The sequence below is a fragment of the Pontibacterium sinense genome, from assembly GCF_015209595.1.
GTDB classification, from domain to species: Bacteria; Pseudomonadota; Gammaproteobacteria; order Pseudomonadales; family Balneatricaceae; genus Pontibacterium; species Pontibacterium sinense.
Genome location: NZ_JADEYS010000008.1, coordinates 1 through 115343, shown reverse-complemented (window position 1 = coordinate 115343; position 115343 = coordinate 1). Strand labels below are relative to the sequence as shown.

General features: G+C 50.6%; 96 protein-coding genes, 2 tRNA genes and 2 pseudogenes (1 of these 100 running past the window's edge). 32 read left to right on the top strand and 68 right to left on the bottom strand.

Going from position 1 to position 115343, the window contains the following annotated elements; genetic code table 11:
- Both IOQ59_RS09765 and rapA read right to left on the bottom strand, forming a co-directional pair.
- A protein-coding gene (locus IOQ59_RS09765; RefSeq protein WP_193953096.1) for a PilZ domain-containing protein crosses the window boundary here: on the bottom strand, nucleotides 1–24 show its start. Its footprint begins 303 nt before the window's first position; only the first 24 of its 327 coding nucleotides appear in the window; its start codon is at nucleotides 22–24; the stop codon falls past the left edge of the window.
- Nucleotides 25–206: 182 nt separating this feature from the next.
- Complete coding sequence (gene rapA / locus IOQ59_RS09760; RefSeq protein ID WP_228050812.1) at nucleotides 207–3080, bottom strand: RNA polymerase-associated protein RapA; 2874 nt, start codon at nucleotides 3078–3080, stop codon at nucleotides 207–209.
- 405 nt (nucleotides 3081–3485) lie between these two features.
- Between rapA and IOQ59_RS09755 the strand changes: the two genes are divergently transcribed.
- Together IOQ59_RS09755 and IOQ59_RS09750 are read left to right on the top strand one after the other, a co-directional pair.
- Entirely contained in the window at nucleotides 3486–6386 is a 2901-nt protein-coding gene (locus IOQ59_RS09755) for an EAL domain-containing protein (protein ID WP_193953094.1), read from the top strand.
- A 64-nt stretch (nucleotides 6387–6450) separates the two neighbouring features.
- Nucleotides 6451–7689: a DEAD/DEAH box helicase gene (locus IOQ59_RS09750; RefSeq protein WP_193953093.1), complete on the top strand. Its 1239-nt coding sequence runs from the start codon at nucleotides 6451–6453 to the stop codon at nucleotides 7687–7689.
- Between the two features lie 81 nt (nucleotides 7690–7770).
- Here IOQ59_RS09750 and lhgD read toward each other — a convergent pair whose 3' ends face one another.
- On the bottom strand, nucleotides 7771–8973 hold the full coding sequence (gene lhgD, locus IOQ59_RS09745; protein WP_193953162.1) for an L-2-hydroxyglutarate dehydrogenase: 1203 nt from the start codon (nucleotides 8971–8973) through the stop codon (nucleotides 7771–7773).
- Between the two features lie 196 nt (nucleotides 8974–9169).
- Here lhgD and IOQ59_RS09740 point away from each other — a divergent pair, with 196 nt between their 5' ends.
- From IOQ59_RS09740 to arsJ, 3 genes are all read left to right on the top strand, one after another.
- Nucleotides 9170–10036, top strand: a complete 867-nt coding sequence (locus IOQ59_RS09740) for a prephenate dehydratase (RefSeq protein ID WP_193953092.1) — start codon at nucleotides 9170–9172, stop codon at nucleotides 10034–10036.
- A gap of 373 nt (nucleotides 10037–10409) precedes the next feature.
- Nucleotides 10410–11414, top strand: coding sequence for an ArsJ-associated glyceraldehyde-3-phosphate dehydrogenase (locus IOQ59_RS09735; RefSeq protein ID WP_193953091.1), 1005 nt, complete (start codon nucleotides 10410–10412; stop codon nucleotides 11412–11414).
- Nucleotides 11414–12643: an organoarsenical effux MFS transporter ArsJ gene (gene arsJ, locus IOQ59_RS09730; protein ID WP_193953090.1), complete on the top strand. Its 1230-nt coding sequence runs from the start codon at nucleotides 11414–11416 to the stop codon at nucleotides 12641–12643. The genes IOQ59_RS09735 and arsJ overlap by 1 nt, the downstream gene beginning before the upstream one ends.
- Here arsJ and IOQ59_RS09725 read toward each other — a convergent pair.
- From IOQ59_RS09725 to IOQ59_RS09710, 4 genes are all read right to left on the bottom strand, one after another.
- The gene (locus tag IOQ59_RS09725; RefSeq protein WP_193953089.1) at nucleotides 12640–13578 is read right to left on the bottom strand and encodes a hypothetical protein; all 939 of its coding nucleotides are present in this window, start codon (nucleotides 13576–13578) and stop codon (nucleotides 12640–12642) included. The two genes, arsJ and IOQ59_RS09725, sit on opposite strands and share 4 nt — an antisense overlap.
- Nucleotides 13579–13718: 140 nt before the next feature.
- Nucleotides 13719–14513, bottom strand: a complete 795-nt coding sequence (gene tcdA / locus IOQ59_RS09720) for a tRNA cyclic N6-threonylcarbamoyladenosine(37) synthase TcdA (RefSeq protein ID WP_193953088.1) — start codon at nucleotides 14511–14513, stop codon at nucleotides 13719–13721.
- 30 nt (nucleotides 14514–14543) lie between these two features.
- Nucleotides 14544–14756: a hypothetical protein gene (locus IOQ59_RS09715; protein WP_193953087.1), complete on the bottom strand. Its 213-nt coding sequence runs from the start codon at nucleotides 14754–14756 to the stop codon at nucleotides 14544–14546.
- Between the two features lie 46 nt (nucleotides 14757–14802).
- Complete coding sequence (locus IOQ59_RS09710; protein ID WP_193953086.1) at nucleotides 14803–15528, bottom strand: TIGR01621 family pseudouridine synthase; 726 nt, start codon at nucleotides 15526–15528, stop codon at nucleotides 14803–14805.
- Nucleotides 15529–15702: 174 nt separating this feature from the next.
- Here IOQ59_RS09710 and IOQ59_RS09705 point away from each other — a divergent pair, with 174 nt between their 5' ends.
- Both IOQ59_RS09705 and IOQ59_RS09700 read left to right on the top strand, forming a co-directional pair.
- Nucleotides 15703–17337, top strand: coding sequence for a VRR-NUC domain-containing protein (locus IOQ59_RS09705; RefSeq protein ID WP_193953085.1), 1635 nt, complete (start codon nucleotides 15703–15705; stop codon nucleotides 17335–17337).
- Nucleotides 17338–17411: 74 nt separating this feature from the next.
- A complete protein-coding gene (locus tag IOQ59_RS09700; RefSeq protein ID WP_193953084.1) occupies nucleotides 17412–18620 on the top strand; it encodes an amino acid aminotransferase in 1209 nt (402 codons plus the stop codon).
- 10 nt (nucleotides 18621–18630) lie between these two features.
- On the opposite strand, the gene hda is transcribed toward IOQ59_RS09700, so the two are convergent.
- The 3 genes from hda to IOQ59_RS09685 are packed head-to-tail and all read right to left on the bottom strand — an operon-like array spanning nucleotide 18631 to nucleotide 21487.
- A complete protein-coding gene (gene hda / locus IOQ59_RS09695; RefSeq protein WP_193953083.1) occupies nucleotides 18631–19335 on the bottom strand; it encodes a DnaA regulatory inactivator Hda in 705 nt (234 codons plus the stop codon).
- Nucleotides 19336–20418, bottom strand: a complete 1083-nt coding sequence (locus tag IOQ59_RS09690; protein WP_307727000.1) for an AI-2E family transporter — start codon at nucleotides 20416–20418, stop codon at nucleotides 19336–19338.
- A 4-nt stretch (nucleotides 20419–20422) separates the two neighbouring features.
- Nucleotides 20423–21487 (bottom strand): DUF2066 domain-containing protein, encoded by a 1065-nt coding sequence (locus tag IOQ59_RS09685; protein ID WP_193953082.1) that lies wholly within the window; start codon nucleotides 21485–21487, stop codon nucleotides 20423–20425.
- Nucleotides 21488–21627: 140 nt separating this feature from the next.
- On the opposite strand from IOQ59_RS09685, the gene purM reads away from it, so the two are divergent.
- The 3 genes from purM to IOQ59_RS09670 are packed head-to-tail and all read left to right on the top strand — an operon-like array spanning nucleotide 21628 to nucleotide 24097.
- A complete protein-coding gene (purM, locus tag IOQ59_RS09680; RefSeq protein ID WP_193953081.1) occupies nucleotides 21628–22686 on the top strand; it encodes a phosphoribosylformylglycinamidine cyclo-ligase in 1059 nt (352 codons plus the stop codon).
- A 3-nt stretch (nucleotides 22687–22689) separates the two neighbouring features.
- Nucleotides 22690–23337 carry a phosphoribosylglycinamide formyltransferase gene (gene purN, locus IOQ59_RS09675; protein ID WP_193953080.1) on the top strand — a complete coding sequence of 216 codons (648 nt, stop codon included), beginning with the start codon at nucleotides 22690–22692 and terminating at the stop codon, nucleotides 23335–23337.
- A gap of 28 nt (nucleotides 23338–23365) precedes the next feature.
- Complete coding sequence (locus IOQ59_RS09670; RefSeq protein WP_193953079.1) at nucleotides 23366–24097, top strand: DUF3108 domain-containing protein; 732 nt, start codon at nucleotides 23366–23368, stop codon at nucleotides 24095–24097.
- A 200-nt stretch (nucleotides 24098–24297) separates the two neighbouring features.
- Here the strand turns inward: IOQ59_RS09670 and IOQ59_RS09665 are convergent.
- The 8 genes from IOQ59_RS09665 to IOQ59_RS09630 all read right to left on the bottom strand — a co-directional run bounded on the left by IOQ59_RS09665 (nucleotide 24298) and on the right by IOQ59_RS09630 (nucleotide 30044).
- Nucleotides 24298–24373 (bottom strand) — tRNA-Glu (locus IOQ59_RS09665).
- 179 nt (nucleotides 24374–24552) lie between these two features.
- Nucleotides 24553–25677, bottom strand: coding sequence for a molybdenum ABC transporter ATP-binding protein (gene modC / locus IOQ59_RS09660; RefSeq protein WP_371871851.1), 1125 nt, complete (start codon nucleotides 25675–25677; stop codon nucleotides 24553–24555).
- 2 nt (nucleotides 25678–25679) lie between these two features.
- Nucleotides 25680–26354, bottom strand: coding sequence for a molybdate ABC transporter permease subunit (modB, locus tag IOQ59_RS09655; RefSeq protein WP_193953078.1), 675 nt, complete (start codon nucleotides 26352–26354; stop codon nucleotides 25680–25682).
- Between the two features lie 30 nt (nucleotides 26355–26384).
- Nucleotides 26385–27152 carry a molybdate ABC transporter substrate-binding protein gene (gene modA / locus IOQ59_RS09650; RefSeq protein ID WP_193953077.1) on the bottom strand — a complete coding sequence of 256 codons (768 nt, stop codon included), beginning with the start codon at nucleotides 27150–27152 and terminating at the stop codon, nucleotides 26385–26387.
- Nucleotides 27153–27279: 127 nt separating this feature from the next.
- Nucleotides 27280–27663: a winged helix-turn-helix domain-containing protein gene (locus tag IOQ59_RS09645; protein ID WP_193953076.1), complete on the bottom strand. Its 384-nt coding sequence runs from the start codon at nucleotides 27661–27663 to the stop codon at nucleotides 27280–27282.
- Nucleotides 27664–27827: 164 nt separating this feature from the next.
- Nucleotides 27828–27903, bottom strand: a tRNA-Ala gene (locus tag IOQ59_RS09640).
- A 158-nt stretch (nucleotides 27904–28061) separates the two neighbouring features.
- Nucleotides 28062–29561 (bottom strand): glutamate--tRNA ligase, encoded by a 1500-nt coding sequence (gene gltX / locus IOQ59_RS09635; protein ID WP_193953075.1) that lies wholly within the window; start codon nucleotides 29559–29561, stop codon nucleotides 28062–28064.
- A 117-nt stretch (nucleotides 29562–29678) separates the two neighbouring features.
- Nucleotides 29679–30044 carry a diacylglycerol kinase gene (locus IOQ59_RS09630; protein ID WP_193953074.1) on the bottom strand — a complete coding sequence of 122 codons (366 nt, stop codon included), beginning with the start codon at nucleotides 30042–30044 and terminating at the stop codon, nucleotides 29679–29681.
- 150 nt (nucleotides 30045–30194) lie between these two features.
- Between IOQ59_RS09630 and IOQ59_RS09625 the strand changes: the two genes are divergently transcribed.
- The 3 genes from IOQ59_RS09625 to tal all read left to right on the top strand — a co-directional run bounded on the left by IOQ59_RS09625 (nucleotide 30195) and on the right by tal (nucleotide 33120).
- Nucleotides 30195–30878 (top strand): class I SAM-dependent methyltransferase, encoded by a 684-nt coding sequence (locus IOQ59_RS09625; protein WP_193953073.1) that lies wholly within the window; start codon nucleotides 30195–30197, stop codon nucleotides 30876–30878.
- 254 nt (nucleotides 30879–31132) lie between these two features.
- The gene (gene dusA / locus IOQ59_RS09620; protein ID WP_228050811.1) at nucleotides 31133–32146 is read left to right on the top strand and encodes a tRNA dihydrouridine(20/20a) synthase DusA; all 1014 of its coding nucleotides are present in this window, start codon (nucleotides 31133–31135) and stop codon (nucleotides 32144–32146) included.
- A gap of 20 nt (nucleotides 32147–32166) precedes the next feature.
- Nucleotides 32167–33120: a transaldolase gene (gene tal, locus IOQ59_RS09615; RefSeq protein WP_193953072.1), complete on the top strand. Its 954-nt coding sequence runs from the start codon at nucleotides 32167–32169 to the stop codon at nucleotides 33118–33120.
- Between the two features lie 260 nt (nucleotides 33121–33380).
- On the opposite strand, the gene IOQ59_RS09610 is transcribed toward tal, so the two are convergent.
- The 10 genes from IOQ59_RS09610 to IOQ59_RS09565 all read right to left on the bottom strand — a co-directional run bounded on the left by IOQ59_RS09610 (nucleotide 33381) and on the right by IOQ59_RS09565 (nucleotide 45752).
- Nucleotides 33381–33863 (bottom strand): STAS domain-containing protein, encoded by a 483-nt coding sequence (locus IOQ59_RS09610; RefSeq protein WP_193953071.1) that lies wholly within the window; start codon nucleotides 33861–33863, stop codon nucleotides 33381–33383.
- A 1-nt stretch (nucleotide 33864) separates the two neighbouring features.
- Nucleotides 33865–34944, bottom strand: a complete 1080-nt coding sequence (locus IOQ59_RS09605; RefSeq protein WP_193953070.1) for a PP2C family protein-serine/threonine phosphatase — start codon at nucleotides 34942–34944, stop codon at nucleotides 33865–33867.
- A gap of 171 nt (nucleotides 34945–35115) precedes the next feature.
- Nucleotides 35116–35811: an MlaA family lipoprotein gene (locus tag IOQ59_RS09600; protein WP_371871850.1), complete on the bottom strand. Its 696-nt coding sequence runs from the start codon at nucleotides 35809–35811 to the stop codon at nucleotides 35116–35118.
- A 130-nt stretch (nucleotides 35812–35941) separates the two neighbouring features.
- Nucleotides 35942–36388 carry an IS200/IS605 family transposase gene (gene tnpA / locus IOQ59_RS09595; protein ID WP_193953069.1) on the bottom strand — a complete coding sequence of 149 codons (447 nt, stop codon included), beginning with the start codon at nucleotides 36386–36388 and terminating at the stop codon, nucleotides 35942–35944.
- A gap of 174 nt (nucleotides 36389–36562) precedes the next feature.
- On the bottom strand, nucleotides 36563–37564 hold the full coding sequence (locus IOQ59_RS09590; RefSeq protein WP_228050810.1) for a porin: 1002 nt from the start codon (nucleotides 37562–37564) through the stop codon (nucleotides 36563–36565).
- A gap of 344 nt (nucleotides 37565–37908) precedes the next feature.
- The gene (hrpA, locus tag IOQ59_RS09585) at nucleotides 37909–41817 is read right to left on the bottom strand and encodes an ATP-dependent RNA helicase HrpA (RefSeq protein ID WP_193953067.1); all 3909 of its coding nucleotides are present in this window, start codon (nucleotides 41815–41817) and stop codon (nucleotides 37909–37911) included.
- Nucleotides 41818–41934: 117 nt separating this feature from the next.
- A complete protein-coding gene (locus IOQ59_RS09580) occupies nucleotides 41935–43608 on the bottom strand; it encodes an AMP-binding protein (protein WP_193953066.1) in 1674 nt (557 codons plus the stop codon).
- A gap of 21 nt (nucleotides 43609–43629) precedes the next feature.
- Nucleotides 43630–44397, bottom strand: a complete 768-nt coding sequence (locus IOQ59_RS09575) for a class II glutamine amidotransferase (protein ID WP_193953065.1) — start codon at nucleotides 44395–44397, stop codon at nucleotides 43630–43632.
- A 9-nt stretch (nucleotides 44398–44406) separates the two neighbouring features.
- Nucleotides 44407–44745 carry a polymer-forming cytoskeletal protein gene (locus IOQ59_RS09570; RefSeq protein WP_255512538.1) on the bottom strand — a complete coding sequence of 113 codons (339 nt, stop codon included), beginning with the start codon at nucleotides 44743–44745 and terminating at the stop codon, nucleotides 44407–44409.
- A 14-nt stretch (nucleotides 44746–44759) separates the two neighbouring features.
- A complete protein-coding gene (locus tag IOQ59_RS09565) occupies nucleotides 44760–45752 on the bottom strand; it encodes a M23 family metallopeptidase (RefSeq protein WP_193953063.1) in 993 nt (330 codons plus the stop codon).
- Between the two features lie 272 nt (nucleotides 45753–46024).
- Here IOQ59_RS09565 and bktB point away from each other — a divergent pair, with 272 nt between their 5' ends.
- Nucleotides 46025–47209 carry a beta-ketothiolase BktB gene (gene bktB, locus IOQ59_RS09560; RefSeq protein ID WP_193953062.1) on the top strand — a complete coding sequence of 395 codons (1185 nt, stop codon included), beginning with the start codon at nucleotides 46025–46027 and terminating at the stop codon, nucleotides 47207–47209.
- Nucleotides 47210–47412: 203 nt separating this feature from the next.
- Nucleotides 47413–50544, top strand: coding sequence for a bifunctional proline dehydrogenase/L-glutamate gamma-semialdehyde dehydrogenase PutA (gene putA, locus IOQ59_RS09555; protein ID WP_193953061.1), 3132 nt, complete (start codon nucleotides 47413–47415; stop codon nucleotides 50542–50544).
- Nucleotides 50545–50626: 82 nt separating this feature from the next.
- On the opposite strand, the gene ppnN is transcribed toward putA, so the two are convergent.
- Nucleotides 50627–52027 carry a nucleotide 5'-monophosphate nucleosidase PpnN gene (gene ppnN, locus IOQ59_RS09550; RefSeq protein ID WP_193953060.1) on the bottom strand — a complete coding sequence of 467 codons (1401 nt, stop codon included), beginning with the start codon at nucleotides 52025–52027 and terminating at the stop codon, nucleotides 50627–50629.
- 177 nt (nucleotides 52028–52204) lie between these two features.
- Nucleotides 52205–52912: a Sir2 family NAD+-dependent deacetylase gene (gene cobB, locus IOQ59_RS09545; RefSeq protein WP_193953059.1), complete on the bottom strand. Its 708-nt coding sequence runs from the start codon at nucleotides 52910–52912 to the stop codon at nucleotides 52205–52207.
- A 374-nt stretch (nucleotides 52913–53286) separates the two neighbouring features.
- Here cobB and IOQ59_RS09540 point away from each other — a divergent pair, with 374 nt between their 5' ends.
- From IOQ59_RS09540 to IOQ59_RS09530, 3 genes are all read left to right on the top strand, one after another.
- Nucleotides 53287–54678 (top strand): PhoH family protein, encoded by a 1392-nt coding sequence (locus tag IOQ59_RS09540; RefSeq protein WP_193953058.1) that lies wholly within the window; start codon nucleotides 53287–53289, stop codon nucleotides 54676–54678.
- A 466-nt stretch (nucleotides 54679–55144) separates the two neighbouring features.
- Nucleotides 55145–55450, top strand: a complete 306-nt coding sequence (yidD, locus tag IOQ59_RS09535) for a membrane protein insertion efficiency factor YidD (protein ID WP_193953057.1) — start codon at nucleotides 55145–55147, stop codon at nucleotides 55448–55450.
- Between the two features lie 270 nt (nucleotides 55451–55720).
- Nucleotides 55721–57913 (top strand): sodium:solute symporter family protein, encoded by a 2193-nt coding sequence (locus IOQ59_RS09530; RefSeq protein WP_193953056.1) that lies wholly within the window; start codon nucleotides 55721–55723, stop codon nucleotides 57911–57913.
- Nucleotides 57914–57916: 3 nt separating this feature from the next.
- On the opposite strand, the gene IOQ59_RS09525 is transcribed toward IOQ59_RS09530, so the two are convergent.
- On the bottom strand, nucleotides 57917–58324 hold the full coding sequence (locus IOQ59_RS09525; RefSeq protein ID WP_228050809.1) for a VanZ family protein: 408 nt from the start codon (nucleotides 58322–58324) through the stop codon (nucleotides 57917–57919).
- 133 nt (nucleotides 58325–58457) lie between these two features.
- Between IOQ59_RS09525 and IOQ59_RS09520 the strand changes: the two genes are divergently transcribed.
- Entirely contained in the window at nucleotides 58458–58877 is a 420-nt protein-coding gene (locus tag IOQ59_RS09520; RefSeq protein ID WP_193953054.1) for a Spy/CpxP family protein refolding chaperone, read from the top strand.
- A 59-nt stretch (nucleotides 58878–58936) separates the two neighbouring features.
- Here IOQ59_RS09520 and IOQ59_RS09515 read toward each other — a convergent pair whose 3' ends face one another.
- Nucleotides 58937–59749, bottom strand: a complete 813-nt coding sequence (locus IOQ59_RS09515) for a mechanosensitive ion channel family protein (RefSeq protein ID WP_193953053.1) — start codon at nucleotides 59747–59749, stop codon at nucleotides 58937–58939.
- A gap of 313 nt (nucleotides 59750–60062) precedes the next feature.
- Between IOQ59_RS09515 and IOQ59_RS09510 the strand changes: the two genes are divergently transcribed.
- From IOQ59_RS09510 to IOQ59_RS21360, 3 genes are all read left to right on the top strand, one after another.
- Entirely contained in the window at nucleotides 60063–60629 is a 567-nt protein-coding gene (locus IOQ59_RS09510) for a TIGR04211 family SH3 domain-containing protein (protein ID WP_193953052.1), read from the top strand.
- Between the two features lie 626 nt (nucleotides 60630–61255).
- Entirely contained in the window at nucleotides 61256–61498 is a 243-nt protein-coding gene (locus IOQ59_RS09505; protein ID WP_193953051.1) for a GrxA family glutaredoxin, read from the top strand.
- A gap of 89 nt (nucleotides 61499–61587) precedes the next feature.
- A complete protein-coding gene (locus IOQ59_RS21360) occupies nucleotides 61588–61719 on the top strand; it encodes a hypothetical protein (RefSeq protein ID WP_255512537.1) in 132 nt (43 codons plus the stop codon).
- 83 nt (nucleotides 61720–61802) lie between these two features.
- Here the strand turns inward: IOQ59_RS21360 and recD are convergent, their stop codons facing one another.
- From recD to recC, 3 genes are read right to left on the bottom strand one after another with little or no spacing between them, the layout of a single operon-like run.
- A complete protein-coding gene (recD, locus tag IOQ59_RS09500; RefSeq protein WP_193953050.1) occupies nucleotides 61803–63617 on the bottom strand; it encodes an exodeoxyribonuclease V subunit alpha in 1815 nt (604 codons plus the stop codon).
- On the bottom strand, nucleotides 63614–67138 hold the full coding sequence (gene recB, locus IOQ59_RS09495; protein ID WP_193953049.1) for an exodeoxyribonuclease V subunit beta: 3525 nt from the start codon (nucleotides 67136–67138) through the stop codon (nucleotides 63614–63616). Before recB ends, recD begins: the two co-directional genes overlap by 4 nt.
- A 7-nt stretch (nucleotides 67139–67145) precedes the next feature.
- Nucleotides 67146–70442 carry an exodeoxyribonuclease V subunit gamma gene (recC, locus tag IOQ59_RS09490; protein WP_193953048.1) on the bottom strand — a complete coding sequence of 1099 codons (3297 nt, stop codon included), beginning with the start codon at nucleotides 70440–70442 and terminating at the stop codon, nucleotides 67146–67148.
- A 189-nt stretch (nucleotides 70443–70631) separates the two neighbouring features.
- Here recC and IOQ59_RS09485 point away from each other — a divergent pair, with 189 nt between their 5' ends.
- Complete coding sequence (locus tag IOQ59_RS09485; RefSeq protein WP_193953047.1) at nucleotides 70632–70844, top strand: hypothetical protein; 213 nt, start codon at nucleotides 70632–70634, stop codon at nucleotides 70842–70844.
- Here the strand turns inward: IOQ59_RS09485 and IOQ59_RS09480 are convergent.
- The 5 genes from IOQ59_RS09480 to ttcA all read right to left on the bottom strand — a co-directional run bounded on the left by IOQ59_RS09480 (nucleotide 70841) and on the right by ttcA (nucleotide 74586).
- The gene (locus IOQ59_RS09480) at nucleotides 70841–71059 is read right to left on the bottom strand and encodes a hypothetical protein (protein ID WP_193953046.1); all 219 of its coding nucleotides are present in this window, start codon (nucleotides 71057–71059) and stop codon (nucleotides 70841–70843) included. The genes IOQ59_RS09485 and IOQ59_RS09480 overlap by 4 nt on opposite strands.
- Before the next feature lie 61 nt (nucleotides 71060–71120).
- Nucleotides 71121–71969, bottom strand: coding sequence for an Nmad3 family putative nucleotide modification protein (locus tag IOQ59_RS09475; RefSeq protein ID WP_193953045.1), 849 nt, complete (start codon nucleotides 71967–71969; stop codon nucleotides 71121–71123).
- 40 nt (nucleotides 71970–72009) lie between these two features.
- A complete protein-coding gene (locus IOQ59_RS09470) occupies nucleotides 72010–72414 on the bottom strand; it encodes a GFA family protein (protein WP_193953044.1) in 405 nt (134 codons plus the stop codon).
- A gap of 24 nt (nucleotides 72415–72438) precedes the next feature.
- Entirely contained in the window at nucleotides 72439–73617 is a 1179-nt protein-coding gene (locus IOQ59_RS09465; protein ID WP_193953043.1) for an MFS transporter, read from the bottom strand.
- A 54-nt stretch (nucleotides 73618–73671) separates the two neighbouring features.
- On the bottom strand, nucleotides 73672–74586 hold the full coding sequence (gene ttcA, locus IOQ59_RS09460; RefSeq protein WP_193953042.1) for a tRNA 2-thiocytidine(32) synthetase TtcA: 915 nt from the start codon (nucleotides 74584–74586) through the stop codon (nucleotides 73672–73674).
- Between the two features lie 192 nt (nucleotides 74587–74778).
- On the opposite strand from ttcA, the gene IOQ59_RS09455 reads away from it, so the two are divergent.
- Nucleotides 74779–76575 (top strand): SulP family inorganic anion transporter, encoded by a 1797-nt coding sequence (locus IOQ59_RS09455; RefSeq protein ID WP_193953041.1) that lies wholly within the window; start codon nucleotides 74779–74781, stop codon nucleotides 76573–76575.
- 10 nt (nucleotides 76576–76585) lie between these two features.
- On the opposite strand, the gene IOQ59_RS09450 is transcribed toward IOQ59_RS09455, so the two are convergent.
- Genes IOQ59_RS09450 through recQ form a run of 3 tightly spaced genes read right to left on the bottom strand, consistent with a single transcriptional unit; the run spans nucleotide 76586 to nucleotide 79988 of the window.
- On the bottom strand, nucleotides 76586–77371 hold the full coding sequence (locus IOQ59_RS09450; RefSeq protein WP_193953040.1) for a hypothetical protein: 786 nt from the start codon (nucleotides 77369–77371) through the stop codon (nucleotides 76586–76588).
- Nucleotides 77372–77425: 54 nt separating this feature from the next.
- Nucleotides 77426–77857, bottom strand: a complete 432-nt coding sequence (locus IOQ59_RS09445) for a YqaA family protein (RefSeq protein WP_193953039.1) — start codon at nucleotides 77855–77857, stop codon at nucleotides 77426–77428.
- Nucleotides 77858–77867: 10 nt separating this feature from the next.
- Nucleotides 77868–79988, bottom strand: coding sequence for a DNA helicase RecQ (recQ, locus tag IOQ59_RS09440; protein WP_193953038.1), 2121 nt, complete (start codon nucleotides 79986–79988; stop codon nucleotides 77868–77870).
- Between the two features lie 141 nt (nucleotides 79989–80129).
- Here recQ and IOQ59_RS09435 point away from each other — a divergent pair, with 141 nt between their 5' ends.
- Nucleotides 80130–80717: a UPF0149 family protein gene (locus IOQ59_RS09435; RefSeq protein ID WP_193953037.1), complete on the top strand. Its 588-nt coding sequence runs from the start codon at nucleotides 80130–80132 to the stop codon at nucleotides 80715–80717.
- An 83-nt stretch (nucleotides 80718–80800) separates the two neighbouring features.
- On the opposite strand, the gene IOQ59_RS09430 is transcribed toward IOQ59_RS09435, so the two are convergent.
- From IOQ59_RS09430 to IOQ59_RS09415, 4 genes are all read right to left on the bottom strand, one after another.
- Nucleotides 80801–81265 (bottom strand): outer membrane lipoprotein, encoded by a 465-nt coding sequence (locus tag IOQ59_RS09430; RefSeq protein ID WP_193953036.1) that lies wholly within the window; start codon nucleotides 81263–81265, stop codon nucleotides 80801–80803.
- A gap of 13 nt (nucleotides 81266–81278) precedes the next feature.
- Complete coding sequence (locus tag IOQ59_RS09425) at nucleotides 81279–82397, bottom strand: phospholipase D-like domain-containing protein (RefSeq protein ID WP_193953035.1); 1119 nt, start codon at nucleotides 82395–82397, stop codon at nucleotides 81279–81281.
- A 30-nt stretch (nucleotides 82398–82427) separates the two neighbouring features.
- Nucleotides 82428–84221: an ABC transporter ATP-binding protein gene (locus tag IOQ59_RS09420; protein WP_193953034.1), complete on the bottom strand. Its 1794-nt coding sequence runs from the start codon at nucleotides 84219–84221 to the stop codon at nucleotides 82428–82430.
- 182 nt (nucleotides 84222–84403) lie between these two features.
- Nucleotides 84404–85036, bottom strand: coding sequence for a PilZ domain-containing protein (locus tag IOQ59_RS09415; protein WP_193953033.1), 633 nt, complete (start codon nucleotides 85034–85036; stop codon nucleotides 84404–84406).
- A 541-nt stretch (nucleotides 85037–85577) separates the two neighbouring features.
- Between IOQ59_RS09415 and IOQ59_RS09410 the strand changes: the two genes are divergently transcribed.
- Nucleotides 85578–86135, top strand: coding sequence for an NUDIX domain-containing protein (locus IOQ59_RS09410; RefSeq protein WP_193953032.1), 558 nt, complete (start codon nucleotides 85578–85580; stop codon nucleotides 86133–86135).
- A 60-nt stretch (nucleotides 86136–86195) separates the two neighbouring features.
- On the opposite strand, the gene IOQ59_RS09405 is transcribed toward IOQ59_RS09410, so the two are convergent.
- The 6 genes from IOQ59_RS09405 to IOQ59_RS09380 all read right to left on the bottom strand — a co-directional run bounded on the left by IOQ59_RS09405 (nucleotide 86196) and on the right by IOQ59_RS09380 (nucleotide 92563).
- On the bottom strand, nucleotides 86196–87125 hold the full coding sequence (locus IOQ59_RS09405) for a LysR family transcriptional regulator (RefSeq protein WP_193953031.1): 930 nt from the start codon (nucleotides 87123–87125) through the stop codon (nucleotides 86196–86198).
- Nucleotides 87126–87167: 42 nt separating this feature from the next.
- Complete coding sequence (locus IOQ59_RS09400) at nucleotides 87168–88346, bottom strand: M20 aminoacylase family protein (RefSeq protein WP_193953030.1); 1179 nt, start codon at nucleotides 88344–88346, stop codon at nucleotides 87168–87170.
- Between the two features lie 23 nt (nucleotides 88347–88369).
- Complete coding sequence (locus IOQ59_RS09395) at nucleotides 88370–89254, bottom strand: VOC family protein (protein WP_193953029.1); 885 nt, start codon at nucleotides 89252–89254, stop codon at nucleotides 88370–88372.
- 20 nt (nucleotides 89255–89274) lie between these two features.
- Nucleotides 89275–90036: a serine acetyltransferase domain-containing protein gene (locus IOQ59_RS09390; RefSeq protein WP_193953028.1), complete on the bottom strand. Its 762-nt coding sequence runs from the start codon at nucleotides 90034–90036 to the stop codon at nucleotides 89275–89277.
- 107 nt (nucleotides 90037–90143) lie between these two features.
- Entirely contained in the window at nucleotides 90144–91682 is a 1539-nt protein-coding gene (locus IOQ59_RS09385) for an aldehyde dehydrogenase family protein (protein WP_193953027.1), read from the bottom strand.
- Nucleotides 91679–92563 (bottom strand): NAD(P)-dependent oxidoreductase, encoded by an 885-nt coding sequence (locus tag IOQ59_RS09380; RefSeq protein ID WP_193953026.1) that lies wholly within the window; start codon nucleotides 92561–92563, stop codon nucleotides 91679–91681. The genes IOQ59_RS09385 and IOQ59_RS09380 overlap by 4 nt, the downstream gene beginning before the upstream one ends.
- Before the next feature lie 291 nt (nucleotides 92564–92854).
- Here IOQ59_RS09380 and dctP point away from each other — a divergent pair, with 291 nt between their 5' ends.
- The 3 genes from dctP to IOQ59_RS09365 all read left to right on the top strand — a co-directional run bounded on the left by dctP (nucleotide 92855) and on the right by IOQ59_RS09365 (nucleotide 95795).
- Entirely contained in the window at nucleotides 92855–93880 is a 1026-nt protein-coding gene (gene dctP / locus IOQ59_RS09375; RefSeq protein WP_193953025.1) for a TRAP transporter substrate-binding protein DctP, read from the top strand.
- A gap of 68 nt (nucleotides 93881–93948) precedes the next feature.
- Nucleotides 93949–94494 carry a TRAP transporter small permease gene (locus IOQ59_RS09370; protein ID WP_193953024.1) on the top strand — a complete coding sequence of 182 codons (546 nt, stop codon included), beginning with the start codon at nucleotides 93949–93951 and terminating at the stop codon, nucleotides 94492–94494.
- Nucleotides 94491–95795, top strand: a complete 1305-nt coding sequence (locus IOQ59_RS09365) for a TRAP transporter large permease (RefSeq protein ID WP_193953023.1) — start codon at nucleotides 94491–94493, stop codon at nucleotides 95793–95795. The genes IOQ59_RS09370 and IOQ59_RS09365 overlap by 4 nt, the downstream gene beginning before the upstream one ends.
- Nucleotides 95796–96034: 239 nt before the next feature.
- Here the strand turns inward: IOQ59_RS09365 and IOQ59_RS09360 are convergent, their stop codons facing one another.
- The 4 genes from IOQ59_RS09360 to IOQ59_RS09345 all read right to left on the bottom strand — a co-directional run bounded on the left by IOQ59_RS09360 (nucleotide 96035) and on the right by IOQ59_RS09345 (nucleotide 98954).
- Entirely contained in the window at nucleotides 96035–96196 is a 162-nt protein-coding gene (locus IOQ59_RS09360; RefSeq protein ID WP_193953022.1) for a hypothetical protein, read from the bottom strand.
- A 254-nt stretch (nucleotides 96197–96450) separates the two neighbouring features.
- Nucleotides 96451–97299, bottom strand: coding sequence for a pirin family protein (locus IOQ59_RS09355; protein WP_193953021.1), 849 nt, complete (start codon nucleotides 97297–97299; stop codon nucleotides 96451–96453).
- A gap of 15 nt (nucleotides 97300–97314) precedes the next feature.
- Nucleotides 97315–98304, bottom strand: a complete 990-nt coding sequence (locus IOQ59_RS09350; RefSeq protein WP_193953020.1) for a glutathione S-transferase family protein — start codon at nucleotides 98302–98304, stop codon at nucleotides 97315–97317.
- A 47-nt stretch (nucleotides 98305–98351) separates the two neighbouring features.
- The gene (locus tag IOQ59_RS09345; protein ID WP_193953019.1) at nucleotides 98352–98954 is read right to left on the bottom strand and encodes an FMN-dependent NADH-azoreductase; all 603 of its coding nucleotides are present in this window, start codon (nucleotides 98952–98954) and stop codon (nucleotides 98352–98354) included.
- A gap of 123 nt (nucleotides 98955–99077) precedes the next feature.
- Here IOQ59_RS09345 and IOQ59_RS09340 point away from each other — a divergent pair, with 123 nt between their 5' ends.
- On the top strand, nucleotides 99078–99974 hold the full coding sequence (locus IOQ59_RS09340) for a LysR family transcriptional regulator (RefSeq protein WP_193953018.1): 897 nt from the start codon (nucleotides 99078–99080) through the stop codon (nucleotides 99972–99974).
- Between the two features lie 28 nt (nucleotides 99975–100002).
- Here IOQ59_RS09340 and IOQ59_RS09335 read toward each other — a convergent pair whose 3' ends face one another.
- Nucleotides 100003–100476 (bottom strand): DUF2947 domain-containing protein, encoded by a 474-nt coding sequence (locus tag IOQ59_RS09335; RefSeq protein WP_193953017.1) that lies wholly within the window; start codon nucleotides 100474–100476, stop codon nucleotides 100003–100005.
- Nucleotides 100477–100629: 153 nt separating this feature from the next.
- On the opposite strand from IOQ59_RS09335, the gene IOQ59_RS09330 reads away from it, so the two are divergent.
- Nucleotides 100630–101004 (top strand): SpoIIAA family protein, encoded by a 375-nt coding sequence (locus tag IOQ59_RS09330; protein ID WP_193953016.1) that lies wholly within the window; start codon nucleotides 100630–100632, stop codon nucleotides 101002–101004.
- A 27-nt stretch (nucleotides 101005–101031) separates the two neighbouring features.
- Here IOQ59_RS09330 and IOQ59_RS09325 read toward each other — a convergent pair whose 3' ends face one another.
- From IOQ59_RS09325 to IOQ59_RS09310, 4 genes are all read right to left on the bottom strand, one after another.
- A complete protein-coding gene (locus IOQ59_RS09325) occupies nucleotides 101032–103662 on the bottom strand; it encodes a bifunctional diguanylate cyclase/phosphodiesterase (protein WP_193953015.1) in 2631 nt (876 codons plus the stop codon).
- Between the two features lie 522 nt (nucleotides 103663–104184).
- Nucleotides 104185–105606: an NAD-dependent succinate-semialdehyde dehydrogenase gene (locus IOQ59_RS09320; RefSeq protein ID WP_193953014.1), complete on the bottom strand. Its 1422-nt coding sequence runs from the start codon at nucleotides 105604–105606 to the stop codon at nucleotides 104185–104187.
- 225 nt (nucleotides 105607–105831) lie between these two features.
- Nucleotides 105832–106455 carry a glutathione S-transferase gene (locus IOQ59_RS09315; RefSeq protein WP_193953013.1) on the bottom strand — a complete coding sequence of 208 codons (624 nt, stop codon included), beginning with the start codon at nucleotides 106453–106455 and terminating at the stop codon, nucleotides 105832–105834.
- A 686-nt stretch (nucleotides 106456–107141) separates the two neighbouring features.
- On the bottom strand, nucleotides 107142–108710 hold the full coding sequence (locus tag IOQ59_RS09310) for a 2Fe-2S iron-sulfur cluster-binding protein (protein ID WP_193953012.1): 1569 nt from the start codon (nucleotides 108708–108710) through the stop codon (nucleotides 107142–107144).
- Between the two features lie 156 nt (nucleotides 108711–108866).
- Between IOQ59_RS09310 and IOQ59_RS09305 the strand changes: the two genes are divergently transcribed.
- The gene (locus tag IOQ59_RS09305; protein WP_193953011.1) at nucleotides 108867–109778 is read left to right on the top strand and encodes a LysR family transcriptional regulator; all 912 of its coding nucleotides are present in this window, start codon (nucleotides 108867–108869) and stop codon (nucleotides 109776–109778) included.
- Here the strand turns inward: IOQ59_RS09305 and IOQ59_RS09300 are convergent.
- The 6 genes and pseudogenes from IOQ59_RS09300 to IOQ59_RS09275 all read right to left on the bottom strand — a co-directional run.
- Nucleotides 109753–110193, bottom strand: a complete 441-nt coding sequence (locus IOQ59_RS09300; protein WP_193953010.1) for a hypothetical protein — start codon at nucleotides 110191–110193, stop codon at nucleotides 109753–109755. The genes IOQ59_RS09305 and IOQ59_RS09300 overlap by 26 nt on opposite strands.
- A gap of 164 nt (nucleotides 110194–110357) precedes the next feature.
- Complete coding sequence (locus IOQ59_RS09295; RefSeq protein WP_193953009.1) at nucleotides 110358–111653, bottom strand: acetyl-CoA hydrolase/transferase family protein; 1296 nt, start codon at nucleotides 111651–111653, stop codon at nucleotides 110358–110360.
- 338 nt (nucleotides 111654–111991) lie between these two features.
- On the bottom strand, nucleotides 111992–112264 hold the full coding sequence (locus IOQ59_RS09290; protein ID WP_371871852.1) for a Txe/YoeB family addiction module toxin: 273 nt from the start codon (nucleotides 112262–112264) through the stop codon (nucleotides 111992–111994).
- Nucleotides 112254–112517 carry a type II toxin-antitoxin system Phd/YefM family antitoxin gene (locus IOQ59_RS09285; RefSeq protein WP_193953007.1) on the bottom strand — a complete coding sequence of 88 codons (264 nt, stop codon included), beginning with the start codon at nucleotides 112515–112517 and terminating at the stop codon, nucleotides 112254–112256. The genes IOQ59_RS09290 and IOQ59_RS09285 overlap by 11 nt, the downstream gene beginning before the upstream one ends.
- A 957-nt stretch (nucleotides 112518–113474) precedes the next feature.
- Nucleotides 113475–113765, bottom strand: a pseudogene (locus IOQ59_RS09280) (integrase core domain-containing protein); the annotation flags it as partial.
- Nucleotides 113758–114864, bottom strand: a pseudogene (locus IOQ59_RS09275) (IS256 family transposase); the annotation flags it as partial. The pseudogenes IOQ59_RS09280 and IOQ59_RS09275, both read right to left, overlap by 8 nt.
- Nucleotides 114865–115343: the final 479 nt, after the last annotated feature.

Sequence of the window (115343 nt, the reverse complement as noted above, 5' to 3'; positions counted from 1 at the left end):
AGGGTATTTACGATTTTCTTCCATAACTAATTCGCCTCCCGACGATCAATTATGAATCTCGAAGGGCAGTATAGTTTCTTTTTTGAACACTGGTTGCCATGGATACATTAAAATTCATAGCACAGGGCAAAGAAGGGATTGCAAGTGAATGAGTGAGGGAGGGGGAAATACGGGACCAGCAGAACGGCCGGTCCCGATGCGAGATATTACTTATCGGTCACCAATGCGATGCGCACAGCATCCAAGTTAAGAGTCGCTTCTGATAGATAGGCATCCAAACCGTCTTTCTGTGCCTGCTGATGCACCAGCTCTTCACCACGGATGTTAGGGTTCACTTTGGCCAGAGCTTGTAAACGCTCCAGCTCACCCCCTAACAATTGCGCCACGCGATCCGTTGCAGCGCCAACAGCAGTATCACGCTGTGGTGTCGCCAAGGATTCAGCGGTATCTAGCAAGCCCTGAATCTGCTCACGTCCATGACGCACCAGATTCTGTGCCGTGGAGCGTGGCACACGCTCGCCTAGCTTGTCGAAGTGCGCCTGTGTCAGCACCTTGCTCAAATCATTGCCGTTGCTGTCCACCACCACTCGTACTGTCGCGGCTGGCAGATAACGGGACACCTGCATCGCCTTAGGCGCCGCACAGTTGATGCGATAGATCGCCTCCAACAACAACGTTCCCGGCTGCAGAGGTGGTAGTTTCATGGTACAGACGGCGGTATTACCGAAGTCGCTGCCCAGAATCATCTCCATCACACCCTCAACCATCGGGTGTTCCCATGTCATGAAGTTCATATCTTCACGGGACAAGGCTTCCGAACGGCGGTAAGTCGCCGTCATGCCCTCATCCGGCAATCCCGGAAAATGCTCATTCAGCATGTGATCGGTCGGATGCAGGACAATCGAATCCGGACCATGTGGCTGCTGTTCAACACCAAACTGGTCGAAGACGTTAGCCATGTAATCACTCAACGCCAGGCGATCACTGGTCTCTTCAACATCCGCAACCAGCTGTTCAGCACGTGGCAGATCGCAGGAATTCAGTTCCAACAGACGGTCACGACCATCCTGCAGAGCCTGCATCACAGAGTCCGTCTCATGACGGGTATCTTCCAGCAACTGCTCTAACATCTCAGTTTCGCGGATATTGTCGTCCATCTGTGCGTACAGTTCTGTCGCAAACTTCAGGAACAACTGCTGTCCCGCAGCACACGGGCGACTGAACAGATCCACACCTTCATCGTACCAACGCAGCAACGTTTCCTGTGCGCTGTCGACGTAAAACGGTACGTGAATCTGTACGGTATTTTTCTGACCGATACGGTCGAGACGACCGATACGCTGCTCCAGCAAATCCGGATTCAGCGGCAGGTCAAACATCACCAGATGATGGGCGAACTGGAAGTTACGACCTTCACTACCGATCTCGGAACAGATCAATACCTGTGCAGAGTCTTCATCGTCGGCGAAATAGGCTGCCGCACGGTCACGGTTAATCAGACTGAGGCCCTCGTGGAACGCCGCGCAGCGCAGACCGACCCGCAGTCGCAGGTGTTCTTCTAAGGCGATCGCAGTGTTTTTATTGGCGCAGATCAGCAGCGTTTTTTCATAGCGGTGCTCTTTCAGCCACTGCTCCAGCCAAGACACACGTGGGTCGTCCTGCAACCACTGATCACCCAGAATGCGCTCAGGGTGCAGCAGATGTTCGATATTCTCACCGGCATCATGCTCAAGGTAAGCATCCGGGCTGTCCAGCTCGTAAGTATGCAGTTCACGATCAGGGAAGCCCGCAACTGCTGCACGCGTATTACGGAACAACACGCGACCGGTGCCATGACGGTCCAGCAACTTGGCAATACAGTCCTGAATCACTTCGTCCTGATCATCACCGTGCAACCCTGCCAGCAACTTATCCACTGCTTCAGGGTTCAGATAATCAGCCAGCATCTGCTGCAGACCTTTATCCGCTTCCAGACGCTGAGCGACATCGTCTTCCTGCAGATGCTCCACCAGCGTGCTGACCTGACGGTAGCCACTTTCCTCTTCGCGGAACTCAGCCAGATCGTTATAACGATCCGGATCCAGCAAACGCAGACGGGCAAAGTGGCCTTCGAGCCCCAGCTGTTCTGGGGTTGCCGTCAGCAACAATACACCCGGAATCTTTTGTGCGAGCGCTTCAACCGCCAGATACAGATGGCTTGCAGCTTCTTCGCTCCATCCCAGATGGTGAGCTTCGTCGACCACCAACAGATCCCATTTCGCTGCCATTGCCTGCGCATGACGATCAGGATTATCACTCAGGAACGACTGACTACACAGAATCAACTGAGCATTTTCAAATGGGTTATCCACACCGGACATATCCATCGTGATGCAACGCATCTCATCCAGCACGGTAAAGCGCAGGTTAAAACGACGTAGCATCTCTACCAGCCACTGATAGAGCAGGCTATCAGGCACAGTCACCAGAACGCGCTCCGCACGCCCCGTGATAATCTGCTGCAGAATGATCAGACCGGCTTCGATGGTTTTACCCAGACCCACCTCATCCGCCAGCAAAACACGCGGCGCGTAGCGATTCGCAACCTGACTAGCGATATAGAACTGATGCGGCAGAACCTGTACACGGGCCCCCAACAATCCTTTAACACTGGACTGCTCCAACCGATGCATCTGCTCCAATGTATCCAGTCGCAAACGATAGCGTTTCAGCTTATCGATCTGGCCTGCAAACAATCGGTCCGTTGGTTTACTGAACTGTACAAAACTATCCAGCTCAGCTTCAGGAACGACCATGGTTTCCCCATCATCATCCTCCCCCACATAGAGCAGGCAACCGTTGTTTTCGTGCCGCTCTTCAACCGTCATGCTTTGACCGTTCTGGGTACGCACCTTTTCACCGATAGCGTAGGCAACACGGCTAATGGGCGCGTTATCCGCCGCATAGGTACGTTCTTCTTCGGAGGCAGGAAACACCAGTGTGACGCGACGTCCGTCAGTCTCTGTTACAAGACCCAGACCCAGTTCAGCTTCGGTATTACTGACCCAACGCTGACCTAATGAATAAGGGGAGTTTGCCAAGGTATTTTGTTCCGTATCTGTCATATATAAACTGAGGGATGGGGATGATAGGCGTTTCCCCCTCTCCTTACAAAAAATAGTTCAAATTACTCGGCATTTTTCTCCCTAAGCGGATGATTTTGTATCATAATTTCTATGAAATCTGAGTAAGGTCAGTGTCATCACTCAGGTTTCAGGGCATCCTATTTGCCAGGGAAGGAAATACCAGTGCACATCAGTCGGATAAAATTCCGCGTGCACTGGACGCTACAATTGCTTCAGGGACAGCGCCGACCTGCCCTCTGCACATTCTTTCCCATACATATAAAAACGATAAAACACAGCCCGTGTTTGCCCCATACGCTCTGCTTAGACTTATAGTGTAGACGTGTTGGCCAGCCCCGTGGACTGCGTTGCATTTGGGCTATGACTGTGAAAAAACTCGACCACCTGCTGAGTCATCCACTACTGACAATCACCCTGTCCAGCACATTGGCCTGTGCCACCCAATGCATGCATGACAACAGGCTGAGCTCGCTGCTGGTGGTCAGTGATGACGATGGACTGCCGGAAGGCATCGTCACCGAGCGTGATATTCTGGACGCACTGGCAAAGGATGTGAGTTGCGACACCCCTATCAATGATGTCATGAGCAAACCGGTGATCTCAGCCCCCGCCAGCACCGAGTTCCGGGATGGCTATCATCAACTGGCATTTCACAACATTCGCCACTTATTAGTTACTCATGACGATGGCAAACCCAAAGGGATCGTCAGCGAAAGCGATTTTCGTAACCACTTAAGTTCAAGCTTTATCTCTCGCTTACGTGATATCCGTGGCCTGATGAGTAGCAGTGCGCTGACCGTGCCACAAACCAGTCTGTTACGCAGTGCCGTTCAAACCATGGCTACACACCGTTTTACCTGCGTGGTCGCCACTGATGGGAACATGCCAAGCGGTATTCTTACCGAATATGATGCGGTAAAGCTCTATAACAACGTGGACCTAGACACCAATACCCTGCTCAGCGAAGTCATGGTGAAGCCGGTCAGAACCATACCTGAACGTACCCCGGTACCAACGGCGCTGGAAATCATGCAGCTGAACAATATTCGTCACCTGGTTGTGGTCGATGATAAGAATCAGGTGCTGGGTCTGGTCACAGAACATGACATCGTGCATCAGATTGAGATCGAGTTTGCGGGCGAGATGCGTAAACAACGCAAAATCGATGAAACCGAACTCAAGCGCTATGAAAATAAACTCCACGCGATCTTTGATACCACCAATATCTTTCTGGCCTTGCTTGACCCACAGGGCTGTATTCTCGAAATCAATGCCGCAGCCTTGAAGATGAGTGGATTTACCCGGGCTGACGTTTTGGTTAAACCGATCTGGGACACGATCTGGCGCGGAGATGACGAATTACAAACACAACGACTGCATTCTGTTATTCGAGATACTGCCGCCGGAAAAACCTGCCGTATCGACACCCGCCATCTCGATGCCCGCAAACAACCTCGCTATTGTGATTGCCGCTTTCAACCTATCCTCAATGAATTCAATCAGGTTGATTACATTTTGGTGGAGGGGCTGGATGTCACGGACCTTAAATACAGCCAGCAACAACTCAAACATATGGCTTTTTACGATCCACTCACTAACTTACCGAACCGAACGTTGCTAGCAGAGCGGATGCAGGCTGCGCTTAAACAGTGCTATAAGACCGGCAAACTTCTGGCGATCGGGTATCTGGATCTGGATCACTTTAAACCCGTCAATGACGAACTCGGCCATGACACCGGTGACCAGCTGCTGATCGAAGTCGCCAACCGCCTGCGACACGCCTCACGGGCACACGATACGATTGCCCGCTTAGGCGGTGATGAGTTTGTTCTGCTACTTCCGGGACAGGATAGCCGGGCTCAGGCTGAAGAAGCACTCAACCGAATCCTGCATCGTATTGCCGCGCCTTACCGTCTGCGCGGTCATAAAATTTCGATCTCTGCGAGTCTCGGGGTCACGTTGTTTCCCGATGACAACAGTGATCCCGATATGCTGTTACGCCATGCAGATCAAGCGATGTACAAAGCAAAGCAGCTGGGCCGTAATTGTTATTACTTATTTGATAGCGAAGAAAGCAGCGCACAGGACCTTCGCCAGCAATTGGTTCAGCAGGTATTTCGAAGCTTATATCAGGACGAGTTTGAGCTGTTCTATCAACCCAAAGTGAATATGAAAACCGGTCAGGTATTGGGGGCCGAAGCACTGATTCGCTGGCATCACCCTGAACGCGGACTGTTGTTGCCACACGAGTTCCTCCCCCAGTTACAAGGTGACTCGCTCCTGATTGAGCTGGAGGAATGGGTCCTGCAAACCGGCATTCAGCAACTCAGCACCTGGCATCAGCAAGGGCTAAACCTCAGCCTGAGCATCAATATTTCAGGGCAGTATCTGCAAGAATCCAGTTTTGTAGAAAAACTGGATGGGCTGCTAAGACAACACGCCGATCTTCCTCCAGAAAAGCTGGAGCTGGAGATACTGGAAAACAGTGCACTGGAAAATATCAGTAACGCAGGCGACATCATCAAGCGGTGCCGCAGAATGGGCGTTGGTTTTTCCCTGGATGACTTTGGTACCGGTTACTCCAGCCTGACACATCTGAAACGTCTTCCAGCCGATGCGATTAAGATCGACTGCAGCTTTGTCGCTGAAATAATGGATGACCCGGACAATCTGGCGATCGTTGAAGGCATCATTGGTCTAGCCACCGCGTTCCGCCTGAAAACAGTGGCCGAAGGTGTAGAAGAGATCGAACAAGGCATGATGTTGTTGCATCTGGGCTGCAATATTGCCCAAGGATTTGCCATCGCAAATCCAATGCCCGCGGTCGATATTCCCGATTGGATCGCACACTATAACCCACCCAAAGCATGGCGCTCAGCCACAGCAAATCCAATTCCGATGAAAAACTTCCCACTGCTCGCGGCCAGTGTGGACCATCGTAGCTGGGTCGGTCGGATTATTGCTTACGTGAATCAGGAAACCAGTGAAGTCATCCCAACCGATGTGCAGAATCATATTAAATGTCGCTTTGGTCACTGGCTCAATGGTGATGGTCAGACGCGCTTCGGGCATACTGAACGCTGGCAACAAGTGGACGAAATCCACAAAGCTATCCACGCTCAATCGGCCAAAATGGTGCTTCTAGCAAGCCGAAATATGTTCTCTGAAGCGCAAAACCAGATCCCATCATTGTTAAATCAACGGGATCAGTTACTGAATCATTTAACACAATGGTATGCAGACGAGCTACAGCCGGTATAATCTCCGCCTTTACGACAGATTTTCTGTCATCGGATTCACTGCGCACAGGTAACAATTTCATACCATGTCATTTCTCGACCTCCAACTTGATCTAGAGCTGCTTCAGACGCTTGCCGAGAACGGCTTCACTGACGCCACCGATATCCAGAAGCAGGCCGTACCGGCCATTATGGAAGGGGTTGATCTGTTGGCCTGTGCCGCCACCGGTTCCGGTAAAACGCTGGCATTTGTCCTGCCAGCTATTCAGCATCTGCTGGATCAGCAGGACCGACCGCTGGACGCACCACGTGTTGTGATCCTTAGCCCAACCCGAGAGCTCGCACTCCAGACGCTACATGTCATCGAAAAACAGATCGCGTTAACCGATCTGCGCGCCAGCCTGATCGTTGGCGGCGTCCCTTACGGTATGCAAGAAAAAGACCTGAGTGAAGGTTTAGATATCTTGGTGGCAACCCCTGGCCGATTGCTGGAGATGGACGACAAAGGCTGGCTGGATCTCTCTGTTACCCAAATGCTGATCATCGACGAAGCTGACCGGATGCTGGATATGGGCTTTATTGGTGACATCCGCAGAATTGCCGGACTCACCCCTATCTCCCGCCAGACGCTCATGTTCTCCGCGACCCTGGAAGGTGGACAGGTTGAAGCACTTGCGCAGGACCTGCTCAATAAGGAATCCCGCTCGCTGACACTGGCATCACCACGCGGGGTCGCTGGCCATATTAAACAGAGCGTGTATCTGACCGATAACGACGACCATAAACAGGCCGTACTGAAAGCGCTGATTACCCGCAAAGATATTAAACAAGCGATCGTTTTTGTTGCCTCTCGGCGTCAGGTCGATACCTGGGTCACCTATATTCGAAGCCTCGGCATTATGTGCGACGGTCTGCATGGAGAGCTACCACAAGGCGAGCGCACCACCCGCCTGAAACGCATGCGCCGCGGACGCCTGAAAGTCATGGTCGCAACCGACGTAGCTGCGCGCGGTCTGGACCTGCTGGATATCACCCACGTGGTGAACCTGCATCTGCCTCGCCGTGGCGATATCTATCTGCACCGCGCTGGCCGTAGTGGCCGCGATGGCTCTCAGGGCTATGCATGGTCACTGGTGGATAGCAATGACTGGCTCAACCTGAACCGTATCGAACGTTATATCGGTGAAAAGATCAGTCAGGAAACTTGCCCAGGGCTAGAGCCAAAACGCGCCATGCCCAAAGAAGTGAAGAAAAGTAAGCCGAAGAAGAAAAAGAGCACAGCGGCCAAAAAGCCCGCGAAAAGTAAACCAAAGAAAAAACGCTAATCACATCTACTGGTGTTGGATAGCATATTCGAGCCATTCAACACCAGTAGATAACTCACGCCCGCAGCACAAGCACCTGCATCAATACACATCGTCTACCTGACGGGACAACTTCTCAATGATATGTGCACCGATGGGTATGGCAGAAGTGGCCGCCGGTGACGGCGCATTGCACACCACCAACGACCGCTGGGTGCTCACAAACAAAAAGTCATCCACAAGACTGCCATCTAACGCCACCGCCTGTGCACGAATCCCCGCCGGATAAGGTTTCAGATCATCCAGCTGCAATGACGGACAATATTTCTGCACTAATTTCAGGTACCCCGCTTTGCTTAACGAGTTTTTCAGCTCCGTCAGACTGGTACGAAAATGCTTACGCAACAACCGTAACAAACCCGGATACTGCAACATCTCAGCGGTATCCTTCAGGCTTAATGATGTTCGCTGATAACCTTCACGTTTGAACGCCAACACAGCATTGGGTCCTACAGTAACCGTCCCATCGATCATCCGGGTCAGATGCACTCCCAAAAACGGCAGATCAGGATCAGGGATCGGATAGATCAGGTGGTTCACAATCTGGTTGTGAGAGTCATCCAGCAGGAAATACTCACCGCGAAACGGGACAATACGAAATTCGGGTTCTTTACCCAGCATCTTAACCACACGATCGGATTGCAATCCTGCGCACGCCACCAGATAACGGGCCTGGAAACGTCCCTGATTAGTATATGCAGTGACCCTATCAACAAACTCTTCCAGGTTCTCTACGTGGGTGTGAAAGTTCACTTGCCCACCTTTTTCCACCACCAACTCAGCCATCTTATTGGTCACTTCACGATAGCTGACAATACCGGTGGAGGGGACGTAAATCGCACCGACCCCAGTTATCGCGGGTTCTCGCGCTTTCAATTGCTGCTGATCGAGCACTTCAATCTCTAACTCATTCTGAGCACAGCGTTCGATCAGGTCCTGCATCCGCTCCAGCTCCTGAGCATCCGTAGCCACTAAGAGCTTTCCGCACTGGTCATAATGAATTCCATGTTCATCACAGAAAGCTTTAGTGGCCTGATTTCCGGCCTTACAAAACTGCGCCTTCAGGCTGCCCGGTTTGTAATACACCCCCGCATGAATCACGCCGGAGTTACGGCCCGTCTGGTGCTGTGCCGGAGATGACTCCTTTTCAAGTACAACCACAGAACAACCCGGGTAGGCGTCTTGCAGCTGCATCGCTGTAGACATCCCAAGAATGCCGCCACCAATCACCATAAAATCATAGATTGGCTTCTGCTGTGCTTGTCTTGTTGTCACTGGAACTCCTCGTGTCCTTGGCGTCATATCGCGAGCTGTGGAAGGGCATCTCATACCCACTCGCAGATCGAGCAGCCACCTTACCAAAGGGGTATTTTTTTTCCAGTTACTAAGTGGCCTGTGCCATAATATTGGGCTTTCTCACCTTGTTTGTACGGATCACATCATGAGCGACTCAACGCAAATCATCGCCTACCAAGGCCAGCCCGGCGCGTATTCTCACCTATCTTGCACCCGTGTTTTTCCGAACATGGAAGCCTTTGCCTGTGAAACCTTTGTTGAGGCAATGTTTATGGTGGAAGACGGCAAAGCTGATCTGGCGATGATTCCGCTGGAAAACTCCACCGCAGGTCGTGTGGAAGAGATCTATCGCCTGATGCCAAAAACCCAGCTACATATCGTGGGGGAGCATTTTGAGCCGGTAAACCACTGCCTGCTCGGCCTGCCCGGCACCCAACTGGACGAACTGAAAACCGTCTCGTCTCACCCTCAAGCGCTGGCACAGTGTCTCGATCACATTAAAGAATTAGGGCTGGAACCGATTGCGAGCCTGGATACCGCCGGCTCAGCCTCCGCACTGCTAGAGACGGGCAAAAAACAGTTTGCCGCGATTGCTTCAAGTCTGGCTGCGGATCTTTACGGTCTAGAAGTACTGCGCGAGAACTTTCAGGATAAAGATGGCAACACGACCCGCTTCCTAATCCTATCACGCGATAAGGTTGTCCCTGATTTTGATCAGGCCACGAAATACATCACCACCATTATGTTCAGAGTACGTAACCTTCCCGCCGCGCTGTACAAAGCGCTGGGCGGATTCAGTACCAACGGCGTAAACATGGTGAAGCTGGAAAGTTACATGGCGTCCGACACAATGACCGCAACCAGCTTCCATCTGGATGTAGAAGGCCATCCCAATGAGAAGTCGATGCAGTATGCCCTGCAGGAGCTCGATTTCTTTGCGCGTGATGTTCGTATCATGGGTACCTATGACGCTCACCCGTTCCGTTACGAAGAAGATGTTATTGTTGAGTAAGCAACCGCAATAAATATTACCAAAAAGGCAAAAAAGTCTTTGATTTGTAGACCAAAGTACAGTGTTGCGGTGCAGCATTAGGCTCCATACTGAATGGGTGGTTAGTGCTCTTTCTTCGATGGACACTCATCCGCATCCCATCTTCTAACTTCGTCCACTCGCGGAGTTAACACAGATTCTGTCCCTCCCTCCCACCTGGGAGTGAGGGGCCTTTTTATGACCTTCCTATTAATATTTCTATTCAGCGCATCGATTCACTGGACATATTCATATATGAAAAATAATATATGTGAAAAATCGTATATATGCGCAACATCAACAGCAATCGAATAGATGACTACGCGCGTTCAAATTAGTATTTGGAGACATAATCATGAGCATCAAAGTAGGCATCAATGGTTTTGGGCGTATGGGACGCTTGGCGTTGCGCGCGGGCTGGGACTACCCGGAGCTCGAATTCGTTCAGATCAATGATCCGGCAGGTGATGCGGCAACGTTTGCGCACTTGCTTAAATTCGACTCCGTACACGGCATTTGGCCCCACGATGTGTCGGCTGAAGACGAAAAAATCTGTATCAATACCAATCAACTGGTATTCAGCAACAACAAAGAGATTGCTGATACCGATTGGTCTGGCTGCGATCTGGTCATCGAAGCCAGCGGTAAATTCAAGTATGTCGATGTATTGAATCGCTATCTGGAACAAGGGGTAAAACGCGTACTGGTCACCGCTCCGGTAAAAGAAGACGGCGCATTGAATTTGGTCATGGGCATTAACCACGATCTTTTTGATCCAACCCAGAACCGTATTGTGACCGCCGCATCCTGCACGACGAATTGCTTGGCACCAGTCATCAAAGTTGTACATGAAAAACTGGGAATCCGTCACGGCTCGATGACGACGATTCACGACATCACCAATACCCAGACCATTCTGGATGCGCCGCATAAAGATCTGCGCCGTGCACGCGCCTGCGGTATGAGCCTGATCCCAACCACGACAGGATCGGCAAAAGCTATCACTGAAATATTCCCCGACCTGAAAGGTCGTCTTAACGGTCACGCCGTGCGAATCCCTCTCGCTAATGCGTCACTGACCGACATGGTGTTTGAGCTGGAGCGCGAGACTACCATCGAAGAAGTAAACACGCTGTTTAAAGATGCAGCAGAAAATGAACTCGAAGGTGTACTCGGCTACGAAGAGCGCCCTCTGGTATCAATCGATTACCGCACAGATCCTCGTTCCAGTATCGTTGATGCGCTTTCCACCATGGTGGTGAATGGAACTCAACTGAAAATCTATGCGTGGTACGACAACGAATGGGGTTACGTAAATCGCACCGTTGAACTGGCCAAATACATTATGGCCAACGACTGATGCTCAGCGCACTGACAAACCTGTCATCAGAGGTACGGCAGTACCTTCTGGTGACAGGCAACTACTGGGCATTTACGCTAACCGACGGTGCATTGCGCATGTTGGTGGTACTCCACTTCCATCAACTGGGATACAACCCGCTCGAAATCGCTCTGCTGTTCCTGTTCTATGAGTTTTTTGGCATCGTTACAAATCTGGTCGGAGGCTGGCTCGGGGCACGTATTGGTTTGAACAAAACCATGAATATCGGGCTGAGCCTGCAGGTCGTCGCGTTGCTGATGCTCACTGTGCCTGCAAGTATGTTGACTGTCCCCTGGGTTATGGCCGCTCAGGCATTTTCAGGCATCGCCAAAGACCTGAACAAGATGAGCGCCAAAAGCTCAGTCAAGAAGTTGGCTAAAGCTCAGGTTGAAGGACATCTGTACAAACTGGTCGCGATTCTGACCGGATCCAAAAACACCCTGAAAGGGGTTGGCTTTTTCCTTGGAGGCATGCTGCTCTCCCTGGCAGGTTTTGCAGGCGCAGTCTGGATTATGATCGGCGTTCTAGCACTGGTTTTGCTAGTGAGCCTGATCAAACTCAAGGAGGATCTGGGCAAAGCCAAGGTCAAACCAAAATTCACCGAAGTGTTCTCCACCAGCCCCGCGGTTAATGCATTGTCGGCAGCACGTTTATTTTTGTTTGGCGCCCGTGATATCTGGTTCGTCGTTGCCTTACCGGTCTATTTGAGCAGTACATTTGACTGGGATCACTGGGCCGTAGGCGGCTTTCTTGCCAGCTGGATTATCGCCTACGGATTTGTTCAGGCAGCCGCGCCCTGGATTACAGGCCGTCGTAGCGGAAAACATCCCGACGGTATGAGCGCACTTCGCTGGGCCATAACATTAACAGCGATACCGGCCTTAATCGCACTGGGATTAGGCGACAATAGCGGCTTAAATCCACAATGGGTGCTGCTGGGAGGACTGGGTTTATTTGGCGTACTCTTTGCCATCAACTCTTCGCTACACAGCTATCTGATTGTGAGTTATGCCAAAGAAGATGGTGCATCGATGGATGTGGGCTTTTACTACATGGCAAACGCATCAGGACGTCTGATCGGAACACTGCTCTCCGGCTGGCTATTTCAGGTCTACGGTCTCAGTACCTGCCTGTGGATTTCAGCCCTGTTTTTACTTATTACCAGTGGTTTGTCATTGGCTCTGCCCCGCCATACAAAGGCGGCTTAATCAGTCTGCAGACGCAGTAATACCGAAAGCGTACTCTCCAGATGGGATTGCGCTTCCCCTTGCACCGACGCAGAGCTCCCAAAGCCACGAAAGGCCTCAATCCAATTCACATCCCCTTGCGGCGTATGAGTGCCCAGCAATCGGGGCACATGTGTCAGTAACGACAGACTTTCCACACCAATCTCACCGCTGTGAAACAGGTGCTGCGCAGCACCTCGCAATTCTGCGGCCGTTGCCTGACGCGGATTAAATTCACTCACACCTAATACACATTGAAGATCACACCCCATCGTCTCTAACTGATGCGAAGACAGCGGATTAAAGCCCGTCAGATTCCCAGCTCTCAGTAATACCTGACGCACATAACTATCGAGCTGCCCCAGGCTCGCAGCCTGATGACGCTCAACACCTTGCTCTGCCTGTAGGGAGGTTACAGCCTTTGCCAGCGCATGCTTTACGCCCAGTCCGGTAATCGCCTGAGTCAGTCGTGAATTATCCCGACCCCAACTCTGAATCGGACCTTCAGCTTGCCATAAGCGCTGCAGGTAAGAATCCGATAACATAAAAGATTCATTTGGAGTTGTTGATATTCCAGCCACGCCAAAGCGTACATCCACCATCGCCTGCATATCGTATCGCATGAGATCAAAGGCGACCTGACGGGAACGCTCATGAAAGCGCTCAAAGTCTGCTTCTGTTTCCCGCAGGACCTCTTCCGCCTGCGAGAAAATGCGACCGTAGTCCGAAATCGGCCAACGCTGCAACAACTGCTGTTCGGTGTGATTCGGCCGCACGCCGTTCTGCGCATATGCGACTACAGCCTGTTTCACCTCGATCTCTTGCTGCAACATCTGGGCAAACCCACGGTCCTGTTGCATCGGATCAAACTGAAAAGGCTCGGTGGATAAAATAGGCAAAGATCGGTTGAGTTGCATACGTCACCTCCAGACTAGTGGAGGTAAAACAGCAAATCTCAGGCCAGATTGCTAACTGGTTGAGCTAAAAAGGGAAAATTTCAGAAGGGATTCAAACAAGTGTTTGGGAACGGCAACGCACTGCCGTTCCCTTGGCGGCATTAGAGCTTGCCTTGCCGTTCGGCCCGCTCAACAAGCTTTTTCAGTACACGAGACACGGCAACAAAGCCGAATGTTGCGGTAACGCAAGTCGCCGCACCAAAGCCACCTGCACAGTCCAGTCGGGTGTTCCCGTCATTCGTCGTCTTATACTGACAAACCGAACCATCCGCTTGTGGATAAACCAACTGTTCGGAGGAATACACACACTCAACAGCAAAGCGACGACCGCTTTTACTAAAGCCATAGTGGCGACGTAGAAACGAACGCACGTTCGCCGCCAATGGATCGTGAGAGGTTTTAGACAGGTCGAGGACACCCACTTTTGTCGGATCAGTCTGCCCTCCAGCTCCCCCGATAGTGACAACAGGGATCTTACGAAGGCTACAAAGTGCAATCAACGCGGCTTTCTCCTTCGCGCTGTCGATCGCATCCACCACATAATCGAACTCATCGGTAATCAATTCACGAATATTGTCACGGGTGATGAAATCTTCGACCTCATTCACCTGACACTCCGGATTGATCAGCCTCATCCGCTCCGCCATCGCCTCGACCTTCGAACGGCCAATATTGCCATCCAGTGCGTGGATCTGCCGGTTAGTATTGGTGATACAGATATCGTCCAGGTCAATCAGGGTGATCTTACCAATTGCGGTACGCGCCAGCGCTTCGGCCACCCAGGACCCTACGCCACCAATACCGATCACACACACATGGGAACGACGATAAAGCTCGGTAGCATCCTGCCCATATAAGCGGCGGGTGCCTCCAAATCGATTGTCAAAATCGGACACGTTTAGTTCAGCTCTTCTACAAGGGATCGATCAGAAATCGTCTTCTGTCAGCTCAGTCAGGATAAGCTGGCCACAGCGGTTACACTTGCCTTCGATAAAGACGGTGTCATTGAGTTCATACTCAACTGGCTCACGCATGCCAAGGTTCACTTCCATGCAGCTGTCACACCACGTCTGTTCCAGAAATGCTTTCTGCTCGTCTTCATCACGGGCAAAAAAATCACGCTCGATGCGCTCGCTCATAGCCTTCACTCCGGCACGCTGTAAAAAGCGCACATCATACTGCGAACTACGAACTGCTACCAGTATCGCTGCCGTTCGGTAGATGCTGCTGAATACGCGGCCACGACAAGGTCCAGGGCTTAGCAAAATGGGTGTTGATTAGCGCACAGCACTCCGCATCAAATAATTCACCGACTTCAGGCATCACGGTAAAACGATGCTGCTCACCCGCGAACGGAAAGCTCAAACTATACGCATGCAGGTACGTGCGATCAGACTGCGCTTCATTTTTTTCATGGTAGAGCGGATCACCGATAATTGGCGCACCAACACTCTTCAACGCCACACGGATCTGATGGGTTTTCCCGGTCAGCGGACGCAATAGAAACAGACGTACTCCGGGCTTTAGCGACTGGCTGAAAAACTGCGTCACCGCCGGGCGAATCTGAGTTTTAGCCAGACGCCACGCGCCGCGACGTGCACGGGTCATATCCCCAACAATCGCGCCCTGCTTTTTCTTCGGCTTCTTGTCCGATAGTGCCAGATAGAACTTCTCCACCTGATGTTCACTGAACGCGCGCGATAGCTCGGAAGCCGCCGCATGGTGACGGGCAAACAGCATCAATCCCGACGTGACCTTATCTAATCGGTGCACCGGCATCAGTTCACTGTAGCCCTGATCCGCTTTGATCTGCATCGCTAATCCGCTGTCTTCCTGATCTTTATGCACCGAAAAACCGGGCATTTTATCGATCAGTACAAAGTCTTCGTTTTCAGCAACGATGCTATACATAGATCTGGCCTCAAAAAAGGGAGGATCTTGCGTGAGCAGGACCATAATTGCAATCAACTCTCCAATCGAGTGCAGCCCTACCTCCTTTAGAGTGCAAGTTTAGTCTTCGATATCCCCGACCGCTCGAGGATTACGTACAATAAGTCTGAATTCCAATGATCGAGAATCGAAAAATTGGCCCAGAACCTCAGCAACGACGTCGATCCACTCTACTACCTGCATAATTTTAATCAGCTGATGGAAACCATCAGTACGTTGCATCTCGACCTGTTACGCCCGCAGGATCTTAAGTTTCTGGAGCACTATCGCCAGCTGGAGACAGATGCCCAACAACTCTATGTACGTTTGATCTGTCGCCGAGCAAATTTTTTTCGTCTCGACAAACTGACCTACCCCGAAATCGGCTCGCTGGACAATGCAACAGACCTGCTGTCGGAACATGAATTACTGAAGATGAATCCCAACCTGACGGCGATCGACATCAGCAACCTGTTAACCGCCAAAGAACTGAAAGCAGCCCTTCAGATAAAAGGTTCGCCCACTAAGTCAGCACTGACAGATACATTGATTTCAGAACTGGGCGATACCGCTGTCGAACACTCAGTTTGGCAACGCTTTATACCTGTTCCGGTCCTTTTCCCGCACTATCGCGACAGTTTAGAACGCTTTCGCCTGATCTACTTTGGCAATCTCTATCAGGACCTGTCTCAGTTTGTGGTCAGCGATCTAGGGATTATGCAATTTGAAAACTATCCGCTCGATCAGAACACCCGCGCGTTTAACCGCACAGAAGATGTCGACCGATATCTGTTATTCGATCAAATCAATCAGCAGTTGGAAGATGCAGTACTGCCCAATGATGAGCAACTAAAGATTCTGCTCTGCCCTATGTATAACCAACGACTGGAGCTGAAACGCAATCGACTGATTAAAGCCGTTGGCCAACAGCTGGAGCGCAATAAAAACCTCTCCGCAGCAGCCGAACTGTATGCTTCAGCATCCCTGCCACCCAATCGAGAACGCCATGTCCGCACACTCTTCAATCAACAGTTGTTTGAGCAGGCCTTAGACCACTGTCATCAGTTGGCGGAACAGCCTCTGAGTGCCGATGAAGAGATGTTCTGCAAGAGCTTTACACCAAGGATTCTACGTAAACTGGGTGGACCCGTGGTGCGTCGTCCTACTGAGCAATTTAACAGTGAACAACTGGTTCTGGATGACGATGGACAACGGGTAGAGCTGCAAGTTATCACTCACTACCGAGCATTAGGCTACGACGGTATCTGGTGTGAAAACGAACTGTTTAATACGCTGTTTGGACTGCTGTTCTGGCAGCAGATTTTTGCCCCGCTGGAAGGTGCCTTCAGCCACCCCTATCAACAGGCCCCATTGGATTTTAACAGTCCTGCATTCAGCCAGCGTCGACACCGGCTCTTCCAGAATCGGCTCCAGCAACTGCACAAGGTTAACCTTCTGGAGGAAATCGCCGGTCAATACTCAGAACATCTAGGGATCGCCAACCCCTTTATCAACTGGAAGCGCTGCGATCCAGCTCACATCAGCCTCCTCTGCCAGCGTATCCCACAGCATAAGCTGCTGATGATTATGGAGAAAATTTGCTTTGATCCTCAGGCTTATCGTTCCGGATTTCCCGACCTGTTCCTATGGCATTCCGCTAGTGATGATTACTTGTTAGTCGAAGTAAAAGGCCCTGGCGACCAACTGCAAAACTCTCAAAAACGCTGGCTGCGCCTGTTCGACTCCTTTGGAATCCAGTATCAGATCAGCTGGGTTACGCGTCCTACCTAAATATCTAGACCTCTCAAGTACGTCTGATGGTCTAAGCTGACAGAGAGTAGACAGACCACAAGGGAGGTCTTGTTATGCTGCAATCGATAGACGTAGGCCCAACCGATCCGATTCTGATGCTACTGGCGCAATATCATGCCGACCCAAACCCTGAGAAAATCGATCTGGGGATAGGCGTGTACCGCGACCATAAAGGTCGCACACCGATTCTCAAGGCGGTTAAGCAAGCAGAAGCACATTTACTCAAACACGAACAGAGCAAAGCGTATCTTGGACCCGCCGGTGATCCCACATTTAATACGTTAGTGACCAAACTACTGCTTGACGATCAGCTGACACGGGAACCCGCACTGTCTGAAACGCTCTGTACCCTTCAAACACCTGGCGGCACTGGCGCACTCCGTGTTGCAGGCGATCTAATCGCACACGCCAATCCGCATGCGACACTTTGGCTTTCCAATCCGCCATGGGTAACACACCGACCTATTTTTAGTTCAGCAGGACTCCAGCTGGGCTACTACCGTTATTTTGATCCCATCAAACGCAGTCTCGATTTCGAAGGGATGAAAGAGGATCTGCGCGATGCAGCACCCGGAGATGTTGTGGTCATCCAGGTTGCGGGTCATAACCCATGCGGCTGTGATTTGAATTTGCAGCAATGGGAGGAGCTATCTTCCCTGATGCTTGATCTGAACCTGACACCCCTGCTTGATCTGGCTTATCACGGGTTATGTACCGGTTTAGAAAGTGACTTGTTGGGCCTGCGCGTGATTCAACGCCATCATCAAGAGTGGTTACTTACCTACTCCGCATCCAAGACGTTTGGTATTTACTTCGAACGTACCGGCGCGCTGATCATTCATTGCAAAGACAAGGCGGTCACCCAGGATGTCAGACAGGAAGCGCTGAACCTGATCTGCGGGAACTACTACATGCCACCGGGACATGGTGCGTCGATCGTCACCACCATTTTGGAAAGCGAAGAGCTGAATCAGCAATGGCGTAAAGAACTGAACAAAGCCCGGTTGCGGATCAGTGATTGCCGCAAACTACTCACAGATTCCCTTAACGGCACCACTGCATGGCACTATCGTTTTTTAAACCATCAGAGAGGGATGTTCAGTTATTTGGGCCTGTCAGAGACTCAATTGTCAGAGCTACGCGAGCAACATTCGTTGTACATCGGCACGGGTGGACGCATCAATGTAGCGGGGATAAACGAGAAAAATGTAGGACGGGTCTGTGAAGCCTTAAAAGCAGTTCAGCGCCAAACCGGAGGCTAAAGGACGGGCGTTACATTCCCGTCACTTCTTTCACAAAAGGAATAGTAACTTTACGCTTTGCGCTCAGCGAAGCCTGATCAAGCTTGTCCAAAAGGTCGAACAGATCACGCATCTCATGACTGGAATGGGAAAACAAGAACTTCACCACATCCTCTGTCAGTTCAATACCCCGGGCAGCAGCACGTTTCACAAACACATCGCGGCGATATTCATCCGCAAGGGAGTGAATCTGACAGGTGATTCCCCAATTGAGCCGGGATTCGAGATCAGGCAGTTTTACCCCCAGCTGTTTTGGTGCTCCAACCGCAGCCATTACTAAGTGGTGGTTTTCCTGACGCATTCGATTAAAGAAATGAAACAGCCCCTCTTCCCACTTTGCGTCACCGATAACCGCCTGAACGTTGTCCAGACAGACCAGATCAAGGCGCTCCATTCCCGCCAAAACCTCAGGGCCCATTAGCTCCAGTTCATCGAGCGGCAAATAGGCAGCACTGCGCTTTAAATCCTGGGCTTTATAGTAGGATGCTTGCAGAAGATGGGTGCAACCAACACCTTCATCTCCCCAGATGTAGAGAAACGGCTCCCCTTCACCACGAGCGGCAGCTTTAAGCGTGGCGCAAGCCAGCTCATTGCCCTGTGGGTCGTAGTTTTCAAACCGCGCATCGTCACGCAGGCTGACACTTAAAGGGATCTGAAACGGAATATGACTGTTCATTTATGAGATCGAACTATCCTCGGGCTTCTCATGGGTATAAAGACTGCTTCCTTTATAACCTTCATGCAGATGGCGTAGCAACACCATAATCACTGCGGCTACCGGCAAAGCCAGCAACACACCCACAAACCCAAACAACTGCCCCCCTGCCATAATGGCAAAGATAACAGCAACCGGATGTAAACCAATTTTATCACCAACCAGCAACGGTGTTAGCAACATCCCTTCAAGCGCCTGCCCAATGGCAAACACCAGTCCAACCCATAGCAATACTGTTGGATCGCTAAACTGAATCAGGGCTGCAATCACCGCAGCAGCGATACCGATTATAAACCCCATATAGGGAACGATACTCGCGAGGCCCGCCAGCATACCAATAAGCAGCGCGAGATCAAGTCCTACAATCCAAAGGCCTATCGCATACACCACGCCAAGAGCAAACATCACCAGCAACTGGCCCTTCATAAAGGCCCCCAGCACTTCATCGCATTCGTTCGCCCACAACGATACTCTGGGTTCAACATTACGCGGTAAGAGGCGCTGAATTTTATCCATCATGACATCCCAGTCTCGAAGTAGATAAAACGTAACCACCGGAATCAGCACTAAATTAGCTACCCAACCCGCCAGCGCCAACCCCGAACGGGTAATCCCTGCGGCGATCTGAGCCATGATATCCCCGGTCTTTTGCCAATCCTTCAGAATCAGCTGTTTGAGCATATTCATGTCTATAGCAGCGGGATCAATTCCCAGATTCACCTGTAGCCAAGGCAAAAAACGGTTCTCAACAAGCTGGAAGACTTCGGGAATTTGCTGCACCAGCACCTGAATCTGCCGGCCTAAGTTAGGTAGAAACAACAGGAAAACAGCGGTCATTAACACGGTCAGAAAAGCAAATACAATCACAACGGATGTGGTACGCGAACAGCCCCAATTCTCCAGACGATCCGCCATCGGATCGCACAAGTATGCGAGTAGCGCCCCGGCCAGAAAAGGCGTCAGTATCGGAGCCAATAGGTAAACGCTGCCACAAAGGACGAGCGACACCACCAGAAAGAACCAACGTTGTGATCCGGTCAGCATGCTTCTATCTCAACCAGCGATAATTCAGCGTCAGGCCTGTCAGATCCTGACCGACACTCTCGGTCGGCACCAACTGCGGCTGCAAACCAAGTGCATGTTCAAATTGCTCAAGATTTCCATCCAGCTCAATCATCAGCTCTAGTGTGTTTTCCTGCATCATTACGGTGTGTACCGCCGTCACCGCAGTAATCGACTTCATATAATCAACGATATCAATATAGTCGGACAGCGTGTTAACGCTACTGATCCGCACGGCCAGCCCTTCCAGCCGATAACTGAAGCCACTGCCTTTCAGTGCCGCAAACAGTTTATCTGCGGTCTGATCCATGACCTCTGGAATTTCACTGTTCAGCGATCCATTACCAGAGAACCGTTGCGGCTTACCTCCTTGTAACAGCAACCACTCATAACGCCAGTTACCCGAAGAGGTTTGAATCATGCGCCCCGCCAGCACGGCATCAGCACGGTAGCGTGCCGACGCATCCTGAATGGAAGAATCAAACAGCCCCCATAGGTCACTCACCGGCAACGCACGCTGATCTGAAAGATCCAACAAAGGAAGCCTCAAAGGCAATCCACGTTTTGCTGCTGCAGCCTTCACTTTGTCATAAATATAACCATCGGGGGAGACGTAATCCCTCTGCCCACGCTGCTGCGCAGCTAGCCAAACAACAAGAGAGGGCCGCAATGCACCTAAAGGGCGCTCACCTGCAGCCTCCAACATTTGATCGACAGCACGCGAATCAAAATCCAGTCTGAGTATATAGGCAATTTTAGCTTGCCCGTCAGGTTCAATCGCTTGTTGCGCTGCACGGTAACCGAACTGCTGCAACATACGTTTTGCATTACGCGTTCGCTCCAGAATGACCGGTTTAGACAGCACATCACGATTACCGGCGACTTTAACCAGTACATCCTGCAATCCCTGACGTACCTGTTTTAGCGATGGCTCACCAAACTGTCGGGAGACCAACTGCTCGCTGCTATAAAGCTCTTCCGAGGCCACTGCCACTGAAATTGGGCTAATAATGACCAGAAGAAAAAGGAAAAAGACACGAATACTATCCATGAATCGGCTCAAATCACGCGAATCGACTAATTTCGGGCCTAAACTTTATCACATCATGGCCCGGCTACCATCAAGCTGATAGAATACACGCGAAAATTTATCTCCAATTGTCCTCACGCAGGTGAAAGGTTTACTACTCCATGTCTACCGGTTCTGACAACACTTCTCTGAGCTATAAAGATGCTGGCGTTGATATCGACGCTGGTAACGCCCTGATTGATCGTATTAAAGGTGTTGCGAAAAGCACTGCACGCCCTGAAGTTATGGGCGGCCTAGGTGGCTTTGGCGCACTGTGCCGCATCCCACAGGGTTATAAAAAGCCGGTACTGGTTTCCGGTACAGACGGCGTAGGAACTAAGCTTCGTCTGGCAATGGATCTGCAGAAACATGACACTATCGGTATCGATCTGGTAGCGATGTGTGTAAATGATCTGATTGTTGCAGGTGCTGAGCCCCTGTTCTTCCTTGATTACTACGCAACTGGCGCACTGAACATCGATACGGCGGCAGACGTTGTTACCGGCATCGGTAAAGGCTGCGAACTGGCAGGCGCTGCACTGGTTGGTGGTGAAACCGCTGAAATGCCGGGCATGTATGAAGGCGAAGATTACGATCTGGCAGGTTTCTGTACTGGCGTTGTTGAAGAAGATGACATCATCGACGGCTCCAACGTTAAGGTCGGCGACACGCTGATTGGCCTCGCTTCTTCCGGTCCTCACTCCAACGGTTACTCTCTGATCCGCAAGATCATCGAAGTACGCGGCGCAGACCTGAACGAAACCATCGACGGCAAGCCTCTGGCTGACGCTTTGATGGAGCCAACCCGCATCTACGTGAAGTCTCTGCTGAAACTGATCAAAGAAAGCCAGGTTAATGCACTGTCCCACATTACCGGTGGTGGCCTGCTGGAAAACATCCCCCGCGTTCTGCCTGAAAGCGCTAAAGCAGTTATCGATCTGGATTCCTGGCAGCTGCCAGGCGTATTCCAGTGGCTGCAGGCTCAAGGCAATGTAGAGAAAACCGAAATGTACCGCACCTTTAACTGCGGTGTAGGCATGGTTATCTGTGTACCTGCTGATGCAGCTGACAACGCACTGAACCTGCTGAAAGATGCCGGCGAAGAAGCTTGGGTTATCGGTACTATCGAAAACGCAGCAGACGGCGAAGAACAGGTTGAACTGCGCGGTTCCGAGGCGTAATTGATGTCTAAACGGATCGTTGTCCTGATCTCTGGCAGCGGTTCAAATCTTCAGGCAATCATTGATGCGACCCAGAGCGGCCGCATCAATGGTGACGTGGTAGCAGTACTGAGCAACAAAGCTGATGTTTTCGGCCTTGAGCGTGCTGCAAATGCCAATATCGCCACCGAAGTACTGAACCACAAAGCCTTTGATTCCCGTGAAAGCTTTGATGCAGCTATGATGCAGCTGATCGATGGCCACACACCCGATCTGATCGTGTTGGCAGGATTTATGCGCATTCTGACACCAGAATTCGTGCGCCACTACGAGGGTCGGATGCTCAACATTCACCCATCCCTACTGCCTAAGTACAAAGGCCTGCACACTCATCAGCGCGCTTTAGACGCAGGCGATACCGAGCATGGCTGTACCGTACACTTTGTCACCGAAGAGCTGGATGGCGGCCCGTCGCTTGTTCAGGGGCGAGTCAGCATAGACCCGGATGATAGTAGTGAAAGCTTGCAGCAGAAAGTACATGTGCGCGAGCATCAGATCTACCCGCTCGCTGTGGAGTGGTTTTGCGCTGAACGCGCCAGCTGGAGCAGCGAAGGCGTTGTCTTCGATGGCCAGGTAGCGCCCGCCGAAGGCATTCAATTCAAGCCGGAATAACAGCAAGCACCAACACAAGGAAAGCACCATGAAGAAGACGATCAACACTCTGCTGACCACATCTCTGACAGCAATGATCATCTCAACTCCGCATGCTCTAGCTGCGGACACTGGTGCACTCAAAGCCTTCCATGCGACTTACCAAGTGGTATCGGAAGGCTCTATTTCCATGAAGGGCGTAAGCGAACGTGTCCTTAGCCAGAATGCCGACAATAAGTGGCTGCTAAAATCCCGCGCTTCAGCACTCTTTGCCAGCATTGAAGAATCCAGCCTGTTCTCCCTCAACCAGAACCAGATCACACCACATCAATATCTGTACAACCGCAAAGTACTGGGTAAAACCCGCAAAGCCAATCTCAGCTTTGACTGGCAAACCCAAACGGTAACGAATGATGTGAACAACAAACCCTGGAAGATGGATATTCAGCCGGGCGTTATGGATAAGCTGAGCTATCAACTACAACTCCAGTCGGACGTAGCCGCAGGCAAAAAGAAATTCAGTTACAACGTAGCAGATGGCGGGCGACTGAAAAATTATAACTTCGCCGTAAAAGGCAAAGAGACCATTAACACTCCCGCAGGCAACTTCAACGCCGTACGCGTTGAACGCATCTACACTGAAGCCAAAGACCGCCAGACGCTCATCTGGTTTGCGCCAGCGCTGGACTATCAAATGGTTAAACTTTACCGCCAGGAGAAAAAAGACAAAATTTTCTCTCTGGAGCTAAAGACATCTAACCAAAAGACACACAAGCCTTAACCTTAGCCTCCCCTGCCAACACAACAGGACTTAGGAGCAACAACGCTGCTTCCCTGAGTTATCCACACCTACCTCACACCCTCTCGCATTGTGAAAAATAGCAAGCACAACGAAAGATAAGCACATCGAGATAAATTCTGCGCACAGGAAACTAACAATATGAATTAATGTTTGATTTTGCTCAGAATAAGCAGAAGAAATGGCGTCCCATAGGGGGTTCGAACCCCTGTTACCGCCGTGAAAGGGCGGTGTCCTAGGCCACTAGACGAATGGGACGCATAAAACTCTTTCGAGTCAGATGCTTCGGATGATTTTTAAAAAACTGAATTTAAATCAGCTAGTTACAAATCAACCCGCTGTAAAAATCAGCGTATTGCCTGAAGACGCGCGTATAATACCGCAGGCAGATTTGATGTCAACACTCTTTCTTTCAGTTTTTTGACATCCCTTAACATCTATTCCAGCACAGCAACAGATTTCACCTGAACCCAAGCGCTTTTACCGGGCACCAGTTGCAACTTATCCACCGAACGCGCTGTAAGCCGAGCCAACATGGATGTACAACCCAGAGCCTCTCCCTCAGCGGCATTCAAATCCAGCTTTACCATCACAGCACCCGGGCGATCATTTTCACTGACAGACTCCACCACCGCAGGAAGCACATTCAACATACTCTGATCTTCATGCTTACTCAGCGCCACACTGACATCACGCGCCAACACCCGCAAGCGTATTGGCTGATCAAGTTGAAAACCTTCATTTGGCAACCACAGCTCTCCACCTGGAAAGCTTGCACAACACAGATGCCACTCATCATCCAACTCAGACACTGTGGCTTTTAAAACAACGCCTGCATTCTCACCCAATTTAACCGGGAGATCCAAACTTGCCAGCGTCTCACTCAACTCACCAGAAGCCACGACCCTGCCAGCGTCCAACACCACCAGATGATCCGCCAGCCTAGCCACCTCTTCCGGTGAATGCGTCACGTATAACACAGGAATCGACAGCACCTCATGCAGCCGCTCAAGGTACGGCATAATCTCCTGCTTACTATTGTGATCCAGCGCTGACAGCGGCTCATCCATCAACAGCAAGCGCGGGCTGGTTAGCAAAGCTCGCGCGATGGCAACACGCTGACGCTCACCACCAGACAACTTATCCGGCATACGAGTCAGCATCTCTCCCAAGCCAAGCCAAGCAACTGCCTGTTCAAACGTTACCTGACGCTCCCCTTCAGGCACTCTTCGATAGCCATATTCAAGGTTCCGCCTCACCGACAGGTGAGGAAAAAGACTTGCTTCCTGAAAGACATAAGCAAGAGGGCGCTTGTGAACAGGCAGAAAGAAACCAGCCGACTGCCAGCACTCACCGTTGATTTTCAGATCACCCTTCGCTTGATGCAGTCCCGCAATGCAACGTAACAGGGTCGTCTTTCCGGACCCGGAATGACCAAACAGCGCAGTAACCCCTTTGGCTGGCAACCAAAGATTCACATCCAGAGAAAAGGCCTCCAGCTCAGTCTTGAAACACGCAAAGATAGCGCTTTCTTTCTGGCCAACACCCTCTGAGGAATTCACAACTAACGCACTCCTTTGTTGAGGCGACCGTTAATCAGATACAACGTGAGCAAAATAACGAAAGAAAAGAGCAGCATCCCGCCCGCTAGAAGATGTGCCTGATCGTATTCCAGCGTTTCCACATGATCATAGATCGCCACAGACAACACCTTCGTCTCCCCCGGTATATTGCCACCGATCATCAACACCACACCAAACTCCCCAATCGTATGGGCAAAAGCCAGAACAGCAGCGGTCATAAATCCAGGGCGCGCCAGCGGTACGGCAACCGTCATAAATCGATCCCAAGGTGATGCTCTCAGCGTTGCTGCAACTTCCAACATCCTCTCACCCATCGCTTCAAAGGCATTCTGTAGCGGCTGAACAACGAATGGCAGAGAGTAGAAAACCGATGCGACAACCAGACCAGCAAAGGTAAACGGCAGAGTACCCAACCCTAATGATTGGGTTATCTGCCCAACAACACCTTGCGGCCCAAGCAGCAGCAGCAAATAAAAACCCAGAACTGTAGGCGGAAGCACTAAAGGCAGCGCAACCACGGCAGCCACAGGCTGCTTGAGCCAATGCGATGTGCGTGCCAACCACCATGCGATAGGTGTGCCGATGAACATCAGCGTCAGCGTTGTAAAACCCGCCAGCTTCAACGTAAGCCAGACGGGTTGCCAGTCAAACTCCACCCAAAACTCCTAATAAAACGCACGACCCACTCACTTATCAACCACCCCATAACCTGCAGCTTTGATAATACCCTTCGCCTGATCTGATTTAAGGTACGCGTGAAAAGCAATTGCTGCCGGGTTATCTGCACCCGCATGCAGTAATACCGCTTGCTGCTCTATTGATGGAACCTCTTTAGCTGCAGGAATCCATAAACTACCTTGCCCCCCCTGCCAGCCCCTTATCTGAGACAACGCGACAAACCCTAGCTGCGCATTACCTGTAGCCACAAACTGAAACGTCTGGGCGATGGAATCACCTCTAACAACCCGAGTCTTCACGTCTTGCCAAACGTCTACCTGCTGCAGAAACTCTAAAGCCGCTTTACCATAAGGAGCCGTTTTGGGGTTCGCGATCGCCAGACGAGGATATTCATTCTGTTTCAGGTACTCCGCACCACTACTCTGATCAAATAAGCCAGCCTTTGCACTCCATAGAGCCAAACGACCAAACGCATAAGTAAACCCGGAATCAGACACGGCTAACCCTTCACGCAATGCTTTTTGTGGCCTCAAGGTATCGGCTGCCAGAAAAAGCTCAAACGGTGCGCCATTCTGAATCTGCGCATAAAGCTTACCCGTAGAGCCATAACTCACCTTGACCCGATGCCCGCTCTGCTGCTCAAACGGAGGCACCAACTGACGCATCACACTCGTGAAATTTGCAGCAACGGCAACCAATACCTGCTCAGCATGCGCGCTTACGACAGACACCGATAGCGCCACTGCGATCACCGCCTGATAGATCCACCGCTTCATACTCACCCCTTTGCCTGAACCGACAACATGCCAATCACTATACCGTCAAAATTTCGCTATATCCATTCGAACATAACGCTAGACCCACTAAGAAACAAACAGACATGATCGACTGGAACCTATTAGATTACGACACGCTCTGGATGACCATATCTGACAGCTCAGTCATCTCATCACAGAGCGCCAGATTTGCTTCCATTTGCTGATAAAGCACCAGTACACGCCGCCCCAGCTCAGAAACACCCGCCCCACCGCCGCCTTTCCCACCCTGCGCTGTTTCCACCAGCGGAGAAGCAAAACAACGATTCATCGTTTCAACCAACAACCAGGCACGACGGTAGCTCATACCCATACGACGCGCGGCAGCGGAAATGGAACCTGTTTCCTCAATGAGAAGTAACAGTTCAGCTTTACCCGGACCCAACGCGACCTCATCACCGAGCTGTAAGCGCACACGAGGCCTAAGAGAGACGTTTTGATTGGTTTCTGTAGCGTGTCGATCGTTATTCAATGCCAAGACCTGAAAATGAAGTTAAATCGGCTGTGGATAACAATAGCACGACTAACAAATGACAGAAAAATAAAGGGACTATTGATCAGATCACATGAATAGAGCTGAATAGAGCTGAATAAAAAGGAGTGACGTACAGAAAACAAGAAAGGATGTTTTAGGATTGGTGGAGCCTAGCGGGATCGAACCGCTGACCTGTTCGCTGCCAGCGAACCGCTCTCCCAGCTGAGCTAAGGCCCCGTCCTAAAACGAGGTGTATATTAATCACGCCTGACAGCACTGTCAAGCGCTTGATTACAAAAACAGACCGACGATTCTCTTTTACTTTCAAATAGTTATTTCTCACACAAAAAAGGCCCATCGTACGATGAGCCTTTTTATCAAGCAGTAAGGGCTATTTATACACCCAGCGCCTCAGTCAGCGCGCGGAACTCTTTGTCCCACTTCTTCGCCTGCTTCTTAGATGGGCCACCCACCAGGTTCAGCGCACTACGCATACGAGCACGGCTGATATCCGGGCCCAGAATCTCCATCGAATCCATCACCGATACAGTTTGATTGGTACCAGCAATCGCAATAAACAGCGGGAACAGGAAGTCACGCAACTTGAACCCCAGCGCTTCAGATACCTGCTTCAGATTCTGGAACAGACGATCCTTAGACCAATGACGCTCGGAGTCCAGATACCAAACCGTGAATTGAAGAATACGGCTGACATCTTCCTGCTGAAGCGTTTTATGTTCAAAGTGCTCCAACGTCAGGTTTGGCATACCCGACAAGAAGAAACCCGCCAACGGCGCAACATCAGAGAAGGTTTCTACACGCTGCTGAATCAATGGCAGAATCTGCATCAGATATTCTGGGTTTAACCCCCAGTCAACATAACGCTGTGCAAACTCTTCCGGGCTCAGGTCTTCACGCAACCAAGTACCGTTAAGCCAGCTCAGCTTCTCCTGATCAAAGACCGGACCACCCAACGACACACGCTGAATATCAAAGTGATCAATCATCTCCTGACGCGTAAACTTCTCACGCTCATCCGGCATAGACCAGCCCATACGACCCAGATAGTTCAACAACGCTTCCGGCATAAAGCCCATACGCTTGTAGTACAGGATGCTGGTCGGGTTCTTACGCTTGGACAGCTTAGACTTATCCGGGTTACGCAGCAGAGGCATGTGGCACAACTTAGGCATATCCCAGCCGAAGTATTCGTACAGAAGCTTGTGCTTAGGCGCAGAAGAGATCCACTCTTCCCCACGGATAACGTGGGTGATCTCCATCAGGTGATCATCGACAACGTTTGCCAGGTGATAGGTTGGCATACCGTCCGACTTCAGCAGAATCTGGCAATCAACCATACCCCAATCCAGCTCGATCGGACCACGCAACATATCATCGACAACACACGCACCCTCTTCCTCAGGAACACGCATACGCACAACGTACGGCGCACCTTCAGACTGACGACGAGCGACTTCATCTTCAGGCAGGGCCAGATCACTTTCTTTCAGCGCAGTATGCTTACCTGATGCACGACGCGCTTCACGTAGTTCATTCAACTCATCAGCGGTACGGTAACAACAAAAAGCCTTGCCGGAATCCAGCAGCTGCTGCGCGTAATCACCGTAGATATCTTTACGCTCACTCTGACGGTATGGGCCAAACTCACCACCGACATCAGGGCCTTCATCCCACTCCAGACCCAACCAACGCATGGAATCCAAAATAGTCTGTTCAGACTCAGCAGTACTGCGGGTTTGGTCGGTATCCTCGATTCGCAGGATAAATTGCCCCTGATGCTGACGAGCAAACGCCAGGTTAAACAGAGCGATATAGGCAGTACCAACGTGGGGATCACCCGTTGGAGATGGCGCAACACGAGTACGAACAGTCATTGGAGTCCTTGTTGATCGAATGCAAAAAATAGAAAGCGGAGATTATACCTGCAGTCTGTCAGGGGAAAAACTGTTGCGGCGAATACCGCAACAGAAATCCGCATGACACACTGATAATTAGACGTAGTTTTCCCAGAGAACAGCGCCCCAGACCAAACCCGCCAACAACAAAACCACTAGTACAGCCGCAGATCCGGTATCTTTGGCAACGCCAGCCAGCGCATGAAACTCAGTTCCTGCACGATCGACAATCGCTTCAATCGCCGTATTCAACAATTCCATCGCCAGTACAATCAAGCAAACCCCAACCAACGCTGCGAACTGATAAGCGCTTTGTGCAACAACACATGCAAGCGGAAATAAGACTGCGAATGCATAAACTTCATATCGAAAAGCAGGCTCATTCGCGAACGCGGCTTTGATCCCCTTCATCGAATAACAGGATGCATAATACAAACGCATCAAACCGGTATTCTTTTCCATCACGACACCTTTCTAATTTAATAGATACACACGTAAAACCTCTGAAGTATTAAAACACCACCCAGAGCATCTCAAGGAGAAATCAGTTATAGCATGCAGCATTAAAGCCACATACAATCACATTAAATAAGCATTTACTGATATACCGACATGAGCATGCAGCTAGAGCACACCCAATCTTATTTACTCACTCACCATGGTGGTGATGGACAACTGGCGGCACAGCGCACCCAAGACAGCCACACCCGAAACCACGATGAGAGCTTTTGGCGATTCTGGTATCAGTGGACTGAAAAAATCCTGCCAGCCGACGGGCACGTAGTGGATCTGGGTGCAGGTATTGGCCTCTTCGTCCAAACGATGGCACACCGCTTCCCCGATCTTACAACTACCGGTATCGAGTGTGCACCCTACATGCTGGAGCGGACAGTGGAGCTACCCTCGAATGGCCATATCGTTGTCGACGATCTCAACGCGCCCTCCAACCTATTTCAACATGACAGCATTGATACCTGCATAGCCAATATGCTGATTCACGAGCTTCACCAACCTATTTTGCTGTTTAAGCAAGTGAAACACTGGCTCAAACCCGGCGGCCGCCTGATCCTGATTGACATGGTACGCCAACCACTCGAAAGCTACCTCACCCACAAACACCCAGACGCCACCCAACTTGAGCGAGATCAGCTTGAAGAAAGCTTCCAGCACTTCCTCGAGCATAACCGCTACACCCCAGAAGATCTTAGCTTTATGCTGCAACATTGCGGTTTTGAAGTAGAGATACTCGAACCCTTTAAAAAAGGACGCGCCATACGTATCGCCGCTACAGCCTAATCCAAACAGGATCTCCTCAAAGCCAACGGAGGTGATTGTGTCGGGAGTTCTAAATGTGGCGTTTGGAGACACGCCTAAACACAGTGCCTCCGATAGCGGGCCGGATGCAAAGTCGAATCAATTTGGCCCTACGTGTATAATCGACTCCATAATGTAGCAGGATATCTTTATCCTACTAAGAGTTAAGACTACGTCTGAACAATACCCTTCGGGTATCCCCAACACTCAGACTCACAACAGCAGTAGAACCGACATTGAATAACCCTATAGAATCAAACTCTAAGCCACACACCCCGCGGGATACACTGGATCGCCGCTTCTGCGTTGCCCCGATGATGGATTGGACGGACCGGCATTGCCGATACTTCCACCGCCTGATCAGCCATCACGCCGTTTTGTACACTGAGATGGTCACCACTGGAGCCCTGATTCATGCGGATGAAGCTCGCTTTTTACAGTTTGATCCAAAGGAACAACCGGTAGCTCTACAACTCGGCGGTAGCAACCCTGAGGATCTCACTCAGTGTACAAAAATGGCGGAAGACTGGGGTTACAACGAGGTAAACCTGAATGTCGGCTGCCCAAGCGATCGCGTGCAAAACAACATGATCGGCGCTTGTCTGATGGCACACCCTCAGCTGGTTGCTGAATGCCTCCACAAGATGCAATCGGTTGTAGATATTCCCGTGACGGTCAAACACCGCTTAGGCATTGACGACATGGACAGCTATGAAGAACTTCACAACTTCGTAGACATTGTTAAGCAATCAGGCTGCAGAACCTTCATTGTTCATGCCCGCAAAGCGATTCTTCAAGGATTAAGCCCGAAAGAAAACCGAGATATTCCACCGTTAAAATATGAATGGGTATATCAACTCAAGAGGGAATTTCCCGAGCTTGAAATCATTATTAATGGCGGCATTAAGACCCTCGAAGAGTGCGAACAGCATTTACAGCAGGTCGATGGCGTCATGGTTGGGCGCGAAGCTTACCAGAACCCATACATGATGGCTGAAGTCGACAACCGATTGTATGACGCAGATTCAACACCACAACAGCGTAAAGCCGTTATCGAAGCGATGCTGCCATATATAGATGCACAGCTCAACGATGGCCGATACTTAAACCACGTGGTACGGCATTTGCTCGGACTATTTCATGCACAGCGCGGCGGACGCCAGTTCCGTCGCTACCTGAGCGAAAATGCCCATAAACCCGGCGCTTCCATCAATACACTTAAAGAAGCGCTGGATTTAATTCCAGATTAACTTTGCAGGACAAATACGAAATGGAAAGCCAACTCGATCAACTAAAAAAAATGACCACTGTTGTTGCCGATACCGGCGATATAGAGGCCATTCGAACGTTTAAACCCGTAGATGCGACAACCAACCCATCGCTGCTATTGAAAGCCGCTTCCCTGCCCGACTATGCACCGCTTCTGACCGAAGCAAAAGCCTGGGCACAAGAACAGGGCGGCGATAATCAGGCACTACTGGGTAATATGACCGATCGTTTTGCCGTTTCTATTGGCCGTGAAATTCTGAACATCATTCCAGGACGTATCTCAACAGAAGTGGATGCACGCCTGTCATTTGATACTAAAGCAACTGTAGAGCGCGCCCACAAACTGATTCGCATGTATGCGGATGCCGGAATCAGCAAAGAACGCATTCTGATTAAAATTGCTTCTACTTGGGAAGGCATTGAAGCAGCACGTCAGCTTGAGAAAGAAGGCATCAACTGCAACCTGACTCTGCTGTTTAATTTTGCTCAGGCAGCCGCATGCGCGGAAGCTGGCGCATACCTGATTTCGCCGTTCGTCGGCCGCATTCTGGATTGGTACAAAGCTAACACCGAAGCGCAGGACTACACCGGACTGAATGATCCGGGTGTACAGTCGGTCTCTCGCATTTATAACTACTTCAAGACCAATAATTACAACACGATTGTCATGGGTGCCAGTTTCCGCAACATCGGTGAAATCCAAGCATTATCTGGCTGTGATCGCTTAACGATCGCTCCTGCACTAATGCAGGAACTGTCCGAAACAAATGCAACGCTCACCCAGCAGCTTTCCGCATCTCAAGCAAACAGCAAAGACATGAAGATTGTATTGGATGAAAGCTCATTCCGATGGGAATTGAACGAAGACCCGATGGCGACAGAAAAACTCGCTCAGGGCATTCGCGCCTTTGCGGTTGATCAGGTCAAGCTAGAGACACTATTAAGCCAGCAGTAAGGCGAATATCCACTCGAGCGCTGATCAGCGCTCGGGATTTTAACGCTGTCCGCAAGCAAATTTTGGACAAAAAAAAGCCCGTGAGCTTCCGAGCTCCGGGCTTTTCCCCCCAGCGTTCCATGCCGGTCACCGCTCTTTTCCGTAAGCAGTGAGAGGAAATTACATCCTTGGTAATTGACAGATCCTTCTGCTTTCCCCATTTCCTGAAATCAATTTTATAGATTCTGGCTCATTACTGTATATAGGAATTTTTCCTATTTTTAGCTTTTCTCTAACGTTTTAACCAGATCTTTAAACGCTTCTCGATTAGAGTCATTCAGGTCAATAAGAATACGGTGAGCCGCTATAATTCGCATCCTGATCGATTCTTCAGAGTCCTGTACAAATGACAACTTTTTAAGATCACTTGGACAAGTAGGCAACTCGCTAATAAGTACAAATATATGATCGAAACCCATGCTCATAAGCACACGCGTTATATTCTCATTCGTCGAGACAACCGTGGGCTTAGGTAACGACAAAGCATACGCCTTGATAGAAAGCTTAGCGATCAGACCAAGCGACGTGCTATCGATCCCCTCCGCCTCTGTCAGGTCAACCAGTATTTCCTGAGCATCAATACTCGCCAGAGATTCCTCAATATGACAATCCAATGTAGCACACAGAGTTAGCCGGACATCTCCCACAAACTTAAGGATATAGCGGCCATCTACACATGCAGAAAAGATCGAACCTTCTTTCATCTTACCATCCAACAACTGTCATAATTGCTATGTCGTCAGGCGCCTCGCCGCTAAAGCTGGCAGTGAGACTTGCCTTCAACCTCTCCGGACTGGAGCCTCGCAGATTATCCACCACAGCACGAACATACTCTTCTCGGGACAACATATCTTTCTGCGGCAAAACCTCAAGAATACCGTCAGAGAACAAGGTTATCTGAAAGGATGACTCAAGTTCGATTGATCTTTCGTCATATATCGGCTGCTCGAACAGACCGACCGGCATTCCTCTTCCCTCCAAATATCGAGTTCCTCGCGTATCCGTCAGCAGCGGCATTGGATGATGCCCACCCACTGCATAGTGCAATAACCCACTGTTGCGATCAATCGCTCCCAGAAACATGCTCAAATGCTTACCTACGCCTGTTTCCAGCATCTCGGTATTGATCCGCTGCAATACATCACCTAGCGAAGGAAGCTCATCTGGAGACACATCTTTGTAATCACGCACGAGACTCTGCGTCATATTCTTCAACAGAACCGTCACCAGCGCAGAAGAGGCACCATGCCCTGAGACATCAGCCAAATAGAAAACCATACGCTGGTCATCAACCGGCACTACATCAACAAAGTCGCCACTTAGATATAGCGAAGGCGTGATTTGATGTTGAGCTTTAATACCACAAATTTCGATTGTTTCTGCAGGCATCATATTACGCTGTATATGATAGGCCGCTTGCTGATCAGCTTGCAGCTCAGAAAGACTCTGTTCAAGCTCTTCCCTGTAAAACCGATTCTCTTCCAATGTGCGTGCCCAGCCCATAAGACGCTCAACCGCATCCAAAAATGCCTGACTCTGCCGAGCAACGTCAGCCACATCAAATACATCAGAGGCACCTACACGCAGCGCTGAAAATACAGCAGCGCTACTGGGATCATCCAGTAGAATCAGAACAGGATTAGGAGAATGGAGATCAATCAAATCATGGCATAACGCCTGCTTCGCGGCGGGAACACGAACGATCACAAGAGAAAAGTCTGAATCCCGGAGCTTATCCTTTGCATCGGATAAGGAGAAACTGGTTGATACTCTCAAATCTAGCATCGATGACTCATTCAACAGATCAAAAATTCGATCTATTAACACAGTTGAATGATCAACAATCAGTATTTTTTGAGTGGTGTGACTCATAAATCACCCCAAGGCAGGCGCTTGTGATCCATGAGTCAACAAGTTAAACCTAATATCGGCAACATGCAATAAGCCACAACCGACTTAGAAGTTTTCGTCATCGTAGTCTTCTGACTGACCATCATTGATCGAGAACTCACGACGCTGAAGATAAGCATCACGGATAAATGTATAACGATCACCCGTAATTAGCTTTTCGGCTTCCAGCAAACCAGAACGCGTATCGATAGCCTGCAAACCAATAACCGCATATCGGGCAGAATCATCTTCAATATTTGAAATAGGTGACGTAATCGAGTCAACAATCAAGCCCCCGGTATCACGGACATTTGAGGGACCGAATAACGGCAACACAAGATACGGACCGGATGACATACCCCAATATCCGAGCGTCTGACCAAAATCTTCGTTATGCTCCTCAATACCCATTGGTGTTGCGACATCCAGCACCCCCCCCAAACCAAATGTTGTATTAAAGGACACACGAGCCAAATCTTCGCCTGCCGCTTCAAATTTTGCCTGAAGTACATTGTTTAGCAGGCTGCCAACGTCAGAAATATTATCAAAGAAGTTGGATACCCCAGTTTCTACCAAGTCAGGCGTAATAGCCTTATAGCCGAGGGTAATAGGTTTAAGCGCATATTTATCCAAGCCTTCATTAAAACCGAACATCACGCGATTATAACCTTCCCAGGGGTCGATCTCATGACCATCCGCCAAAACGGCTGGACTCGTCATCATCAACCCCGAAACTAATACCGCTACAAAACGTTTGCTCACGCTTTTATCCTTTTCACTTCAACAAGGCTTCATTGTAGCCCTATCTTTCCAGAAGAAAAATAAAACCTAAAGTAAATAACCACCTTCTTAGAAGGTGGCTTTGCGTAAAGCCCCCTAAAAGGGGGCGGTACTATTGTTGAACATCTAGCTTCAGCTGTCTTTGCTCATCAATTTTCGACTCTTTCTCCTGATGCCTAACATAGCGACGTATAATCTCTTCATTCGCACCTACTGAGTCAACGAAGTAGCCTCTTTGCCAAAAGTGATTCCCCCAGAGCTTGTTCTTCCTCAAATAGGGAAACTTATTGAACAACCGGATCGCGGTTCTTCCCTTTAGCGTTCCCACTAGCTCGGAAACACTGAGTCTTGGTGGTGTTCGAACCACTAGGTGAACATGGTCTATCTGCACATTTAGCTCTACAACTGTGCACTTCTTCATACTGCAGAACACATAAATGCTGCGATAGACCTCTTTTCCTACCTTTCCCTTGAGAATTCGAAATCTATACTTCGGCGTCCAGACGATGTGATACTGACATCGATAGAATACGTGTGATGCGGATTCATATCGGCTCATGCTAACTACTCCTTTCATTTGCTGGTAACAAACGAAACAGTATTTAGCATGAGCACTCTTCAGGCAGAGCCTCGAGTGAATGATCACCACCTCCATAGGAGGTGGTTTATGGCTGAAAACGAAAAAGGGCCCCCTAATGGGAGCCCTCTTATCATAGCTATCTAATAATCAATATTAGAAGTCTACGCGGTAACCAACAGCCAGGCTGTCGTCAGCGCCTTTGTCGTAGTAACCGACAAACGCTGTAGCAGCTTTACCCAGCTTCTGGGAAACTTCCAGAGAGTATGCATCATCAGCTACGTTATCGTTGTCGATAAAGTTAGCAGCTACAGTCGTTTTATCCATAGTGTACTTAGCAGCCAGCTCATAAGAATCTTCATTACCAGCACCTGCTGTTTCATCGTCCTGATAACGAGCAGCCACATACAGACCACCAGTTGTGTAAGAAGCAGCTACAGAGTTAACACTCTGACCTGATGGCTCCAAACCAATTGTGGAAGCAGCCAATGTCAAACCATCAACAGAATACTTAACCGCTAGGTTGTATGCATCCAGATCTTCGCTGTCATCTGAAGCGGTTGTTGTTTTATTGAAAACTTGACCAACTGTTGCAGCATTACCTGCGTCCACGTCTGCCTGAGTAGCAATAGCAGCAGAAGAGGTAGCAGCTTTATCGTTGTTGTTTGCAATCAGAACAGCTGCAACCTGCAATCCATTCATCGCAGGCGAGATATAAGCAACAGTGTTGCTCAATCGGTGCAAGCCTGGCTGGTAACCGGTGTTACCAGAGTTATCGCTGTTAACCAGAATATCTGTAGGGAAGACAGTCCAGATTGCAAATGGAGACCACTGACGACCAGCGTTAACAGTACCAAAGTCACCGGTAATACCGATGCTCGCCAAACGACCACCGTTACCTTGAGTTTTCTGGTAACCCAATGCGCCAGTTTCAGTACTTACAAATTGTTCCCACTGAAAAATTGCTTTAGCGCCGGAGAACAGCTCAGTAGAACCCTTGATACCGATACGGGAAGCGTTATCGGTAAAGTCCAGACCAGTGCTGTCGTAGTTGCTCAGATTCAAACGCAGAGAACCGTACAGAGTTGCGTCAGCTTGAGCAGCGATTGGAGCAGTCAGAGCACCAGCTACCGCCAGAGCGATAATAGATTTTTTCATCAACATTTCCCCTTCAATTTTCAACATACTAGTAGTGAATTTAGTGTTTTTGTTTTTCTTTGCGTGCCTTATGACTGGCACGTCTAGAAAATACTACAAATCTTTTTTCATTCAAATAAATTTTAAGTCCATTTCGGAGCTTATTAATTTATTTGAACAATCATATCTTTATCTCATCTAAATAAGGCATCTGCCAGCGATTCTTTGATCGCTAATTGGTAAATACTGACTTACTCAGAGGGTATGTTTACCCAAATTTTTCGCATTACAGCATACCCTTAACACTACTGCAACCATCTAGACCCTACTAATTGCATACAACAAAGGTCGACCATTGACCTGAGTCAAACCAGTACTTTCTGCCACTGCTGGCGTATTCTTTTGTCAGATACGGGGTATTCAGTGCCCAGCTGCTGGGCAAAAAGAGATACTCGGTATTCCTCCAGCATCCACCTAAAGTGCTGGAGTTCAGGATCAGCAACGCCGTTCTTCTTATGTTGTTCCACACGACTTTGGTACTCCGCCCAGTAGGCACCTAACTGATCACTCAGCAGGCGTTCCTGATTAAGGTTACGACGAAATTTTTCCAACCGTTGACCAATCGCTTTCAGGTAACGAGGGTAATTTTGCAACCTCCGCCAGCTATGATTAGATATATATGTACTATCAATCAAAGCACCTAGCTGCATTTTTATATCATTCAACACAGCCACTTCAGCAAGGTCCATTCGTCCCTTAAGTTGTTTCTGAATTTCGTGGTAATGTTTATGACATTCGAAAACAAATCGAGCGACGATAACAGCCTGATCAACCAGCTGCGAACGACTGTTTTCCAGCCGCTGTTTAAAGTCCTGTTCATTCCTCGGTAACGATTCATCTAATCCCATTAAGTAACGAACCGCTTGCTGTATACACTGATCCTGCAGAGACCGTTTATCCAGTACTTTTCCGACCAACATGACGCTACGGTCGACATCCGGCAATTGTTTACGCGCGTAACGCACCTGCTCAGTCAACGCGATGATCGCCAGTCGTACGACACCCAGTATAGAGAGCGCATCTGCATCCGCTTTGTGAGTCACGACAGAGAGCGAAACAGAATCACCTTTATCTAACATTGCAGGATAGGCTTCGACCTCTATTCCGCCGGCCTGACGAAGACGGATACTTTCCTGTAATTCACCAAAATCCCATTTTGTAATCCCGTCGCGGCCCCACTTTTCTCCAGGCCCACGCTTCAGAGCTGCCGAGACTTTATCTGCAAATTGATGCTGTAGGTTTTGTAGATCTCGTGATTCACCCTGAACCTTACCTTTCTCACTCAGCACCTGCAGATTAACCTGAAAATGCTTTTCCAGCTGCACTGCTCGAAGCGCCTCAGGATCAACCGCGACACCGGTCCTGCGCTTCAGCTGCAGTGCCAGCGCTTCATACAGATCTCCTTCGCCAAAACTGATCTGCTCCAACGCAGCGTCGACATAATCGGGAATCGGCACGAAATTCTTGCGAATCTGCTTCGGCAATCCTTTCATAATGGCAATACACTTATCCCGCAACATGCCGGGGACCAGCCACTCAAGACGGGTCGTGGGCAACTGATTTAACAGCGCCATGGGTGTACTTAAGGTAACGCCATCATCCTTGGCCCCCGGCTCAAAGTGATACGCCAGCTTCAGCTTAATCCCGTCCATCGGCAGATGATCTGGATATTGTCCGGCTGAGACATGATCGGTTGAGCGCTGAAGCAGATCCTCTTCCTTCATCAGCAACGCATCGGGTTGCTCCTGCTCGACTTTGTTGCGCCAATGTTCAAATCCCGCGCCGTTAACAACACCCTCTCCACCCAGCTCTTCCATACGTGCATGATAGAACTGATAAAGCGACTCTTCGTCCACCAACAGATCTCGGCGACGGGATTTCGCTTCGAGCGCCTCGATACCTTCAAGCAGTGCTCGGTTATGTGCGAGAAACTTCCCTTTAGTAACAAACTCGCCCTCAACCAATGCCTGACGAATAAATATTTCGTGTGACTGCTCGGGTTCGATTTTGCCGTAATGGATCGTTCGCTTTGGAATGATGATCAGGCCGTAAAGCGTCACCTGTTCCAAAGCAACAACTTGTGCACGCTTTTTCTCCCAGTGTGGCTCAAGGTAGCTGCGTTTAACCAGATGTTTGGCCAATGCTTCCGCCCATTCTGGTTCAATGCGGGCAACCATCCGCGCATATAGCTTGGAGGTTTCCACCAGCTCTGCGGCCATAATCCACTTAGGGGATTTCTTAAACAACATCGAGCCGGGAAAGATGTGAAACTTTTTGTTCCTTGATCCCAGATACTCTTTGTTTTCTTGCTTAAAGCCCATCTGACTTAACAAGCCAGAGAGCAGAGACTTATGAATCGATGCGTAGTCCGATTCGTCTTTATTTTCCTTATATCCCAACTGCTTACAGATCAAATGAAGCTGGCGATGGATATCCCGCCACTCGCGCATTCGCATATAAGAAAGGAACTGTTTCTGACAGAATTTTCGCAGCTGATTCTGACTCAGCTCCTGACGCTGCTCTTCATACATATCCCATAGATTAACGAGGGTAATGAAATCTGACTCTTCACTGGCAAATGCACGATGCCGCTCATCCGCCGCCTGTTTTTTCTCGATTGGACGCTCTCGTGGGTCCTGCACACTGAGTGCACTGGCGATCACCATCACTTCACGTAGACAGTTTTGCTTCACGGCTTCCAGCAACATACGGCCAATCCGCGGATCAACCGGCAACTTACTTAAATTACGTCCCTGCGGTGTCATCTTCCGCTTATCATCGACCGCTCCAAGCTCATGCAACAATTTGAAACCATCGTTGATAAAGCGGATATCAGGCGGATCAATAAACGGAAACTCGGATATATCCCCCAGCCGTAGATTCAACATCTGCAAAATAACAGCAGCAAGGTTTGTCCGACGGATCTCTGCGTCCGTAAATTCTGGACGCGAGACAAAATCATCTTCGGAATAGAGGCGTATGCAGGTACCCGCCGCAACACGTCCACAGCGCCCCTTACGCTGGTTTGCGCTGGCCTGCGACACCGGTTCAATCGGCAGTCGCTGTACCTTGGAGCGATAGCTATATCGACTAATACGGGCAAAGCCGGGATCGATAACGTAACGAATACCTGGAACAGTCAGGGAGGTTTCAGCAACGTTTGTCGCTAATACAATTCGCCGTCCGACGGACCGCCCGACGTGAAAAATTTTGTTCTGCTCCGCCACGCTCAAGCGCGCATAGAGCGGCAGTATCTCAGTATTGCGCAGTTGGGCTTTGCGCAGGAAATCGGCTGTTTCGCGAATTTCCCGCTCACCACTCATAAACACCAGAATGTCACCGGGTGAAGAAACACCCTTTTCACGTTCTAGCTGTGAAAGTTCATCAACCGCACTCAGAATGCCCTGCGGTTGATCCACATCACTGCCCGCCTCTCCCAGCGGACGATACAGCACATCGACCGGATAAGTACGCCCTGACACTTCAATCACCGGTGCATTGTCGAAATGTTTGGAAAAACGCTCCAGATCGATCGTCGCCGACGTAATGATCACTTTCAGGTCAGGGCGTTTTGGCAGTACGCGCTTCAGATATCCCAGCAGAAAGTCGATATTGAGGCTGCGCTCATGGGCCTCATCGATGATCAGGACCTCATACTTTTCCAGGAAACGATCATTCTGAGTTTCCGCCAACAGTATGCCATCGGTCATCAGCTTGACCATCGACTGATCGGACACCTGATCCGTAAAGCGGACCTGATAGCCCACCACTTTACCGACTTCAGTCTGCAACTCTTCCGCGATACGACCTGCTACCGCACGCGCTGCAAGTCGGCGAGGCTGGGTATGCCCTATCAGCCCTCGCGCGCCCAAACCCAGCTCCAGACAGATTTTAGGAAGCTGGGTGGTTTTGCCCGATCCGGTTTCACCTGCAACCACGACAACCTGATGATCACGAATCGCTTCCTGAATCTCCTCACGTCGTGAAGATACCGGCAGATCCGGATAATTGATGGTACCTATCCGCGACCTCTTGTCCGCTACAGATTGTATCGATTCCGCCACAGATTCTTCGATCTGATCCAGCATACGATCCACAGGCTGATTTTTACTCACACGCTGTTCCACTTGCTGCAGACGGCGTTTGAAGTGATGAAGGTCGGCGATACGGCAGTCATTGAACTGCTGACGGAGCTGCTTGAGCTTAGATTTCACGATGGGAACTTGTCTATCAGATTCAGGAATTGGGCGAAGCGGGACATTATACGGCAGAGTGGAGCGATACGGCAGAACAAGTTAAATACGGTCAGATTGAGTATGTTGAAAAACAGGCTATAAATGGCGCCTTTTCTTGGTTTGCTTGCTGATCTCTTCTTCACGAATCTGGCGACGAATCACTTTGCCAACATTTGTTTTCGGCAATGCTGCACGAAATTCCACCAGCTTAGGCACTTTGTATGAGGTCAGACGTTCACGACAATACTCGCGCACGGCCTTGACGGTCAGGCGCCGGTTACGGCTTACAACGAACAGCTTGATCACCTCACCCAGCTCATCATCAGGCACCCCCACCACCGCACATTCCAGCACATCCGGATGACAGGCGATTAAATTTTCCACCTCACTGGGGTACACATCAAAACCTGCCGTTTTGATCACTTCAATTTTGCGATCAATGACCTCAATATAGCCTTCATCGCTGAGCGTCCCCATATCACCAGTCACCAACCAGCCATCTTCACGCAAGGTTTTACGCGTCAGCTCAGGCTGACGCCAGTACCCCGCCATCAACTGCGGCCCCCGCACCCATATTTCTCCCACCTCACCGGGATGTAATGACTCACCTTCCGTACCCACCACTTTAACTTCCGTCAGCGGCACCGGTGGTCCAACGGTGTCATCACGGCGCGTTTCATTTGGCGGATGGACGGCAACCACTGGCGAACATTCGGTCAAGCCATAGCCTTCTTGAATCGGACAGCCGGTGATCTCGGTCCACAAACCTTCCGTGAAACGTGTGAGCGACATCGCCCCCGAAACCGTCACTTTCAGGTTACTGAAATCCAAGCCACAGAAATCCTGATTCTGACAAAGATCCACAAACAGGGTATTGAGACCGGAGAACAGGGTAAAGCGCCATCGGGAGATCTCCTTCACAAACCCTTCGGTATCCCGTGGATTGATAATAAGCACAACATGCGCGCCGTTCTCCAGCATCAACAGGCCGTTCAACACAAAGGAATAGATGTGATAGAGCGGCAAGGGTGCAATAGCGACCTCTTCTTCCGGCACGCAGACCTGATTCATCACAGTTTTAAGCTGAGTAATATTGGCCAGCACGCTGTGATGAGTCAGCATCACGCCTTTTGATATCCCCGTCACACCACCGGTGTACTGTAGAAAAGCCAATTGATGACGTTCAATCTCAACGGGACGATAGGCGTGTTTCTGCCCTTTGTTCAGGCACGACTTAAATGAGACCGCATTAGGAATTTTGTAACGCGGTACGATTTTCCGAATATAGCGGGCTTGAAGGTTGATCCAGACGGACTTAGGAAAGGGGTGCAGATCCGCCAACTGGGTGACGATCACTTCTCGGATATCGGTATCAGGCAGTACCTGCTCGACGAGATAAGCGCTGTTGGCCAGTGTCACAACCGCTTTCACGCCCGCATCCACGAACTGATGTTTCAGCTCATCACGATCATAAAGTGGGTTGGTATTCACCACCACCAGACCCGCTTTCAATGCACCAAACACGGCCACCGGAAATTGCAGTAAATTCGGCAGGTGGATCGCAATGCGATCTCCCGGACGCAGATGGGGAGAACGTTGTAGCCAGCTAGCGAAGTGACTCGCATGTTCATTCAACGCGGCATAAGTCAGTGTGCCACCCTGACAGGAGAAAGCCGATGCATCTGCGTAACGCTGACAACAAGTCTCAAACCAGCGTACAAGATTGGGATACTTTTCAATATCCGCTCTTAATGCATCGTCATCTATCATATCTGTCCTTAGTGGGTTCGGTCAGACTGGAATACCATCCGCGAAGGTGATCATTTCACCCGGTTCCAGCTTCGTCCACACCTCGTTTTCAGTCAGTGGCACGGTAGTAATCACGGTCACAATGTCGTTGGGTGTGGTTTCTTTGTAGAAATCCACCGTCAGCTCACAATCCGTCAGTGATGCTTCACCAAAAGGAGCTTTACGCGTAATCCAGGCCAGCTTGCTACTGCAATAGGCAAATAACCAGGTGGACTCCGTCAATAACATATTAAACACGCCCAACGCACGGAGCTGATCACAGCGCTCCTGAATAAACGTTTGCAACGCAACAAGGTCATCCGGGCGCTCTGGAAACGCATTCCGAATCTCGCCTAATAGCCAACAAAATGCGTATTCGCTATCGGTTGTACCCACCGGATGATAATGCGTCAGCGGTAGATCAAATAACGCTTTATCCAGTTGTCCATTGTGAGCAAACGTCCAGATAAACCCCCAAAGCTCGCGGGTAAATGGATGTGTATTGGCAAGGTTTACTTCGCCTACATTGGCCTGACGAATATGACTGATCACCACATTACTTTTGATCGGATGTTCCTTGATCAAGTTAGCAATCTGAGAATCCACGCTCGGCTCCGGGTCATGAAAACTCCTTAACCCTTTGCCTTCATAAAAAGCGATACCCCAACCATCACGGTGCGGTCCTGTGCCACCACCCCGCTGCATCAATCCACTGAAACTGAAACAAATATCAGTTGGCACATTGGCACTCATGCCAAGTAATTCACACATACTCGTGCTTTAACCCTTTTTTTTCGAAACTACTTTTTCAGCCGGTGCTTCTATAGCCTCGACCACCGGCAGCGCCTCCAGTGCTTTATCGACTGCGGCCTGCTCCCAGTTTTTGCGCTCACCTACAAAGTTACCACGCGCATTAATCGACATCTGCTTGCTCGTGACAGTTGCCTGCACTTTGCCGTCTGCTTCAATGTGCAACTCGTCACAAATGACATCACCCTCCAACAGGCCGCTGACATTAATATGACGCGCCCGGATCAAACCACGAACATGGCCTGACTTACCGATTGAGATGTTGTCGATCGAGCTGATGGTGCCATCAAACGTCCCATCAATATGCATTTTGCCCGTCACTTTCATTTCGCCGCTGAACTTATTTCCTTCTGCGACGATGGTTGTTCCTGCCCGACCCTGCTTTGATTCAGAGGATACATTTCTTTTAATGAGGCCCATTTCACATCCTTTACTTTACTGAAGAGTGAATCAAAATCAGACATACTCCAAGCGAGAAACGGTGCTGGATCCAACGGTGTAAACAGGTGCCGCACCTCATAATGCAGATGCGGACCGGTAGAGATACCCGTGTTGCCGCTGTAGCCGATCAACTGTCCTTTACGCACAAATTCACGGTTTCCAACCTTCACCTTGTTCAGGTGCCCGTAGTACGTTTTAAATCCAAAATTATGTAGCAGAATGATTAACTTACCGTAACCACTCTGTTTATGGTATCCGGCGTATTCCACCACTGCATCCGCAGTGGCATAGATTGGCGTACCGATACTCGCCTTAAAATCAATTCCGTTGTGGTTATGACGCTTTTTTAACACAGGATGCAGCCGTGAACCAAAACGCGCCGTAATACGCGGGCTTCGGATCGGCATCCCATTGGGAATCATATGCAGGAAGTAGAGGCGCTTACTCGCCATCACCTGAAGCTCTTCTGCACGCGTCTCCGTCATCGTATCCGAGATAGGAAGACCCAGTAGCTGCTCCAGCCCTTCAAGCGATTGATCCAAGGATTGATTCAGTGCACCTATACGAACGTTCTCTTCTTCCAGTTGAGCTTTCTGGCTCATCAACGAATTAAGCGTACCGGAGAGTTCGTCCATCTCTGATTTATAGAGTTGCTGGGAACCCAGCATCAGTTCGTAATCCTGACTCAGCTGCTCGTGATCAATCGCCAGTTCTTCCAGATCTTCACTGGTTTTTAACAACAACGGATTGGATATAAAAAAACTGACCGCCGCCAACAATACGAACACAACCAATGCATAGCGGGCCAGCTGATTTAGAAAAAACTGCCGCGATCCATGCACGGTTGTCAGGGTCACAACTAATCTGTTTTTCAAACCAATACCCAACCTGAAATCACAACCAAAAGCAGAGCCAAATATACTCCTTTAGAGTGACATTGTCATAACCCGACAATGTCACGGCAACACGCATGTAGGACTCAGACATTGGTCTATTTTCGACCAATTGCTTAAGCCCATCGTATAGCGACGTAACTTAGGAGTGATACAGTGGAAGCATTCCTGAACAGGAAATAGCCACCCAGGGAAGTGACAACCGGTGGTTCACTATAAGAAGAAATAATAACGACAACGAAGAAGGATGCAGAATGAGCAATCGAGACATTGTAGTTCTTAGTGGCGTGCGTACCGCAATTGGTGGATTTGGTGGGAGCCTCAAGAGCAAAACCCCAGGTGAGTTGGGTGCAGCCTGTGTTGAAGAAGCAGTAAAACGTTCCGGCGCAGCACCGGAAGATTATGGTCACGCAGTATTTGGGAACGTGGTTCATACCGAGCGTCAGGATATGTATGTCAGCCGTGCGGCAGCCGTCAATGGTGGTCTGCCACACGAAACGCCAGCGGTGACCGTTAACCGTTTGTGCGGTAGTGGTTTACAAGCAATCATTACTGCTGCACAACAGATCGAAACAGATCAGTGCGATGCTGCTGTTGCCGGTGGTACCGAAGTGATGAGCCGTGCCCAGTACTGGATGCCAACGGCCCGTTTCGGTCAGCGTATGGGCGATGGCAAGATCGTCGATGCAATGGTCGGTGCCCTTACCTGTCCGTTTGATGATACCCACATGGGTATCACGGCAGAAAATGTTGCTGATAAATGGGATATCAGCCGCGAAGATCAGGACGCTTTGGCAGTCACGAGCCACAATCGCGCAGAAGCGGCGATTAAAGAAGGCCGTTTTAAAGACCAGATTCTGCCAATCGAAATCACTGAACGCCGTAAAACGGTTGTGTTTGATACCGACGAACACACCCGCCACGGTCTGACTCAGGCAGACCTGACCAAAATGCGTCCCGCATTCAAAAAAGACGGTTCCGTCACTGCAGGTAACGCATCCGGTATCAACGATGCCGCCGCCGCTGTCACGCTGATGGCTGCTGACGTGGCTGAAGCTAAAGGTCTGAAACCCATGGCACGCCTGGCGGGCTACAGCTTCGCGGGCGTAGAACCTAAATATATGGGTATTGGTCCTGTTCCGGCGGTACGTAAGTTGCTGGACAAGGCTGATCTGGCTGTGGGTGATATCGACGTTTGGGAAGTCAACGAAGCCTTCGCCGCTCAAGCACTGGCGGTGTGCCGTGATCTGGAATTGCCGATGGACAAAGTAAACGTCAACGGTTCCGGTATCTCTTTGGGCCATCCAATTGGTGCAACTGGCGCAATTATTACCGTCAAAGCATTGTATGAACTGCAGCGCACGGGTGGCCGTTACGCTGTTGTGACCATGTGTATTGGTGGTGGTCAGGGTATCGCCGCGTTGTTCGAGCGCGTCTAAACACCCTAAGCTGCCGTAAGCATGCTCGCTTACGGCAGGTCATATCGCCCCGGCCCATTTCCCCTGCCGGGGTGGTATCGTCTAACCTCATCCTCCTTTTCCATTCGACGTTACACACCTTTTCTTTACCAAACAGCCAGTGCATGAACCTTGTGCTTGAACTAAACTGATCCGGACATTCACGGACAATCAGGCGGTGACAGATGCATCCGCTATTTCACTACTTCACACCTGAATTTCATCAGGAAGATCTGCCAAGCCTCTGGCAGGAACTCTGCGATCACTACACCGCTGACGAAAAGCTGATGGTCGCAGAACTCCAACAATTAGTGCCAGACACGCCCGGCGCCGCCAATTTGGCCGCTACGTGGCTGACAACCCTACGCGAACAACCCACCAGCAAATTTGATCTGCACAGCCTCCTGAGCCAGTTCAGTCTTAACTCCGATGAGGGGTTAGCCTTGATGTCGATGGCAGAAGCACTGCTGCGTATCCCTGATGCGGAGACCGCTTATGCACTGGTTGAAGACAAACTGGATTCCGCTGATTGGGAGCAAGCACTGGGTAGCAGTGAAAGCACGCTCTTCAATACATCCATTTGGGGTATTGCGATGGGGCAGCGGCTGGTATCGCAGGACAGCAGCCCATCAGGCCTTTACGCATCCGTACGGCGGCGGTTAGGACGGCCCGCTTTATTGCAGGCGATGAAACTGATCATGCGCTCACTCGGTGAGAACTTTGTGTTCGCCGAGAATATTCAAGACGCCTGTGATAAACGTTGCGACTATGACCCGGAACTGAGCCAGTTTTCCTTCGATATGCTGGGAGAAGCGGCCGTCAGTGGTCAGGATGCCGAACATTACTTCAACGCTTACCTGAATGCGATTGAGACCGTCGGTCTGCAAAACAGTACAGCCGATACAACTATTTCGATCAAACTGTCCGCCCTTCATCCACGTTTCGAAAACCTGAAGAACCGCCGCGTTTTTCAGGAACTGACTGACCGCTTACTGCAACTGATCGTCGCTGCCCGTGCCGTGGATGTGGGCATCACCCTGGATGCGGAAGAAGCCGATCGACTGGAACTCAGCCTCAATCTATTCAAGGAATTACTGCGTACCGATCTGGTCATTGGCTGGGGCAAGCTGGGGCTGGCAGTACAAGCGTATGGTAAACGTGCCCTGCCGACCCTTGCGTGGCTGGAACATCTCGGTCGAGAACTGGATACGCCAATACCGGTTCGCTTGGTCAAAGGCGCATATTGGGATGCTGAGATTAAACAGGCGCAACAACTGGGGCTCGAGGACTATCCGGTATATACCCTCAAAGCGAGTACCGATATCGCCTACCTTGTCTGCGCACGCTTTTTACTGTCGGAACAGTGCCACTCGCTAGTGCCGGAATTTGCAACTCACAATGCATTAACAGCAGCTCAGCTGCTGGAGATTCCCAGCAATAAGCCGATTCAGTTCCAGCGACTTCATGGCATGGGTGATGGCTTGTATCAACAAATTTGCCGAGAACAGCGCCTGCCTTGTCGTATCTACGCACCCGTAGGGGATCATCGTGAACTGCTACCTTATCTAGTGCGACGCCTGCTGGAAAACGGGGCAAATAGCTCCTTTGTATTCAAAGCGAACAATCGCAGTATTCCCATCAACAGCCTGTTAAAAAGCCCCATCGAACGCCTGAAACAAACCAGCGCGCTGCGTAACCCTCGCATTCCACTCCCCGGTGATATCTACGCCAATACACGTCGTAATGCTGAGAGTTTTAACTACGGCTCAAGCAAGGCGCTGTTAGCGCTACGGAATGAGCTGGATCGTTTTGAACAAAAAACCTGGCATGCCACACCCTTGATATCCGGTGAGCGCCATCAAGGGACTGAAAGCACAGCAATCTATTGCCCCCACGATATTGAAAAGCAGATAGGGATACTGGACACAGCCACTCCAGATCAGATCAAACAGGCGTTCACTGATGCCTATCGCTCATGGCCCGAATGGCGGGATAGCCCCGTCTCAGAGCGTGCAGGTGTCTTAACCCGTTATGCAAACCTACTCGAAGAAAACCGGGTTGAGCTGATCCAACTATGTATGCATGAAGCAGGTAAAACCCTGCGTGATGCAATTGATGAGATCAGGGAGGCCATCGACTTCTGTCACTACTATGCCGCTCAGGCTGTGAGCCAACTCAACAGCCGCGAGCTGATCTCCGTCACTGGCGAAAGTAACGAGCTGCAACTGAAAGGCCGCGGGGTCTTCCTCTGCATAAGTCCTTGGAACTTTCCGCTCGCCATCTTCACCGGACAGATTGCCGCGGCACTCGTCACGGGCAACACCGTTCTGGCTAAGCCTTCCAGCAAAACCTCATTGATTGCCTATCGTGCGACTGAACTCTGGCTTGAAGCCGGTTTACCCGCCTCCGCATTACAGCTGCTCCCATACAGTGGCGCAGAGCTAAGCGATCTGTTGCTGAAAGATTACCGTCTGGCAGGCGTGGTATTTACCGGTTCCAGTGCCACCGCGTCAGATCTATTCGCCACCCTTGCCCAGCGGCTAGGGGCACCACTACCCGTTATGATTGCTGAAACCGGTGGTCTCAACGCCATGATTGCCGACAGCACCGCGTTGCCTGAACAAATCGTAAAAGATGTTGTGCGTTCTGCGTTTGCCAGTGCAGGACAGCGCTGTTCGGCACTGAGGGTACTCTATTTGCAGGAAGAGATTGCCGATGCCGTCACCGAAAAACTGATTGGGGCAACTCAGGAGTTAAAGCTGGGGAACCCGCACCGGTTTGATGTTGATGTAGGCCCCATCATCGACCAGCCTGCGATGGATGAACTGCACCAACATATCGAGCTGGCACGTTCTCAGGGAAGGCTACTGTATGAGCTTCCGGTGGGCACCGAACATGACCCCGGCTACTTTGTACCACCCACGATTTTGCGCTTGCATACCATGGATGAGCTGGCGGGAGAGACCTTTGGCCCGATATTACATATTGTGCGTTTCCCTGCTGAACGCCTGATGCAAGTGGTTGAGGAGATTAATCGCTCAGGCTACGGCCTGACACTGGGTATTCATTCGCGCAACAGTCAAACTATCCACCATATTGTCGACATCGCCCAAGTGGGCAATATCTATGTGAATCGCGACCAAATCGGTGCTGTCGTGGGTTCGCAGCCGTTTGGAGGGATGAATTTGTCCGGTACAGGCCCCAAAGCAGGTGGTCCTCACTATTTGCAACGCTTTGTGCAGGAAAAAACGATTACTCAAAACAGCACTGCCTGTGGCGGGAACCGGCAACTGCTAATGGATGCTGATGGAGACTGATGCTAACAAGTACGCAAACAGAAAAGGCGCTATAGAAAGCGCCTTTTTAACATCAGGAAATAATAACCAACGCTTATAAACGTCAGGCCCCACTGACTTCCTCATTGGCTTCAGCCTGTTTGATGCGATAGCACGGCGTGTACTCTTTGTAATTCAGTTTCATACGCCGCTGATCAACAAAGGAGGTCAACAATTGATCCAGCTCGGCCATCATCTCCGGCTCACCTTCAATCTCAAATGGGCCATGCTGTTCAATTGCCCGGATTCCCGGCTCCTTCACGTTACCTGCCACAATACCTGACAAGGCACAGCGTAAATTAGCCGCCAGTTCAAAACTGGTCAGTTCCTTGTGCAGCTGTAGCTGAGACATATTCTCATGAGTTGGCTCAAACGGTTCCTGAAACTCCTGAGGGATATGCAGCTGCCAGTTAAAGTGGAACGACTCACTGGTCGCCTTACGATATTGGGTGACAGAGCCAAGACCTTCTCTCATGCGTTGGGCAACTTCATGTGCATCATCAACAATGATCTCGTAGCACTGACGGGCTTCTTCCCCCAACGTATGACATATAAACTGATCCACCGTCGCGAAATACTCTTCACTTCCAGCAGGACCCGTAAAGATCAGCGGGAACGGGATATTACGGTTCCGTTCATGCAACAACAATCCAAGAATATAGAGAATCTCCTCAGCCGTACCTGCCCCACCCGGGAACACGATGATACCGTGACCTAAGCGCACAAAGGCTTCGAGGCGTTTCTCAATATCCGGCATGATGATCAGATCATTCACAATCGGGTTAGGGCTTTCTGCCGCAATGATGCCCGGCTCAGAGATACCCACATAACGACCATCATCAATACGCTGTTTGGCATGCGCAATCGTAGCGCCCTTCATCGGGCCTTTCATCGCACCCGGTCCGCAGCCAGTACAGATATCCATACCCCGCAGACCCAGCTCGTAACCCACTTTTTTGGTGTATTCGTATTCATGACGACTGATCGAATGTCCACCCCAGCACACCACCAGATTTGGCTTAACGTGCGGTCGGATGGTTTCCGCATGGCGTAGAATATGGAACACCATATTACTGGTGGTCGCCGATTCATCGAGTCCGGCACAGCATTTATCCAGTTCGTCGCCCACGTACAACAAGTCGCGCAACACTGAAAACAGGTGCTCACGGATACCGGTAATAATTTGACCATCCACAAATGCGCTGGCAGGTGCGTTAATCAGATCAAGCTGCACACCGCGATGTTTCTGGCTGATCTTGATGTCAAAATCACGATATTTCTCCAGCACCATCTTGGTGCTATCGAGCTCGCTGCCGCAGTTTAATACCGCCAGACTGCACTGACGAAACAGCTTATACAGACCACCTTGGCTGGCATCATGAAGCTTAGCGACCTCAAAAGGGGAAAGGGTATCTAGATTGTCCAGTGGCGTAACACTGGTGGTAACGAATTGTTCTGTGTTCATGTAATCCACCTCCTTGGGCAGTCAGACACAGCAATCGCGCCACCTTTTCTCTGGTGGCCTGTGCCTCTTCATGTTCATTTATTGTCATACTTCAGACCAATGACATTTCCATGAAGTTCACAGAATCACTATAGATTATTTCCAGTACCCTGCCAAAATCGGTTAATTTTCAGCCAGTTAACCCTTTAAAAACTGCGTGATATACGTAGGCAAAACTTCACTCGCAGCCCCATATATATGCTCATCAAAGGCTGATTCCACTCTCGACGGTTCCAGGTTAAGTTCCACCGTGTGTGCACCTGCTGCGTTCGCCACCTCAACAAACCCAGCAGCCGGATACACATGCCCGGACGTACCAATCGACAGGAACAGATCACAGCTATCCAGCGCGCTATAGATCCGATCCATATGCATCGGCATCTCACCAAACCAAACGATATCGGGGCGCAGTAACCCCGCTTCACCGCAGCAATCACAGAGATCCGCTGGCGAGCTTGCCCCCTCAAAGAAAGAGACTTCACCGCTCTGCCCACAGCGCATATTCAGTAACTCGCCGTGCATATGAAGCAGATTATGGCTACCGGCCCGCTCATGCAGATTATCAATATTCTGGGTTACCAGAAGTACGCTGCCGGAATGCCTTGCCTCCAGCTCTGCGAGTGCATAATGCGCAGGGTTTGGCTGAATTTCCGGTGCTAATAATCCCTGACGGCGTTCATTATAAAATCGGTGAACGAGTTCCGGATCACGTAAAAAAGCTTCAGGCGTGGCGACATCCTCAACCCGGTGGTCTTCCCACAAACCGTCCGCAGCGCGAAACGTTCGAATGCCAGATTCAGCCGAAATACCGGCCCCCGTCAGGATCACTATCGATTCCGCACCCATCGTTTAATCTCCCCAAAAAATCTTGTTGTCACAATACGGCAATGCTTACATATCTAGACTATCTTTGAATTCAAGGTAACCGAAAAAAACGAACCCGTACAATCGGTTGCCTGACTCACAAGGCGACTCGGTCCAACAGGAATGAGCCTGTTAATGAGATCGCTAACCTGCAACACCGGAACAGGAACAGGCGTTAACCACAGGGACAACGCCCAAAAATCAACATCGCAGCAGCAGAGGATGATGCCCAACGATGTTATGCAGTAACCTGAACCACCCTACCCGACCTCGCAGCCTCTACCGGGCCTGTAGCTGGTTTACCCGCGCCTCTTACTCTCAGGAAATCAGCCTCCCGGCGTCAGAAGGAATCCGCCATGACAGCATCTAAGCTTTATATACTGGATACCAACGTACTGCTTCATGACCCTAAGTGTCTGTATGAGTTCAAGGAGCAGGATATCGCCATTCCCATGACCGTTCTGGAGGAACTGGACGACATCAAGGATCGTAAGAAAAACGTGTCCTCAGAAGCACGTCATGCCATTCGCGCAATTGATCATATTCTGAGTGGAGCCAGCACCTCGGCTCAAATCACCAAAGGCGTACCGATTAAGCAAAACGCACTCAACGGCGTTGACACACGACTGGGAAAATTGAGCATTTTCCCTGATCACGAGCTGACAATGCGTCAGGGCTTTTTGCCCAACGACCACAATAAAGATAATTTGATTATCAACTGCGCGCTGCACCTACAGGCAACGAACCCGCATCGCGAGATTATTCTGGTCACCAAAGATATCAACATGCGCCTGAAAGCGCTCGGTGCCGGGCTACTGAAGGTTGAAGACTACCGTACCGACCAGCTGGTTTCCGACATTGAGTTGCTGCCTGCCGGGCACTACCAAATGGAAGGCAATTTCTGGGAGCATGTCACTGATGTGAAAAGCTATCAGGAAGGTAAATACACCTTTCATCAGATTGATCGCAGCATTTTGCCCAACACCTATCCGGCAGAATATATCTACGATGAATCCGATGGCTTTGCAGCACGGGTGATCAGCGTTGATGAAGAGACCATCACGCTGCAAGACCTGAATCACGAGCGGATCATGCAACAGAACTGCTGGGGCATTGAACCGATCAACATTCAACAGGCCTTTGCCATGCAGGCCGTACTCGACCCATCCATTGATCTGGCGATACTAAACGGTGCAGCAGGCTCTGGTAAAACGTTGGTCGCGCTGGCCTGCGCACTAGAGATGGTGATTGAGGATAAACAGTTCAACAAAATCATCGTGACCCGCTCTACACCACCCGTGGCGGAAGATATCGGTTTCCTGCCGGGTACAGAAGAAGAGAAGATGACGCCTTGGTTGAGTGCGATCCACGATAACCTTGAAGCGATGCATGAACAGGACGAACGCCCACAGAGCAGCGTTAAATACGCGATCGAAAAGGCCAACATCCAGTTCAAATCCCTGAACTTTATCCGCGGACGCAGTATTCAGGATGCACTTGTGCTGATTGATGAAGCGCAGAACCTGACCCCGTCTCAGCTGAAAACGATCATCACCCGCTGTGGTAAAGGTTCCAAGATGATCTGTCTTGGTAATCTGGCACAGATAGATTCTAACTACCTGACGCCGCTAACCTCAGGTCTGACCTATATCGTCGAACGCTTTAAAGATTATCCGGGCGCAGCCAATGTCCATCTTGAAGGCATCTTCCGCTCAGAACTGGCTGAATATGCAGAAGAGCATCTCTGATTGTTAACGAAAGGTAACCAGCCGCGATAGACGCGACTAAAGTATAAAAACCTTTGAGTGCCGCACTGTCTCTGACATTGCGGCACTTTTACCTCTCGGCCAAAAAATAATCTGACCGCCAGATATTCCATTCCGGATAGTTATCCCTATAATCCGCCGCAACAAAACAATAATAATAAATTCACATACGCGACATTGAATCAGAAATAAAAATAAAACGCTGAAATTCGTCGCCTCAGATTCAAACTTACCTCTCTAACATGCCCAGTCATGGATTCTGTAAGTTCCCCGTTGATGTATAACGGGGTCTGAGATTTCTTATGTTCCACACTCTGTACCTGACAATTCAACCCCAGTTCCTTCCGGAAGCCGAGTGGCACACATGTGCTTTCACGACTTCCCCTTTACTTATGCCGGACGACGGTCCGGCAGTTTTTCTACCGCTCAATTGCGATATACTCTACCGATGTCTCAACTTATCCACCGGCTCAAATGGGGCCTGCAAAAACTCCTGATCCTGCCCATCCGTGGTTATCAGTATCTGATCAGCCCCATGCTGGGCAGCAACTGTCGTTTCTATCCAAGTTGCTCCCACTACATGATTGAAGCCATCGAAACTCACGGCATTCTGAAAGGCGGTTATCTGGGTATACGTCGTATTCTGCGTTGCCACCCCTACAGTGACGGCGGTATGGATCCGGTACCTCCCCGTTGTGGTTGTGAACATGGTCATACGGATGAAGACAAACACGACGCTCAGACAAAACACTGAGCGTCACCTCAAGTCAGTCTCTCCGGCCGACCAAGTAAATTTGACCTTCCCACCCTTCCCCTCTGATAACCATTTAATTTAAGTCCTGCTCCACTCAACGCTACGAACTCGCCAACATTTCATGTAAGCCCTTCTATATCACCCAACCCCGTCAACACTGTACGAAAATCATACAGTTATACGCTATTTGACCATCTATTCTTTGACCAGAGAACAAGATCAGGCTATAGCTATAAAGATAACGTCCGGCCCGCTGATGTAAGGTTGCCTATGTTTAATCCGTATGCCGTCATTTTAATTGTGACTATCTATATGGCCCTGCTGTTTGCGCTCGCGCAGTGGGTCGAGAGACGCAACCAGCTGACCGGAAAACAGATCAGCAGTCCTTGGGTCTATGCGCTGTCACTTGCCGTATATCACACATCATGGACTTTCTATGGCAGCGTAGGTTTCGCAGCTAATTCAGGCATGATGTTTCTGGGTGTCTACCTGGGAAGCCTTATTGCCATTCTTTTCTGGCACGTCACCCTGCGAAAGATGATTCAGGCAAAAGAAACCTTCCGTATTACCAGTATTGCCGACTTTATCTCCACCCGTTATAACCGCTCACAACGCATCGCCGCACTGGTAACGATCATCGCCCTGCTTGGCATCGTACCGTATATCGCGTTGCAGCTAAAAGCGGTGATCAGCTCCTTTAACCTGATCACTCACGACAGTGCAGAGATGATGGACTGGGGCCTGTCTGGGCTCTTTGTGACATTAGTCATGATCGCATTCACCATACTGTTTGGTGTACGCCGCCTCGATCCGACTGAACGCCACCAGGGGATGATCTTTGCCTTAGTGGCAGAGTGCCTGGTGAAACTCGTTAGCTTTATGGCTGTAGGGATCTTCGTCACATACATGATGTTTGACGGCTTTGAGGACATCAGCCAACGTATCAGCGCTGCTGGGCTAGACCACGTCACCAGCTTTAGTGCCAGTGACAACGCGGGCTCCATGTGGGTAACGCTCATTGTTCTGAGCTTCGTTGCCGTACAGTTATTACCACGCCAGTTTCATGTCGCGGTTGTCGAAAACACCGATCAGAAACATATTCGTACGGCGATGTGGCTGTTTCCGCTCTATATAATACTGATCAACCTGTTTGTTGTACCCATTGCAGCGGCGGGCTTGTTGTCGGGAATCGATAGTAATCTCGCAGACTATTACGTGCTGCTCCTCCCCAAACTGGCCGACAATCATTTGTTATCTCTAGTCGCTTTTATCGGCGGATTCTCGGCCGCCACCGGGATGATCATTATTACCACAATGACGTTAGCCACAATGGCCTCAAACCACCTGGTCCTGCCTGCGATCGAACGCACCGGTTCATGTACTTTTCTACGCGGATACCTGCTACAAGTCCGTTGGGTACTGGTTGCGATGATCCTGCTGGGGAGCTACTGGTTCACGCTGGAATTTGCTAACTCGTATATTCTGGTCTCCATTGGCCTGATCTCTTTTGTCGCAATCCTCCAGTTTGCCCCTGCCACATTCGGCGGGCTCTTCTGGAAAAAAGCCAATAGCGCAGGTGCATTTTTAGGATTGCTTGCAGGCTTCTCAGTCTGGATCTATACGTTAGTGCTCCCCACCATGACCAAACATGGCTGGTTTGATATGGCGCTGCTTGAACACGGCCCCTCTGGGGTTGCCATGCTGCGACCTGAAGCATTATTTGGCTTAGATGGTTTCCACCCCGTAACCCACGCAGTGCTCTGGTCCATGCTGGCGAACATCGGCGCCTATGTCCTGTTCTCACTACTGTATCAGCCACATAAAACCGAGCGTAACTTCACCACCGAATTCATGTGTGCCATGCTCGCTAAGTCCTCCAGTCGCAAAGCACGTCCAACCGGTTTAGAAGCCTACATCGTATTGAACGCGAAGCTGGAAGAAGCACAAACACTGCTTTCCAACTACCTGCCAGAAGACAAAGCCAATGAGCAGGTACACAACATAGCCGACGACCTTCAGGTACTTGATAAATCCCACATCACGATTATTGAACTGGTTGAATTCCATCGCATGCTGGAACATGTGCTCGCAGGTTCAATTGGTTCCGCAGGCGCCCACAGCGCAATGGAAAGCCGTATTCGGTACTCAGACAAAGAGGCTGCCGATCTACAGGCCGTCTTCAGCCATATCGTCAGCGAACTTCAGAGCCCCGGCCTGGCCCCTGAGCTCGTGCCGAGCAAAGACATTGATACCGGAAGCTTTGGTCTGATTGAGGACCTGCAAGCGCAGATTGATAAGCTACAAATTCGACTGCAACAAAAAGATGGCGAGATCACTTCACTGGAACAAAAACTGGATGAGCGCTACGAAGATATTTTTAAGTATCGAATGGAGATACAGAAAGCCACACAAGAAAATGACGCCCTACGGCGTGAGCTAAATGACAAACTGGGGCAGATATAAACATTATTTCGGTGGATGCCTACCAAGCCAGAACGCCAGACACCAAGTAATAAGGGTAAACGTCAGGATCCCCCCTGCATCGGCCAGAAGATCCAGCAGGTCAAATCTACGACTGGGTATAAAATACTGGCTGATCTCCTCTCCCACCGAAAACAGCGCCACGCAGAGCGTGCCCCAATATACGGGCATAAATACCAAACGAACGGTGCGAAATTTCAGACTGACGTTGAGTAACAATGTCAGAACACCAAACACCATAAAGTGCCCCCACTTATCTCCATTGGGCAGACCCCGTACCCAATCAAAAATCGCCGGTACCTTTCCCATATCAGCCTGATAGAGCACCCAGACAATACATCCGATAAATACCACGGTGATCAGCACTACAAGCCTACTCAGTCCGCTTCTCAAGCCAGTACCTCCTTTACCATATGGATACATTTACACATCTTTGCAATCTCACCCCGCATATTTACATGCCAATACGTACCCTAGACATATCCACACTTAGAATAATAAGTGCAACAAATCAGCAGAAGGTTCAATGATGTTAAAGAGTTTGATGATCGTTTTGGCATTAACCCTGACAACGGTTCAAGTCGTATCAGCCAATGATGAGCGCGGTAAAAATATTGAGCACCAGATCGCTGAGCTGAAGGACCGGTTAGCACTCAGTGATGCCCAAACTCAGCAGATCACTCCGATTCTGGAAACAAGTGCGAACGCACGAAAAGAGATACTGAAAAAACACGGCATTGATCTGGAAAACTTCGATCCAGAGAGTCGCAAAAAACTGAGCTTTCGCGAAAAACGAAAACTGGCTAGTGAACTGAAAGCATCGCGAAAAAACACGCAGGGACAGCTGGAACTTATTTTGACCGACAAACAGATGAATGAGTACCGAAAGATTCAGCAGGAACGCAAAGACAAACTACGAGAACACATGAAAAATCGCGGTGAATGAAGCACTAAAAAAGGGCCATAAGGCCCTTTTGAGTTGGAGCTTATTTGCAGGCGAATTGATTACGCCTGCTCAGCTTCCTGCTTGTGCAAATGAACGTCCATCTGCGGATACGGGATGCTGATACCTTCAGCATCAAAACGCAATTTCACTGTTTCAGTGGTATCCCACATCACATCCCAATAATCAGCGGACTTAACCCACGGACGTACAACGAAGTTTACGCTGCTATCCGCCAACTCAGACACTGCGACCACAGCGGCAGGATCTTTAAGAATACGGTCATCATTGCCGATAATCTCTTCCAAAATCGCCTTGGCGCGTTTCAGATCATCGTCGTAACCAATGCCGAACACCATATCCACACGACGGGTATCACGCGCAGAGTAGTTGATGATTACACCGCTATAAATGCCACCATTCGGCACAATCACTTCCCGATTATCAGGCGTTCGCATCACCGTGTTAAAGATCGAAACGTGTTCGACAATACCGGAAACACCCGCCGCCTCAACAAAATCCCCCTCACGAAACGGTCGGAAGACAATCAGCATCACACCCGCAGCAAAGTTCTTTAACGAATCCTGCAGCGCCAGACCTACGGCTAAACCCGCCGCACCCACCAACGCAATCAGCGAGGTCGTATCAACACCCAGTTGATCCAGGGCCGCCACAACAACGACCAGCAATAGAAGAATATTGGCAATAGAGGTGATGAAGTTCACCAGCATATCGTCCATTTTCGAACGACGTAGCACGCGTGTAATCAATTTCACTAACTGTTTAGCAACCCACCGACCAACCACGAAGACGGCTAAAGCGAGCGCGATATTGATCACCCAAGGGTATATGTAGGTGTCGATCATGTTTTCCATGTATTTTCCCCATCCAGATATCATGGGTCCGAAGACCCGTTAGCTTCTGCCCGTAGAACCATTCTCAGTTAAGCAGACGCTTATTTGTTATCATATCTCTGCTGAATACAGACTGTATGATGAATCTATTACAAGAAATCCTAAGCATAGACAGCAATAGACTCATCGAAAATTATTGAACAAGTTTGTAGAATACGCACGGATCATTTTCAGTTTTTTACTGTCGAAGTGATCCACGGGTAGGTACATCGGGTCGATGGTAGGGAGTCAGACCCTTCACAATATTGGCAAATTCACACTAGTGACGGCATTAATGAAAAAAATACTCATATTTCTATTTTTTACTCTTTCCTTACAGGTTCAGGCTCAAACAGGGCATATCGCTGATGATGTGTATGTCTTCTATCACAGCGGTCCGAGCAACAAATACAAAATTACAGGTCGGGTTCAAAGTGGCGCACCGGTCAAAATCCTGAAGCGGGACAAGGGCACAAAATACGTTCAGATCCGTACCCCGAAAGGGAAAGTAGGTTGGGTTGCACCTAATAATGTAGGCACCGGCCCTAGCATGAGCGCCCGTCTGCCCGTATTAGAAAGTGATCTTAAGAACAGCCGCAGTAAAGTTTCAGAGCAGAGTGAAGTGATCAACGAGCTGCAAGCAGAGCTGAGTTCGATTCGCAATGAACGTGAAACGCTGGCGGATGAAGTGAGCTCTTTGAAGACTGAAATTAAGACGCTTAGCTTCCAGATTGAAACTATGGATGAAAGCAACCTGATGCGTTGGTTCACTCATGGCGGTCTGATCGCGTTGGGTGGTGTGATTCTGGGTCTGTTGGTACGTTCCTTCACCGGTCGTCGTAAACCGGCTTCCACCTGGTAACAGTCATTCTCTTATTACTATGAACGGGCCTAACCCCACTGGGGGTAAGCCCGTTTGATCTTTGTGTCATAGCAATAGCCCCTCCCCCTTCTCTTCTCAACCTCGTCACCAAACCCACTTGAATGCGTCCGGGCTGCCATAAGCCTTCTTCTGCTACAAGCCTCAAAAATAGTTTGCTCACCTATATTCGCTATCAACATGATTTTTTTTCATTCACGTTATTGTCTTATAACGTTGCAATATTTAATTGAATAACGGCGTTTGACATTACAAATCATACAGTTAGATATCTGTACATTTTTTAACCAATTCAAATGAAGTGCCCGTATTACTGCTCGCTGAGAAGTTTGCCCAAATCTTGTCGACAGGTTTATCCACAGGCTTTGGGGAAAAGCATGGACACCCCAGAAACAACGGGTTAACGCTGCGCTGCACATAAAAAAAAACAACCTTTGATAACTTTCTACCTAATGAAAAATTTCTGAGTTGCGCGAGAGAATCTTGAATTGACCTATTGCGTTCCATAGCGGGAGTAAATGAACGGAATAAACAGATCCAATTGGTCGCCGTCCTGCCCTGCATGTTGTAATGCACTCATGGAATTTTGATCAGGAGACAGCAACATCATGAAACGCGTTACTATTTTTGGCCGTCCGGGTTGTGGTTTTTGTACTCGTGCTAAGCAGCTGTGTGAAATCAAAGAGCTGAGCTTCCGCTATATCGATATCCACGCAGAGAATATCAGCAAAGCCGATCTTGAAAAAACCGTGGGTAAACCGGTAGAAACAGTGCCGCAGATCTTTGTTGGACAGGAGCACATCGGTGGATTCACCGAATTTGAACAATACGTTGGTCAACAGGGTCTATAATCAGTAGTATCGTGTCTGAGGAGCGCTACCCGCGCTGACCGTCGATGCCGAATCTGACGACCGGTATGCACCGGCACTAGGAGCGACATATGCTGATTTTTACAACTTTGCTGGCCCTGGCTGCCGGTTATATCATGTTCAAGATGAGCAAACCTGCTCAGAAAGAGCTGAAACCCATCCGTATACGCACGGAAGAAGAGCAGCAACGTCGCCGTCGCTAGGATTCTGAACCAGATCTGATTATTAACATATGATCGATAATAGGGAGCCATTGGCTCCCTATTTGCGTTCTAAGCGGTTGGTTTTACATCTGCCATAATCGATCAGCCAAACCACCGTTACGTTCGGTAGGCCGCAACGTCGCTTGCCTGAACACCCGGTCTGTCCCGTACAATGCCAACGACTGTTTAGCACGTGTAATCCCTGTATAGAGCAACTCACGGGTCAGTACCGGGCTGTCATCTGGCGGCAGTAACAACAGTACCTGCTCAAACTCTGATCCCTGACTTTTATGTACCGTCATCGCAAACACGGTTTCGTGTTCAGGTAACCGGCTGGGCAACACCGCACGCATCCGACCTGACTGTTCAAACCAAACCCGAAGATTGCCGTCTTCGTCAGGCAGCGTGATACCGATATCACCGTTATATAACTCCATCACAGAATCATTGCGGGTGATAATCACCGGGCGACCGCTAAACCACTGGCCTTCGCTGGACACCAGCCGACGTTTCGCTAATGCACTACGAATCGTTTCGTTTAGCCCCGCCACACCGTAGGGCCCTTCCCGCAGTGCACAAAGTAGCTGTAAGCGGTTGAACTGAGCCAGAATATGCTCCGGCGCAGCGTTGTCATCCACACAGCGCAGGTAATGACTATAGCCATCCACCGCTCGGGCAATCAGTGCAGCATAACCTTCACTGGTCAGTGGATTGAGCTCGATATCACCGTAATTGGCGCTTTTCAGAACTTGCGTAAAACGCGCCACATCTCCGGTATTAACGGCGCGTGCCAGATGCCCAATACCGCTCTGATCATGAAATCTGTAACTTTTACGTAGTAACGCCACAGAATCTGCTAAGGGGGACGGGTAATTCTGAGAAATATCTGCAGCACTGATATCGCACAGCGCTGACAATATTTTCGCCTGCTCCACCGAATACCCCACCTCACCCGGCCAACGACAGATATCACCCAAGACACTGCCCGCTTCAACCGACGCCAGCTGATCCCGATCTCCGATCAGGATTAACCGGGCACTGTCCGGTAAAGCATCCAGCAACCGCGCCATCATCGGCAGATCGATCATCGATGCCTCATCCACCACCAGCAGATCGAGATGTAAGGGATTCTCGGCGTTATGACGGAAGCTATGGCTGTTTGGTATAACACCGAGTAACCGATGCAGGGTACTCGCGTCCGCCGGAATTGAAGCGCGCTGCTCAACCGACAACGGCAGTTTGCTCACCGCACCGGCAATCGATTCAGACAGGCGTGCGGCGGCTTTACCGGTTGGCGCAGCCAATTTAATCACCGGTTCACGTCCCAGTTGCAGGCTCTGCTCACAGATCAGCGCGAGCAGTTTGGTCACAGTGGTGGTTTTACCCGTTCCTGGTCCACCGGAAATCACTGAAAAACGTCGCTGAGCAGCAATGGCTGCTGCCACTTTCTGCCAGTCCGGTTCACCGGATTGACGACCGAACAATTTATTCAGACCGGACCTGAGTGTCTCAAGATCCACATCCGAGCGTGCCGCCCGGGTATGTAAACTGGCGGCAATCATCACCTCATACGACCAATAACGGTGCAGATAGAGGCGGTCACCGTTTAACACCAGTGGCGTTGTTTCAGAGCCGTCACCGATGATCTGCGCATGCAGGCCCAGCGTTGATAGTCCCAACTGCACTGTCAGCTGCTTCAGCTCAGGCGACAACTCTGGCAACCGGGACAACACCAGACACACATTGCCCTGCGCCAGTTCAGCGCTGACCAACGTACCCGCAAGAACCGCCAGATCAGGTGCACCTTTCTGTTGCAAAAAACGACCAAACTGATAATCCAGCGGGCGCAGTTCACCGGCATCAACCCGGCTACGGAGGACCGACAATAATTCACTCATGCGGTTTCTCCTGCTCGGAACTGTTGATCCAGCTGCTCGATAAAGCCCGCATCAGGACGGCAATGGAAAACACCATGATCCCCCTGCCCCATCCCTCGCAGGAAGAGATAGAAAACACCGCCCATATGTTCTTCGTAGTTATAATCCGGTATCCGGCTCTGCAACAGACGGTGTAGCGCCAGCGTATAAAGCTGGTATTGAAGATCATAGCGGTGGTCAATCATCGCACCCGCCATCGCCTCTTGGGTATACGCATCATGTGTGCCGCCGAGATAATTGGATTTGTAATCGAGCACGTAATACCGGCCTTCATGGCGGAATACCAAGTCGATAAAGCCTTTTAACATCCCGTTCACCTGATCAAAGGAGAGCAGCCCTGCCTGCGCTGACAGATTATCTTCTGCGCGTACCAATTGATTAAGTGCACCGCAGTCCAGACCACTCACTGGCAACATAAATTCCATCTCCACCAGTTTGTCCTGCGCGGTGAGATCTCGCATCCGTAGCCCCTGACCGTCCAGATCACTGTCCAGTACATCTGCCACGAGTGAGTTCAGTACCGGTGTCCAGTCGGTTTCATAACCTTCCAGCGTCAGGCGCTCTTGCAGATACTCATCCAGCTCCGGTCCGCCTGCCGTAGGGAAGTCCAGATCCTCAAACACGGCGTGCAAGAACGTACCGGCACGAGCCCCTTTGGGAAAACTGAAGATCGTCTGTTCCGGCTCAGCGACCTCCGCTTCTTCACCTGCCACCTCCAGATCCAAACCCGGCAACTCCGGCAGTTGATAACCGCTGCCATGACTGCTCAGTGCCGAGTAACTGGTCACCCGCCAGTCACGTTTAATCCGGCCTTTAAAGGTGCGGACCTGCAGCTCCGGTTTGGCTTCAGGTTCTGCGGCAAACAGATCGATCTGAGGGGCACTTTGCGGCGGTTCCAATACGGTAATCGCTGCTGAAAGCGCTGGTATACCGGCCATCGCCTCATCCAACTCACGCTCTTCCTGCAACAACAGATAACCCAGTGCGGTGCGGCGTAACTGATCTTTTTTCTGGCCCACTTTCACGTCCGCTACACCCATATAGCAGGCGTACACCGAACGGGTCAGGGCGACATAAAGCAAGCGCAGATCTTCCGCCAGGCGCTCTTCATCCGCTTTTGCCATCGCCTCGTCCGAGGCCTGTAAGTCCACCACGGTTTCACCACTGTCGTCGTGGTAAAGAGCCTGCTTGCTCTCTTTCATCGCACAGGGAAATGGCAGGAAGACAACGGGATATTCCAGACCTTTGGATTTATGGATCGTAACTAATGTCACCAGATTACGATCACTCTCCAAACGCAACTGCTGATCTTCCGAGCTACCGTTGGGGCTGTTCAGCTTCTCCGCATACCAACGCAACAGACCCGCAGTGCCTTCAACTTCTGTACTTGCGGTTTGCAACAGCTCACCCAGATGCAGCAGGTCGGTTAGACGCCGCTCGCCATCTGCACGGGAGAGCATCAATTCAGAGAGCTTGCGCCGTTGCAGTAAGCGGTGCAGCATCGGCAACACACCTAACCGCAACCACACCTGCTGGTATTCCGTAAATTCCGCCACCGCCGCTTCCCATGCGCGCTCGTCATGGTTGAGGCGATCCAGAGCCTCGACATCCAGCTGCAATACGGACGTCGCCAACGCCGCGCGGACAAAACGTTCGTTGTTTGGCTCCTGCACCGCCTGCAGTAGCAACAACATATCGAGAGCTTCTTGTGTGGCAAATACACTTTCGCGATTACTCAGGTACACACAAGGTCGCTGAAATTCTGTCAGCGCCGTGCGGATCGCATCGGCTTCATAACGATCACGCACCAGCACCGCGATATCTCCCGCCGCCAGCGGCTGATCACCCATCGAGGTATCACCAGCCAGCAGACGTTCGATCTCCACTGCGGTCGAGCGGGCGAAGCGGGTGAAGTAGGTATTGCGATTGATCGGTGCGTCATCGTCCTGATACCAGAACGTCATCGCGGGCAGCGCTTTCCCACCCATCTGAAGGGGTTTCTTATCGGATTTACCGCCCGCCTTCACCGATTGGAACTTAATATCCTGCTCGTAGATAAACGGCGCCTGTGCCGTTTCAAAAATCCGGTTAACGGACTCCACCATCCGTGACGTCGAGCGCCAGTTGGTATCCAGCGTATAGGGTGCATCTACCTGACGCCGCGCACGGATATAGGTAAAGATATCCGCGCCACGGAAGGCATAGATCGCCTGCTTAGGATCACCGATCATCACCAGCCCCGGCGCCTGCGCTTCCTCATCCGGTACTGCGGCGTATATCTGACTGAAGATGCGATACTGCATCGGGTCGGTATCCTGAAACTCATCGATCAGCGCCAGTGGGAACTGCGTGCGAATAGCCGAGGCCAATAATCCGGATTGATCCTGACTCAGAGAACGATCCAGGTTGATCAACAGGTCATCAAATGTGAGCAAATTGTGCTGCGCTTTGTGCTGATTAAAGCGCTGACGTACATCACGAAATGCTCGGGCCAGCATAATTTCACGCACAGGCACCCGCGCTTCCAACAGCTCTTCGGTCAGGCGGAACAACTCATGCTCTGGCGGATTACCTTTGGGCGATTTTTCATGCAATCGTGATTGCTGAAAACGCTCCAGCACTCCGACCAGCTTTTTATCCAGCACCGAACTGTCGGTTTCACAAAACTCACCGATTTTAGCCAACCAGTTCGGCAGCAGATTTTTACGATAGCTTTGTTTACTGACACCCGAATCGCGGATCAATGCTTCCAGGTCCCCGCCTTGTGACAACCAGAGCGCCTTAAAGCGTTGTAACAGACTCTGGAACTGCGTAAACAGCTCGGTCAGATTTTGCTCCGACAGATCCGGCTGCAAACGCAGTTCCGGTGAGTTCCAGAACCCGTTTAGATCTTTACCCAGATCCACCGGCGTTTTCCACAAATGCAGCACGGCCGAGGCGATACCGGCCTCCATGCGATAGATCTCGTTACGCCAGAAGTCCATCACCGCCTGATGCAACAAACGCTGGGAGTCTTGGGTCAACTCGGTCTCAAACAGCGCACCGCTTTCAAAGGCATGGCGTTTAAGCATCCGCTGACAGAAGCCGTGAATGGTGAAGATCGCGGCTTCATCCATCTGCTGGGCGGCTTGCTCCAGCAGCTTCACCGCAGCCTCTTTATCCTCAATCGCTTCAATCAGCTGACTCAAGAACAGATCTTTTACTTCCTGCCAGTTCAGCGCCAGCATAAAGGCCTGACGGGCTTCGGCGATACGCACACGGATGCGGTCGCGCAACTCTTCGGTTGCGGCTTCGGTAAAAGTCACCACCAGAATTTGATCAGGCCCCAATGGGCGTACAGGGCCTTGATCACCATGTCCCAGCAGTAAACGCAGATAGAGCGCTGTAATGGTGTATGTTTTCCCGGTACCAGCACTCGCCTCAATCAGGCGCACACCGTGCAAAGGGAATGTCAGCGGTTGTAGTGGAATCAGATCACTCATCCTTGCCTTACTCCTTACCTTCTTCCAGCCACGGCAGCATCGGGGCTAACACCTGCTCCGTCAGCGGCACTAAACCCGGCTCAAATGCGCTGTATTGTGGATAAACCCGGCGCAGGTACGGATCTTCAATCGCTCCGTAGCTGTTAAAACCACCTTCAAAACGGGTCTGCGCGGCAACTCGCGCCCGGTCTTCACCTTTCTCCAGCACCGACAGATACGCCCAGCCGACACCCGGCTCAAACGCCAGAGGGCGTTGCAGACCTTCCAGATACAGATTTACTAACACTTCCAGCTTTTGCGTGGCCTCATCACGACTCAGCGGATGAAAGGTCAGCTGTGCCGACAATCCTCGATGAATGGTGGCCTGCGTATCGCCAAAACAGGCGCAGGCACACAGATGTTCGATCCAGCCAAACAAACGATCGTAACCCTGCACTTGCGCCGGACGATAGCGCAGCAGTGTGGAACCGTGCCAACCGTCTTGCCATCCGGTCAGCCGTAGTTTGGTTAAATTCGGGAACTTGATGCGGATCTCGCGGCGACGCGCCGTTTCCGTCATCAGCGGTTCCAGTTTCTCCGCCAGCTCTGAACAATCTTTACGTACCTTGTTCAAGCTTTGATAACCACTCTGCCCGACCGGCAGCAGCCCTTCCGCCTGAATCCAGGCATCCACCTGATCCAGAGACTCACCGGCCAGCGCCGTTGCCAGATACCGCTGTTTCAGCTGGTAATCATCCAGCCCTTCCACCTTAAACGGCTCATCATCTTCGGCACCTGATTCACGGGTTTCAAAGTGCACTTTTAAGCGCTGGGTGAAAAAATAGCGACTCGGATTACGGAAGAAACGCAGCAGATCAGACAATTCCAACTCAGTCGGCGTATCTGATTCCAAGGGTGCAGATACAAAACTCGCCGGGGTTTGCTGCTCAGCGGCAGCCGCCACCAGCCATTCAGAGGCATAACTGAAGTAATCCGAATCCACACTAAAATAGTCACGACTGAACGGTGCCAACGGATGCTCGGTCAAAAGCGCGGTTTTCAGCGCTTCGGCGCTGCTGTCCATATCCAGATCAACGTTATGCGGCATCACATAGGCCTGCGCCAGATACTCCACCAGCTCACTCACCAGAACAGACGGCACTTTTTCCGTGTTGTCATGAATTGAGCGGGCAACATAGCTGACATAGAGCTTTTCCCGCGCTGAAAGCACCGCTTCAAGGAACAGATAACGGTCATCATCACGGCGGGAACGATCCCCCCGGCGTACCTGATCGGCCATCAGATCAAAGCCAATCGGCGGCATAGTGCGGGGGTAATCGCCATCGTTCATACCCAGCAGGCAAACCACGTTGAATGGAATCGAGCGCATCGGCATCAAGGTACAAAAGTTCACCGCCCCCACCATAAACCGCTGACTGGACCGGGCGCTGTCTAAGCCGTTGTTTAGGTAATCACACAACACCTCAATCGATAGGGGCGCGCTCCATCCCGCATCGCTAATCTGTTCCTGCAGCTGGGCCAGTACCTTACGCACCTGATCCAACGCGACTTCATCTAATTCATCCGGCTGATAGCTGCGTACCAGCAGCTCATTGATCAGCTCAATCCAGCTCTCAGGTGTCTGTTCACCCTTAAAACGTTCGGTACAAAAGCCAAGCAGATCAACAAAATCCGCCAGTTTACCCAGCAGATCGGCTTCCAGCCCCTCGACCTCACCATAGGGTGCGATACCCGACCAGAGGTCGTCACTGTCACCCAATGCGTAACCGGCCAGCATACGCTGCAAACCAAACTGCCAGCTGTTCTGCTCAAACTCCGGCAGATCCCATTGGCTGCGTTGATTGCTGTCCAATCCCCAGCGGATGTTCACCTCTGCCACCCAGTGACGAATCCGGTGAAAACCCTCCTGATCAAGCCCGAAGCAACGCATCACGGCGGGGACTTCCAATAATTCCAGTACTTCAGAGACGGTCAGACGGCTATTCGCCAGTGCGATGAAACGCAGGAAGCTCTGCAACAGCGGGTTTTCCTGCTGTGCAGAACGGTCAGAAATAGAGAACGGGATATAACGATCCGGCGGCGCATTGCCAAATATCGCATCCACGTAGGGTGCGTAGGTTGCCACATCCGGCATCATCACAATCACATCACGTGGCGACAACTCAGGTTGAGCCTGAAACATCGCCAGCAGCTGATCGTGTAGCACCTCCACTTCCCGCATTGGGCTATGACAACCATGCAACTGAATCGAAGTATCGTCTGCATTGATTGGCGTTTTATGAACACTCTGCTGGAAACCATCCGGCTGAGTTGGGAAACGTGCCCGATCATCCAGATCCAGAATATCCGCCTGCATCTGGTGCAACAGACTGTCACGGTCGATATCGGCAAACGCTTCAATCTCCGGTGCTTTAAGCTCTTGCAACTGCACCAGATAATCACGACCCAGCTTGCCCATCGATGCCAGTAGAGGATTACCATGCTCGAAGTAGTTGCCCAGATCTGTACCCGGCTTATCAAACCAGCTGCGGTTAAGACGGGCGATCTGCCCCTGATCCAGAATCTCACCCCAGTAGTAACGACATGGGTTGGTAACCATCAGGTGTACATCGATCTTTTGCCCCATCGCATTCAGGGCTTCAAGGTAGTTTTGCGGTAACGCGGAGATACCAAAGACAAACAACCGCGTGGGTAACCCCGCCTGACCACGGGCTCTGCCTAATGCCGAGACAAATTCAGAGAACATATTGGCACGATGCCAATGAGCCTGGCCAGAATCACGTGTCCGTTCTACCAGCGCACGCCACAGCACCGGTTGCCATGGCTGGGTCTCAGCGGCCAGCTGACCACCCTGCTCCCAGTCCGCTATCCAATCCGGGCGATACACCAAATATTGGTCAAACGTATCAGCGATTTTGCCGCACAACTGGTAGAGCTTAAAGTTCCCCTGATCCGCCGCCAGATAACGTTGCAGATCACTGAATTCCGGCTGGTCTAACTCAGAAGGCAGCAGCTCCATCAACTTCCAGGTCATCGCCTCTTTATTAAACGCCGAACGTTCAGGCACCCCCTCCAATACCTCAGAAAAACTCTTCCAGAGGAAGGACGCCGGTAGCGGAAAATCAACGCTCGCGGCAATGCCCTGCGCTTGTGCCAGTTCCAGCTTCAGCCACTGTGCCATACCCGGGCTTTGCACCAGAATAGTTTCCTGTGCAAACGGATCGGTCAGCGGGTCCAGCCGGATCAGCTCAACCAGCAGATCCTTAAGCACATCCAGTGCATTCGAGTGATATATGCGAAACATGTCCTATTCCTGATCAGACCGCTTTAGGCATCACCGCCACGGTTTTCAACGTGCGTCTGTTGTACGAGATGGATTCGATAAGATGCTGTTTAGATTACCTTATCCCACCATTCACCGACACTGTCATACAACTGTCTTGGTGCTGTGAAATATTGCACCGGCAATTTAAACAGAGCCGTAAGATGAGTGATGAAAATTCAGTGTGTTGAAGTGATTGATTGCACCCACAGCGATGACTGGCGCATCCCTGCTAATAAAGATAGTCAGCGGCAATCAACTGATGGGATTCCCGCATACATTGGATTCGTTGAGTCGACAGATGAAGCGGTTTACGTGGAGCCGTACCGCTTTAAAAGCGGTATTACCGACAAGACAACATCCGGCCGGGGAAAGAACAACTAAGGCGTCGTTCCGGTAGGTGGCGCATTGGTCGCATCTTGTGCGGGAGGTAGCTCAGCGAAGCCTTCTTTGATACACCAGTAACTGCGGCCCTGCTCAACCCGCACAACACCATCAAAGCGTTGTTGCAGATATTCAACCGCCTCTTCCAGCGTATCGATATCACAGAGGATTACACCGCCACGTTCGTTCTCAGTCGCAAATAGGTAACTTTTCATGCATCCCCCTAAAATTAGGCGCTAATGATGACGAGATGGGGTGGATGGGGTCAAGTCTAATTTAGCGCCTTTCAATGGATAGAAACAACTGGCTGAGCCAGTCATTCACCGCAGGCTGCTTGTCCAGATCCAATACAAACTCCTGCCCACGGGCCGCAGCCTTCAATTGCACGTCATGCTCTCGCCGATTCCAGCGCCAAGGTTGGCGGTGATAACTCAGCCCGTCAGCAAAATCATCGGGATAGAAGACATCCGGCAGCGTCCACTGGGTGCGATTTTCGCCCGGGGTGGTGAGTTGCAGCTGCTCGTCATACGCTGGAAACATCCCATACCCCGCGTGTTGCAGCACCTCACCGGCAATGGACAGCTGAGGTGACGGCAGGTAGAGGGTGTTGAAGGCGTAATCCTTTTGCATATGGGGATGATTAGCCAACAGCGGATACTGCTCAAGCACCTCCGGGGAGGGATGAATAATCTCACCGACCTGCATCCAGCCATGGATCAGGTGAATATCTGGGGCACCTTTAACGAACTGCATCCGGCCTTTCACCCGTTCAGTCTGTCGATACCAACCGAAGAACAGAAATAGATCCCCGACACCCACGCCTTCGTGCTCCAGGTGTCGCTGGGCTGAGCCAAACTGACCAAACGCGGGCAACCAGCTCTCCGTATCAACAATTAAGGATGGATCGATATCCGGGTCCAGATGACAGCCGCTGCGCCACTGTTTACCGCCGAGCTGCTTAATCAGACTGGACAGACTCTGCTTACCCGCTATGAGATGGGAGTATTGAGTGGTCGCGTCATCCTGGGGAATGGGTAACGAGAGCAAACGACCATCAGGCAGGATAGGACTGGGGAGCCCACCTGCACTGGAGTCGGTGCCTTTACGGCTTAGGATTAACTTCATGACACTTCAGAGCTTTAACGAAGAGTGGTGAATTGGAACGCTATTCGGGTACACCGTCAATGTGAGGTGCATTCAATGCATCGTCATACCATTTAGCGCGTTCATCCCAGCAGATATTACTCTGCGGTGCGATGTTAGCCTGACTATCCAAACTTCCCGCCGGTACAACCAACAACTTCTCTTTTCCTGACAGACGCGGCATGGCAGACCCACACTCGACGCAAAATGCATGGGCCATTGAGCACCCCGGTACATCAAAGCGCTTTACGAACGCATACCCACGCAGCCAGATGATATTGTCATGCACTGTGAATAGATTGGATGCATGCGCACTGCCAGTGACTTTCTGACAGAGCTCACAATGACACAAGTGAAACTGAGTGAATTGATTCTCACAGTGAAACTTAACTTTGCCGCACAAACAGCTGCCGGTAATTTTAGCCATGTTGTTCTCCCTCTCACCCCGCGCTTAGCTGACCGCGGAAACGGTTGCTTTCGCTTTCTTATCCATTAAGTACACCACAGCCACGGCCCAGAGTACTACTGGCAACATCATCCAGTTCATCGTAAACCAACCCAAAGCGTCTTCCAGCCAGCCGGATGTCAACGCGGATAACGTTACAACACCAAACACCAGAAACTCATTGGCGGCCTGTGATTTGGCTTTCTCAGCCGGTTTATAGGTGCCTGTCAGCAACTGGGTTGCCGGAATAAACATGAAGTTCCAGCCCACACCCAACAGCAACAACGCCGCAAAGAAATGCCATTCACTGGTGCCTGTCATATTAATCGCGATACAACCCATAATCAGCACGGCACCGCTATAGATCATCGGTTTAATGCCAAAACGATTAACGAGTGATCCAGTAAAAAACGAGGGTAAAAACATACCTAAAACGTGCCATTCGATTACGTTGGCAACCGAACCAAAACTATAACCACAGCGCTGCATAGCCAGCGGCGTGGCGGTCATCAGCAGGTTCATCACTGCATAGCCCACCATTGCGGCAACAACAGCACCGATAAAGTTGGGCTGGCTGATGATCTCAGCGATCGGACGCGCCTCACCGTGATGTTCATCGGCACTCACTGGCGGAATACGGATCAGGCTGAGTAAGAGCAACGCAATGATGTACAACCCTAACAGACCGATAAACGCGCCCTGAAACGGGATGTCTTCGACCCAGCCCTGACTGGATACCGCCAGTGCAGGTCCGGCGACCGCCGCCAATACACCACCGGCCATGACCATGGAGATCGCGCGGTTCTTCTGATCGGGAGCACAGACTTCGACGGCGGCAAAGCGATACAAGGTGCCAAACCCGATACCGATACCCAGTAGGAAGGTACCCAAACAGAAGAGATCAAACTGATTGCCATCTAAGGCGAAGATACAGGTGAACGCACCCGCAATTCCGATGGTGGTACCGAGATAGAAACCGTTCTTACGTCCGATTCGCTTCATCACCAGCGATGCAGGAATGGTCGCAGCCATCAGACCAACAAACTGCATCGCAACCGGCAAGGTGATGAGTGCCGCACTTGGCGCCATATCACGGCCAATCAAAGCCGTGACAGACACTAACAGGATGTTCCCTGTGGTCAGTAATGCTTGACACAGGGATAGCAGAACAACGTTCATGTTCACAACGTACTACCTCGTTGAAATCCGTTTCCTTAAGAGGGAGGTAGGAAACGGGTATTACAGTGCCAGGATATCAATCATCTCTGGCATCTTTTCCGCCTGCGGCTGCTCAGGATCGAAGTGATTAGTCACACTATCACCGGCGATACCATGCGCGTAACCCTTCTGCAGTTCTTTGAAGTTGAACAGATTTGTATCGGCCAGATGGGAAGGCACTACGTTTTGCAGCGAACGGAACATGGTTTCGATGCGACCCGGATTAGACTTATCCCAACCGTTCAGCATCTCTTTGATCACCTGACGCTGCAGGTTTTCCTGCGAACCACACAGGTTGCACGGAATGATCGGGAACTGCTTCAGGTCACCATACTCAGCAATATCTTTCTCACGGGCATAGGCCAGTGGGCGAATCACCATGTTTTTGCCGTCATCGGATACCAGCTTAGGTGGCATCGACTTCAGTTTTCCGCCGTAGAACATGTTCAGGAAGAAGGTTTCCAGAATGTCGTCACGGTGATGGCCCAGCGCGATCTTCGTCGCACCAATTTCTTCAGCAAAACCATAGAGCGTACCACGACGTAAACGGGAGCAAAGCGCGCAGGTGGTTTTACCTTCCGGCACCACTTCTTTCACGATGGAATAGGTATCGCGCTCAACGATGTGGAACTCCACACCGATCGATTCCAGGTATTCCGGCAGGATATGTTCAGGGAAACCCGGCTGCTTCTGATCCAGGTTCACCGCCACAATATCAAAATGAATCGGCGCACTTTTCTGCAGGTTCAGCAGGATATCCAGCATGGCATAGGAGTCTTTACCGCCGGACAGGCATACCATCACCTTGTCGCCATCTTCAATCATATTGAAGTCTTCGATAGCACGGCCCACTTCACGGCGCAGACGTTTCTGCAGCTTGTTCGTGCGGACTTTAATTTTCTTTTCAGGTGATTCTACAGCGGCGGATTCAGTCATGGTCTGGAATTCGGGAACATTCAACAATTTAGAAGGCGCGGATTATAGCGCAGTTCCGCGCTTCCAGCGACGAAAGTATTGAGTGTTTTTTAACCACTCTACCCGCTATTCCGGTTAACCTGATATTATCTCTGGCGCCCAGAGCTCTATTCTCCTCCGAATTAAATCAGCACCCATCTCAGGACACCCCACATGCAGCAAGAAGAGACTCAGCAGACCAGACACGTACTTAGCTTTTTACGTGCATGGATGCCCTTTCTGATCTGGGGACAAGAGCTGACACCTCACACAATAAAAGCAGATTTAATGGCCGGCCTGACTGGCGCAATTGTTGTGCTTCCTCAAGGTGTTGCCTACGCGCTGATTGCCGGCTTGCCCCCCGAGTACGGCCTCTACACCGCCATTATCACACCGGTTATTGCCGGATTGTTTGGCTCTTCACTGCACCTGATTTCAGGGCCGACCGCGGCGATTTCCATTGTAGTACTCAGTGTTGTCAGCAGTGTCATTCCACCCGACACCCACGCCTTTATCCCGGCAGTGATGACCTTAACCTTGCTGGCGGGCTTGATTCAGCTTGGGCTGGGGCTCGCACGTATGGGGACGCTGGTTAACTTTATCTCTCATACTGTCGTCATTGGCTTTACTGCAGGTGCCGCCATCCTGATTGCAACCAGCCAGATGAAATACATATTGGGGATTCAAATCGACTCTGGCTCATCGTTTGTGGACACCTGGCATACCCTGATCAGCCAGTTGAATACGACGAATCTCTATTCTCTGGGGATTGCACTGGCCACAATTCTAACCATCCAGTGTGTCCGAATAATTAACCCCAAAATTCCGGCGATGCTGGTTGGGATGGCTGCTGGCAGTTTTTTATGCTGGTTGCTTCAGGGAGACCAGCACAACGTACCTTTAGTGGGCGCACTGCCGGGCACCCTACCTCAGTTTGCACTGCCTGACCTGTCTATCGATACCATCAGCGCCCTGCTGCCCGGAGCGATTGCTGTCGCCATTTTAGGACTGGTAGAAGCGGTATCGATCGCCCGCGCCATTGCGATCCGTTCCGGGCAGCGTATTGAAGGTAATCAGGAATTTTTAGGCCAGGGTTTATCGAATATCGTTGGCAGTTTCTTCTCGTGTTACGCCGGTTCGGGTTCTTTCACCCGCAGCGGCGTGAACTACGACTCCGGTGCCCAAACCCCGCTTGCGGGAATTTCAGCGGCAGCAATACTGGTGCTCATTTTACTGCTGCTACCCGATATTACCGCCTATCTGCCGATGCCTGCGATGGCAGGTGCTATCCTGCTGATCTCCTGGAATCTGATCGACAGCCATCACATCGCACAGATTTTGCAGAGCAGTAAACAGGAAGCCGCCATTCTGCTGATTACCTTCCTCTCAACCCTGTTTTTGGAGTTGGAATTCGCCATCTATCTGGGCGTACTGGTATCACTGGTGTTGTACTTAAAACGTACATCACGCCCTAAATTGACCGAAGTCGCCCCACTGTCATTTGCCTATGGCACCGAACTGCGTGCGATTAAACGTTTCAAACTGGCATCCTGCCCGGGTATTAAAATTCTGCGTATCGATGGTTCAATTTTCTTTGGCGCGGTGGATCACATTCAGCGCAGTATCCACCAGCTTCCGCTCACCTATCCACAGAGCAAACAGATACTGATTCACTGTACCGGCATCAACTTTATCGACGTATCGGGTGCGGAGATGTTATTGCAGGAGTCGGAGCGGCTCAAAAAGGCAGGTTATCAGCTCAGCTTTTGCTCGTTAAAAAACTATGTCCTGGATGAGCTTAAAGCTAACGGTTATCTGGAAAAAATCGGCCAGGACGCGTTTTTCCCCACCGTAGATATCGCACTGGAAACACTGGTTGAGCAAGTCGAACAACACACTGAACGGTGCAATGAATGTCCAAAACATGTGTTTATACAATGCCCTCGTCTCCTTGAGACAAAGACACTGTAATAGGAACGGGTTAGCGATTACGCCAATTAATCTCGTGCGCAGTCTGAGGGCCCACGATCACCTGCTTCAGGCTATTGGGCATCAGAGCAATACCTCCTCTCACCATCATACGCCCGCCCATCACTTCAGCGGCTTTCTGTGGTATCAAAGGCTCCTGATGAGGGGCTGCATAACCCTCTGGCCAAAGCGGTAAACTGGTTTTCATATCATATTTATCCGTGGCTCCTAATGTGTGCATTAGTTCGTGGATCGCCACCATATTATTGCGCCCCTGATAGTCCACACTGGCAAAACCGTTGACTAAACCAATCATGCCTTTCTGCAAACCCAGCGAATGCTCTAAAATATTACGATTCGCCGGCGAAAACAGGCGCATATAGATGCGAATGTCCGGCTCAGGCCCCTCCCAGTTATCGTTCTGCCATGACCAGAAGCGCATCTTCAGACTCCAGAGCACATTCATTAACAGACTGGGATTTTCCGGTACGGCCGGGGGGTGTGACCGAACCAACGGTGCCAGTTTCACTTCCAATGGCTGATCGATCTGAATGCCATACCGCTTAGCTTCGCGCTGCATAAAGACCTCCATATCCTCGAAGTGCTCTTCGCTCAACGCAGAAATATACTGACGGGTATCGATACGGTCATCCGCATTGATGGGGTAAATCACCACCCAAAGCGGCTCTTCCCAATCCGTTACCCGGACAATGGAAAGCCATGTATTGAGGGAGATCCCCAGCAACAGTAGGAGCAAAATGGTAATACGAAGCTTACGGAAGGTATCGCTGTTCATCATAGAGGCATCATCCGTGTCAGCGCGAAGGGACTTACTCAAGCACCTTAGTCAGTATTAGCCCACCACGGCAATTAATACCAGATAGCGAGCGGCCTTACCCAATAAAATCATAAGCATAGACAACCAGAACCGGCCACGCAGCCAACCGGCAATAAAACACAGAGGATCACCCACCAACGGTAGCCAGGATAGCAGCAATGCCAGAGGACCCCATTGTTCCAACCAACGTTGAGCACGCAGATGCTGGGGTTTATCAAAGGTTTTAAGGGGATAACGGGTCGCCAACCACCAACCCATCAGGAAGGTAATCATGCCACCCAATGCATTACCGGATGTGACCGCAATAAACAGAGGAAATTCCGCAAACTGACCTTGATAGAGCATGTAACTGAACAGGGCTTCTGAGCCACCGGGCAGTAGCGTGGCAGAGACTAAACCACTGATAAACAATCCCAGCAGAGTCGCTTCAGCGCCCAGCTCCATCATCGGTCAGAGATCAAAGTTGCAGACCCGCTTTCACGCAACGCAGTACACCCATCTCATAGGCGCCCGCCAGTGCATCAAAGACCGGCTTTAACGCATTACCGTATTCGCGCTGGCATTCATGGATAACCTGCTCGATATGACGCACTTCAGCGTCTGGCAGCTCAACCACATCATTCATCTCAAGCTGACCGTGGCTGATACCGTGGGCCAGATGGTTATAGATTACTTTGGCAGATAGCTTTTGCTGCAACGCCACCTGATCGGTGGTCATGCCACTGCGGAACAGCATGATCGATTGCTCAACCTGCGAATCCAGATCAGCCTCATCAGCGGTTTCATGCTCTTCGATCACACTAATAAACTGATTACCGTAAAGATCCAGTTTCCGCTGCCCCACACCATTCAGACGCTTGAACTGATCATGGCTGAGCGGACGGTACATCACCATTTCCATCAACGTTGCGTCGTGGAAAATCACGTACGGCGGCACACCATTTTCGTCGGCCAGCTCTTTGCGTTTCGCTTTCAGTGCGTTCCAGAGCGCAAAATCTTCCGCTTCCAGCTTATTCTGCGGCACCTGACTACGGCGATATTGCGTTTGTTTACGCTGGTCTTTACGCAGTTCCAGGGATTCTGCGCCTTTTAGTACCGGGCGACACTTCTCGGTCAGCTGTAGTACACCGTGGCCTTCCGCATCCACACTCAGGTAACCACGCGCGACAAGTTGGCGGAACACGGATCGCCACTGTTTTTTATCCAGCTCTTTGCCGATACCAAACGTAGTCAACTTATCGTGACCCAGCTGTACCACCCGTTCAGGACGGTTACCGATTAAGGTTTCGATCACATAAGTCACACCGTAGCGCTGCCCAGTGCGGAAGACCGCAGACAATGCTTTGCGCGCCGCTTCCGTACCATCCCAGACCGGCACCGGCTCCAGACAGGTATCGCAGTTGCCACACGCAGCATGTTCGTTTTCACCAAAGTACGCCAACAGTGCCTGACGGCGACAACTGGTGATTTCGCACAATCCCAGCATCGCCTCCAGTTTCTGCCGTTCAACCTGCTTATGCATATCACTGGCTTGTGATCCCGCCAGCATCTGGCGCAGAAAGATCACATCCTGCAATCCATACACCATCCAGGCATCGGCAGGCTGACCATCACGCCCGGCACGACCGGTTTCCTGATAGTAGGCTTCCACACTTTTTGGCAGATCCAGGTGAGCAACAAAGCGTACGTTGGGTTTATCAATCCCCATACCGAAGGCAACGGTCGCGACCATAATTACTCCCTCTTCCGTCAGGAAGCGGTGCTGATTATGGTTACGCAGATCAGGCGACAAACCCGCATGGTAAGGCAAAGCGTCATAGCCTTTTTCACACAACCACTCGGCGGTTTCCTCCACCCGTTTACGGGACAGGCAATACACCACCCCCGCATCTTTCGGGTGTTCATCTTTAAGGAATTTCAGCAGTTGCTCTTTGGCGCGATCTTTCTGGCCAATGCGATAACGAATATTCGGTCGGTCAAAGCCGCGCACAAAGCGCTCAGCATCGGTCAACTCAAGACGGTTGATAATTTCCTGCCGGGTACGCTCATCGGCAGTAGCAGTCAGTGCAATACGCGGCACACCGGGGAATCGTTCCCGCAGTTTAAACAGCTGCAGGTATTCCGGGCGGAAATCATGCCCCCACTGGGAGACACAGTGGGCTTCATCAATGGCAAACAGGGCGATCTGACACTCGGACAACAGATCCAGTGTCCGTGCCTGTAGCAAACGTTCAGGCGCAATATAGAGCAGATCCATCCCACCGGCACGCAGTTGGTGCTCGGTCTCGGCAATCACCGAGTAATCGAGGGAGGAGTTGAGGCAACACGCACGGATACCCCACTGGGACAACGCCGAGACCTGATCCTGCATCAATGCGATCAGCGGTGAGACGATCACCGCTACACCCGGCCGGATCAGCGCAGGCAGTTGATAACACAGCGATTTACCGCCGCCCGTTGGCATAACCACGAGCGAATCCTGCCCATTAAGCAGGGTTTCGATCACCTCTGCTTGCGGGGTGCGAAACTGCTCATAGCCAAATACGTCTTGCAGAAGTTGCTGTGCCCTTTCCATCATGGGGCGGCATTATCCGTGAAGCACGCTTCGCTGTCATCCGTGATTAGAGTCAGAACACAGTTTTATTTATCCAAATAAAGCTGCTATTCCGAGGTTTTCCCGCTAGAATCCCACCTGTTAATCACCTGACGGGATGTTGCAATGAACGCACTGACTCACGCTGAACTGTCCGACGCTGAACTGGACGAACTGGAGGACTTCCTCTATTCCGATGCTGTTTCTGAAGATTCTCTGGATCTGGTCGGCGTACATGGTCTGTTCACGGCCTGCAACATCAGCCCAAAAGCAGTTACCGAGCAGGAGTGGAGCGAGCTGGTATTTGACGGCGAGCCACTGTGGAACTCTCAGGATCAACATGACCGCATTATGGAAATGCTGCGTCGTCTGTACCAGATGATCAACAGCAACCTGTACAGCGATCAGGAGATTGATCTGCCGTGCGAACTGACGCTGGTGCCGGAAGAAGATGAAGAGATCGCCAGCCTGACATGGTGGTCACAGGCCTTCATGGAAGGTGTTTTCATGAATGAAGAAGCGTGGTTTGGTCATCAGGCTGAAGAGACCGTTGCCGAGCTGATGCTGCCGATGATGGTTGCTTCCGAGCTGTTTCTGGAAGACAAAGATATGGCGACTATGCGCAAAGACGCCAAACTGAGTGAAGAGATGGCGGGCCAGATCCCTGATCTGCTGATTGATCTTTACCTGCTGTTCCACGCGCCGAAGAAGTAAATATCAACGCGCATCAAACATAAAAAAGGCCCGCTACGCAGCGGGCCTTTTTTATGTCTCAACGTTATCGACGAATGTGCGCCTCAATAGACAACACGCACCGTACCGTTACGATCTAACACCCGTACCTGATCACCCGGACGGAAAAACTCCTTGTTGCTCACTTCCTGAACCACGGAGATGATTTCACCGGATTCCATCTGAATGGTCAGCTCCTGTCCTTGCGCACGAGTTGCGGATTCTTCGATCTTATTGCCGACGATCCCGCCTGCGACAGCACCAATAACTGCAGAAATATTACTGCCTCTGCCACCACCAATCGTGCTACCGGCAATGCCCCCCACGATAGCGCCTGCTGCGCTACCAATCGGTCCATCTGTACGACCTTCAATCACTACGGGAGTCATCGACTCAACCGTTCCGTAACGGACATATTGCACTTTACGCGCGTCATCACGGGAATAGGTGCTGCCGCTAAGATCATTTGCACAACCGGCCAGCAATGACACGCTTAGTACTGCGGAAAGCAATACACCTATCTTTTTCATACCCAATTCCTCATTAACGAATTTTCAGCGCCAGCTTCGCCAGCCATGCCCAGACATATTCATGCATTTTCTGATGCCAGGGACGCTTTGACCATGCGTCGTACGTCACTTCGTAACAGTGATGCATATCATCCCGCAATACCTGCCCGACTTGTACCACAAAGGCCGAATCTTCGACCTCTATATTAGCTTCTAAGTTCCAGCGTAAGTTCCAATGATCCAGATTGCAGGAGCCCACACTGCTCCAGTCATCAACAACCGCCGCTTTCGCATGCAAAAAACGCGGCTGATATTCGTATATTCTAACCCCAGCCTTAAGTAGTGCGCGATAATAACGCTTTGACGCGTGAAATACCCAAGGTTGATCGGTATAAGGACCGGCGATAACCAGCCGTACATCAACACCGCGACGTGCCGCGCGACGCAGAGCACTGCGCACAGAAAACGATGGCAGAAAGTAAGCGGTCATCAACCAGACACGTGTCTGGGCACGATTGACCCGATGCAGAAAGCTGACTTTGATATCTTGCTGATACATGCCCTGTATGGTGGTCACACGTACCTTAGTATCACCCACCGGAGGCATCGTTTCCGGTGCCGATGGCAGCTTTTGATAGGAGCAACGCTCCCACAACGCATTATATACGTTGAGCAAATCCACCACTGCCGGGCCTTCCACCCGGCTCATCAATTCATGCCACGGGCTGCCTTTCGCATCTGACAACCAATACACATCACTTAAGCCTGTCCCCCCCACAAACGCGACCTGCTGGTCCACAATCAGCAATTTCCGGTGATCGCGGGCAAAGTTGCGGGTCAGCTTAGTGGCATGCAGAGGGTTATACACGATGATCTGCACGCCTTCGGATTGCAGGCGCTTACGGTCGTTCTGATTAAATTTGAGGGCCCCGAAGCCATCGATGATCATCCGCACCATCACACCACGTTTGACCGCGGCAATCATCTCCTCAATAAAGCGGGTGGTGATGGTACCCGATGCCACCAAATAGAACTCCAGCAGCAAACTGTGGCGTGCTTTTCGCATCTCTTCCAGCATCACTGGGAAAAAGACTTCCCCATCGACCATCAGATCGATCTGGTTCCCCTCACGCCACTGAAAACGTTTTCGCATAATCTCTCTTTAATCCGGGAGAGACATCACTTAGTGCTGATGTTCCCCATACAGTCGTGCATATAAGCCGTCCATATCCAATAACTCTTCGTGACCGCCCTGCTCAGCTATCTGGCCGTCTTCGAAAACGTAAACATGGTCTGCCTGTTTAACCGCACTCAGGCGGTGGGCAACGATGATGGTGGTGCGTCCCTGCAAGAAGGTTTGTAGCGCCTGATGCAACGCGAACTCGGTTTCGGTATCCAGTGCCGAAGTCGCCTCATCCAGTATCACCACTTTAGGGTCGGACAGAACCATGCGGGCGATTGCCAAACGTTGACGCTGACCACCGGACAGCCGAATCCCCTGTCGACCAACACGGGTTTCCAATCCTGCTTCTTGTTCTGCAACAAAGCTATCCAATTGCGCGACTTTCAACGCATGCCACAATTGATGATCGCTGTAGTCCCTGCCCATCATAAGGTTGCTTCGAACGGTGCCATTAAACAACGCGGGCTGTTGCAATACCGTTGCAAGGTGTTCGCGAACACGCTCCAGACCGATCTTTTCTACCGGTACACCATCAAATAACACCCTCCCCTGCTGGGCGGGATATAAACCCAGTAGAACTTGTACCAGTGTGGACTTACCGCCCCCGCTCGCCCCTACCAGGGCAATTTTCTGACCGGCCTCAATATCCAGTGTAATCCCCTTCAGAACTTCCTGATCCGGGTAGTAGCCAAAATGCACATTTTCCATCTGCAACGAGACGGTTCGCTTACCCACAAACGGATTAACCTGCTCTTCGAAATACGGCTCCTCTTTCAGGTCCAGCAGACGATTAATACGACTCAGTGCCGCACGCGCGCCATAGAAAGAGTACTGAATGCCAAGTACCTCCTGAACCGGTCCCATCATGAACCAGAGGTAACCAAATACCGCCATCATCTCACCGATAGTGAGACCGGAAAAAACCACCATCAGCATGGATAATGCACGAAACAGGTCGAAACCAACCAAAAAAACCACAAAGCTGAAACGTGTGGCGGCATCACTTTTCCACTCGAACGCGGTCGAACGGTCACGCACATGGCGGGCTTCATCAACCAGCCGGCTGAGGTAATGCTTCTCACGGTTGGCTGCGCGGATCTGGTGAATGGCATCCAGTGTTTCGGTTAATGCGCCCTGGAACACTTCAAAGGCTTGGTTCTCGTCCTTTTTCAGATGCTTAACTTTTTTACCAATCACCATCGTGACATAAATCACCACCGGATTAAGAAACAAGATAAACAGCGCCAATTGCCAGTGCATCCAAAGCAGGATTACCGCAGTGCCCAAAATCGACAGTACCGCGACCAGCAGACGGCTCACCGAGCTGCCGACAAAGCGGTCTACCGTATCCAAATCAGTAACAAAGTGAGACGCCACAGCGCCACTGCCCAGTGTTTCGTACTCCGCCATCGAGATCCGCTTTAAGCGCTCCAACAAACCACTGCGCATACGAAAAATGACATCTTTGGAAATATGGGTGAACTGTCGCGCCTGCCAGACATTGAGCACCAATGCGATACTGCGCAGAATCACTGTAATCAGCAGCACCCCACCGATATATAACGCGGGCCCATGCCAGCTATCCGGTACCATCGGGTTGATCGTTTCAACGATAACACCCGGCTGATCCAGCAATACCTCATCCACCAGCAACGGCATTAATAACGGCAACGGTACTGAAGCCACTGTCGCCACCAGTGCGATCAGATTTGCCAGTACTAACTGTCGTTTATGCTCCAGCGCTACATCAAAAATGTAACGCCAGCTGTAATGTTCTACCCGGTCCTGCGCCATATACTTCCTGTCCTTTAACACCCGTCCAAAGATCTTTCTGACGATTTATACGCAGATAAAGATCAACGGGATTTACCGCGAATATGTCTATTCAGTTTAGTTTACAACGGCTTGACGACCTGTGCCCGCTTGGGAACAGGTCATGACAGAAGACCACAGATAACGACGGGAATGGAACAGTATCAGTACAGGCGCAACAGGTTGATATACTCAGCGACAGATTCCGCACCCGACCTGAACTCCACACCAACCCGGACCTGATGGTGCTCATCATCATTGATCAGCGATACAACCTTACCCTGCAGTTGGCGATAGGAGTCATCATGAGGAAACAGTACTTCGAAATTCAACGGCTTATCATGTATCTGCAGGTCACGGACTTCTGCAATGGTCGTGTCATCGGATAACGTTAGCTGGCAACCGCAGGAACTGATGTCTGAAATCTTGCCATCTGCACTGGCACAGTGACCGTGTAAATACGCACAAAGAGCACAGCTGAAACGGTGTTCATGACGCTGATACTGACGGTAGATCTCCCGTGGCGCCGTGTACACCTGTAACCGGGCACGCTGTTCTGACACTTCCAGCACTCGGGTTTCGCAGGAATACACCACTCCGCGATCAATGGTGCGGATCAGCAGCGTTTGGTTAAATTTGAAGTAAGTATTGCGTAAGGCCGCAATATCCCTCGGACTACTCTGATCTTCCGGCATATCAGACACACTGGGTAAACGATCCACAACCAGCACATCGCCCACCGCTTCAACCAGTGGTGAGAGAAATTTTAGCTTTCCATCCCGTGAGAGTACTTGCACAACTATCCCTGCGCTTAATCTTGGCAAGTGATGAACCGAGCTTTCGTTGATCTGTTCCATCACATTCACTCCAGCCCATATCTACAACCAGGCGGTTTCTTGTAGGCTTTAGGGACCAGCGAAGTCGTTTCGTACTTATTCGCTGGTCCCTTAGGTTTAGCAACTGCCGATTGTAAACAATGGAACTATCTTGCTGTTTACCTTGTACTTTTTTGACAATACACGGATACAAAGCAGGGATACTCAATGCGTTATCACGACCTATTTTTTGATCAGATACTGTGTATAACCATCGATACGCTTTATATTTCAGTGAGATAACCTGCCTGATACGCGAATAGATATACGTGAACAAGCAACTATCTATTCACGGCCTCTTTGATCTTCTATTTTTCACTATTGTCCTAATCGTCTGAATATTTCATGAATCTCTATGCGAGAATGTCTACACATAAGGCTCAGCGTGCCAAAATCTACATCCAAAAAATAACGCAAAATCCCATCACTTCCGTTACCCAGACCATTGTTAAAGGGAATGCCAATGAACGATTATAAAAACCCGTGGAAAACGTTGAGTCAGGAAGACCAGTACGATAATCCGTGGATCAATGTCTGTGAGCATCAGGTGGTTAATCCGGCGGGCGGCAACGGGATATACGGCGTTGTCACGTTCAAGAACGAAGCGGTGGGAGTGATCCCGGTTGATGACGAAGGTTATACGTGGCTGGTCGGTCAGTGGCGCTATGCGCTCAATGAATACTCATGGGAGATTCCTGAAGGTGGCAGCCCGCTTGGAGAAGATCCACTAGACTGTGCGCGGCGTGAGCTTAAGGAAGAGACCGGTCTTATCGCTGAGCATTACCAACCTCTGCTGACGATGCACCCTTCAAATTCCGTGTGTAACGAAATTGCCTACCTGTTTGTCGCCAAAGGTCTACGACAAGAAGATCACGAACACGAAGATACGGAAGACATTACCATCCGCCGCTTACGGTTAGACGATGCGATTCAGATGGTCCTGGATGGCGAAATTACGGATTCGCTGAGTGTTGCGGGATTGATGAAGCTGGCGCTTCAGCGGGATAAGTTTGGAGTTTAGATAATCCGGTCATACCCAGGATCTCGACTCAACTAAAATAACCCTGCACGCCCCAAAAATTCATTTATCGTCAGGAGAGTAGTTCTTAAACGCACGCATCCAGGACATCAGATGCTGTAATAAGCGGTGTGCCCCCTCAGGCAGCTGACGACCCAACCGCGTTATCATGTGAGCTTCTCCACTGGCCAGAATAGGATGATCCACCGGGATAGCCACCACCTGACCATCTTCAATCTCTCGCGAGACAACAAACTCAGGCAGAAAGGTAATTCCCATATTGGAGCGCACAAAGTGTTTGAGTACGGCAATTGAATCAGTTGTCAGCATCGGCTTAAAACGTACACGATCCTGAAATTCAGCCATCGCTAACAGCTGACGCACCCCAAAGTGACTTTCCGGCAAAGCGACTGGATATTCTAACAGAGACTCCAGTGACACCGCGCCATCCAGCACAACCAGCGGGTGTTCGGGTGGGACAATGACACAAATCGGTTGGCAGCTAACCACTTGCGAGCGAATATTGGGGTGATTGGTGGGGTGAAATAATAACCCTATATGTGCTTCATCCTGCTCCACCAAACGGATCACTTCGTTGGATCCCCCCATGTTGATGGACAGTGTTAACGATGGATAGAGGCGATTAAACTCAGGCAGCGGCCCTGACATCAGATCTCCGACAAAACCTTCACCCACGGCCAGCTTGATATGTCCCCGTTGCAGCCCCTGCAATGCTTGAAGCTTGGCGATGCATTCTTCCTCACAGGAGAGCGATTCCCGGTAGTAACGCAGCAGAATATCACCGGCTTCGGTCGGCGTTACCCCCTTACGATGGCGCTCGATGAGTATCGCGGCCAACTCTTCTTCAAGCAGGGCGATCTGTCGACTGACAGCAGAAGGTGCGACGTTGAGTTTATCTGCCGCCGCTCGAACCGAGCCCATCGTGACAGCCTCATAGAGGTAGGCAACTCTCTTTTCGTTAATGTCTTTCATCGCAATTCAAACCTTCTGCCGCCATATTCTAAGCGCTAAGCTCTAATCGTTAAGAGGCAACTGTGACTGTACCAAAGTCACCCAATAACTCGCGCCTAACGGCAATATATCGTCGTTGAAATCATAATAGGGATTGTGCAAACCCCGGCCACCCTCACTGGTACCGTTGCCAATCCAGATATAGGCTCCAGGTCTCTCTTTCAGCATAAAGGCAAAATCCTCCGCCCCCATACTCGGCGGTAAATTCAATTGCACAGCCTCCTCACCCACCAGAGAAGCTGAAACCTCCGCACAAATAGAAGCATGCTCCGGGACATTTACCGTAGACGGGTAGATGGAGCGATAATCCAATTCACCCTCGGCGCCATACGCCCGGCAAATATTCTCAACGTGATGACGTATACGCGTTTCGATCTGCGACTGGACCTCTGAGGTGAATGTACGGCAGGTTCCGGACAATGTGACGCTATCGGGCACCACATTATAGGCATCCCCACCGTGCATCTGAGTCACGCTCACCACACCGGACTCCAATGGGCTCAGCGTGCGTCCAACAATACTTTGCAGTGAACTGATCAACTGACCAGCCACCACCACCGGATCGATCCCCATATGAGGCATTCCGCCATGGCAGCCTTTACCGGTGATCTGGATATCAAACACATCCATCGCCGCCATCACCGGCCCTTGATGTACGGCAAACTGACCCGCCTCTAAACCCGGCCAGTTGTGCATGCCATACACTGCATCTACCGGGAACCGCTCGAACAGCCCCTCTTCACACATCACCCGGGCTCCGGCTTCACCCTCTTCGGCAGGCTGAAAGATAAATACCACGCTACCCGAGAAATCACGATGTTCTGACAAGTATTTTGCCGCCCCCAACAACATGGCAGTATGACCGTCATGGCCACAACCATGCATTTTTCCATCATGTGTTGAGCAATGGGTAAAGGTGTTGAGTTCCTGTAGATTGAGAGCGTCCATATCCGCTCGCAACCCTATACTGCCGCTTCCTGGCTGATTTCCCTGCAAGGTAGCGACAACACCCGTCGTGGCCATACCGCGATCAACGTTCAAACCAAAGCTTTCCAGCAGTTCGGCTACCACAGCCGCCGTGCGGTGTTCTTCAAATGCAGTTTCAGGATGCGCATGCAGATCACGCCGCCAGCGACGCATAGCCTGATGTAACTCGCCTTCCTGTCGGATTAGTTCCGTCATTGTGTCACTCTTTGTTCCCGCTATTACGCCGGATAAATTTCTATAATAGTGTTACCCGCATAGTACGCAGGAATACGCAGACCACCGTCTGTTGTTTCGACATAATCCACGTTCTGGGTATCCAGATGTGATTTCGCTTGCTCAATAGAACAGGTACTCACCCGGATAGCTACCCCACTCGGCAACTGATTGTGTGTCACCGGCACATCAACACCTGTAAAGCGTGTCTGGGCACGAGCAGGGCTTAGCACTTCAAAAATACCGCGATCTGTCTGAGCTTTAAGGTAACCCGCCCCAACCGTTATCGCTTCTTGTCCATAGATCCCGGCAAAACGTTCAACCAGCTCAGCCGGATCTTCAGCGACATAACTCACCGCTGTGATGGCATTCGCGCCGTTGGGGTGAGTCATCCAATCCTCTACCCATACGAGATGAGGCTTATGTTGATGACAGAAAAAATGCGAAATGGATGGATGCTCATCGTTGATCAACATCACCAACGAAACCACAGCCTCCTCTTCACTGCCATCAGGGCGATGAGCGATCCGACGAAAATCAACGATACCTTGATTGGCAACGGATCGCTGCTCCATCAACTGATGATCTTTACGCGCATCCTCGCTATGTAGCGCCACAAGAGAGATGCCTTCTTTTCGTTCGATGGAGTCGCTAATGAAGCGCCCGAACGCAAACCCTTTTTCGTTGGTCAGGTCTAGTTTGCTGTCGTCATAAATACTGATCAGTTCAATGAAGTTTTCCGGGAACATCAACAGATGATTGTCGGTTCCCCATGGATGATGGTGCCGTGGATTGATAAAAAAACCCAAGCGCGCAAAATCCTCACACGCTTTATCCATATCACGCACAGCAACAAGGGGATGATCGATGCCCAAATGGTTTGTAGTCATAACATGTGTACCTAAACTTTTCACGCAACGCGCTGATTGAGAGCCGTCGCCAGCGGGCCAGCGACCGTGGTTTGGGGAGCGACCGGTTTTACAACCACCGCACCACCCGCAATCTTCGCGCCCTCTCCAATTTCGATATTGCCGAAGATCACCGCACCCGATCCGATAAAGGCACCTTTTCGTACTTTCGGGTGCCGGTCACCTTCACCTTTGCCTGTTCCACCAAGGGTCACGCTCTGAAACAGGGTGACATCATCTTCAACAACCGCGGTTTCACCAATCACAATCCCCACGGCATGATCCAGAAAAATCCCAGCGCCAATTTTGGCTGCCGGATGGATATCCACACCGAATGCAGACACCACTTTGCCCTGAATGAAATTGGCCACTGGACGCTGATCGCTCATCCAGAAATAGTGAGCGAACCGGTAACATTGCAGTGCCTGATAACCGCCAAAATACAAAACCGGCGTGTAGTGATCCTTGATAGAAGCATTGCTTTGTAACTGACACAGCAGGTCTTTTAATGCGGCCTGTTCAATCGCAGGATCTTTCTTCAATACCCCTTGCAGATAACACTGCCAGTGGTTTACATGTTCAGGCGTATCCGCCAGCTTTTCGGCCAGAATGTAGGCCAATGCTTCACCAAAGCAGGTGTGATCAAGTAAATTTCGGATGTAGAAATCGGCCAGCAACGGGAACTCATCGGCGGCCGTACGTGCTTCCTGCCAGATAATCGGCCATAAGTTTTCAACATCTATTTCACGATGAAACTCAGTCATCTATCTATCCTCCGCTAAAAAAGCCGCCCCCTCTTCAGAGAAGAGAGGAACGGAAGCCTTACCTCTTGAGCCGTGAGGTGTCGGGGGGTGTTTCAAGGTAAAACTCATTACTCGATGGAGTAACCAAACTGAATCGCAGCGTTACGGGCCGTTTCGATCCATACACTCTTGGTCTGGGTGTACTCCAGCAACCCTTCGTAACCGCTGGATCGGCCATAACCGCTCTCGTCAAACCCACCAAATGGAGACATCACGTTGATCGCTTTATAGCTGTTCACCCAGAACGTACCGGCGTTAACCTGCGCCGCCATACGGTGGGCACGTCCGACATCCGCAGTCCAAACGGCTCCTGCCAGACCAAAGCGACTGTCATTTGCGATCGCAATAGCCTCGTCTTCATCGGAGAAAGGGATCACTGACACCACAGGACCAAAGATCTCTTCCTGAGCAACGCGCATAGTGTTGTTCACATCTGCCAATACGGTCGGACGATAGAAGTAACCCTCTTCACCGCCATCGACCTCTGCTGGACTGCCACCACTGGCGACAACGGCACCTTCAGCAATACCGTCGGCAACGAGACCACGCACATGGTTATACTGAGCTTCGTTGTTGATCGGCCCAACCATCGTCGTTTCATGCCACGGCAAGCCCACTGGAATTTTGCTCGTCGCTGACGCAAGACGCTCTACAACTTCGCCATATACATCCTGGTGTACCAACAGTCGAGAGCCTGACACACAGCTCTGACCCGCCGCTGCAAATACAGCGGCCTGCGCCCCGACCACTGCACGATCAATATCCGCATCGTTAAACACGATATTTGCAGACTTGCCACCCAGCTCCAGAACACACGGGATGACACGCTGAGCAGCAGCGGCGGCGATAATGCCTCCGGTTTTAGGAGACCCGACAAAGACAACCTTCTTGGTGGCCGGGTTAGCAATGGCCGCAGCGCCCGTGGTATGCCCAAGACCATTGATCACATTGATCAGGCCTTTAGGGATACCCGCTTCTTCCACCAGCTTAACCAGCGCAGTGGAACTGAGAGGCGTCAGTTCAGACGGCTTCAGCAATACACCGTTACCCGCACAAATTGCCGGAGCAATCTGCCAGCCACAGGTAAATACCGGCGCATTCCAAGGTGTTACCTGTGTCACCACACCGTAAGGCTCATGGCGCGTATAATTCATATGGCTCGTAGGAACAGGAATCACCTCGCCTGTCATTTTGTCGCACCAGCCCGCGTAGTATTCGAACATCTCCGACACTTTCGCCACTTCAACACGACAATCCCGGATCGGCTTACCCGCAGACACCGATTCCAGCTGCGCCAGTTGCTCAGCGCTTTCTTTAATCTTCTCAGCGCACTGCCACATCAAACGGCCACGTGCACTTGCGCTCATCGCCCACCAGGTTTTCTGCGCCTGAACGGCGGCATCGGCCGCAGCAGACACAACAGACTCACCAGCATCACGGTAGGTCATAAACGCGGCTCCGGTCGCAGGGTTGATCAGTTGGATCTCCTCTCCTTCCCCTAAGACCTGTTCGCCACCCACCCAGCTACCAAATTCGGCACTGCCCAGGAGTGCATTCAGCAGTACTTCTATGTGCTGTTCACCGTTGTTCTCGACGACGAAACTCATACGCTTTCTCCCAGTGCGGTGTTTTTAATAATGCAGTTAAAGTCATTATGGTCAGCGATATTTTCTTCGCTCGCAGCCCAGGCAAACGCAACGTGGTCCGCCATAGGAAGATTCAATCCAGTGTCTTGAATAAGTTGTTTCGCAAGACGTACATCTTTACGCATGAGCTGCATCGTAAAACCGGAATCAAAACCTTCATTCAACACCCAGCGCGGGAAATTGACCTCACTGATCGCACTGCGGCCTGAACCTGCATTCAAGCCTTCGATCAACGCAGCAGGATCAAGCCCCGCTTTTTTACCCAGAGCCACCGCTTCAGCCGTGGTCAACAAATGTGCGGCACACAACAAATTGTTGATTAACTTAGCAACATGTCCATTGCCGGATTCACCCAGATGAACGACCTTCGTACTCAAGGCATCGAGACACTCTTGCGCTCGCTCCAGTGCAGAGACTTCACCGCCAACAACCATCACCATCGTGCCGGTCGCAGCGCCTGCAGGACCGCCACTCACAGGGCAATCCAGTAGCTGGTGTCCTGCTTCTTTTAATTCAGCGGCTAATGCACGCGTCACATCCGGTTCTGATGTGGATGTATCAATAATCAACGTATTCGGACGAGCATGTTCCAGAATCCCGCCTTCACCTTTAACGACCTGCTGTACGTGTTTGGCCATTGGCAGGGAGAGAATAATCAGATCCGCCTCTGCACAGAGTGTCTGAATGTTCTGGACAATGGTTACGCCTGCAGCGGCTGCAGCCTGACGTTGCGCTTCGCCGACATCTGTACCCAGCACATGAAAGCCCTCGCGCAATAGAGAACAGGCCATACCGTTCCCCATGCTACCCAGACCTATGACGCCAACTGTTTTCTGAGACATAGCTACCTCTTTTGTTTTTGTATTCAGCATTGGTCACATTCTGGGCAATAAATTCGTTATGAAGAAGTACGCGGAAAGAGCTTTATCGTTCTAATTAAAGCAACGCAAAGCCGTCTCCTCACATTTGGATCGAACTCGATTCATGAGCACAACAAAAACACTAAGCATGAATTTCGTTGCCTTTAAGGCAACAACAAAAACATTTCTAGCAACGAAGAAGTGGATATGCTCGAAACCAGAATGACTGATCAGATGTTGTTCAAAAAACAAAAATAAGACGGAGTTACAAACATGCTCAAACAGTTATCTTTCAAGAAACCTGCACTGGGAATTGCTACTGCGTTAACCATGACCGCATCTATGCTGACCGCACCTGTCACACAGGCTGCGGAAGAAGTGGTGTTCGCCCATGCGATGTCGAAAGAACATATCTTCAACCCGATTGCAGATCAGTTTCTGGCGGCACTAGAACAGAAAGCGCCCGGTGCCTTTGATGTGAAGTACCATCCCGGTGGGGACCTTGGTGATTGGACCTCTCAGTTCGAACAAACGATTGCCGGTGAAATTGGCATGACGATGACGTTTCCGGCGACCGATTTCGATCCACGCCTGAATATCGCATCCTTGGGTTTGGTCGCCAGTAACTGGGAAGAAGCCACTCGGGTATATGGCCCGGGCGGTTCATTAGTAAGCACCTATGAAGAGATTTATGCCGGTCTGAATATGAAGCTGCTGGCGATTCTGCCAGTCGATTTCGCGGGCATCGCAATCCGTAAAGGAGAAGGCAAAGTACCGGTCAACTTCCCAGAAGATGCCGCCGGTATCAAAGTGCGGGTACCACCCACTCAAATCGCCATCAAACGCTTTGAATACCTTGGATTTAATCCGGTGCCGATGCCATTCTCGGAGCTTTACACCGCTTTGCAACTGGGGTCCGTTGATGGCCGCACCTTTGGACCGCCTTCTGAAATATGGCAGATGCGTGACGTGCTGGAAACCTATGTGTTCTCGCGTGATTTCTTCGAGCAAGGTGCATTTGTTGTCAATATGGACTGGTGGAACAGTTTAGATGCCTCAGAGCAAAAAGCCCTGCAAGCGTCAGCGGATGATGCCTCTAAGTGGGCATGGAAAGAAGCGGAATCGATCAGCGAAGGTCTGATCGCAGATATCAAAGCGTTCGGTATTGATGTTGTTGAACTGACCCCTGAGCAGAACGCAAAAATGGGCCAGATCATCCGTGACAAGGAATGGACCTGGATCGAGTCAACCGTTGGAAAACCGCTGGTTGATCGAATTCGCACTGCAACTGCACACTGATCATTAGCTCATCAAAAGGCCAGTGTTTGTCCCCCTCTGGCCTTTTCTTTCATACCGGGAGATCCCCTATGAAAATGTTCTTCGAACGGGCTGATCATTATCTCGCTGTTGCCTGCCGATTCTGCTTAGTCTTCCTGACCCTGTTTTTAACCACCATGATGGCTGCTGCCGTGTTCCTGCGCTACGTCATGGACCAATCCTTCCCCGCCATTGAAGAGCTCAGCATTTTAGTCGGGCTCTGGCTCTACTTTATCGCCATGGTGGTTGTGACCCGAGAACGGGGCCACCTCACAGGCGGCATCCTTGACCTGCTCAATCTCAGTACTCGAACCCGCGCATTGATCAAAGGATTCAATGATCTGGTTGGCCTGCTGGTGATCTGTTTCTTCGGATACTACGCCTTTAAGTACCTGTTTTTCGTTATGAAAATCAACCGGGTCAGCACCAACTTAAGCTGGCCCACTGCATTATGGGTCTATTCAGCGATTGCCGGTTTCACCCTGATGGCGATCTATAAATTACGCGACCTGTTTATCCACAAAAACTCGTACACCATCTACGACAACAAATCACCACACTCTAAAGATGCGGTACTGGAGGAGGTTTCCCGATGACAACCTTAGCCTTAATTATGCTGCTGATTGTTATCCTCTTGCTGGTAGGCATGCCGGTGGCATACGTATTTGGTGTGGGTGCGATTGGTTTTGCTCTGTTCACCGGCAAAAGTATGAGCTACCTGATTCCTCACGCATTCTGGCAACTTGGCAGTTTTACACTCCTATCCCTGCCTCTGTTTATCATTGCCGGGGCATTGATGGGCGCCAGCGGAATATCTGATCGCTTAGTGCAATTTGTGAATGCCTTTGTCGGCCCTATTCGCGGTGGACTGGGATCAGTAACGATAGTCACCTGTGCCTTGTTCGGTGCGATTGCGGGATCAGGTGCCTCCGCGATTGCTGCAATTGGTTCAATCATGATTCCTAAGATGGTGGATCAAGGATATCCACGCGGGTACGCCTCGGCACTGGTGGGATGTTCTTCAGTCCTTGCGCTGCTGATTCCTCCCAGTATTCCGATGATCATCTTCGCACTCACCGGGGGACTCTCGGTTGCGGCGGCCTTCCTGTCCACCATTATTCCGGGCATTGTCATTGCACTGATCTACTGTCTGATCAATTACATCTATCTACGTAAATCAGATAACGTGCAGGTGGAAGAGAAGATCTCTTTGCCGGAACGGAGTCGGGTTATCGCCAAGGCCAGTAAAGAGGCTAGCTGGGCGATATTGATGCCAGTGATCATGCTTGGCGGTATCTATGGCGGTATTTTCACCCCGACAGAAGCCGCAGCCGTTGCGCTGGCGTACACCCTTCCGGTGGGTTTTCTGATCTACCGAGGTTTAAATCTACAGACCGCCATGACTGCGATTATTCGTGGCGCTGTAAGTACGGGCTCTATTATCGCGATGATCTTTTTCCTCTTCGTGATGAGTCGGGTCATGATCATGGAGCAAGTTCCGCAACAGCTGTCAGATTTTTTGATCAGCTTGTCAGACAACAAGATTGTGATCCTGCTACTGATCAACCTGCTACTGATCCTGATTGGTATGCTGGTAGATGACGTGTCCGGCAGTATTCTGGCATCCATTATTTTGCTGCCTGTCGCCATGGATCTGGGCGTTCACCCTATCCATTTTGCTGCCATCGTGGGGACTAATCTGGGGTTGGGTAACATTACGCCACCTTGTGCCCCCTTATTGTATATGGCGGGCTCGGTGGGCAATGCGCAGTTCAACGAATACCTCAAACCGACATTGCGATTTATCTGTTTAGGCCATCTGCCGGTTGTACTAGCAGTGACCTTTATACCTGACCTTGCTTTATTCCTGCCACGCCTGTTGATGGGTATTGAATAGCCAACAAACCAAACTGCTTAGGCCACCCTGTTCAACAAACCTTGAACGGGGTGATCCTTTTAATAAGTACTTAATCCGTTAGACGCCTTGCGGATAATCCGCTCAATCAATACTTACAGCAACACACTAAACACAGGCTTCATGAATAGCGCTTAGACGCCGCCAAGTCAGATCATTGATGTGCGATAGAGGAGTCTGACTGATCTTTAATTCCCCAAAGCATCGCCTGGCGAATGACGCTACTTATCCTCTGACGAACGATCAAAGCTGAAATCCGGCAGATCGGCCCGACCGATCATAATAAGTACAAAACCGCAGGTTAGAAAGAAGAAGGCGGACGCCATATAGCTGGCTGAAATCACGTCCTCCATACCCAGTTCCCGCGATTTAATGATCAACATGATCACACAGAGTACCGCAATAGCCTCGCTGATAATTCCCGATATCAGAGCGGTTTTTTGTAGGAAGCCTTTTTTCCTCATGGAGATCACAGAACTCGTCGACAGATAGGAGCCATGATCATAGCACCCGATGGGAAGGCCCGTTCGTAAACACACTCATTTATTGATGTATATCGAATACAGCAATAGATAAGTGTGGATCAGCTGGATTCCAATCTCTGATATCTTCCTGAAAATTATTCCTCAGATCGCTATTAATCCGTTAAGCGACCTTCACGATAATCCTCTAACGCCTGATCAATCTCTTCCATTGTGTTCATTACAAACGGTCCATACTGGGCAATGGGTTCATTGATCGGTTTACCGGCCAATAACAGGAACGATGTACCTGACTGCCCCGCCGTGACTTTAACCTGATCGCCGTTATGTAGTATGACTGCCTGATCGGTAGAGATTGATCGACCATCTACCGTCAACGTTCCCTCATATGGATAGATAAACAGATTGTGACTTTCCGGTACCGAATGGCTGAACACCTCACCCGCCTGAAGACGCACGTCAAGATACATCGGCTCCGCAACCACACCCGTCACCGGCCCTGTCACCGTGTGATCCTCAAGCGCCAACTGCCCCGCGATCACGCGCACTCGCCCACCGGATGACAGCTGCACATCCGGCACCTGTTCTGGTTCGATATTCTGATAATGGGCAGGTTTCATTTTCTCGCTGGCAGGCAAGTTAACCCACAGCTGAAAACCACGCATCAGGCCTTCACTCCGTTGCGGCCGTTCTTCATGAATCACCCCTCGGCCGGCGGTCATCCACTGCACACCACCCGGATTTAGCTCACCTTCATTGCCCATATGGTCGCGGTGAATCATGCTGCCGTTGAGCATATAGGTTACGGTTTCAAACCCTCGATGCGGATGGGCTGGAAAACCCGCGATATAATCATCGGCATTGTCTGAGTTAAACGCATCCAGCATCAGGAACGGATCAACCCGCACACTCTGGCGCTGTCCCACGCTGCGTTTCAGCTGTACGCCCGCACCGTCACTGGTATCAATCGCCGGGATAATCTGTTGAATGGTTCTAGTTGTCATGGTGTTATCTCCGCCTTAGATCTGCTCACGACCATGGAGTGCCCACAGGTCAAATTCTGGACCGACAGGCACGATGCCCGTTGGATTGATCATCCGGTGACTGCCGAAGTAGTGATGTTTGATGTGATCCATATCGGTGCTGTCAGCCACACCGGGCAGTTGATACAGCTCACGTAGGTAACCACTCAATGCGGGATAATCAGCAATGCGCTTACGATCACATTTAAAATGGCTCACATAGACCGGATCAAAACGTACCAGTGTTGTGAATAATCGAATGTCCGCTTCGGTGACTTGATCGCCCACCAGATAACGTTGTGTTGTCAGACGGTCTTCCAGCCGCTCTAGTGCCAGAAACAGATCATTCACCGCTTCGTCGTAGGCTGGCTGAGTGGTGGCAAAGCCTGCGCGGTAAACACCGTTGTTCACATCGCTGTAGACCCAGCTATTCACCGCATCGATCTCTGTGCGCAGTGACTCAGGATAATAATCCCCCGGCGTTGCCCCCACGTCATCGAAGGCACTGCTGAGCATACGAATGATTTCAGACGACTCATTGTTCACAATGGTCTGACGCTGTTTGTCCCAGAGTACCGGCACGGTGACGCGACCGCTGTAGTGAGACTCAGCCTGGGTGTAAATCTGATGCAGATAGTTAAAGCCGTAGAGATCATCACCCGTACCCTGTGGCATACCCTCCTGATCGATACCCAAGGTCCAGCCCTGTTCCATCATCAACGCATCCACCACGCTGACGCTGATCACGTTCTCTAAACCCTTTAAGCTGCGCATGACCAACGTACGGTGTGCCCACGGGCAGGCGAGTGAAACATAGAGGTGGTAGCGTCCAGCTTCCGCCTGAAATCCAGCGTCGCCACTGGGACCTGCACTGCCATCCGCGGTAATCCAGCTGCGAAACTGCGATTCGCTACGGACAAATTTTCCGCCGCTGTCTTTGGTGTCATACCACTGGTCATGCCACTGACCGTCTACCAATAAGCCCATGTTTCACCTCTTGCCTTGATGTTTATCCGGATCGGTTGAGTGCGCGATTAAGCTGAGATCAGCTGATCCACTTCACCACGCGCTTTAGCCAGTGCTTCCTCTTTAACGCCGTCCATGCTCAAGCCTTCGGCGTAGATCACCTCTACGTTATTCAGACCGATAAAACCGAGGAACTGTTTCAGGAACGGCACCTGATGATCCATCCCGGTGTCTTTGTACAAACCACCACGGGTCGCAAATACACGTACCGGTTTATCGTCGATCAGACCGACCGGACCTGTGTCAGTGTATGTAAAGGTCACACCAGCACGTGCCAGATGGTCGAAATACGCTTTCATCTGCGAAGGCACACCAAAGTTATACAGCGGCAATCCCAGCACGATTTCGTCAGCGTCACGGATCTCCTGAATCAGCGTGTCGGAAAACGCGACGATCGTATTTTGCTGTTCGCTACGCTGCTCTTCCGGGGTAAAAAATGCGCCAACCACTTCACCGTCCAGATGCGGTACGGCATCAGCCACCAAATCACGTACGACAACTTCGTTGCCAAGCAACTTCTGCTGCCACTGATCGATATAGCGAGTCGCAAGCTGATTAGACTGACCGTTATCTCCGAATACGCTTGCTTTGATATGTAGTAATTTGCTCATGGATGACTCCTGAATGCTGTTATGTCGCGGTGTTCATAAGTTGATGAAGCTATTTTCCTATTGATTTACCCGATTAAAAACAGCGAAAATATACGCATTATTATCAGTTTTTTAGATATATTTATGAAAACACAAGTTTCACTAGAGCAGTGGCAGGCGCTGATCGCAGTAGTTGAACACGGTGGTTATGCTCAGGCGGCAGAAGCTCTGAACAAAAGCCAGTCGGCGGTAAGTTATGCGATTCAGAAGCTGGAAAGCAGTCTGGGGATCCCGGTACTGGCAATTCAGGGACGCAAAGCCGAATTAACCCCGGCCGGGCAGATCCTGTTGCAGCGAGCCAAAACACTGGTTCACGAGGCACAGCAGATCGAAGCATTGGCTGCGCAGTTCGGGCAGGAGTGGGAAGCGGAACTCAATATTGCCGTGGATACCCTGTTTCCACCCTGGCTGTTGCTGGATGCGTTATCCACATTCAGTCAGGATGCCCCCCATACACGGGTGGATATGCAGGAAACTGTGCTCAGCGGTACTTATGAGGCGTTGGTCAAACGCGAAGTTAATCTGGGCATCACCGGTAGCGTCCCCCCCGGCTTTTTAGCCGATCCACTATTACTGATCCGGTTTATTGCGGTTGCCCATCCTGATTACCCATTGCACCAATTGAACCGCTCACTGACCTATCAAGATCTGCGGCAACACTGTCAGCTCGTGGTTCGGGACTCGGGCAGTCAGCGTGCCGACTCCGGGTGGCTGGGTTCTCAGCAACGCCTGACGCTCAGCAATCAGAGCACGTCGATTCAAGCCGCTTGCAAAGGTCTCGGTTATGCGTGGTTTCCAGAGGTTAAGATCAGAGAGGAACTGGAGCAAGGCCACTTAAAACCGCTGCCAATGTTGGAAGGTTCGGAGCGCCGGGTGCAACTGTATCTGGTATACAGTCAGGGAGATTATGCAGGGCGCGCGACCCGCCATCTGGGAGAACTTATCCGTTCGACAGTCGCGCAACACTTTCCGGAGGGATAATAGCCCTGCGGAATAAACAACAGAGCGGTTAAGGTCGACAACCCAGCTTGAACTGACCGTTCTCAAAAAACTGCGCAACCTCTTTACGCTTACGACCGATCAGCAGCGGACCATCATCCATAAACAGGAAGTTCTTCCAGCTACGCTTAAACACCGCCCATGTGGTTTGAATCACATGTTCGCTGGAGTAGCAGAAGTAAACAACCGTATTGTCATCCCACTCGATAAACGCGGCCAGTTCTTCCGGCAGAGATGGATCTTCGCGATCCCACGCCCCTTGCCAACTAGCACTCTCAGTCCAGGTATTCCCCTTGCCAGCCCAGTCATCTTTGCAAAAGTAACTGTAGTGGGTGCTTTCTCGGCTGACATTCTGAGCCCAAACTTCAGCGGAACGCTTTTCCGTCATCGGTTTGATCTGTTCCAGATCTTCAGCACTCACCGGCAGATCGCGGTGACGGAAAATCCAGGCTTTTTTGTACTCAGAAAAAGGAATGTAATTCATCGATGGGACCCGTTAATAATCAGGTGAAGCACTATACCAGAGCCAGGCTCTAGACGTTAAATAAAAGCATCTGCATAGGACGTTCGATCACTGTCTATCATTAGATTAGTGCGTATAATCCCCGCCCAAACAGACTTACAGAAGGTCATAGCCATGCTTTACGTTTTACCGGAAACCGCAGGTGATCTTATCGTTGTTCAGGCCACCGATACACTGACAGCGAAGGATTATCAGGACATCTTCATTCCGATGGTGGAAGAGAAAGTCGAAGCTCACCAGAAGGTACGCGTACTGTTGTATCTGGATCACGGTTTTACCGGATTTGAAGCAGCTGCGTTATGGGAAGATGCAAAGTTTGGTATGGCTCATCGAAATGACTTCATCCGCCTGGCGGTCGTCGGTGATGCGGACTGGATCAACTGGCTCGCCAAAATCGGCGATCTGATCGTCAGTGGTGAGACACGTCACTTTACCGGCTCACAGTTTCTGCAAGCACTGCATTGGATTGATGGCAGCGACGAGATCTAAGTCGTCACCGCCAACCATGGCAGAGGGTCAGATCCACTCTGCCATCTCCTCCCGACGGGATTTGTGCTCTTTCAGGTATGCAAGGAACGCCTCTTCTGGCAGCGGCTTACTGTATAAATAGCCCTGAATCTGCTCACACTGTTCAGACGCCAGAAACGAAACCTGTGATGCGTACTCTACGCCTTCCGCAATCACGGTCAGATTCAAACTTTTGCCCAAGGCGATAATCGCACGGGTAATCGCCCGATCGTTTTCATCCACATCCAGATCACGCACAAACGACCGGTCTATCTTCAGCTTGTTGATCGGTAACTGCTTCAGATAGCTCAATGATGAGTAGCCCGTACCAAAATCATCAATCGCCAGACTGACGCCAAGTGCCTTCAACTGCACCAGCTCTTCGACCATATCTTCCGGATTCTGCATCAAGGTGCTTTCCGTAATCTCCAGCTCTAACGTCTCGGGCTGACACTTCGTGTCAGCAAGCGCCTGCTTAACCAGCATCACCAGTGATTTACGCCGCAATTGCTGGTTGGAGATGTTGACCGCCACTTTACGTAGATTGTAGCCCTGAGCCCGCCACTCCGACATTTTGGTACAAGCTTCCATGAGTACCCATTCCCCGATCTGAGCGATCTGGCCGCTCGACTCCGCATAAGGAATAAAGTCATTCGGAGGAATCAGCCCTTTCTCTGGATGCATCCAGCGTACCAGCGCCTCAGCGCCAATCACTTCGCCCGTCGTCAGGCATACTTGAGGCTGAAAGTGCAGCAAGAACTGTTGCTTCTCGATGGCTTCACGTAACTCATCCATCATCATCACCCGCTGACGAACTTCAACCGTCATATCCGGGGTATAAAAACGGAAACCGTTGCGGCCATCCCGCTTGGCCTCATACATGGCAGAATCTGCATTTCGCAGCAAGATTTCAGCGTCCAAGCCATCATCCGGGAACATGCTAATACCGATACTGGCTGTCACATGCAGTTCTGTACTTTCAATTGAGAACGGTTTTTGGAAAGCGCTGAGCAACTTATCCGCGATCACCGCAGCGTCAGCTCGCTCGTTCAGCAAACCGGTAATCACCGTAAACTCATCTCCACCCAAACGCGCAACGATATCTTCCTCACGCACCACTCGTTGCAGACGCAGTGACACTTTCTGTAGCAGCTCGTCACCCGCAGAGTGCCCTAAGGTGTCGTTGATCTCTTTAAAATTATCCAGATCAATAAACAGCAGCGCGACAACGGCCTGAGTATTAATGGAGCGCTCGATCATCTGATTCAGGTGGCTCGCGCCCTGCAATCGATTGGGTAACGATGTCAGCTGGTCGTGTAATACCCGATGTCTCAGCTCTTCTGCCTGTTGGTTCAGGCCATCGATCATGTCGTTCGCACTGGCCGCCAATGAGCGAAACTCATCAAAGTACACATCTTCAATATCAATATGCTGGCGACTGGTGGCGGAATGTTCAAAGCTGCACTGAATCAGACGAATATTACGCGCCAAACGATGGCCTATCAGCCACATCGCAGCCAGCACCACCAACAGCGCAATCCCTAATACTGATGCGGCGCTGTAGATACGAACTTTCACCTGTTCCGCTAATAGCGATTCGCGACGTTTAAGCTCATTACGCACCGTATCAAGATAAGCCCCGGAACCGATAAAGATTCCCCACTCATCCATCCCCAGTACGTAAGATATTTTTTCGGCAACTTCATCGGTGTTCTTTTTCCAGAAATACGTGCTGAATCCACCCTCTGGATTCTCCTTCGCCAGCGCAGCGTTTGCCTGCACCACTTTCTGGCCTCGCGCGTCTTCGACATCCCAGATATTTTTCTTACCCGCAAAATACTGTCCGTTGGTCACGAACAGATCACCGTCATAGGAGTTGATAAAGAAGTAACCTTCTTCTCGGGTACCGTAACTGATTTCAGAAACTTTCCTGAAGATCTGATGCTTGATCTCTTCCTCAAAGTTATCGAGATATGCGCCCGTTCCAATGACCCAGTCGTAAGGTTTAAAGCGCTTGATGTAACTGAATTTACGGTGTTCCTCTCCAACGTAACCGGCGCGCGCCCACGGATAACTGATAAACCCTTCTTTTTGCTGTTTAGCCAGTTCACCCATTCGAAACACGACATCACCACCGTTGGCATTAAACGCATCCCTTGCACTGCGGCCAATAACAGAATCATCAGGTGGGTAGAGTTTCATCTCACCGTCCAGCGTGGTAATGAAGTAATAACCGTCATCTTTCAAACGCATATCTTGCAGCGCAGCGATGATCATGTGCTGAATCACATCATCTGAATAACGGTTTTTACTACGCTCATAAATACTGGAGGCGATCAGATACGCATCATCAATACGCTCTTTCAGCGAGCTTTTGAGCTGCGACTCGGCATTCGCTTTTTCACGCAGCAGCAGTGATTTGACGCGCTGAACCTCTGCGCGCAGCACGACTTTCTGATTTTCGAGGTATTCCAATTCATAGCGCTGATTCTCCTCATCCAGCTTTCTAAACTCACTGCTGGTCCAGAGGTAACCCACCACCAGAACAGAGATAAAGAAGATAGCCCCAACCGGAAGCAATAGGGATTGAATAACGCTGTTTTTTGTTGATACACCGGGTATTGCCTTGTTACTACTCAAGTGCAAACTCCACCAACGGACGACGGGCATTCTGCACCTGAAAGCGGTTTAACAAACCAGCACATATTCCAGGGAGAATGTAAGCTCGATACTGCATGATCAATCTATTAAATTCAATAGGTTAAATCATTAAACCCGTTGATCTGGCTCAGCAATACCGGCGTCAAAACACCTGTTTAATACAGGGTTTTTTAAGGGGTTGTCTCACAAGGTTTTTTCACAAATCGGCGCAATAAATGCCCCCGAAAGGGTATGGGACAGACATCCAAAAGGGGCGCTTATTAAGAACTGAAATAGCTATAAATCCCTTGCCTTATAACAAATCAGATGGACACCTAAGCGTGCATGCCCCTAAATAGATAGGTTGTCGGGGGGGAATCGGTGGGGTTTAAACCAATATCTGATACGTATCTCATACAATAAAATACGATATAGAAGGTGAATGAATCACCTTCCAGATACCACATTTAGCAGGCACCTGAAGTACCTGCTAAATAGTTACGGTTTGGTCTTCAGTCTGGACTAAATCGAAATACCCGCCAACTTCGTTTCGTAATATTCCATCAGGCCTTCACGCGCACCTTCACGACCAAGCCCACTCTCTTTCATCCCGCCAAACGGTGCCGCAGCACTGGTTGGATTGATATCGTTAATGCCCACCATGCCAAAGTGTAGGCCTTCAAACATGCGCATCGCACGGGACATATTCTGGGTATACACATACGCGGCTAAGCCGTAATTGGTATCGTTGGCTTTTTCCAGAACCTCTTCCTGTGTATCAAACGGAATCACCGCAGCCACCGGACCGAAGGTCTCTTCACGGTAGATCAGCATCTCTTCAGTGATACCACTCAGCAGTGTTGGAGCATAGAAGTTACCTTTTTCTAATCCTCCTTCGGTAAGCACTTTACCCCCGGCATGCAGTTTGGCACCTTTCTCCATTGCATCAACGACCTGATTATTTACCTTATTCACCGCCGCTTCATTCACCAATGGGCCAATATTCACGCCTTGTTCGGTGCCACTCCCGGCACGCATTTTGGCGATACGGTTTTCGAACTCAGCCAGGAACGGCTCGATAATGGAACGCTGTACAAAGATACGGTTAGGGCTGATACAAGCTTGTCCGGTGTTGAGGAATTTCACCAGTGCTGCGCCTTTCGCCGCATGGATCGGATCGGCATCATCAAAGACGATAAACGGCGCGTGCCCTCCTAACTCCATGGACACACGTTTCAGTTGCGGTGCGGCATCCTGCGCCAGTTTTTTACCCACTGCAGTGGAGCCAGTAAAGGTCAGCTTTTTGACCACCGGATTGGTGCAGAACTCTTCCCCAATCGGTCCCGGTGTATTGCTAGTCACCAGATTGATCACACCGGCTGGCACGCCCACTTCCTGCAGAATTTCAAAGATTGCGATTGCGCATAGCGGTGTCGCCTCAGCCGGTTTCAGCACAATCGTGCATCCCGCGGCAATGGCTGGCGCAACTTTACGGGTGATCATCGACACAGGGTAGTTCCAGGGGGTCACGGCAGCGACAACACCCAACGGTTGACGATGCACCAGAAAGCGTTGATCGGAGCGTGCAGAAGGAATGGTTTCACCGTAACTACGTTTGACCTCTTCGGCAAACCACAGTAGGTAATCCGCACCGTACTGTACTTCTGCCATCGCCGCTTTAATCGGCTTGCCCTGCTCTTTGGTCATCAGTGCGGCAAGGTCCGCTTTACGCTCAATCATCAGCTCGTAGGCGCGGCGCAGGTAATCCGAACGCTGGTACACCGTCAGTGCAGACCAGGTGGGTAACGCAGCCTGTGCGGCATCAATGGCCCGCTTGGCATCCTCACGGTTGCCATCTGTCACCTGTCCAATCTCTTCACCATTGGCCGGATTAAACACTGCGAAGGTGTTGTCGGATTTGATCCATTCACCGTTGATAAACATATTCTGCCCCTTAACGCTCTAACGCTTTATTTCTGTTGCGACGGGAATGACGTATCCGATGGATACGATAAGCAAGCTCCAGCCACACACTTTCTGATTCAGCTAGTCTGTCTCAGAACGCAAGGGACATCAAGAAAAACCAAGGGTTTACCCTTATAAATTTCATTTAAGTGTAACAGTGCAGATGATGGCCTCTACGCTGTTACCAATCGTATTAAATAATGATCAGGCATTGAGGCCCGCCGCAGATACCGGCATGGCAACAAACCCGGGCAGTGCCTCAATACGCGCTAACCAGCTGCGGACACTGGCATAGGGCTCCAGAGAAACATCACCTTCCGGTGCATGTGCGATGTAGGAGTAATTAGCAATATCCGCAATGGTTGCCCCATCACCCGCCAGCCAGTCTCGTCCCTCAAGGTGTTGATCCAGAATCGTCAGGATCGCATGGGCAATCGAGATCGCACGGTCGTGATCCAGCGTTGCACCAAATACATTCACTAAACGCGCAGATGCCGGGCCACTGGCGACCTGCCCTGCTGCAACCGACAGAAAACGCTGAACGGCTGCAGCGGTCTCTGCATCCGTTGGATACCAGCGTCCACTGCCGTCGTATTTCTGTGCCAGATACACCAGAATCGCGTTGGCATCAGAGATCACCGTATCGCCATCTTCCAGCACCGGAATCTGTCCAAAGATATTCATCTCCAGAAACTCTGGCTCTTTATGAGCACCATTCATCAGATCGACATCGATCATTTCCGCTTCCAGGCCCAGCAGAGAAAGAAACAGTTCAGCACGATGGGCATGGCCCGACAGTACATGACGGTGCAGTTTACGGGTTGTCATAACAGGTTCTCCAAATTGCTTTTACCAAAAGTTGGTGGTTATGGGGCGGGGTTGATTATTCAAGCCCGTGTAGATGCACAGAATCTAAGCTCTGACATCCGTGAACATTGGAACCGTCTGCATTCCCACGCAGGAGCGTGGGAACGAGATGTAACATTTGTCCCTGGTTCCCATGGTCCTCGTGGGAACCCATACGGTGGTTTATATCGCCGCATAATGTGTGTCTGTGATGTTATTCAGTATTATCTTCATACCCACGCGGAGTGTGGGAACGAGATGTAACATTTGCCCCTGGTTCCCATGGTCCTCCGTGGGAACCCATACGGTGGTTTATATCGCCGCATAATGTGTGTCTGTGATGTTATTCAGTATTGTCTTCATACCCACGCGGAGTGTGGAAACGAGATGTAACATCTGATCCTGGTTCCCATGGTCCTCCGTGGGAACCCATACGGTGGTTTATATCGCCGCATACTGTGTGTCTATTATGTTATTCAGTACTGTCTTCATGCCCACGCGGAGCGTGGGAACGACATGTAATATCTGCCCCTGGTTCCCATGGTCCTCCGTGGGAACCCATACGGTGGTTTATATCGCCGCATAATGTGTGTCTGTGATGTTATTCAGTACTGTCTTCATGCCCACTCGGACCGTGGGAGCAAGATCACCTCTATATTGATCGTGTCTTAGATGTCCAAGGTCAGATTGTTCGTCTTCGCACGTGAGACACAGGGGCAAAACAGGTTCTGCTCACTCCGTTCCTCTTCACTCAGGACTGAATCATGGTGCTCCGCCTCGCCTTTTAAGATCTCCACGGCACAGGTTTTACAGGCACCACTTTTACAACTGAACGGTGCATCAATTCCGGCATTCAGCATGGCATCCAGAACAGTTTCCTCTGGACTCACTTCGATGACTTTGCCGCTGCGGCTTAACGTGATCTCAATGGCGTGCGTATTAGAGATCTCCCCGGCAGAGAAACGCTCAAACCGGATTCGCTGCGGATCAATACCCAGCTCATCTGCGTTCGCGATAACTGAATCAATCAGGCGGGACGGCCCACACACATAAAACACCGTATCGTCAGTGGCATTATGTAAAACCTGCTCCGCAGACAAGCGTTGCTGTTCATCAGCGGGATAAAAAGTCACCTGCTCACCCCATGCCTGAAGTGGTTCGCTATATGCCATCTCTCTGAGACTTCGGCCTGCATAATGCAGATGCCACGGGGTATTGCGGCTACTCAGTGAATGGATCATCGCGTGGATGGGGGTGATTCCAATGCCCCCTGCGATCAGCACTGCGGGACGATGATCATCATGCAGGGCAAAGTGATTTTTCGGTGGCTCAATGCGCAGAGTGTTTCCAAGCTGGTAACCAGAATGCACCGCCAAGCTGCCGCCCTGCCCTTGATCTTCCCGCAGGACCGCAATCTGATAGTAACTGCGCTGTTGCGGGTCCGAGGTAATCGAATAGTGACGGGTATCCAGCGCTCCGTTCTCCTGTGTCACCGGTACGGTAAGGTGAGCACCAGCTTCAAATTCAGGCAACTGGCGACCTTGGGGGTCACGCAGTTCGTATTCTCTGATTCGGGGTGTGAGCTGACGGATACCACTGATGACCACTTCCAGAGCGCCTTCACCGATCACCCTGCAGGCCTGAATTGACTGACTCGCCCGCAGACGCTGATTTTCCTCTTTCAGCGGTTTAAACAACGCTTCCACATTTTCAGCTGTATATCGCTGGGTAATATGTTGCGGACAGTTCCAGTCAAAGGCTTCCACATCAATCACAAAGCCACGTTCGATCTGAGCTGGATAGTTATAATCGGCGAGTTGGGCGAGCGTATCCTGATCCTCCGGTGATACGACCGTGACCCGTCCCAGCATTTTCAGCCGACGTCGGTTGGGATAATCCATAAAGAACAGGGCAACTCGACTGTCATGGCTAAAATTGCCGGTGCTGACGTACTGTCGGTTACCGCTATAGTCAGCAAACCCAATCCGGCCCTCATCCAGTACTTTCATAAACCCGGGTAAGCCGCCACGGTGCTGAATATAGGGCCAGCCTGTTTCGGTCACACTGGCCATATAAAAGCTGTCACGGGCAGCAATGAACTGAGCTTCACGCGCTGTCAGCTGATGGTTATAGTCCGCCCCTCGATCCATCTCGGCATAGAAGGTACGGCTACCTAACTCGACCTGAAGTTCGCGAATAATCGGCGTAAATGCGATCTCTGCAAATTTATGTCCCATCGATCAATCCTCACTCTGCTGACGGCCGGTTCACCATCGGTAACTAAGCGGGAAATCGCGTTCATTCCCCTGCGTCTGTAACCACTATGCCAAATTCCATTCAGCGCAAGAATCACCTAAAATTGAAATTAATTATTACTAAATATGGAATAATGAATGGATCGTTTTCGCCAGATGCAGGTCTTCGTCGCTGTTGCCGAAGGGGAAGGTTTTGCTGCGGCGGCCCGTCGTTTAAAGATATCGCCACCAGCCGTCACCCGTGTCGTTGCAGCACTGGAAGATTCACTGGGTGTGAAGCTGCTCAATCGCACGACCCGTTATGTACGTGTGACTGAAGCGGGACAACGGTATCTGGAGGATTGTCGTCGGATTCTTGCCGAAGTAGAAGCCGCTGATGATGCTGCCGCAGGGATCAACGCCGAACCGCGTGGTCATCTATCGATTACAGCGCCGGTGATGTTCGGACGTCTGCATGTCATGCCCGGTGTACTGGAATACCTAAACCGGTATCCAGAGATGGAAGTGGACGCACTGTTGCTGGATCGCGTGGTGAATCTCATGGAAGAAGGGCTGGATGTTGGCGTGAGAATAGGAGCTCTGCCCGATTCAACTATGCGGGCACTGCGGGTCGGATCTGTCCGTAAAGTGCTGGTCGCATCTCCCAGCTATTTGTTTCTGGAAGGGACACCGAAACACCCCCAGGAACTGATTCATCATCGGATCGTGACTTCACAGGCTGGCACTATGTCAGAAACCGCATCGGGTAACTGGCGCTTTCACCACGCTCAGAAAGAGCTTCAGGTTCAGGTGCGACCCAAACTCAAAGTCACCACCAACGACGCCGCGATCGAAGCCGCGGCCAGCGGATTTGGCCTGACCCGCGTCTTGTCATATCAAGTCGCCGGCATGCTGTCTGAAGGACGTTTGCAGATCATCTTGCCCGAATACGAACCACCACCCGAACCGATCCATATCGTCCATCGCGAGGGGCGTCACTCGTCGGCAAAAGTGCGGGCGTTTATCGATTTAATGGCGGCACGTCTCAAGGATAATCCCTCTTTAATGTAGTGCTTTTGGCACCGCCGTCATCTCCGAGGTAATAGACACGAATCCGGCTGTTTTTCAGATCCAGCTTGTCGGGAAATCGAACCGTAAAATAGGACGCGCGTTTCTTCTTCCGATGCACAAACCCGGGTTTGTAATCAGAGGTTAGTGTGTACAGTGATTTTCCCTTCTTGTTATAGACCACCGTAACAATCTGCCCCTGTGGCACCTTGGTATCCCTTAAGGTGCGGGTCACACGGCCGCGTAATTGCCAGCGATCATCATTCCTCTGCTCCACACGTACATTGTAGATCCGTGCCACATCATCCCTCTGTACTTCAAGCAGAGGGCGACGTTCTCCACCCTGCGCCAACGCCACAGAAAAGAGCAAAAGCAAAACGCCGATAAACCACTTAGTCACACCCATAACGATGCTCACATCTATAAAAATGCATGCTGTGTTTAAGGTTAGGCTTTATCGGAAAAGAAAAGTTCGGGAACGGAGTCTGAGGGTGTTTATGCGCAGGATGCAGGACGCATCCAATTCACTGCAGTGGGATAACGGCCCCCAATAGTCTTAGCTATCAGGGGCGTTCGCTGCGATCAGTTAAAGCTCAGGCGCAACTTATCAAATGCTTCGCGATTTAGCGCTTCACGGAAGTCCGGATGCGCAATCTCGATCAAATCACGTGAACGTTCACGCAGGCTGCGCCCACGCAGACTCACAATACCGTATTCAGTCGCAACGTAGTGTACGTGTGCACGGGTGGTCACCACGCCTGCACCATCGTTCAGTGTCGTTACGATACGCGAGATCGTGCCACCTGCTGCAGTGGATGGCAGCGCAATCACACCACGACCACCTTCAGACAAAGACGCACCACGAACGAAATCGATCTGACCGCCGAAACCCGAGAAGATTTTCGTTCCCATCGAATCGGCTGAAACCTGACCGGTCAGATCCACCTGAAGTGCACTGTTAATCGACATCGCTTGTGGGTTACGCTGGATGCTGCGCATATCGTTTACATACTCGGTATCCAAAAACTGGACAATCGGGTTGTCATCTACGAAGTCATACAGTTTCTGGCTGCCCACAACAAAACTAGTGACAATCTTGCCCGCATGGTTCTTCTTATACGCACCGGTAATCACACCCTTTTCAACCAAGGGCAGCACACCATCTGAAAACATTTCGGTGTGAACACCCAGATCCTTTCGATCACCCAGACACGCGAGTACCGCATCAGGGATCGCGCCAATACCGGTCTGGATACAGTCGCGGTCCTGCACGAGATCAGCCACATGCTGGCCAATCGCTTTATAAATCTCGCTTTGCGCTGCCGGTTCGTGGCAACTCAGCGGAGCTGCTTCTTCGTACACGGTATGAAAGTCTTTGTAAGCGACGATGCCATCACCGTGAGTACGCGGCATATTCGGGTTGATATGGGCAATAATTTTACCCGCTTTCTCCAACGCCGCATGAGTTGCTTCAACCGAGATACCGAGCGAACAGTTACCGTGTGCATCTGGCGGACTCACCTGAATGATCGCGGTATCAACCCGCTGCTCACCGCGGCGAATCAGCTTTGGAATTTCCGCCAATAACATCGGAACATAATCAGCATCCCCCCGCTGGACCGCTTTACGTGTCGCAGCACTAACAAAATAGCAGCGACAACGAAGGTGACCACGTAACTCAGGAGATACCATCAGCTCGGCCCCCTCACCTTCAGTATGCAATTGCATCAAGGTCAGATTGCGACGCGACAGCGCGTGCTTAGCCAAGCCTTTCAGCAATACCACAGGTGTTGCAGCCATGTTGTGCGTCCAGATCGCTTCATCATCTTTGATTGAGGAAACAGCATCTTCTGGACTACAGGCAATTCGGGGGGACATTTTCAACTCCATTAAGGTGGCTACGTATTCAGGGCTGCTTTATAGCCTTTCGTCGTAGAAAAAGACAGCGACCAGATCAATGAACATGATGCTTTTTGGATGTATTGATCGATCGTGCTCTCTAATGTGCTCTATGCATTGAAATCGGAGAGTTTTAGAGAAAGCATAAGCCTTCAAACACAGAACGTACCTAGGCGTTTGACCGGTAATTTTAGTGCGTAAATACGCGACATGGAAAAGCGTTGAAAGGATCGATAGAAAATAAAAACAGCCGCTCGGCATGACCTTTTAGATTCGGTGCAGGAACAAAATAAAGGGGCCTAAGCCCCTTCTGGTTATTACGAATAGTGATAACGGCATGCCGCTATAATCAGCACTCCGTCTTGCACCGTGTATACCATACGATGTTCTCGGTCGATGCGGCGGGACCAGAAGCCGGAGAGATCTCCCTTTAAAGCTTCGGGTTTACCTAACCCCTCGAAAGGCCCTCGGCGTGTACTTTTGATAAGCTCGTTAATACGTTTTAACGTTTTCTTATCAGTTTTCTGCCAGTAGAGGTAATCCTCCCAAGCATGATCATCCCACTGTAAAACTAATAATTTACTCTGAATCATCCTCGATCAGATCTCGTTCTGTAGCCTGACCCGCCTTAATACGTGCAACAGATTCCATCAGGCGACCCGCATTCGCAGGGCTTTTCAGCAGATAGAGGGTTTCCATAATGCTGTCGTAATCTTCTTTCGAGAGCATCACAACATCATCACCCTTCTGCCGGGTTACCACTGCAGCTTCATGCGAATCACATACAGTATCCATTACCGCCTTAAGGCTGGCACGGGCATCACTATATGAAATGACGTTCACTAGATTTTTCCCCGAATTTACCAAGTTTTCCATTTTCGCATTGCCGCCCACACTTATTAGCGAGATAAGCGGTTAACTAAGACTAGTTAACGCAAGGACAACCTAAGATCTCATATGACCGTACAAAAACTTGTACAACAATTTTATGTGCAAATTCCTGTACAGTCAATAGCGCATCATCTTATCCCATCGGCATTCACACCGCTTTCAGTGCAGACTGATATCTCACGGTCGACTGACTGAGACTCATCTGGCAGTCCATCAAGTGGCTCAATCTTTACTTTTGGCGTCAGTTAACCATGGGAGGATTACCACTTAAACTCCACCCCATGCATCTGATAATTCATATCAGATACGCTTGGAAATAAATCACGAAGAAAATGCAAACCTATCCACCTCTAGAAAATGAAAAAACGGGACTGATATATTTATTAGATGATGTGAGAAAACAGTACTAGAGGCTTGCTCACATCCCTGAGCACACGTCACCGGCTTCCCGCCGTTTTTTTTGAATGGTAGTGTCGAGTATTGGTAGGGGATAGGCAATATCGCTAATGACGCCTAGGGCTACTTTGATCTGGATACTTTGGTAAAACACCAGAATACTTGCTGTTAGACTTCAGCAGGTATCGGATTTCCATTGGCGTCTAACTGAATACGCATTCAGATCGCACACCTGCTGAATCGCAGCCCAGCTACTCAAAAGCGGATGAGTTCCTCGAAGAGGTGGTACAGGGATTGGATACCACGGTGGAACAACTATTGAGATTGGGGATATTGGCTCAGCAGGACATCCATGATTTAAATGCAGGGCTGTATGGTGTGGAACATATCGGCGCTTATAAGGCTCTTATAGAGCAGCAACTAACGCTCCGAGCCCTATAGAATGATTTATTGAACTAATTCAGACCCGATCTGACAGTTACCGACTCACAGGGTGTGACTGTCAGGTCAAAATCAGTTCAGCTTCTTCTCCAGCCAGACCGATTTCCCATCAAGTAATGTCTCATTCGGCGTTCTTCCGCAGCACACTTTTCCCCGATGAATACGTTCATTGTTTTAATATTCGATCCATATATCCAGATCTTTCTGGAGTTCGTCGATGCTTCCATAGAGTTTCTTACGGAAAGTTACCTGGTAAAACTCCTGCAAAATCGTCTTATGAAAGCGCTCGCAGATGCCATTAGTCAGGGGTGACTTCACCTTGGTCTTGGTGTGATCAATATCATTAATCGCCAGATGTAGCCTCCCGAGAACCGAAGTTACGGGATCGTTTCGTGCGTAAGCGGACTGTCGCGAAGGTCGATTTGATCGGATTGGTCGTTCGAATATGCGCCCAATGCTCCGCGGGAAAGTCGTAGAACGCTAGCAACTCGTCCCGGTCTTTGGCCAGGCACTCCATGGCCTTGGCGTCTTTAGGGTTGAACCTTACCAAGGCTCGATCAAAAGCCCCATGTGCTTCGTCCCGCGTGGCTGCCATCCAGATGTCATGCAGCGCCTCCTTGACCTTTGGCTGTATAGACTTGGGGAGTTTATTCAACACATTCGCCGTCTTGTGCACCCAGCATCGCTGGTGACGACTTGAAGGATACGTCTTCGCCATTGCATTCCAAAATCCCAGAGCACCATCACCCACCGCCAACTTTGGGTATGTTTCAAGGCCGCGTTCACGCAGACCTAACAACAACTCTTCCCAGCTCGCCGTCGACTCACGGTAGCCATTTTCAACGGTCACCAACACTTTTCGCCCCTGTTCTGTCACGCCAATAATCACCTACAAACAGAGCCGGTCATCCATGCGCACATTGCTGTAAATCCCATCAGTCCACCAGTAGACGTAGCGTTCTGCAATCAGATAGCGGCATCGCCATTGACTATGGCTCTTCCAGCCACTGGCTCTTGAGTCGTGATATTGTATTGGCCGATAGCCCCTTGGCTTGATCACCTAGTAACGTCACCAGTGATTCCTGAAAGTCACCAGTGGAGATACCCTTCAGGTACAACCAGGGAAGTAACTCTTCAATACTGCGCGCTCGCTTGAGATAAGGAGGCAGAAGATTGCTGTTGAACCTGATTCCTGACCACTACGATCGCGCACTTTAGGTACTTTGACCTCAACATCCCCGATGCCAGTTTGTACTGTCCGCTCTGGTAAGTGATCGTTGCGGACCACCGCCTGTCGACCATCGGATAGTCGCACATTGGCATGCTGGTCGAGTAGGGCCTGTAACTCCGCTTCGACCGCTTGGGCAATCAATTGACGCGCTCCCGAGCGGAGCAATTCGAAAAGCGGATCGATAGCACTGTAATCTGGTTGTGAGGCTGCTGTCAGGGTAAACTTCGTCATGGCGTATCACTCTTCTGTTGGTTGTTGATCTGGCGATATCAATCAACAGGATATGCCATCCTCTCCGTCTTTCCCCGTACACCAGAAATCACCATATCTCGACATAGGCATACGAAAACCAACAGAATCAGTGAACGCTTCGACAAGACGATTGTGTAGGAGTTTGATCAGATCGACTTTCCGTAAAACTATATGAAAGCATCGATGAACTTCAGAAAGGTCTGGATATATAGATCGATTATTCAACAATGAACGTACCCATTAGGGATGGGAGTGCTGTGACAAAGCACCGAAGGAAACAATGCTTGATGGGAAAACGGTCTGGCAGGAGAAGAAGCTGAACTGTTTTTGACCTGACAGTCACAATCCTGATTGGTCGGAAACTGTCAGATCGGGTCTGAAGAGACTGTAGATAAAACTGTGTAACTGCCTATTATTGAGCCAGCAATGGCTAAGGATAGGCAGTATGGACAAGCAAC

Coding starts and splice junctions, on each gene's coding strand:
- IOQ59_RS09755 (WP_193953094.1), top strand. CDS start 3,486: ATGACTGTGAAAAAACTCGACCACCTGCTGAGTCATCCACTACTGACA.
- IOQ59_RS09750 (WP_193953093.1), top strand. CDS start 6,451: ATGTCATTTCTCGACCTCCAACTTGATCTAGAGCTGCTTCAGACGCTT.
- IOQ59_RS09740 (WP_193953092.1), top strand. CDS start 9,170: ATGAGCGACTCAACGCAAATCATCGCCTACCAAGGCCAGCCCGGCGCG.
- IOQ59_RS09735 (WP_193953091.1), top strand. CDS start 10,410: ATGAGCATCAAAGTAGGCATCAATGGTTTTGGGCGTATGGGACGCTTG.
- arsJ (WP_193953090.1), top strand. CDS start 11,414: ATGCTCAGCGCACTGACAAACCTGTCATCAGAGGTACGGCAGTACCTT.
- IOQ59_RS09725 (WP_193953089.1), bottom strand. CDS start 13,578: ATGCAACTCAACCGATCTTTGCCTATTTTATCCACCGAGCCTTTTCAG.
- IOQ59_RS09715 (WP_193953087.1), bottom strand. CDS start 14,756: ATGAGCGAGCGCATCGAGCGTGATTTTTTTGCCCGTGATGAAGACGAG.
- IOQ59_RS09710 (WP_193953086.1), bottom strand. CDS start 15,528: ATGTATAGCATCGTTGCTGAAAACGAAGACTTTGTACTGATCGATAAA.
- IOQ59_RS09700 (WP_193953084.1), top strand. CDS start 17,412: ATGCTGCAATCGATAGACGTAGGCCCAACCGATCCGATTCTGATGCTA.
- hda (WP_193953083.1), bottom strand. CDS start 19,335: ATGAACAGTCATATTCCGTTTCAGATCCCTTTAAGTGTCAGCCTGCGT.
- IOQ59_RS09690 (WP_307727000.1), bottom strand. CDS start 20,418: ATGCTGACCGGATCACAACGTTGGTTCTTTCTGGTGGTGTCGCTCGTC.
- IOQ59_RS09685 (WP_193953082.1), bottom strand. CDS start 21,487: ATGGATAGTATTCGTGTCTTTTTCCTTTTTCTTCTGGTCATTATTAGC.
- purM (WP_193953081.1), top strand. CDS start 21,628: ATGTCTACCGGTTCTGACAACACTTCTCTGAGCTATAAAGATGCTGGC.
- purN (WP_193953080.1), top strand. CDS start 22,690: ATGTCTAAACGGATCGTTGTCCTGATCTCTGGCAGCGGTTCAAATCTT.
- IOQ59_RS09670 (WP_193953079.1), top strand. CDS start 23,366: ATGAAGAAGACGATCAACACTCTGCTGACCACATCTCTGACAGCAATG.
- modA (WP_193953077.1), bottom strand. CDS start 27,152: ATGAAGCGGTGGATCTATCAGGCGGTGATCGCAGTGGCGCTATCGGTG.
- gltX (WP_193953075.1), bottom strand. CDS start 29,561: ATGACTGTTCGTACTCGTGTTGCGCCATCTCCAACGGGTGATCCCCAC.
- IOQ59_RS09630 (WP_193953074.1), bottom strand. CDS start 30,044: ATGGAAAAGAATACCGGTTTGATGCGTTTGTATTATGCATCCTGTTAT.
- IOQ59_RS09625 (WP_193953073.1), top strand. CDS start 30,195: ATGAGCATGCAGCTAGAGCACACCCAATCTTATTTACTCACTCACCAT.
- tal (WP_193953072.1), top strand. CDS start 32,167: ATGGAAAGCCAACTCGATCAACTAAAAAAAATGACCACTGTTGTTGCC.
- IOQ59_RS09610 (WP_193953071.1), bottom strand. CDS start 33,863: ATGAAAGAAGGTTCGATCTTTTCTGCATGTGTAGATGGCCGCTATATC.
- IOQ59_RS09605 (WP_193953070.1), bottom strand. CDS start 34,944: ATGCTAGATTTGAGAGTATCAACCAGTTTCTCCTTATCCGATGCAAAG.
- tnpA (WP_193953069.1), bottom strand. CDS start 36,388: ATGAGCCGATATGAATCCGCATCACACGTATTCTATCGATGTCAGTAT.
- IOQ59_RS09590 (WP_228050810.1), bottom strand. CDS start 37,564: ATGAAAAAATCTATTATCGCTCTGGCGGTAGCTGGTGCTCTGACTGCT.
- IOQ59_RS09580 (WP_193953066.1), bottom strand. CDS start 43,608: ATGATAGATGACGATGCATTAAGAGCGGATATTGAAAAGTATCCCAAT.
- IOQ59_RS09575 (WP_193953065.1), bottom strand. CDS start 44,397: ATGTGTGAATTACTTGGCATGAGTGCCAATGTGCCAACTGATATTTGT.
- IOQ59_RS09570 (WP_255512538.1), bottom strand. CDS start 44,745: ATGCATATTGATGGGACGTTTGATGGCACCATCAGCTCGATCGACAAC.
- bktB (WP_193953062.1), top strand. CDS start 46,025: ATGAGCAATCGAGACATTGTAGTTCTTAGTGGCGTGCGTACCGCAATT.
- putA (WP_193953061.1), top strand. CDS start 47,413: ATGCATCCGCTATTTCACTACTTCACACCTGAATTTCATCAGGAAGAT.
- ppnN (WP_193953060.1), bottom strand. CDS start 52,027: ATGAACACAGAACAATTCGTTACCACCAGTGTTACGCCACTGGACAAT.
- cobB (WP_193953059.1), bottom strand. CDS start 52,912: ATGGGTGCGGAATCGATAGTGATCCTGACGGGGGCCGGTATTTCGGCT.
- IOQ59_RS09540 (WP_193953058.1), top strand. CDS start 53,287: ATGACAGCATCTAAGCTTTATATACTGGATACCAACGTACTGCTTCAT.
- yidD (WP_193953057.1), top strand. CDS start 55,145: ATGTCTCAACTTATCCACCGGCTCAAATGGGGCCTGCAAAAACTCCTG.
- IOQ59_RS09530 (WP_193953056.1), top strand. CDS start 55,721: ATGTTTAATCCGTATGCCGTCATTTTAATTGTGACTATCTATATGGCC.
- IOQ59_RS09520 (WP_193953054.1), top strand. CDS start 58,458: ATGATGTTAAAGAGTTTGATGATCGTTTTGGCATTAACCCTGACAACG.
- IOQ59_RS09515 (WP_193953053.1), bottom strand. CDS start 59,749: ATGGAAAACATGATCGACACCTACATATACCCTTGGGTGATCAATATC.
- IOQ59_RS09510 (WP_193953052.1), top strand. CDS start 60,063: ATGAAAAAAATACTCATATTTCTATTTTTTACTCTTTCCTTACAGGTT.
- IOQ59_RS09505 (WP_193953051.1), top strand. CDS start 61,256: ATGAAACGCGTTACTATTTTTGGCCGTCCGGGTTGTGGTTTTTGTACT.
- IOQ59_RS21360 (WP_255512537.1), top strand. CDS start 61,588: ATGCTGATTTTTACAACTTTGCTGGCCCTGGCTGCCGGTTATATCATG.
- recD (WP_193953050.1), bottom strand. CDS start 63,617: ATGAGTGAATTATTGTCGGTCCTCCGTAGCCGGGTTGATGCCGGTGAA.
- recB (WP_193953049.1), bottom strand. CDS start 67,138: ATGAGTGATCTGATTCCACTACAACCGCTGACATTCCCTTTGCACGGT.
- recC (WP_193953048.1), bottom strand. CDS start 70,442: ATGTTTCGCATATATCACTCGAATGCACTGGATGTGCTTAAGGATCTG.
- IOQ59_RS09485 (WP_193953047.1), top strand. CDS start 70,632: ATGAAAATTCAGTGTGTTGAAGTGATTGATTGCACCCACAGCGATGAC.
- IOQ59_RS09480 (WP_193953046.1), bottom strand. CDS start 71,059: ATGAAAAGTTACCTATTTGCGACTGAGAACGAACGTGGCGGTGTAATC.
- IOQ59_RS09475 (WP_193953045.1), bottom strand. CDS start 71,969: ATGAAGTTAATCCTAAGCCGTAAAGGCACCGACTCCAGTGCAGGTGGG.
- IOQ59_RS09470 (WP_193953044.1), bottom strand. CDS start 72,414: ATGGCTAAAATTACCGGCAGCTGTTTGTGCGGCAAAGTTAAGTTTCAC.
- ttcA (WP_193953042.1), bottom strand. CDS start 74,586: ATGACTGAATCCGCCGCTGTAGAATCACCTGAAAAGAAAATTAAAGTC.
- IOQ59_RS09455 (WP_193953041.1), top strand. CDS start 74,779: ATGCAGCAAGAAGAGACTCAGCAGACCAGACACGTACTTAGCTTTTTA.
- IOQ59_RS09450 (WP_193953040.1), bottom strand. CDS start 77,371: ATGATGAACAGCGATACCTTCCGTAAGCTTCGTATTACCATTTTGCTC.
- IOQ59_RS09445 (WP_193953039.1), bottom strand. CDS start 77,857: ATGATGGAGCTGGGCGCTGAAGCGACTCTGCTGGGATTGTTTATCAGT.
- recQ (WP_193953038.1), bottom strand. CDS start 79,988: ATGATGGAAAGGGCACAGCAACTTCTGCAAGACGTATTTGGCTATGAG.
- IOQ59_RS09435 (WP_193953037.1), top strand. CDS start 80,130: ATGAACGCACTGACTCACGCTGAACTGTCCGACGCTGAACTGGACGAA.
- IOQ59_RS09430 (WP_193953036.1), bottom strand. CDS start 81,265: ATGAAAAAGATAGGTGTATTGCTTTCCGCAGTACTAAGCGTGTCATTG.
- IOQ59_RS09425 (WP_193953035.1), bottom strand. CDS start 82,397: ATGCGAAAACGTTTTCAGTGGCGTGAGGGGAACCAGATCGATCTGATG.
- IOQ59_RS09420 (WP_193953034.1), bottom strand. CDS start 84,221: ATGGCGCAGGACCGGGTAGAACATTACAGCTGGCGTTACATTTTTGAT.
- IOQ59_RS09410 (WP_193953032.1), top strand. CDS start 85,578: ATGAACGATTATAAAAACCCGTGGAAAACGTTGAGTCAGGAAGACCAG.
- IOQ59_RS09405 (WP_193953031.1), bottom strand. CDS start 87,125: ATGAAAGACATTAACGAAAAGAGAGTTGCCTACCTCTATGAGGCTGTC.
- IOQ59_RS09400 (WP_193953030.1), bottom strand. CDS start 88,346: ATGACGGAACTAATCCGACAGGAAGGCGAGTTACATCAGGCTATGCGT.
- IOQ59_RS09395 (WP_193953029.1), bottom strand. CDS start 89,254: ATGACTACAAACCATTTGGGCATCGATCATCCCCTTGTTGCTGTGCGT.
- IOQ59_RS09390 (WP_193953028.1), bottom strand. CDS start 90,036: ATGACTGAGTTTCATCGTGAAATAGATGTTGAAAACTTATGGCCGATT.
- IOQ59_RS09385 (WP_193953027.1), bottom strand. CDS start 91,682: ATGAGTTTCGTCGTCGAGAACAACGGTGAACAGCACATAGAAGTACTG.
- IOQ59_RS09380 (WP_193953026.1), bottom strand. CDS start 92,563: ATGTCTCAGAAAACAGTTGGCGTCATAGGTCTGGGTAGCATGGGGAAC.
- dctP (WP_193953025.1), top strand. CDS start 92,855: ATGCTCAAACAGTTATCTTTCAAGAAACCTGCACTGGGAATTGCTACT.
- IOQ59_RS09370 (WP_193953024.1), top strand. CDS start 93,949: ATGAAAATGTTCTTCGAACGGGCTGATCATTATCTCGCTGTTGCCTGC.
- IOQ59_RS09365 (WP_193953023.1), top strand. CDS start 94,491: ATGACAACCTTAGCCTTAATTATGCTGCTGATTGTTATCCTCTTGCTG.
- IOQ59_RS09360 (WP_193953022.1), bottom strand. CDS start 96,196: ATGTTGATCATTAAATCGCGGGAACTGGGTATGGAGGACGTGATTTCA.
- IOQ59_RS09355 (WP_193953021.1), bottom strand. CDS start 97,299: ATGACAACTAGAACCATTCAACAGATTATCCCGGCGATTGATACCAGT.
- IOQ59_RS09350 (WP_193953020.1), bottom strand. CDS start 98,304: ATGGGCTTATTGGTAGACGGTCAGTGGCATGACCAGTGGTATGACACC.
- IOQ59_RS09345 (WP_193953019.1), bottom strand. CDS start 98,954: ATGAGCAAATTACTACATATCAAAGCAAGCGTATTCGGAGATAACGGT.
- IOQ59_RS09340 (WP_193953018.1), top strand. CDS start 99,078: ATGAAAACACAAGTTTCACTAGAGCAGTGGCAGGCGCTGATCGCAGTA.
- IOQ59_RS09335 (WP_193953017.1), bottom strand. CDS start 100,476: ATGAATTACATTCCTTTTTCTGAGTACAAAAAAGCCTGGATTTTCCGT.
- IOQ59_RS09330 (WP_193953016.1), top strand. CDS start 100,630: ATGCTTTACGTTTTACCGGAAACCGCAGGTGATCTTATCGTTGTTCAG.
- IOQ59_RS09320 (WP_193953014.1), bottom strand. CDS start 105,606: ATGTTTATCAACGGTGAATGGATCAAATCCGACAACACCTTCGCAGTG.
- IOQ59_RS09315 (WP_193953013.1), bottom strand. CDS start 106,455: ATGACAACCCGTAAACTGCACCGTCATGTACTGTCGGGCCATGCCCAT.
- IOQ59_RS09310 (WP_193953012.1), bottom strand. CDS start 108,710: ATGGGACATAAATTTGCAGAGATCGCATTTACGCCGATTATTCGCGAA.
- IOQ59_RS09305 (WP_193953011.1), top strand. CDS start 108,867: ATGGATCGTTTTCGCCAGATGCAGGTCTTCGTCGCTGTTGCCGAAGGG.
- IOQ59_RS09295 (WP_193953009.1), bottom strand. CDS start 111,653: ATGTCCCCCCGAATTGCCTGTAGTCCAGAAGATGCTGTTTCCTCAATC.